Origin of the sequence: Nocardioides pollutisoli, from assembly GCF_040045055.1 — a bacterium.
GTDB classification, from domain to species: domain Bacteria; phylum Actinomycetota; class Actinomycetes; order Propionibacteriales; family Nocardioidaceae; genus Nocardioides; species Nocardioides tweenelious.
The window spans coordinates 3105469-3217375 of sequence record NZ_JBDZDU010000001.1; the positions used below are offsets into that span (position 1 = coordinate 3105469).

The following is a 111907-nucleotide window of genomic DNA, read 5'->3' on the forward strand; positions in this document are numbered from 1 at the left end:
GTGCCTTCTACGTCGACGGCCTCGGCTGGGAGGCCTCCATGGACGTCCCCGGCGAGGTGCTGATGATCCAGGTGGGCGAACACGTCGTGCTCTCGCTGTGGATCGACCACGAGTTCGAGGCCGAGGTCGGCTCGATCAACCGGGGTTCCGGCGTTGCGCCGATCACCCTCGCCCACAACGTGGCGCGTCGCGAGGAGGTCGACACCGTCCTCGAGACCGCCCGGTCCGCCGGCGCCGATCCCGTGCAGGAGGCGGTCGAGCGCGACTGGGGCGGCTACACCGGCTACTTCGGCGATCCCGACGGCTACCGCTGGGAGATCGCCTACAACCCAGGACCGATCGGACAGGTGGTGCTCCCATGAGTGATCCCAAGGAACGACTTCGCTACCCCGCCGTCGTCGCGGAGGGGCTCGACGACTGGCGGTTCTTCCTGATGCGGCTGCACGGCCGCTTCGCGACGGGCAGCTTCGTGAAGGGTCTCGAGCTGGTCACCCGGGTGACCGAGGCGGCCGAGGAGGCCAACCACCACCCGGACGTCACGCTGACCTACCCCCACGTCGACATCGACCTCCACAGCCACGACGTCGACGGCGTCACCAGTCGCGACATCGACCTCGCTCGCCGGATCTCCGAGATCGCGAAGGAGCTCGGCATCGAGTCCGCTCCCCGCGACGTCTCCACCCTCGAGCTGGCGCTGGACGTGCCCGACGCGGCCGAGGTGCAGCCGTTCTGGGCGGCGGTGCTCGGCTACGACGACCACGGCGAGTGGCCGGAGGTCATGGACCCGGGCGGGCGCAACAACACGCTGTGGTTCCAGGAGGCCCCCGGCGCGACAGGGGAGGTGCAGCAGCGCTTCCACCTCGACATCGTGGTGCCGCGAGACGTCGCCGAGGAGCGGGTCCAGGCAGCCGTCGCCGCGGGCGGGACGCTCGTGAGCGAGGACGCCGTCCCGGCGTTCTGGGTGCTCGCCGACGCCCACGGCAACAAGGTCTGCGTGTGCACGGCCGACGGCCGCGAGCCAACCGAAGACTGAGACTGCCGTCCCGCATGCTGGGACGCCTGTCACACTGAGATGACGGGCGCGCGAGCGTGCGGCTACCGTGGTGCCATGCACCAGGGCCTTCTTGTACGCACGCGACGTGTGAGCTGAGTCGACAGACTCCAGCACGCACGTCACCCCTCGTTGCCCACCGGGCCCGAGGGGTTTTTTGTTGGGAGAAGGCAGCCGGAGGAACGACGGCTACCTTCGACGAGGACACCGAGAACAGGATGAGCATGAGCGAGCAGATGACAGGCGCACAGAGCCTGATCAGATCGCTGGAGGCAGCCGGCACCGAGCACATCTTCGGGATCCCGGGCGGCGCGATCCTTCCGGCGTACGACCCGTTGATGGACTCCTCGATCCGCCACATCCTCGTACGCCACGAGCAGGGCGCCGGCCACGCCGCCCAGGGGTACGCCGCCGCCACCGGTCGGGTCGGCGTCTGCATGGCGACGTCCGGTCCGGGTGCGACCAACCTGGTCACCCCGATCGCCGACGCCCACATGGACTCCGTCCCGCTCGTCGCGATCACGGGTCAGGTCGGCGCCGCGCAGATCGGCACCGACGCCTTCCAGGAGGCGGACATCCGCGGCATCACGATGCCGATCACCAAGCACAACTTCCTGGTGACCGACCCCGCCGAGATCCCGCGCACCGTCGCCGAGGCCTTCCACATCGCCTCGACCGGTCGTCCGGGCCCGGTGCTCGTCGACGTCGCGAAGTCGGCGCTCCAGGCGATGACCGACTACCAGTGGCCCACCGAGCTCAACCTGCCCGGCTACCGCCCGGTGACGCGGCCGCACTCCAAGCAGATCCGCGAGGCGGCCAAGCTCATCCTCGAGGCCCGTCGTCCGGTCCTGTACGTCGGCGGCGGCACCATCCGCGCGCGGGCGTCCCAGGAGCTGCGCGTGCTCGCGGAGCTCACCGGCATGCCGGTCGTCACCACGCTGATGGCCCGGGGCGCGTTCCCCGACAGCCACGCGCAGCACCTCGGCATGCCCGGCATGCACGGCACCGTGGCCGCGGTGGCCGGCCTGCAGCGCAGCGACCTGATCATCAGCCTCGGTGCGCGCTTCGACGACCGGGTGACCGGCAACCTCGACTCGTTCGCGCCGGGCGCGAAGGTCATCCATGCCGACATCGACCCGGCCGAGATCGGCAAGAACCGCTACACCGACGTCCCGATCGTCGGCGACTGCCGCGAGGTCATCAGCGACCTGATCGTCGCGCTCAAGGCGGAGGCCGACGCCGGCAACACCGGCGACTACGAGGCCTGGGTCGAGTTCCTGGCGGGCGTGAAGAAGAAGTACGCCCTCGGGTACGACGCCCCCGCCGACGGCGGCCTCGCTCCGCAGTACGTCCTCGAGCGTCTCGGCGCGATCGCCGGGCCGGACACGATCTTCACCGCGGGCGTCGGCCAGCACCAGATGTGGGCCGCGCAGTTCATCGGCTACGAGCACCCCAACACCTGGCTCAACTCGGGTGGCCTCGGCACCATGGGCTACTCCGTGCCCGCCGCGATGGGCGCGAAGGTCGGCATGCCGGACTCGACCGTCTGGGCGATCGACGGTGACGGCTGCTTCCAGATGACCAACCAGGAGCTCGCCACCTGTACGATCAACGACATCCCGATCAAGGTCGCGATCATCAACAACGAGTCGCTCGGCATGGTCCGCCAGTGGCAGACGCTCTTCTACAACGAGCGCTACTCCAACACCGACCTGCACACGGGACCCGCCCGCCGGATCCCCGACTTCGTGAAGCTGGCCGACGCCTACGGCTGCGTGGGTCTGTCCTGCGACAACCCCGCCGACGTCGACGCCACCATCACCAAGGCCATGGAGATCAACGACGTCCCGGTGGTCGTCGACTTCCGGGTCCACCGCGACGCCATGGTGTGGCCGATGGTCGCCGCCGGCACGAGCAATGACGACATCAAGTACGCCCGCGACCTCGCGCCCAACTTCGAGGACGACGCCGACATCGAGGTGCGACCGTGACCGCTCTTCCCATCACCAAGCACACGCTGTCGGTCCTGGTCGAGAACAAGCCCGGCGTGCTCGCTCGCATCGCGGGCCTGTTCAGCCGGCGCGGGTTCAACATCGACTCGCTGGCGGTCGGCCCGACCGAGCACCCCGAGGTCTCGCGGATGACGATCGTGGTCAACGTCGAGGACTCGCCGCTCGAGCAGGTCACCAAGCAGCTCAACAAGCTGGTCGAGGTGATCAAGATCGTCGAGCTCGACGGCGGCGCCTCGGTCAACCGCGAGCTGATCCTGGTCAAGGTCAAGGCCGACGCGGAGTCGCGCGGTCAGGTCCTCGACGCCGTTCAGCTCTTCCGCGCCAAGGTCGTCGACATCGCACCCGACGCGGTCACGATCCAGGCGGTCGGCAACGCCGACAAGCTCGCCGACCTGATGCGCGTCCTGGAGCCGTTCGGCATCCGTGAGCTCGTGCAGTCCGGCATGGTCGCGATCGGTCGCGGCTCCCGTTCCATCTCCGAGCGCAACCTGCGCCCGGTCACCATTCCCGCCCCGCCAGCAATCGGTGGTTGAGGAAGGCGTTCTGCGCCTGTCTCGAAGCCAAGTAGCACCACAACAGAAGGAGAAGCCCCAGTGGCTGAGATGTTCTACGACGACGACGCCGACCTGTCCCTGATCCAGGGCAAGAACGTCGCGGTCATCGGTTACGGCAGCCAGGGCCACGCCCACGCGCTGTCCCTGCGTGACTCGGGCGTCGACGTCCGGATCGGCCTGCAGCCGGGCTCGAAGAGCCGCGCGAAGGCGGAGGCGGAGGGCCTGCGCGTCCTCACCCCGGCCGAGGCCGCGGAGGAGGCCGACGTCATCGTCATCCTCGCTCCCGACCAGCACCAGCGGAAGCTGTACGCCGAGGAGATCGCGCCGCAGCTCACCGAGGGCGACACCCTCGTCTTCGGCCACGGCTTCAACATCCGCTTCGGCTACATCACCCCGCCCGACGGCGTCGACGTGTTCATGGTCGCCCCCAAGGGCCCCGGCCACCTGGTCCGCCGCGAGTACGTCGACGGTCGCGGCGTCCCGGTCCTCGTGGCCGTCGAGAAGGACGCGTCCGGCAACGCCTGGCCGCTGGCTCTCTCCTACGCCAAGGCGATCGGCGGCCTGCGCGCCGGCGGCATCAAGACCACCTTCACCGAGGAGACCGAGACCGACCTGTTCGGCGAGCAGGCCGTCCTCTGCGGTGGCGCCTCGCAGCTCGTCATGTACGGCTTCGAGGTCCTCACCGAGGCGGGCTACCAGCCCGAGGTCGCCTACTTCGAGTGCCTCCACGAGCTCAAGCTGATCGTCGACCTCATGTACGAGGGCGGCATCGCCAAGCAGCGCTGGTCGGTCTCCGACACCGCCGAGTTCGGTGACTACGTCTCCGGCCCGCGGGTCATCACGCCCGACGTGAAGAAGAACATGGAGGACGTGCTCGCCGACATCAAGAACGGCACGTTCGCCGAGCGCTTCATCACCGACATGGACAACGGCTCGCCGGAGTTCACCGAGTTCCGCAAGAAGGGTGAGTCCCACCCGATCGAGCAGACCGGTCGCGAGCTCCGCAAGCTGATGGCCTGGGTGAAGAGCCACGACTCGGACTACACCGAGGGCACCGCCACCCGCTGAACCAACGCCGAGTCGGCGCAGTGTCAGATGACACTGCGCCGACTCGGCCCATTTTCGTCACGTACAGTGCCAGCGGTATGAGACGACTTCTCGGGACAGTCGGCGTGATCACGCTCATCGGAGCGGGCTTGTCGAGCGCGCCGGCGTACGCCGCGGCCCCCACGTGCCAGGGACGGACTGCGACCATCGTCGCCACAGCCGACGCCGAGGATCTCCAGGGCAGCGAGGACGCCGACGTCATCGTCGTCGGTGCGTTCAACCAGGTCCACGTCAACGGCCGGGGCGGTGACGACGTCATCTGCGCGACAGCCGGACATCAGGCCGTCCTCGACGGCGGCCCTGGCGACGACACCCTCGAGGACCAGCAGGTCGACCACCAGGTGAGGGACGACCTCGAGACGGTCCTCCTCGGCGGCGACACGGGCGACGACCGGTTGATCGGGGGGCCCGCGACCCAGATCTCCTACGAGACGTCGGAGGTCGGCGTGACGATCGACCTCGCAGCCGGCACTGTCGTCCACGCCGGCGGGACCGACACGGTCGTCGGGATCCATCAGGTCACCGGGAGCGATCAGGCCGACATCTTCCGAGGTTCGCCGGGCGACGACAGATACATCGGCGAGATCGGCAACCCCGGCGGCGACCAGGTCGCGGCCGGAGCGGGCAACGACTACGTGCAGGCCGCGCAGGCGACGGTGGACCTCGGTCCAGGCGACGACACCGGGGCCGTCTTCGGCGGCACCATCTCAGGCGGCGAGGGCGACGACTCGCTCGGTGTGAGCCAGTCCGGGACCGCGCTCGGTGGCCCCGGCCGTGACCGCCTGGACGCGTACTTGGACGACGACTACCCGTACGAGTTCGGCCCGGTCCGGCTGGACGGTGGTCCGGGGAACGACACGCTGGTGATGCCGTTCGCCCGCGCCGAACACAGGGCCGGCGGCTGTCCGGGCCTGTGCGCACGAGGAACGTTGGACGGCGGCTCCGGCAGCGACGTCCTCGAGCTCGGAGAGGCCCGGCGCGCCGTGGTCGACCTCGGCGCCGGCGAGGCCCGCGTCTACAGCGGCCGGTCGAGCATCGCAGCGATCGAGAACGTCACCGGCAGCCGCCACGCGGACGTGATCCGCGGCGATCGGCACGCCAACCGGCTCGAGGGAAACGACGGCGACGACGTCCTCGTCGGCCGCAGTGGTGCGGACCGGCTCATCGGCGGAAGTGGTCGTGACCGAGCCTCCGGGGGTCCGGGCCGGGACCGCTGCACCGCGGAACTGAGGTCGTCGTGCTGAGCCGCGGGGTGACGGCGGTCATCGCCGCCGCCGGGATGCTGGTCGCGTCCGGCGGTGTGATCGCTGCGCCGGCCGGCGCGGCGACCCGCTACTGCCAGGGCAAGCTGGTCACCATCGAGGCGACCTCGAGCGGCACGACCGTCAACGGCACGGAGGGCCCCGACGTGATCGACGGCGTCGGACGGGTCCGGCTCACGATCAACGGCCTCGGCGGCGATGACGTGATCTGCACCGGGCCCGGCTACCAGGTCGTCGTCCATGGTGGCGAGGGGAACGACTCACTCATGACCCAGCCCGGCGGTGCTCAGCTGGGCGAGCGGACCACGCTGTACGGCGAGGCCGGTGACGACGTGCTGCGGCTCGGCCCGGCCTCGGCGGGCGAGAGGGCTGGGAGCTCGCCTGTCGCGGACGGTGGCGAGGGCGACGACGAGATCGTCGTCGACTCGGTCTCGGCCAGCGTGTTTCCTGGCCCTGGCGACGATGCCATCGTCGGCGCGGGCAGCACCACCGTGATCTTCGGCGGCACGGCCGGCGTCCGCATCGACGTGGCGGCCGGCGTCGCCGACGGCGAGGGCCATGACACCTTCAGCGGTGCCGACCGCTTCGTCGGAACCCCCGGTCCGGACCACTTCATCGGCTCCGAGCGCGATGAGGAGTTCTACTCGGGTGGCGGCGAGGATGTCGTCGAAGGTGGTGGCGGCAACGACACCCTGCAGGTCCAACGAGGCACCGTCGACGGGGGTGCTGGTGACGACCGCCTGTACCTCGACGCCGGAACCCTCTCCGGCGGCGAGGGAGACGACCGCCTCTCCCTCGAGGGCGCGGGTACGGCGAGCGGGGGCGCGGGGGACGACAGCCTGAGAGTGACTCGCCACCAGGCTCAGTCACAGGACGTCGTCGATGCTCGCGGCGATGCCGGCGACGACCAGATCCGTCTCGAGTACGACGGCACCGGGTGGGCCGCGGTGTGTCGGGCCGCAGCATGTCGGACCGACGTCGACGGCGGCACCGGTCGCGACCTGCTCTCGTTCTTCCGGACCAGCACGGGCGTGTCGGTCGACCTCCGCGCGGGTCGGGCGACCTACACGAGCGCGCGCATGCTGGTCCGCGCGATCGAGGACGTCGACGGCACGAAGCACGACGACACGCTGCGCGGCGACGCGCGCTCCAACCAGTTGCAGGGGCGTGCTGGCGACGACGTGCTCAGCGGTCGAGCGGGTGCCGACCGACTCATCGGCGACGCCGGGCGTGACCGGGTCGACGGCGGATCTGGTGCCGACCGCTGCGAGGGAGAGGTGCTCCGCTCCTGCTGATCGCTGACCGTCACGACGGGAAGCTGCCGGCGCGACCGAGCATGGCCGGGGCCTGGGGATAGCCGACCAGGTCGCTGATCCAGGTGCCGGTGGCGGCCATGGCCTTGAGGTCGATGCCGTGGTCGATCCCGGAGCGGTTCAGCAGGTAGGCGAGGTCCTCGGTGGCGATGTTGCCGGTGGCGCCGGGTGCGAAGGGGCAGCCGCCGATGCCGCCGGCGGACGCGTCGAGCACGCTCACGCCCGCCTCGATCGCCGCGATCGCGTTGGCGTAGCCCGTGTTCCGCGTGTTGTGGAAGTGGGCGCGCAGCGGGATGTCGGGGTCGAGCTCGCGCAGACCAGCGACGATCGACCGCACCTGAGCAGGTACGCCGACCCCGATGGTGTCGGCGATCGCCAGCTCGTCCGGCGGCGACTCGAGCACCGCGCGCGCGACCTCGAGCACCCGCGACGTCGGCACCTCGCCGTCGAAGGGGCAGCCGAACGACGCGGCCAGGATCACCGTCGTCGCGAGTCCGGCAGCCCGTGCATCCGCCGCCATCGCCTGCCAGGCAGCGACCTGGGCGGCGGTGTCGACACCCTGGTTCTTGAGCGCCAGCCCGTCGGACACCACGACCACGACGGTGACCTCGTCGCAGCCGGCCGCGATCGCGCGGTCGAGACCGCGCCGGTTGAGCACCAGCCCGATCGAGGTGAGCCGCGGGTCGTCGCGCACCTCGGCCATCACCGCCTCGGCATCGGCCATCTGGGGGACCCGCTCGGGGTGGGCGAACGCGGTCACCTCGACCCGGCGCGCGCCGGCGTCGAGCGCTCGGCGTACGAGCGTCACCTTGTCGGCGGTCGACACCAGCCGCGACTCGTTCTGCAACCCGTCACGAGGGGACACCTCGACGATCTCGACGTCGGTCACGCCTGAAAACCTATCCGACGTACGATCCGCCGCATGACCGCCAGCACGGGACCCTTGGCCGGCGTACGCGTCATCGAGGCCGGCCAGCTGCTCGCCGGACCCTTCGCCGGCACGCTGATGGCCGACCAGGGCGCAGACGTGATCAAGGTCGAGGCGCCCGGCGCGGGTGACCCGATGCGACAGTGGGACGCACCGACGGTGCGTCGCTCTGGTGGCCGGTCGTCGGCCGCAACAAGCGCTCCGCCACCCTCGACCTCCGGCAGGAGGCTGGCCAGGAGCTGTTCCTCCAGCTGGTCGCGAAGTCGGACATCGTCGTGGAGAACTTCCGCGCCGGCACCTTCGAGAGGTGGAACCTCTCCTACGAGCGCCTGCGCGAGGTCAATCCCGGCATCATCCTGGTCCGCGTGACCGGCTTCGGCCAGACCGGGCCGTACGCCTCGCGCGCCGGCTACGGCTCGATCGGCGAGGCGATGGGCGGCCTGCGCTACATCCTGGGCGACCCCGACCGCCAGCCCTCGCGCGCCGGCATCTCGATCGGCGACTCGCTCGCCGCGATGCACGCCACCGTGGGTGCCCTCTCGGCCCTGCAGCACCGCAACCGCACGGGGGAGGGCCAGGTCGTGGACGCCTCGATCTACGAGTCGGTGCTGGCGATGATGGAGTCGCTCGTGACCGAGTGGGACCAGGCCGGCTACCAGCGCGAGCGCACCGGAGCGATCCTGCCCAACGTCGCGCCCAGCAACGTCTACCCGACCAAGGACGGCCAGCTGATCCTGATCGCGGCCAACCAGGACTCCGTCTCGTCGCGCCTGTTCACGATGATGGGCCACCCGGAGTGGTCCGAGCCCGGCCACCCGTACTCCACCCACGTCGGCCGCGGCAACGACCAGGCGCACCTCGACGAGCTGATCTCCGCGTGGACCGCCACCCTCGTCGCCGAGGACCTCCTGGACCTGATGGACACGGGCGGGGTGCCGGCCGGCCGGATCTACCGGGCCGCCGACATGCTCGAGGACCCGCAGTTCCAGGCGCGCGACTCGATCGTCGAGGTCCCCGACCAGACCTTCGGCACCCTGAAGATGCAGAACGTCGTCCCCAAGCTGTCCGCGACTCCGGGCAGCATCCGCTGGACCGGTCCCGACCTCGGCCAGCACAACGACGAGGTGTACGGCGACCTGCTCGGTCTCGACGACGCCCGCCGGGCCGAGCTCGCCGCCGCAGGGACCATCTGAGGCCCGTCAGGAGCCCAGCTTGCTCCGGAGCCCGGCGATCAGGGTGTCGACCCCGAACGCCCAGACGTACTCGTAGTCGCCGACGTTCGCCGCGATCGACCGCACCAGCGGGAACGACTCCTCCGGCAGCTCCTCGAGGTGGGTCTCGAGCACCTCGCCCCGCGCGACCATGCTGCGCTCCATCCCGATCATCAGCGCGAGGTACGACGCCGCCTTGATCGCGGCGAACGCGTCGGTCGCGCTGAAGCCCGCCTCCGTCAGCGCCGTCATCGCGACCTCGAAGGACGCCGTGGCGCGCGCACCCTGGACCGGCCCCTGCTGCAGGGCGTGGAACGCGCCCGGGTGGGTTGCCGCGATGCCGGTCACGCCGTCGACGAACTGGCGGATCCAGTCGTCCCACGCGACCGCGGTGATCGGCAGCTTGGCCTCGTCGAGCAGCAGCTCGACGATCCCGTCGGTGACCGCGTCGCGGGTGGGGACGTGGTTGTAGAGCGAGGTCACGTGGACGCCGAGCTCGGCCGCGATCTTGCGCAGCGTGACGGCGTCCGGGCCGTCGCGGTCGGCCAGCCGCACCGCGGTCTCGAGGATCCGCTCGCGCGTCAGTCCCGCCATCGTCCCTCCACCTCCTTGACAAACCTACGCTGTAGGTTAACACTCACCTACACTGTAGGTACGCCGAAGGAGGACCCGTGTCGCACACCCAGGTCGAGCTCGAGAAGAAGCTCGCGGAGCTCATCGACAAGCACCACGTCCCGGGAGCGCAGCTCGCTGTGCTCGACGGGGACACGATCACCGAGGTCGCGGCCGGTGTGCTGAGCATCCGCACCGGCAGCCCGGTGACGACGGACGCGCTCTTCCTGCCGGGCTCGATCGGCAAGGTCTACACCGCCACGCTGGTGCTGATGCTCGCGGACGAGGGCAAGATCGACCTCGACCAGCCGGTGAAGACCTACCTCCCCGACTTCGAGGTCCGCGACGCCCACGCCCGCGACACCGTCACCGTCCGCGACCTGCTGCGCCACACCAGCGGCTTCGACGGCGACGTCTTCATCGACACCGGCCGCGGCGACGACGCGCTGCCGCGCTACCTGGACGAGATCCGCGACCTGCCGCAGATCGCCCCGCCCGGCTCGATCTGGAGCTACAGCAACAGCGGCTTCTCGATCCTCGGCCGGCTCGTCGAGGTCGTCAGCGGCACGGTCTTCGAGACCGCCCTGCGCGAGCGGCTGTTCGAGCCGCTGGGCCTGCAGAGCACGGTGGCCTTCGCCGAGGAGGTCATCGTGCACCCGAACTCCGTCGGCCACGTGCCGAACCCGGAGGACCCGCAGTCGCTGATGGTCAGCCCGCAGTGGGGTCTCTACCGCTCGTGCGGTCCGATGGGAGCGGCTGTCGTCGCCAGTGCCGGCGACGTCTTGCGGTTCGTGAAGCTGCACCTCGACGGCGGCGTCGCCGCTGACGGCACCCGCCTGCTCTCGACCGACATCGTGGCCGCGGCGCAGGAGCCGCAGATCGACCTCGTCGACGACACCGTGCTGGGGGAGTCGTGGGGCCTGGGCTGGATCCTCGACCACTTCGGCGAGGTCAAGGTCATCGGCCACGACGGCAACTCGATCGGGCAGAACGCGTTCATGCGGGTCGCGCCCGAGCAGGGCTTCGGCTTCTGCCTGCAGACGAACGTCGAGAGCGCGATGCTGATGTACCGCGAGCTCGCGGACTGGCTGTTCGAGGACCGGCTCGGCGTGACGCTGCGACAGGACCCGGCGCCGCTCGACTCGCAGGTCGTCGCCGACGCGAGCCGGTACGTCGGCACCTACTCCCGCGAGGGCGTGTCCCTCGAGGTCGCGGGGGCCGAGGACGGCTCCCTGGTCGCGAGCTTCGCCATCACGCGCGAGGAAATGCAGGACATGCCGCCGATGAACGACCTTCCGCTGGTCGCCGTCGAGCGCGACGACTCGTTCCTGCTGGAGCTGCCGATCGCCGACGCCGCGCTGCTGGCGGTCTTCTTCAACCCCGACGACGAGTCCGGAGCCCCGACGTACCTCCACTTCGGCGGTCGGGCCCACAAGCGGGTCTAGCTGGTCTCCTCGACGGTCGTCCGCTGGCTCAGGGCGGCGCGCAGGCGCGCCTCGTCGCTCTCGAGGTGGGAGACCCAGGCGTCGCGCAGCTCCTCGGCCTGGCCCGCCCGAGCAAGGTCGAGCAGGTGTCGGTGCGCCTCGACGCGGTCCGCGCGGGTCCTCGCGAGGTCCGCGATCAGGATGTGGAAGTAGCGGTCGGCCGCGCGCCACAGCACGTCGAGGATCCGTCGGTCGGTCGGGCCGAGCACGTTCTCGAGCATCACGGTGTGGAAGGCGTGGTCGGCGACGGCCGGTACTGCGAGCTCGTCCTCGGCGCGGGCGAGCTGGCCGGGTCCCAGCTCCGCCACGGCGCGGACGACCAGGTCGCCCTCGACGAGCTTCCGCAGCCGGTAGATGTCCGTCAGGTCCTCGACACTCAGCGAGGCGACGACCGCAGACCGGCTCGGGCGTAGGCTGATCAGCCCCTCGCTCTCGAGGCGACGCAGCGCCTCCCGCACCGGGATGTGGCTCACGTCGAACCGCTCGCACAGCTCGACGATCGACACCGTGGCGCCGGGCGCGATGTCACCGTGGAGGATCGCTCGGTGGAGCTCGTCGGTCACGCGGTCGACGAGCGAGAGGTGCGCGATCGGACGTGCCCCGACCCCGGCGAGCGGCTGTCGAGCCATCGATGTCGTCTCTCTCCTCGGTGGAGAAGCGATCATATATATCTGGCGACTCCCGGCCCGACGACGAGGCAGGATGGCCGACGTGTCCATGCCGACTCCCACGCTGCACACCCACCGACTGAGGCTGCGCCCCTTCGGTGACGGGGACGTCGACGCGCTCTTCGCGTTGCACAGCAACGCCCGGGTGCTGCGCTACTGGGACTCGCCGCCGTGGACCGAGCGCGCGCAGGCCGACCGGTTCCTCGCGACCTGCGAACGGCTGGCCGAGGAGGGCAGCGGGGTCCGGCTGGCCATCGACCGCGCGTCCGACGGGTCGTTCCTCGGCTGGTGCACCCTGAGTCGGTGGAACCCCGCCTTCCGCAGCGCGGGGACGGGCTACGTCCTCACCGAGGCGGCGTGGGGCAACGGCTACGCGACCGAGGCGGAGACCGCCTTGCTCGCCTGGGCGTACGGCGCTCTCGACCTCAACCGCGTGCAGGCCGAGGTCGACACCCGCAACCTGGCTTCGGCGCGGGTGCTGGAGAAGCTCGGGTTCGTCCGGGAGGGCACGATGCGTGAGGACTGCGTGGTCAACGGCGACGTGTCCGACTCCTGGGTCTACGGACTGCTGCGCCGGGAGTGGGAGTCGACCCAGCGGTCGCGCGTGCTCAGCTGAGGCCGGCAACCACCGGCGAGGCAGGATCGGGACATGGACACACGGACACTGGGCAAGAGCGGACTCGAGGTCTCGGCGATCGGGCTCGGCTGCATGGGGATCAGCCAGTCGTTCGGACCGTCGCCGGACCGTCCGCTGATGGTCGACTTCCTCCGCGAGTCCGTCGAGCACGGCGTGACGTTCTTCGACACCGCCGAGGTCTACGGCCCCTACGACAACGAGGAGGTCGTCGGCGAGGCGCTCGAGCCGCTCCGCGACCAGGTCGTGATCGCGACCAAGTTCGGCTTCTCCCTCGACGACAGCGACCGCAAGCTCGACAGCCGGCCCGAGCACATCCGCGAGGCGCTCGAGGGCTCGTTGCGGCGGCTGCGCACCGACCACGTCGACCTCTACTACCAGCACCGCGTCGACCCGGACGTGCCGATCGAGGACGTCGCCGGCACGCTCAAGGAGCTGATCGAGGAGGGCAAGGTCCGCCACTTCGGACTCTCGGAGGCGGGCGTCGACGTGATCCGCCGCGCCCACGCCGTGCAGCCGGTGACCGCGCTGCAGAGCGAGTACTCCCTCTTCTGGCGCGAGCCCGAGGGCGCCATCCTCGACACCCTCGACGAGCTCGGCATCGGCTTCGTGCCGTTCAGCCCGCTGGGCCGGGGCTTCCTGACCGGCACCGTCGACGCGTCGACCGAGTTCTCCGACGGCGACATCCGCTCGACGCTGCCGCGCTTCACCGTCGAGGCGCGCGAGGCCAACCTCGCGCTGGTCGACCACGTGCGCGCGGTCGCCGAGCGCAAGGGCGCCAGCGTCGGTCAGGTCGCGCTGGCCTGGCTGCTCGCGCAGGGGCCGTCGATCGTGCCGATCCCCGGCACCCGCAGGATCTCGCGCCTCGACGAGAACCTCGGCGCCGCCGACGTCGAGCTGACCGCGGAGGACCTGGCCGAGCTGGACACGGCGTCGACCGCGGTCAAGATCGTCGGCGAGCGCTATCCCGAGGCCATGGCGCGGATGATCAACCGCTAGTCCAGGATGGGTCCATGACCGCCTACTGGATCAGCATCTACCAGGAGATCTCCGACGAGGCCAAGCTGCAGGCGTACGCCGAGCTGGCCGGGCCGGCGCTCGTCGACGCCGGCGGCACCTTCATCGCGCGCGGCGTTGCCGCGGCGGCGTACGAAGCGGGCGAGCTGACGCGCACCGTCGTCATCGAGTTCGACTCGGTGGACGCGGCGACGGCCGCGCACGACAGCCCGGCGTACCAGGAGGCCCTGGCCGCGCTCGACGGCGGCGCGGTCCGCGACCTGCGGATCGTCCCGGGGGTCTGATCAGACGTAGGGCAGCAGCGCGTCGACGGACTTGGTCGGGACCGTCACCGCGATGCCCTCGCCGATCGCGCGCAGCGTCCAGCCGTCGCCGGTCCGGACGAGCTTCGCCATCACGGCGCCGGTCTCGGGGACTCCCGCCGTCAGGGTCAGCCGCGCGAGCTCGACGTCCTGGTCGTCGACCAGGCGGCAGTAAGCCTTGTTGACCCACTCCAGGCTGTGGCCCTGGTAGCTGCTGACCAGGAAGACGATCGTGTCGACCTTCGCGTAGACCTTGGCCAGGTCGACGGCGATGACCTCGTCGTCGCCCTCACCGGAGCCGGTCTTGTTGTCGCCCTGGTGGACGACCGAGCCGTCGCGCGTGGCGAGGTTGTTGTAGAACGCGAAGTCGAACGCCGTCCGGCCGGTGAACTGCACCGCCGTGGCGTCCAGGTCGACCTCGGGGTTGCCCGTGCCGAGGAACCCGGCGTTGCGCTCCTTGTCCCACCCGACCGCCATCCGCACCCGGCCGACGGTGGTGAGGGGGAGCTCCTGGCCCTTGGTCAGCTCGATCATGCGCCCGAACCTATCTCGGTGCCGGTCGAGAGGCCGGTCAGCTGTAGCGGTGGTTCTTGGCCGCGTGGCCGTGCTCGCGCGTGCAGGTGCGACCGTTCATCGACCGGTGGCCGCAGAGGCCGTCGTCGGCTCCTGCGGTCGTCTTGGCGGCAGGAGCCACCGGCGCCTTCGCGGGCATCGTCGGCTTGCCGGTCGCAGCCTTCGGCTTGCTCGCCTGCGCCTCGGCGTAGCGGGCCTCGCGCATCGCCCGCAGGGCGTCCATCTTGCTCATCGTCGCTTCACGCGACGACCCTATGCGTCGCCGCCGACACCGCAGTCACGAGGTCGGCGCCCGGCCGGTTCTGCGGTTCAACCGGGTGGCGGCCCGCACGGCAGATAGGTTCCTCCCGTGGCGTTCGACGATGCAGGACCGAGCGGCTCCGACCACACGGGCTGGTCAGACTCCTCTGCCCGGGCCGTCCTCCAGCTGATGGTGGAGTCGGTGGCCGAGCTGGTCGGCTTCGAGATCGCCACGCTCTCGGTCGTCCTCGACGGCGACGTCGTGACCGTGGCTTACACCGGTCCGGAGGAGCACCGCGACTACCTGATGAACGCCGTCGACCCGATCGAGATCCTCGACCCGATCCTGGAGAAGGCCGAGAGCTGGGGGCGCTTCAAGTTCCTCGACGCCGATGTCCACCAGGTCGAGCTCGAGGGCCACTGGGTGATGTTCCCGCGCGAGCGGGACGACGACCCCGAGTCCTGGCACCCCGCCAACGTCCTGCTCGGCGTGCTCTCCGACGACGACGGCCAGATGGTGGGTGTCCTGTCGGTCGACCGGCCGGTGTCCGGTCGTCGTCCCGACGCTGCGCAGCGCAGCCTGATGGAGAAGTTCGCCGCCCAGGCCGAACGGGCCGTGCTCACGGCGTTCGAGCGCGAGGCGCTGGTGCAGCAGGTCGCGTACGCCGAGTCCGCCCGTCAGCTCATCCGCTCCGCGTCGATGCCCGCCCACGCCTCCCTGCAGGCCGTCCTCCAGCACACCCACGTCCCGCTGGTGAAGGGGTTCGGTGCCGGCGGCTCGTGGATCCAGGTGCTCGACCCGGTCGGCGTCGGCTACGCCCGCAAGGGCAGCGGCGACATGCTCGACCTGTCCGACGACCTGATCCAGGTCGCGCACGAGCTCGCGCCAGCGCTCTGGGCGGCGCAGGAGGCCCTCATCGTCACGGTGGGGGAATCGCCCGAGGTGCCGGAGGAGGTCCACCGCGAGCTCGCTGACATGGGCGTGACGTCGGCGCTTGCCGTGGCGCTCGGTGCCGGTACCGAGTGCGTCGGGTTCCTGGCGCTCTCGCGCTTCGAGGAGCACCCGCCCTGGTCGCCGGTCGAGATCCGCTCCGCGCTCGAGATCGGTCACGACCTCGGCGCAGCGCTCAAGACCGCCCAGGCGCTCGAGCGGGAGCGCCAGCTGGTGCGCGAGCTCCAGCAGCTCGACGACTACCGCAGCCAGCTGATCGCGACCCTCTCCCACGAGCTGCGCACCCCGCTCGCGGTGATCGCCGGCAACCTCGAGATGCTCGGCGGCCTCGACCTCGAGCCGCTGGCGGTGCGCTACCAGGAGGCGATGGAGCGCGGCTCGCGGCGGATGACCAAGGTCGTCGAGGACCTGCTCCTGCTCGCCCGGGTCAGCGACCCCCAGCACCCGTTGGAGCGCAAGCCCGTCGACGTACGCCGCGTCGTCGGCGACGTGCTCGCCCTCGTCGACTCGACCGCCCGGACCAAGGGTCTGACGATGCGCGTCGACCTCGGCGACGACCTGGTCGTCCCAGGTGACCCGACCGAGCTGGACCGGCTGGTCGGCAACCTGGTGAGCAACGCCGTGAAGTACACCCAGACCGGCGGCACGGTCACCGTCTCGGCCGAGCGTCGCGCCGAGACCGTCGTCCTGGAGGTCGCCGACGACGGCCTCGGCATCTCCGAGGACGACCAGGTGGGCCTCTTCAAGGCCTTCTTCCGCACCACCAACCCCGACGCCCTCCGCGAGCCCGGCACCGGGCTCGGGCTGCGGATCGTGGCGACCGTGGCCGAACGCCACGAGGGCAAGGTCGACATCCGCTCCGCTCTCGGGGTCGGTACGACGTTCACGGTGACCCTGCCCGCCTGGCCGGTCTGACCGGGGCTCCAACCTTTTGGCCGGTCGCCGCGTTCTGGAAGTGTGGCGGCGATGGAGGCACTCGGGCAGCGCGAGGAGTTCACGCGCTGGGCGCAGGCGGCGCAGCCGCAGCTGCTGCGCGGCGCCGTGCTGCTCACCGGTGACCGGCAGCGGGCGGAGGACCTCGTCCAGGAGGCGCTGACCAAGGTCGCGATGAGGTGGAGCCGGTTGCGCGGCACCAGCCCCGATGCCTACGCGCGCACGGTGATCCACCACGACCACGTCTCCTCGTGGCGCAAGCGCCGCCACGAGGTGCTGACCGCGATCGAGGTGGACGGGGCCCAGGCGCGACCGGAGCCCGAACGCCGGATCCTGGTGCTCGAGGCGCTGCGGACGCTCACCCCACGGCAGCGCGCCGTGATCGTGCTGCGCTACTTCGACGACCTCACCGAGCGCGAGACGGCCGACGTCCTCGGGGTGTCCGTCGGCACCGTCAAGAGCCAGACCCACCTGTCCCTGCGGCGACTGCGCGAGGCAGCGCCCGAGCTCGCCGAGTTCCTCCACGAGGAGTCGCGATGACCGACCAGCGCCTGCACGACCTGCTGCACGAGACCGTCGCCGACGTGACCGCCCCGGACCTCGCCGACACGGCGTGGCGCGCCGGTCTGCGGGGGCGTCGGCGTCGTACGACGACCCTGGTGGCGGCGGCAGCAGTCGCAGTGATCGCGGTCGCAGGGACCGTGGCGCTCGTCGAGGGTGACCCGGGCGACGACCCGGCGCCGACCCGGAAGCCGACGGTCGCTCCCACGCAGACGCCGACCCCGTCGAACCGTTCGACCCTGCGGTCCACCTACGAGCCCGAGATCTCGTCGCACGACGCGACCTACAGCGGCGTCCCGGTGTGGTGGGCGCCGACGGTCGCCGACGAACAGCGACTGCCGGCCTACCCGGACAGCCCGCTGCCGAGCGTCGTCGACCTCTCGCAGGTGAGCGGCAGCATCGACGACGACCCGCTCGACCGCGCGCTCGCGGCGTACGGCGTCTACGGCCCCGACGGCGGCGTCGAGGCGGTCGACGTGCTCGGTGCCGACGGCCGGCTGCGGTCGGTCGACGTGTCGCGCGTGGAGCCGATGACCGATCCCGAGGGCATCCAGCGGGTGCGGCTCGGGCCGTCGCTGCTCTCGAGGGGCGGCGACTACCTGATGTTCCCCCAGGAGCACTCGATCCTGCTCTACACCCTCCGCACGGGACGCTGGTCCAGCTTCGACACCGGGACGTCACCTACGTGGGACGCCACCTGGATCGCCGCTGACCGGATCGTGCTGGCCGACCCCTCCCGGCCGCTCGCGCAGGCGCCGGAGTACTCCGTCGACGGTGTCACCGACGGGTCCAGCAACGTCATCGGCGGGGCGGTCCCCGAGCTCCCGCTCGGGTCGTCCCAGCTCAACGGGCGGGCCCGGACCGGAGGGACCCGGATGGCGCAGGCGTTCACCGCCGGCGCGACGATCCCGGAGCCGCCGGGCGGCGCGAGCCCGGAGGGCACGTCGGACTGGATCTCCGTCACCTGGACTCCCGGCGAGATCCTGCTGATCCCGTCCGAGACGGGTCGGCAGAAGTCCTGCTGCCAGGTGTCGGGGTGGATCGACGCGTCGACCGTGCTCTACGACTCGCGGACATCTACCGGCACCGACCTGCTCGCGTGGCGGGTCGGCACCGGACGTTTCTGGGTGGTGACGCGCCTGACCGGCGTCACGCTCGGGCAGCAGACGGTGGTGACGTCGTACGCCCAGCTCACCCCGCCGTGGTGATTGCCGCTGCTCGACGATAGGTCGCCGCGAACTTTGGGTAGAGGACCCTTCGGCCCGCTCGCTCCTCCATCCGGGAGGGGGTCGAAGTGGGCGCACAGGAGGTGCGACCCGGGATGACGACCACGCAGGAATCACCGCAGGAATCACCACAGGCGCGGCAGCGCAGCACCAAGCTGCTCCGTGAGGTGGGCCTGGTCGGGCTGATGTGGGCCTCGATGGGCTCGATCATCGGATCGGGATGGCTGTTCGGGCCCCAGAAGGCCCTGATCGAGGCCGGCCCGGCCGCGATCATCTCCTGGGTGATCGGCGGCGTCGCCATCGTCATCCTCGCGCTGCCGCACGCCGAGCTCGGCGGCATGTACCCCGTCTCCGGCGGGACGGCGCGCTTCCCGCACTACGCCTTCGGCGGTGTCGCCGGGGCGTCGTTCGGCTGGTTCGCCTGGCTCAACGCCGCCACGGTCGCACCGATCGAGGTCTCGGCGATGCTGACGTACGCCGGCCACTACGGCTTCGCGAAGGACTGGATCGACCCGGAGACCTCCGTGCTCAGCCCGACCGGCATCGTCGTGGCGATCATCCTGATGGCCGTCCTGACCGCCATCAACTTCCTCGGCGTCAAGAAGCTCGCGGCGACCAACAGCGCCGCGACCTGGTGGAAGATCGCGATCCCGCTCCTCACGATCCTGGTCCTCGCGATCGCCAACTTCGACACCGGCAACCTGACCGCGGCCAACGGCTTCAACCCCGGCGGGCTGCACGCGATCTTCGCGGCCGTGTCCTCCGCCGGCATCATCTTCAGCTACCTCGGCTTCGAGCAGGCCGACCAGCTCGCCGGTGAGTCGGCCAACCCCAAGCGGGACGTGCCGTTCGCGATCATCGGCTCGGTCGTCTTCGGCACGATCATCTACATCCTGCTCCAGCTGGTCTTCCTGTTCGCGCTGCCCCAGAGCGCGATCGGCGACACCTGGGACCAGACCGGCAAGGGCCTCTACACGACGTTCACGGGTCCGTTCGCGGAGGTGGCGACGCTGCTCTCGATCGGCTGGCTGGCCGCGATCATCTACATCGACGCGATCATCAGCCCTGCCGGCACCGGCCTGATCTACACGACCGGCTCGTCCCGACTGGCCTACGGCCTGGCCCGCAACGGCTACGTGCCCGCGTGCTTCGAGTGGACCAACAAGCGCAGCGTCCCGTGGGCCGGCCTGATCGCTGCCTTCGTCACCGGCTGCATCTGCTTCCTGCCGTTCCCGAGCTGGCAGTCGCTGGTCGGGCTGATCACGAGTGCGTCCGTCCTCATGTACGGCGGGGCGCCGCTGTCACTCGGTGCCTTCCGGCGCCGGCTGCCCGACGCGGACCGTCCCTACCGGCTGCCCGTCGCGAGCGTCTTCTCGCCGCTCGCCTTCATCGTCGCCAACCTGATCATCCTGTGGACCGGCTGGGACACCATCTGGAAGCTCGGCGTCACGATCCTGGTCGGCTACGCCATCCTCGTCGCCAACCGCGTCTTCAAGCTCAACCCGCACAAGCCGACGCTCGACTGGCGTGCGTCGTCCTGGCTGATCCCCTACCTGCTCGGCATGGGCGTGATCGTCTACGTCAGCACGTTCGGCCCGAAGGGCGAGGACGCGCTGATCCCGTTCGGCTGGGACGCCGTGGTCGTCGGGATCTGGAGCCTGGTCATCTACTACTGGGCGATGGCGGTCGCGATGTCGACCGAGCAGATCGAGGAGATGATCGGCGAGGTCGAGCTCCCCGAGGACGGCATGGAGCCCGTCACACACTGATCCGGGAAGACACGCGGGACGGACGGCGTTGCTCCAGCATGCGCATCGAGATCTGGAGTGACGTCGTCTGCCCGTGGTGCTTCGTGGGCAAGCGTCGTCTGGAGACGGCCCTGTCGACCTTCGAGCACGCCGACGAGGTGGAGGTCGTCTACCGGTCCTTCGAGCTCGACCCGACCGCGCCCCACCACGGCCACGAGCTGTCGACCGGCGTGATCGCCCGCAAGTACGGCCGACCCGAGGCCGAGATGCGGCAGATGCAGCAGCAGCTCATGGACACCGCCGCCGAGGAGGGCCTCGCTATGCGGCTCTTCGACACCGTGCACACCAACACGATCGACGCCCACCGCCTGCTCCACCTCGCCCTCGAGACCGGCGGCCCGGCCCTCCAGCGCGAGCTGAAGGAGGCGCTGCTCTCGGCGTACTTCGAGAAGGCCGCCGACGTCGGCGACCACGACGTGCTCGCGGCGACCGCCATCGGCGTCGGCCTCGACGAGGCCCGCGTCCGCGCGGTGCTGGCGAGCGACGAGTACGCCGACGCCGTGCAGGCCGACATCGCCCAGGCGCGGGCGTACGGCGCCACCGGCGTCCCGTTCTTCGTCGTCGACCAGGCGTACGGCGTCTTCGGCGCCCAGCCGGCCGAGGTCTTCAGCCAGGTGCTCGACCAGGCGTGGAGCGCGTCCCACCCGGTGCTGCAGATGGCCGGCGGCGCCGACGCCGAGGCGTGCGGGCCGGACGGCTGCGCGATCTGATCGGGTGATGAACCCCACCTTTGGTTAGGCATACCTAACGGGTAGGCGTAACATCCCGGTCTGTGCTTGCGAACTACCTGATCGGCCTGCGCGAGGGCCTCGAGGCGGCCCTCGTGGTCAGCATCCTGGTCGCCTACCTCGTGAAGATCGACAAGCGCGAGCTGCTGCCGCGGATCTGGACCGGCGTCGCGATCGCCGTCCTCGTCTCGCTCGGGTTCGGCTTCGCCCTCTTCTACGGCCCGCGCGGCCTGACCTTCGAGGCGCAGGAGACCATCGGCGGCACCCTGTCGATCGTCGCGGTCGTGTTCGTGACCTGGATGATCTTCTGGATGGCGCGCGCCGCGCGGTCGCTCAGCGGTGAGCTGCGCGGCCAGATCGACGACGCCGTCGAGGGCCCGTGGTGGGGCCTGGTGCTGGTGGCGATGTTCGCCGTCGGCCGAGAGGGCCTCGAGACCGCGCTCTTCCTCTGGTCGGCGACCGAGGCGGTCTCGCGCGACACCGACTCGACGTGGCAGCCGCTGGTCGGCGCCGCCCTCGGCATCGCCACCGCCGTGGTCCTGGCCTACCTGCTCTACCGCGGCGCGATCTCGATCAACCTGAGCACCTTCTTCACCTGGACCGGCGGCTTCCTGATCCTGGTCGCCGGCGGCGTCCTGTCGTACGGCGTCCACGACCTCCAGGAGGCCGGCGTCCTGCCCGGGCTCAACAACCTGGCCTGGGACGTCTCGGACACGATCGACCCGTCGACCTGGTACGCCACCTTGCTCAAGGGCATCTTCAACTTCTCCCCGCAGACCACCGTGCTCGAGGCGACCGTCTGGGTCCTCTACGTGGTGCCGGTGATGTTCCTCTTCGTCCGCGGTGCGCGCCGGCGTACCGCTCCGCGCACCCCTGCCCCCGTCAGCAACTGACCCTCCCGAAGGAACCGACACCTGATGCGCAAGCCCTTCCTCGTGGCCGCCCTGCTGGTCGCGACGCCGTTCTTCGCCGCGTGCACCGAGAACGCCAAGGACTCCGGTGGCGACTCGAGTGACCCCCGGGCCGTGACGGTCACGTCGACCGACGACAGCTGCGACGTCTCCACGACCGAGGTGCCGGCCGGCACGCTGAAGTTCAACGTCACCAACGAGGGCTCGAAGGTCACCGAGTTCTACCTCCTCGGCGCGGACGGGCTCCGGATCGTGGCCGAGGTCGAGAACGTCGGGCCGCAGCTCTCCCGCCAGCTCGTGGTCAACGCCCCCGCCGGCACCTACACGACCGCGTGCAAGCCGGGCATGAAGGGTGACGGCATCCGCGCCGACTTCACCGTCACGAAGTCCGGCGACCAGCCGGCTGTGTCCTCCGACGACCAGCAGCTGGTCGACACCGCGCTGGCCAACTACTCGGCCTACGTCCAGGACCAGTCCGACCAGCTCGTGAGCAAGACGCGTGAGTTCATCGCCGACTACAAGGCCGGCAACGACGACGCGGCGCGCGCCCTCTACCCCGAGGCCCGCACCCACTGGGAGCGGATCGAGACCGTGGCGGAATCCTTCGGCGACCTCGACCCCAAGACCGATGCGCGTGAGGCCGACCTCGAGCCCGGCCAGAAGTGGACCGGCTGGCACCGGATCGAGAAGGACCTGTGGCCGCAGCTGGCCGTGGACTACACGCCGCTCACCCCGAAGCAGCGCGCCTTCTACGCCGACGACCTGATGAAGAACATCACCACCCTGGACGACCGGGTGCAGACGCTCGACTACACGGTCGACCAGATCGCGAACGGCTCGCGCGGCCTGCTCGAGGAGGTCGCGGCCGGCAAGGTCACCGGCGAGGAGGAGTACTGGTCGCACACCGACCTGTGGGACTTCCAGGCCAACGTCGACGGCGCCCGGGTCGGCTTCGAGGGTCTCAAGCCGATCGTCGAGCAGAAGGACCCCGAGCTCGCGAAGACCCTGACCGCGCGCTTCGCCGCGTTGCAGAAGCTGCTCGACGCCCAGAAGACCGCGACGGGCTTCACGTTCTACGACGACCTGACCCAGGAGCAGATCAAGGACCTCGCCAACGCCGTCAACGCGTTGTCCGAGCCCCTCTCGCAGCTCACCGCGGCGGTGCTGTCCTGACCGGGGTCTCTCGACGCGGCGTGGTCGGTGGCGGTATCGCCGCCGGCCTGGCTGCTGGCGCCTTCGTGGCCGGCCGGGCGACCGCTGACGAGCCCGCAACCGCGGCGGTCGAGGCGGACACCTACGCCTTCCGGGGCGAGCACCAGGCCGGCATCGTCACCCCGGCCCAGGACCGGCTGCACTTCGCGGCCTTCGACGTCACCACTGCGTCGCGGGCCCAGCTGATCGCGCTCCTCAAGGCCTGGACCGAGGCGGCCGACCGGATGACCCGCGGCCTGCCGGCCGGCGAGATCGGCCCCACCGAGGGCTCGGTCAACCTGCCGCCGGACGACACCGGCGAGGCGATCGGGCTCACGGCCGGCGGGCTGACCATCACCTTCGGCTTCGGGCCCTCGCTCTTCCGCGACGCGGACGGCAAGGACCGCTTCGGCATCGCCGACCGGCAGCCGAAGGCCCTGCGCACCCTGCCGCACTTCCCGGGCGACGTCCTCGACCCCGAGAAGTCGTACGGCGACCTCTGCGTCCAGGCCTGCGCCGACGACCCGCAGGTCGCGGTCCACGCGATCCGCAACCTGGCCCGGATCGGCTTCGGCACCGTCGCGGTGCGGTGGTCGCAGCTCGGCTTCGGCCGCACGTCGACCACCTCGACGCAGCAGTCCACGCCGCGCAACCTCTTCGGCTTCAAGGACGGCACCGCCAACATCAAGTCGCAGGAGACGGCCGACGTCGAGAAGCACGTCTGGGTCGCTCCCGGTGCTGACGCCGGTGCCGAGTGGCTGGCCGGTGGCTCCTACCTCGTCGCGCGCCGGTTCAACATGAACATCGAGATCTGGGACCGGCAGACCCTGGGCGACCAGGAGGACTTCGTCGGTCGCACCAAGGACACCGGCGCCCCGCTCTCGGGCGGCACGGAGTTCACCGAGCCCGACTTCTCGATGCCCGGCAGCAACGGCCCGGTCATCGCCAAGGACGCGCACGTCCGCCTCGTGCACCCGGACTTCAACAACGGCGTCCGGATGCTGCGCCGCGGCTACAACTTCGTCGACGGCTCCAACCCGATCGGCGGCCTCGACGCGGGGCTCTTCTTCATCGCCTACGTCACCGATCCCGACACCCACTTCATCCCGGTCCAGAACGCCATGGCGAAGTCGGACGCGATGATGGAGTACCTCAAGGTCACCGGCTCGGCGCTCTTCGCCGTCCCGCCCGGCGTCGCCGCGGGGGAGTACGTCGGTCAGTCGCTCTTCACTTCGTAGGTTGAGGAAGGCGCGCTAGCGCCTGTCTTGAAACCACTCCTCGGCCGTGATCCCGAAGAGCTCGGACGGCTCGTCGTACCACTGGTGCGTGACGCCGCGCCCCGGCAGCCCGATCCGGCCCATCACCGCCTGCGACCTCTCGTTGCCCAGGTGGGTGACGGCGAGGATCTCGGGCAGCCCCGCCTCGAACCCGTGCCGCAGGATCGCGCGGGCGGCCTCGCTGGCGTAGCCGTGGCCCCACGAGTCGGGGTGGAGGTGCCAGCCGATCTCGACCTCGCCGTGCTTGTCGTTCGGCAGCGTCACCAGCAGCACGGTGCCGGCGACGACTCCGTCGGCCTTGCGCTCGATGGCCCAGATGCCGCGCGGCGGCACGGCGCTGATGTCGGCGTAGCGGTCGATCCGCGCGTGCGCCTCGCCGACCGTCTTCATCAGGACCGGCGGGCCGTCGCCGAGCCACTTCGCGACCTCGACCCGGCCCAGGATGTCGAGCAGGCGCGCTGCCTCCTCGTGGCGCCAGGGCCGGATGACCAGGCGCTCGGTCTCGATCTCCATGAGGTCAGCCTGTCAGGTCGACGACGCGGTCGACCCCGATGTCGTCGAGGAAGTCGAGGTCGTGGCTGACGACCACCAGCGCGCCGCGGTAGGCCTCGAGCGCCGAGACGAGGGCGTCGTACGACGCGAAGTCGAGGTTGTTGGTCGGCTCGTCGAGCAGCAGCAGCTGGGGCGGTGGTTCGGCGAGCAGCAGCGCCGCGAGCGTCGCGCGGAAGCGCTCCCCGCCGGACAGGTCGCCGACCCGTCGGTCCGCGGCCCCGCCGCGGAAGAGGAAGCGGGCCAGCCGGGCGCGCACGGCGTTGGGGTCGGCGTCGGGCGCGCGGTGGGCGACGTTCTCGTAGACCGTGCGGTCGTCGTCGAGCACGTCGAGCCGCTGGGGGAGCAGGGCCGCCGGCACCTGCGCCTGGTCGACCAGCCGGTGCAGCAGCGTGGTCTTGCCGGAGCCGTTCGGGCCGACGACGCCGATCCGGTCGGGGCCGCTGATCGGGAGGTCGGCCTCGAGCACGACGCGGCCGCGCGGCACCTCGGTGCCGGGCAGGTCGATCCGGATCTCGCGGTCCTCGCGCAGCCGTGACTCGGCGGCGTCGAGCCGCTCGCGAGCCTTCTCGAGCCGGTCGTCGTGGACGTTGCGGTACTTCGCCGCGGACTTCTCGGCCTGGTTGCGCTTCGCGTGGATCGCGGCCTTGCCGAGCCCGGTGGTCGCCTCCGCCTTCTTGGCCTGCCGACGACGGCCGGCGAGCAGCCGTTCGGCGTCCGCACGCTCGTTGCGCTGTCGGCGTACGTCGGAGCGCGCGGTCGTCACGGCCTGCTCGGCCGCCTCCTGCTCGGCCGCGACCTGGGCGGCGTACGACGAGTAGCCACCGCCGTACCACCGGACCGAGCCGCCGCGGAGGTCGCCGATGCGGTCCATCCGCTCGAGCAGCTGCCGGTCGTGGCTGACGACGAGCAGGGATCGGGTCCAGCCGTCGACGACGTCGTAGAGGCGGGCGCGGGCGTCGGCGTCGAGGTTGTTGGTGGGCTCGTCCAGGACCAGCACGTCGGGTCGCCGGAGCAGCAGCCCGGCCAGGCCGAGCTGGGTGACCTCGCCGCCGGACAGCTCCCCGAGACGTCGGTCGAGCGCGCCGTCGGGCAGGCCGATGCGGCCCAGCTCGGCGACCGCGCGGTCCTCGACGTCCCAGTCGTCGTCGATGAGGTCGAAGAGGTGCTGGTCGACGGCGCCGCCCTCGACGGCCAGCACGGCCCGCCGTACCTCTCCGATGCCGAGGAAGTCGTCGACGCGCTGGCCGGCGTCGAGCGTGAGGTCCTGGGGGAGGTAGCCGACCTCGCCGGCGACGGTCAGGTGGCCGGTGGTGGGCCGCAGGTCGCCGGCGACGAGCCGGAGGAGGGTGGACTTCCCGGCGCCGTTGACGCCGACGAGCCCGGAGCGGCCGGGGCCGACCAGGAGGTCGAGGCCGTCGAGGACCGCGGTGCCGTCCGGCCAGGTGAAACCGAGCGCGGACGCGGTGATGACAGAGGTGGTTGCAGGCATGACAGAGCTCCATGAGAAGTGGCGGTGAGGGCACGTCTCAGAGCTTCAATGTGGCCTGCCTGACGGAGGGGATACGACCGGTCGAGGGTAGGTGCCGACGGGCCGTGGACGCCACCGATTAACTCGCACAGGTCGGGTACAGTTTCGGCGAAGCACAGCGTCGTGCACTCATCCGCACCACCCGTCAGGACAGACCGCTGTGACCACCCCTGTCGTACTCATCGCCGAAGAGCTGAGCCCCGCCACCGTCGACGCGCTGGGGCCGGACTTCGAGATCCGCCACTGCAACGGCGCCGACCGCGCCGAGCTGCTTGCGGCCATCGGTGCGGCCGACGCGCTGCTGGTCCGCTCGGCCACCAAGGTCGACGCCGAGGCGCTGGCCGCCGCCACGCGTCTCAAGGTCGTCGCGCGTGCGGGCGTGGGCCTCGACAACGTCGACGTACGCGCTGCGACCCAGGCCGGCGTGATGGTCGTCAACGCGCCGACCTCCAACATCGTCTCCGCCGCCGAGCTCGCCGTCGCGCTGATGCTCGCGGCCGCCCGCCACGTCTCGCCCGCCCACGCGGCGCTCAAGAACGGCGAGTGGAAGCGCTCGCGCTACAGCGGCGTCGAGCTCTACGAGAAGACCGTCGGCATCGTCGGCCTCGGCCGGATCGGCGTGCTCGTCGCGCAGCGCCTCTCGGCGTTCGGCATGAAGGTCATCGCCTACGACCCCTACGTGCAGGCCGGTCGCGCGGCCCAGATGGGCGTGCGGCTCGTCGACCTCGACACCCTGCTTGCCGAGGCGGACTTCATGTCCGTCCACCTGCCCAAGACCCCCGAGACCGTCGGCCTGATCGGCGCCGACGAGCTGCACCGGGTCAAGCCGTCGCTGGTGCTCGTCAACGCCGCGCGCGGCGGGATCGTCGACGAGGTCGCTCTGTACGCCGCGCTCAAGGAGGGCCGGGTCGCGGCCGCCGGTCTCGACGTCTTCGCCCAGGAGCCCTGCACCGACAGCCCGCTCTTCGAGCTGGAGAACGTCGTCGCGACGCCGCACCTCGGCGCCTCGACCGAGGAGGCCCAGGAGAAGGCCGGCATCGCCGTCGCCAAGTCCGTGCGCCTCGCGCTCTCCGGCGAGCTCGTCCCCGACGCGGTCAACGTCCAGGGCGGCGTGATCGCCGAGGAGGTCCGGCCCGGCATCCCGCTCACCGAGAAGCTCGGCCGCGTCTTCACGGCGCTGGCCGGCGAGGTCGCGGTCCAGGTCGACGTCGAGGTGCGGGGCGAGATCACCGACTACGACGTCAAGGTGCTCGAGCTGGCCGCCCTCAAGGGTATCTTCGCCGACATCGTGGGGGAGCAGGTCTCCTACGTCAACGCACCGCTCCTCGCGGCCGAGCGCGGGACCGCCGTACGCCTCGTCGCCGACCCGGAGAGCCCCGACCACCGCAACCTGATCACGATCCGCGGCACCCTCGCCGACGGCTCCCAGGTGTCGGTGAGCGGCACGCTCGTCGGCATCGCCTTCAAGGAGCGGCTGGTCGACGTCAACGGCTTCGACGTCGACATCGAGCCCACCGAGCACCTCGCCTTCTTCACCTACGCGGACCGCCCCGGCATGGTCGGCACCGTCGGCGGCATCCTCGGCGACGCCGGCATCAACATCGCCGGCATGCAGGTCTCCCGCCAGACCCCCGGCGGCCAGGCCCTCGTCGCGCTCTCGGTCGACACTGCCATCCCGGTCGACGTCCTCGCCGAGATCGAGCACGCCATGGACGCCGCCTCGGTGCGGGCCGTCAACCTCGTCTGACGAGGTCCGCTCAGGTCAGGACGAGCCTGGCCGTGAGCTCTCGGCGGCTCCGGACGCCCACCTTCGCGAAGATCACCTTGAGGTGGTCCTGCACGGTGTGCGGCGAGAGGTGCAGGGCGGACGAGATGCCCTCGGTGTTGACGCCCTGGAGCACGAGCAGAGCCACCTCCTCCTCGCGCGCCGTGAGCCCGTGGGCGGCGAGAGCGAGCCGGCTGAGGGTCGCGCGCGGGGTGGCCTCGACGCTGACGACCACGTCGTACCCACCGCCGGCCCCGGTCAGCCGCGCCGCGCGCAGGCTCATCCAGGTCCCGGACTCGGCGAGCGTCCGCGACGTCAGCGGGTCACCGCTGCTGCGAGAGCTCGCCACCACGGCGAGGAGGCTGGCCGGGAGCGCGCCGTGGTCCCACCCGCCGAGCTGCTCGATGGCGACCCGGGCCGCCGGCGTCAGGTGGGTCACCTGGTCGGACGCGTCGACGATGAGGACCGCGGGACCGTCGCTCTCGACCTGAGCCGGCTGGGTGCGCTGGTCGGGCGGGAGCGAGAAGAGGCTGCGTTGGATCGCAGCGGCGACCGTCTCGAGCGAGCCTGCGACCTGGGCGGCATCGTCGGCGGTGAACGGCGGATCGCCCGCGGCCCGGTAGAGGGCCAGAGCGCCCCAGGTCGCACCTCGACTGACGAAGGCGGCGCGCAGCTCGTCGGTGAACCCGAAGCGGGGTCGCATGTAGTCGCGGTGGCGGCGGCAGGAGTCGGGGTCGCCGTCCGTGTCCAGGTGCAGGGCCCCGACCGGCGGGCTGCGGCGCGCGATGTCCTCGAACTTGTTGACGTCGGGCGGTCCGTACTCCGTCGCCGCGAACTCCTCGTCGCCGACGCCGAGCGACCGCGTCTTGGAGGCCCAGGTGATGACCCCGGAGGCGGGGTCCGTGGTCGCGAAGCACGCGAAGTCGTAGGGGACGTAGCGCGCGACCTCGGCGTAGACCACCTCGGCCAGCGCGGCGCGGTCGAGGTCCGGGGCGATCGCCTCGCGCAACCGCGCGTCCAGGTCGCGCCACCTCGATGTGCTCACCCACCCATCTTCATCCGGGACCCGCGCCCGCGGGCGGGGATCCGCAAATACCCCAGGTTCCTGGGATGGGAACGCGTGGGCGCCGGCCCGAGGGTTGTCGCATGAACACGACTCCTGCCCCGCAGCCCCAGCACCGCCCCGACCAGGGCGTGGACATCCGCGACATGATCGTGGTCCACACGGCCCTCCTGCGTGAGTTCCGCCTGGCGCCCGACGCCGTACGCCGGGCGACCCCCGGCTCTCGGGCCCTGGTCCGTGACGTCACCGCGCACCTCAGGTTGCTCTGCGCGCTGATGCACCACCACCACACCGGCGAGGACGAGCTGCTCTGGCCCGTGCTCGGGCCGCGCCTGACCGACGCGGAACGGACGCTCCTCGAGGTCGCGGAGGCGCAGCACGCCGGGATCGACCAGAGTCTGCACCGGGTCGACCAGGCCCTCACGGCGTGGACCGCCGGGCCCGCCGAGGCGGAGGCCGCCGAGCTCGTCGACGCGCTGGGGCAGCTCCACGTCCTGCTGCGCGAGCACCTCGAGGCGGAGGAGCGCCACCTGCTGCCGCTGGCAGCAGCGCACCTCACCGAGGAGGAGTGGCACCGGATCGGCGAGGCGGGCGCTGCCGGGGTGCCGAAGCGTGACCTCCTGCTCGTCTTCGGCATGTTCGCCTACGAGGGCGACCCGGAGGTGCTCGCCCAGATGCTGCAGGCCGCCCCGCCGCCCGCACGGGTCCTCGTGCCACGGCTGGCGCCACGCGTCTACGCGCGCCACGCGGCCCGGATCCACGGGAACCGCCGACCCTGATCGCCGCGGACGTCATACGGATGGTGTGTCCCCTTGCTCCCTCCGCATGACGTCCCGGGTCAGAGGCGGCCCGCCGTGCGCACCAGCCCGGCCACGCCGGGCGAGGTGCTGTGCGGTGGCCACGCGATGACGGTCGTGACCTGCGGGGCATCGGTGAGAGGTACGACGGCCAGCCCATCGCGCAGGTTGGCGCGGGCCGACTCGGGGAGCACGATCGCGGTGCGGCCGAGCCGGATCAGCTGGAGGATCTGGGTGAGGTCGCGGAGCTCGGGACCGGGCCCGTCGGGGTAGGTGCCGTCGAGGTCGGGCCAGCGCGGCATCGGCAGGAGCGAGGTCGCCTCGGCGAGGGTCATCGAGCTGCGGGTGCTCTCCGGGTGGCCGGCCGGCAGGATCAGCACCTGGTCCTCGACGGTCAGGATGTCGGTGTCGAAGCCGCTCAGGTCGTCGAACGGCCGGTGCAGGATCGCCACGTCGGCCCGCCCGTCGCGCAGCATCAGCGCCTGGTGGCCCGGCGCGCTCAGCACCACCTCGACCTCGACGGCGTCGGGCTCGGCGGCGTAGGCGTCGAGCAGCTTGGCCATCAGCTCGCTGGTCGCCCCGGCCTTGGCGGTGAGCACCACCGGGGCGCGGCCACCCGCCTGGGCGGTCCGGCGCGTACGCCGTTCGGCCGCCTCGACCGCGGCCAGGGCTGCCCGGCCCTCGCGGAGCAGGGTCTCGCCGGCGCTCGTGAGCGTCACGCCCCGCGGCGTACGCACGAAGAGGTCGGCGCCCAGCCGTCGCTCCAGCTGGGCGATCGCTCGCGACAGGGGAGGCTGGGCCATCCCGAGGCGCTCGGCCGCGCGGCCGACGTGCGACTCCTCGGCGACGGCGACGAAGTAGCGCAGCTCGCGGGTCTCCACGGCACCGAGCGTACGTCGCTCACCTGGGGTCATACCGCTGCGGTATCAGGACCGACCCGATCGGTCTTGGAACGCAGCGGGGTCGCCTGCCCACCATCGGGGCATGACAGAGAACAAGAAGACAGCACTGGTCACCGGCGCCAACAAGGGCATCGGCTACGAGATCGCCGCGGGCCTGTCGCGGCTCGGCTTCCGCGTCGGCGTGGGCGCCCGCCACGCGGGTCGGCGCGACGAGGCGGTCGCCAAGCTCCAGGCCGACGGGCACGACGTCTTCGGCGTACCCCTCGACGTGACCGACGACGCGAGCGTCGCCGCCGCGGCCGCGCAGCTCGAGGCGGAGGGTGGGCTCGACGTGCTCGTCAACAACGCCGCCATCACCGGCGGGATGCCGCAGGAGCCGACCCAGGTCAGCGCCGCGCAGGTCCTCGAGGTCGTCGACACCAACGTCATCGGCGTCATCCGGGTCACCAACGCGATGCTGCCGCTGCTGCGTCGCGCCGAGTCTCCGCGCGTCGTCAACGTGTCGAGCACGGTCGGCTCCCTGGCCCTGCAGACCGCGCAGGCCGAGGCGGTCGGGCCGATCTCGGCGGCGTACTCCCCGACGAAGACCTACCTCAACGCGATCACGATCCAGTACGCCAAGGAGCTCGCCGACACCAACGTCCTGGTCAACGCGGGCTGCCCCGGCTACGTCGCGACCGACCTCAACGGCCACCGAGGGACGCGTACGCCGGAGCAGGGCGCCGCGATCTTCCTCGAGCTGGCGACGCTGCCCGACGGCGGGCCGAGCGGGACCTTCCGCGACGAGACGGGCATCCAGCCCTGGTGAGGGATCAGTAGCCGGCGAGCCAGTTCTTCAGCTCGACGATCAGGGTCGCGATCACGAGGATCGCGAAGGCGAACGACGCGGCCTTGGTCCGGCCGGCGCCGCTCCACCGCATGGAGAGGTAGCCGACGACCGCGACGAACAGCGTCAGCACCAGCTCGGTGCCGTTGAGCTCCACCTTGCGCGGGAAGACGAGCATCGCGATCGACGCCAGCGTCGCCACGGCGACCGCGCCGCCGAGCTGGGACACCGCGACCCGGGCGTCGTGCCGGTCGAACTCCCCGGCGCTGACCCAGAACGAGAACCAGTGGGCCAGCGCGAGCCCCAGGGTGATGCCCCAGACGACGCCGAGCCCGTGGGCGTGCAGCGGCTTGCTGTCGGGCAGCGCCGTCAGGGCGGCGAGCAGGCTGATCCCGATGTAGAGGGCCATCGTGTTGGCCTCACGACGCCGCTCGGCGCGGTGGTGCTCAGCGCGGTCCTGCTCGTGCGCGGTCTCGACATCGGCCATGGGGAGCATCATTCCCGGGCTCGACCGACCTGGTGGCGGATTCGCAGGTGTCGTATCGCTCCCGCTCTGTTCGTGGTCCTGGTGAGAGGCTGCCCACCGAGGGCGCCGTACGACTCCAGGAGACGCAGATGCCGCACCCCGAGCCCGTGGCCCGCCGGATGTTCGACCTCACCGAACCCATCTCGCTGGTCAACTTCTTCTCCGACGAGCCCAACGAGGCGATGGCGGCGCTCGGCTTCACGAACTACTGGGACGGCTACTTCGCCGGGCGTTCCGCCCCACTCGGCCGGGTGCCCGCCGAGGTGGTCGACGCGGCGTTCTACAACTTCGCCCCCGGCGAGGTCGCCCGCCACGTCCCGAAGGTCTGGGAGACCACCACGCCCGAGGCCGCGCACGCCGCGCGCCAGCAGGGCTGCGTCGCCGCGCTGCGCCGGATCCTCGTCGACCACGTCGCGACACCGGGTCTCGCTCGGGCCGCCGAGCTGCTGGCGCGGGCGTCGGTGAGCGCGCCGGTCGAGGGCCGGGTCATGTACGCCGGCCTGCGCTCGCTCCCGATGCCCGAGGAGCCGGTCGCGCGGCTCTGGTACGCCGCCAACATGCTCCGCGAGCACCGCGGCGACGGCCACATCGTGGCCCTGATGGCCGAGCAGATCGGCGGCCTGGAGGCCCACGTGCTCTGCGCCCTCGACGCGGGTGTCTACCCGGCGGAGACGTTCGGCCGGATCCACCACCTGCCCAAGCAACTGCTCGCGGACCTCATGGACGGGATGCGCGGTCGCGGCCTCCTCGATGCCTCGGGCCGCTTCACCGAGGCAGGCCGCGCCACCAAGGACCGGATCGAGTCGCTGACCGACGCGCTCGCCGAGGCGCCGTACGACGCGCTCTCGTCGGACGAGCGCTCCGAGCTCATCTCGGTGCTCGAACCGATCACCGCGCGGCTGCAGGAGACCGGCTCGCAGTAGGTTCTGGGGCGTGTTCCACGTGATGTTCCTCGAGCCCCGGATCGCGGGCAACACCGGCAACGCGATCCGGATGGTCGCCGGCACCGGGGCGCACCTCCACCTGGTCGAGCCGCTCGGCTTCGACCTGTCGGAGCCCAAGCTCAAGCGCGCGGGCCTCGACTACCACGACCTCGCGTCGGTGACGGTGCACCCGGACCTCGACGCCGCGCTCGCCAGTGAGGACCTGGCGTCCTCACGGGTCTTCGCCTTCACCGCCCACGCCACCCGTTGGTACACCGATGTCGAGTTCCAGCCCGGCGACGTGCTCCTCTTCGGGCCGGAGCCGACCGGCTTGTCGGACGTGGTCCTGGACCACGACCGCGTCACCGACCGGCTCCGCATCCCGATGGTGGCCGGCCCGAGATCGCTCAACCTCTCGAACTCGGCGGCTGTCGTGATGTACGAGGCGTGGCGGCAGAACGGCTTTCCCGGCGCCACATAGGCGGTACGTTGCGCGGGGCCGCACTGCGGTCCCGCGCCCCGATAGGAGACCTCATGGCCGTCCGGCCCTTCACCCGCCAATCGACCGTGCAAGACCTGGCCTCGACGCTGCCCGGGCGCGCGTTCAAGTGGATCATCGTGCGCCAGCTCCCGCCGACCTCGACCGAGGAGGAGCGTCAGGGGCTGGAGGACCTCACCCTGGGTCTCCCGGTGGAGACCTTGGTCGAGCTCTCCGAGGGCAAGCTCACCTGGGGGATCGCTGACTCCGTCATCGATCTGGCGAACCGCCAGCCGCAGCGTCTGATCCCCCGTGGTGTCGAGGCCGGCAAGGGAGTCCTGAAGAAGGTCAGCGGCGCGGTTCGCCGCTGACCTCAGGCGACGCTTCAGGCGCTGGCCGCGAGAGCCTTGACCTCGTCGCGGGCAGCGACGATCGCGGTGTGCTGACGGGTCACGACGTCGCGGAAGCCGGCGCTCAGGTCCTGCTGGAGCGCCTTCTCGTACTCCGACACGGCGTGGTCCTCGCCGGTCAGCGCAGCCTTGAGCACACCCTCGGGGGAGTCCCCGGTGAGGGCGTCCTTCAGCGAGATCCACCCGCGGTGCATGGTCGCGGCGATCGATCCGCTCTCGTCGACGTCGTCGCCGTAGTCCTCACCCATCGCGACGATCTCGCGGTGGAAGTCCCGGCGCTGCTCCGACAGGCGCGTCAGCGTCGCGGCCCACTGCGAGTGGTCGTCGCCGTGCAGCTTGTGGGCCGAGTCAGCGAAACCCTTCTCGCCGTCCTTGAGCGTCTCGACCAGTTCCTTGGCGACCTGCTTGTCGTCCGACACGATTGCTCCTTTGCAACGATGGCTGTGAGACGGGGCAGTACCCGTCGCGGTCGCACCTAACCCTTCGCGGCTGCCGGATCCCCGGCACGGGCGTACGACGTACGGCGACGGGGAACACCTGCGAGGTGACCGTGTACGCCGCCTGGACCTCGGCCGATCTGCTCGAGCTGGACGTCGCGCGCGATCTCGCCGGGCCGTGGCGCGAGGTCGTGGTCGCCGCCGGCGGACTCGCCTTCGTGGACAGCGACCACACGCTGTCGCAGGTCTACCACGCTCTCAAGTGGTCGCTCGCCGACGGCGTCTCCCTCGCGGTCATCCCCGTCGGCGACCTCCCGAAGGCCAAGGGCCTGGCGGCTGGGACGAACAGCTGGCTCCGGTCGCGGCTGGGATCGAGCAGCTAGGGCGCGTCGTACTCAGTGCGGCTTGCGCCACTCGACGAGGTAGCGCCACATCGGCAGCCGCCGATAGGTGCTGCCGGGAAGCGCCCGGGCCACCGTCGCCCGCACCGTCGCCCACGTGTCGGGCGGGTCCGCCTTGACCGTCGGTGGGTCCCACGCCTGCATCCGTCGGGAGACCACCTGGTGGGTCAGGACGTCCCGGACCTCGTGCAGCAGGTCCCTCGGACCCCCTCGGCGTCCGAACCCGAGCACCAGGAGGACGCCGCCCGGGGCGAGCACCCGGACCGCCTCGGACAGGGCGCGCTCGGGGTGGACGTGGTGGAGCACCATCGTCATCGTCACCGCGTCGAAGGAGCCGTCCCCGAACGGCAACGCGACCGCCGAGGCCGCGGCACAGCTGACGCCCGGCGACGAGATGGGCAGCACCGACGGGTCCGAGTCGACTCCGACCACGGACCTCCGGTCGGTCGCCACGTAGCGGCAGAACGTGCCCTCGCCGCACCCGACGTCCAGCACCCGGCTCGCCGAGGCCGGGACGCGTGAGGCGAGGAGCGGGAAGTAGTGCGTGTTGTGGTTCCAGCGCGCGGCGAAGGGATGCCCGCCACCGTTGCGCATCCTCCGAACCTACTGGCTCTCACGCCCTGCTGGGTCAGACACCCAGCGCTGCTGCCAGGCCCTCGGGGTCGGCGACAGCGAGGGTTGCGCCGGGATGCCGGATGAGGCCCGTGGTGTCGATGGCCGTCACGGGCTCGGCGAACTCCAGGCACAGGGCCCGGTCGCCGTTGCTCATCATCGACACCCCGCGATCACTCAGCGACAGATGAGCGGGACCGGCGGTCTTGACGAAGCTGAAGCCGCCGGTGAGCTGCGCGGCGACGACGTTCGCACGCGGTGTCAGCAGCTTCCACGGCCCGTAGCGGACGTAGAGCCAGTGCGGACCCACCTCCACCGACGTCGTCGCCGGAGTGATCCCGAACGGTCGAGCGGCCGCGGCGTACGCCGGGGTGAAGGCGAACTCGAACTCGCGGACGACCTCGGACGGCCGGGCGTGCTCGACCCCCGGCGAGGGCATGGCAACCAGTCGGCGTAGCGCTGCACCTGCCATCGGCCGGTAGGCCTGCGCGGGGACCGCCGCCGGACCGTGCACCTGCAGGAGCGCCCGACTGCCGCCCTGCGCGGTCGGCAGCACGTAGTGGCGCATCTGCACCCGTGCCGGCCCGACCGCCACGTCCCACGACCAGGCCCGCAGGTCGGCATCGACCTCGACGATCTCGTAGTCGACGCTGAGCGGACCAGGTCCGGACACCCGGCCGGTGCCTCCCACCCGCAGCTCGGAGTCAGCCGATGTCACGTCGCGGATCTGCGGAGCCCACGTCGGCCACTGCGACGGGGTGGTGAACCGCCACCAGACTGACTCGGGATGCGCCGCCCCCACCGCCTCGACCAACATGACCTCGAGACTGGCACACAGGCCCTGGGCGCTCTGCCCTGTACGTCCTCTATCCGCGCGCAGGGAGCTGGTGCAGGACGACGTCGCTGAGCCCGCCGTCGACTGCCGTCGCAGTCATGTAGGTGCAGTGCGGCTGCCTGCGCCGGTCGGTGGGCGAGCCAGGGTTGAGCAGCCGCAGGCCGGTCGACGTCACGGTGTCCCACGGGATGTGGCTGTGGCCGAAGACGAGCACGTCGAGGTCGGCGTACTCAACGCTCATGCGCTGCTCGCGCCCCTGGGCCTGCCCGGTCTCGTGGACCACGCCCACGCGGACGCCCTCCACCTCGACCCGCGCGACCTCGGGCAGTCGCTCGCGCAACTCGCCGTGGTCGTTGTTGCCCCAGCACGCGACGAGCCTCGTGGATCGCGCCTCGAGCTCGTCGAGGAGGCGTACGTCAACCCAGTCGCCGGCGTGGATCACGACATCGGCGTCCTCCGCCGCCCGCCACACCTCCGCCGGCAGGTCGCGGGCCCGCTTGGGCACATGGGTGTCCGCCAGGAGCAGGAGTCGGGCAGCCATGGGTTCAGTCAACTCCATAGGGTCCGAAGCATCAGAGGTGCAGCGCGTTAGCGATGGCTAGCCCCTTCATTCGCGGCGGAATGATCCAGCGGAAACTGCTCGAATTTCGGCGGCTCATCAATCGACCAGGTTGGGCCCATCCGGGAAATGATCAGTTTTAGCGGCACTCGTCCGTGCCTCTTGAAGGAGTCTTCGGGCAACGACTTCGTTGCGCTTGAGGCGCGCTGCGATCAGTGCGGACAGGCCGAGGACGATCACCGCGGTGAAGATCAGCCAATCGTGGCCCGGCGTCTCCTCGCGATGAGGAAGCACCTTGTCGCAGACGATCGCGACGACGACGGTGTAGAGGTATACGGCGACGATTGACGCCCCACGGCGAGCGACGATGGGGGACAGGAGCGGCAACGCCAGGAGAATCTGCCCTGCGGGACTGTCAAACGGTCCACCCGAGTACATCGTGATCCAAGCGCTGAAGATCACTGCGCTCACACCCATGAGCTGCACGCGGAACGCGTGCGACCTCGGCCAGGGTGACGCAGGTATGACTAGCTGCATCCCCGTGTCATCGATCGCTTTCGGCTGTTGCACAGCATCGAGCTCGTCCTGGCCGGGGTTGCCGAACAGAAGGACATCGATGTGCCGCATCCACGCTCCGACGAACGCGAAACGCCGCCGCAGAAAATCCGTAAACCGCTTGAACCGAAAGCTCGCCCACACACCGAAGCAACTGAGGATCGTAATCGGGAGGTAGTACCACGGCGGGGCCGCCTCCGGAGCCAGGAAGTACGTCGCTCCGGCGAATAACGTCAGTGAAAAGCACGTGAAGCTCGCGACTGTCGCGACCTGTCCCTGAGGAATGAGTTCGAGGTCTCGAACTGCAGGCTCTCGCGGCTGCGTTGACATCTCAGACCTCCGCAGCCAGATGTTTGCTGTAGTAGCCCGCTGCCGCAGTGGCGCTACGGCAGTAGTCCACGAGAACAATCACGCTTGCCAGGAGGACAACCCACCCGATTGCTGCACTCGCCGGCGACGCTGTCACCACTAGAGACACATACACGGCGATGAACAGACCATAAATCGAATGCCACTTCGCCCCGACGACGACAACGTCCCGGCCGCGCAGCAAGTGCAAGCTGAAGGCGCCGTGCGCCAAGTCGCGCACGACAAGAGCGACGAATAGGGCCCAGCCGCTATCGAACACAAGGCAGCACGTCAAAAGAAAGACGTGGATTGAGACCCTGTCGATGACGACGTCAAGAGTACGACGCAGCGCGTCGTCGTACCCGAAGACTCGAGCGACCTTGCCATCGACAATGTCGAGCGCAACGTAGGCGACGATCAGAACGAGACTCGAGAGTGCCGCCTCCATGATCAACGCCCAGGTAAGTACGCCCGCGACTGGGATCCGAACCAGGGTTGGTGCAGCGACGAGCCAATATCGTATTGACCGGTCTGCAGCCCTCTGCCGCGCGCCAGGGGAACGCAATGTGAGCGCTGTCGGGCCATCATGAAGCCTCGGCAAGATCGCAGACGACATAGTCCCCACTTTGGTAGTCGAGTCCGCCGGTGAGCGTATTGGAAGCGGCGATTCGAGCACATCGCTTTCCTAAAAATTCTAGATCCGGCCTTTCCGGCATCTATGGGCCGCACGCTCCTACAACGAAGGACACGCGAGCAACACCGCACCAACCGTCGCGCCACGCGCAGCCCCTACCCGTCTGTCCGTCCACGTCGAACCCCTAGTCCCCTGATCTGTTGTGACTCCGAACCGGGTGCTCGCATCCCCTGCCGGGCGACGCGCTCACGAGAGCCGCGCTCGTGTCTTGCCGAGTCGTGACGCCGGCGATCGCCCGAGCGTCCACCAGTATCTGTCTGGGAGCGTCATCGTCATGGCGGGATTGTTGGTGCCCGCATCTGGGTGGCGCGCCCGACAGGCGGTGGAATGACGAGCCTGCATCGGCGTCTACCGCTTCCGCTTCTTGGACTTCCCGGCGCGCCGCGCCTTCCTCGGGTCGGGTGGCGTAACAACGCGATGACTCAAATCTGAATGCGTCGCGGCGTCGCCCAGAGTCTTGTGGAAGTAGAACGCCGGCTTCTCGGCAAGAAGCGGTGGCGCCCAATCCTTACCGAGCAACCGAGGGAGAGGCGCCCCCCGCTCGCCAACGGTGAAGCCGTGTCGGCCATAAAATGACTCAAGTCGGTCCACGTCCAGGCCTGGAGTGACGTTGCCGAACCACACCCGCACCCCAGCAGCCACGAGCCCTTCTTCCAAGAACTCGATCAAGGCCGAGCCGACGCCCTTCGATCGCGAATCTGGGCGTACCGCAATCAGGTCGAGCTCACTGTGCTGCTCCAGTACTGGGCGAAAACCCAGGGGATCTCCCATCAGAACCGACATGACAGCGGCTTGAGCTCGGCAGGTCAACGCGGCTCCGAACAGTTCGCCATCATCGCCGCGGAACTGGGCGACCGTCACGTCGTAGTTCCTCTGACCCCAGGACGTCATCGGCACCGCGTCGGGTGCGATCCCCGGAATCGCTTCCTCGAACAGAGCCTGAGCTGCGGCAAGTTCGGCGATCGTAGAGGCGATCGTGACGGGCATGACGCGAAACATATCTGCTCCGGAGGATGGGAGTAGGTGCCTTGGCGGTGACACCGACCGCTCGCCGACTCCGACGACGCCCAATCTGGCGGAATCGACGCGGAAAGAGCAACGTTTGTCGGTACCGGCTGACAAATTAGGAGCGTGGCCGGAACTGTAGTTGTCGACGCTCCTGCGCACGTCGGTGGTCCTGCGATTGTCGGCGCCGCATCGGGGCTGATGCTGTTGCCAACCAACGCGTCGCGTTTAGTGCGCCTGCACCGCTTAGCAGCACTCGGCATGGCGATCGCGGACGACTCCCGCAATCCGCTGAGTTCGAGCATGGTGCGGACCCTGCTCAAGCGCGACGACATCGGAGGTAGCCGAATCACGCGCGAGGAGGACCCGTACTCCGAGATCCTCATTCAAAGCGTTTCCTTCTTCGGCGGCGAGTATCTCGTCTCGCCCGGCTCCGGTGAGAACACCGTCTCCGATGTGGAGAACCTTGCCGACGCGGCATTCCGTGAGGACTGGATGCCAACGGAGGTTCGCGTTCTCATGCGGCAACTCATTCAAGGTCTTCTCACAGTGAGCAACCTTGTGCTGACACGGGCCGGACTCACCAGGGGAACACGACCGGGTAGGTCGCCAAGGACGCCGGTCGATGTACCGAGCGCGTCGCGCCTTGAAGAGTTGGCGCGGGCTGCGTTCGTCAGCCATGAGGATCTAGAAGCACACGGCTCTTGGCTGCATATGGTCGTCGACACCTTCGCGCTCGACCCCGGCGAACTCGTTGAACCGTGCGACGACGATGTCTTGGAGGACCGGCTCCTGGAGATGCCCTTCCTCCGGTTGCAGGACGGGTATCAGGTAGCGGTGCCCGTTGACCTGCTGCTAACCATCCGCCACCACTTGCTTCGTTTCGCGTATCAGGAGGGGCAACTCGACGAACTCGGCAAGCGCTACCGCAATGCTGCTGTCCGACGAGTCGAGCGGTTGCTGCCTCGCGACGCCGAACGAAGGGTTCTGTCGGAGGACGAGTCGATGAACCGGTTCCTGTTCGCTCTTGACCCGGCAACGGACCTGCATGTCATCGCAGCGACCGATCCCCTGGCCGACTGGACTCCAGAGAAGGTTTGGGGGATGTACGACACCCATGCAGTTCTCAACCGCATCGGTCGCCTCCTCGAACCAGGCGAGCGATCCGCGTACTCATCGGCGGAAACGGTGTTGCACCTGGTCATCACGGACAGTCCGGGCCGCTCCTCGTTTTGGGGTGTCCCGAACGTGGACGGCGCGGACCCGGTCCTGATGTCCAGGGCCGATGACTTAGAGGTCATGCTTCACCGCGAGCCGGACGGTGCTCTCGGGTTGCTGTACTTCGCCGAAGCCGTCGACCGTCGGCCCGGCGACTCGATGTCGACCAACATCCTCGACGAGTACACGACGTACGAGGACAACGAGAAGTCGTTCTACTTCTCCGACGACGGTCCGCCCAACTTCGTTCTCTTCCAGACGGGCGACGGATACTTCGAACGGGAAAAATTCTTTGAGGAGACGGACCGCCACGGCGTTGAAGCGCCTGTCCCGGGCCGACCCATGGTCCAAGCCAAGCGGCGGTACAACCGAGACACTCCCGAGATCTTCGTCATCGAGTCGTCAGCTTCGTACATCGGGTACGTCGTTGAAGTTGGAACCGTCGCGGTCTTCGTCAGCCCAGACATGAATGACGAACCGTCGCCAGATGTGGCCGCTCTACTCCTCGAATGCGTGTCCTTCTGGGTCCGTGAATGCATGGTCGTCGGCGCGATGACACCCAGGTCACGCAGGAGCCACCTAGTGGTGTCGCCTGGCCCAGCATCCGCATGGCGCCGCAATGTGGGCGCTTCGGCCGAGCATCCAATCGTCGCGACACGAGGTGAAGGGACACTGACGCTGCGGTTTACCGACCAGTTCACCGCCCAACTCCAAGAGGAATCGAACATCGCGGAGCGGCACCTCGTGACGGCACTACTCACCGGCCTGTTCGAAGTTGACGCCAGCGCAGCCCCGTCGCTTGTTGACCTAGTCGCGCCGCTTGGCCCGAAGAGAATGCTCAACGCGTTCAACGAAGACAACGCTCCCGACATGCGCGCCGAGCGCCTCCCAGCACCCCTTACTGGGCACGAACAGGTCACTGCTCAGATTCTTGACGAGCTCGGCGAATGGCTCCGCCATCCGAACGGTGCCGGTCTCGTGGTGGGGCCGCTAACAGGTGATGACAGGTCTGAAGCGTTAAACAAGGCGGTTAGTCACCTGTTCAAGCTCCTTGAGATAGACGTCGCCCGTTACGACCAACAGGCCCTGCTTGACTACCTCGTCGCACAGAACGAGGCACTCGTCTACTTCGTGAACTACAACGCACGGATGCTTCGGTCGCGACTGGCTTGTTTCGGGGCCGACGCTGAGACAACCAAGGAACTGGTCAAGCACCGAAGTGAGAGCGCGACTGCTCACCGAGCCAACCGGTTCCTCATCGAATATGTCGCCGCCCAACCACCGGACGGTGATCGAGTGCCCACGACGCGCGACTACTACCAACTCCTAGGTGTGGCTCGGGAGATCATTGACCGCGGAACAGCGTCAGACTTCCTGCACTACAAACTCGCGGATTTCGACGTCTCCATCCTCGAATCGGGTCGCCTCGGCATGAACCGTGACGAACCAGTCGACCACGCCATTAAGGCTTACGCGGAGGCGGCCGGAGTGCGCGCAATCCGAACTGCGATCGCGCCATCGACAGACGGCTCCACCACCGCATCCGGACCGGACATCGTGAGCGAGAGCGCAGGCGCGATGCGCAGTGAGTACGGCTTTACGCTGGCCGACCTGCGCGAGGTGTGCGGTGGATTGCTCGACCTTGGTACCGCAGACCAAGTCACTCGCATTGCCCGCCCGGACGCACTGAGCGACGTGGCGACCAATCGCAGTCTCGACCCGGAGGTGGTCGAGACCGTGCTGCACGCCATCACGCTGACCCCGCGCGAGGACTTCATGAGCATCGGCCCCGACGCTGTCCCGTGGCGTTTCAACCGCAACATGTCCTACGTACGGAGGCCGCTCGTCCTGCAGGGTGAGCATTTGGTCTTCGGCTTCAGGAGCGTTCTCAACACCGGACCCTATTGGTACACCAGTCTCACCTCCGGACGGTTGCAAGCGAGCGCTAAGACCCAAGCAATGAAGGCGTACGTCTCCGAAGCGCGGGGCCGCATCAACGACGCATATGCCGCAGACGTCGCACAACGGCTGCGCGACCTCGGCGTCACAGCCGAGCTCGCAGTGGACAAGATCGGCGGAACGCGCATCGCAGATGCGGATGGACTCGACCTTGGTGATATCGACGTCCTCGCATGGCACCCGGACACCCGCACCGTTGTCGCCATTGAAGCGAAGGACTTTGAGATCGCCAGGACCCCTGCGGAGATGTCACATGAAGTCGTGAAGCTCTTCGCCGGCAAGCAAGGGAAGAAACCAGAACGATCAACCGTGGAGAAACATCGGCGACGCATCGAATGGCTCGGAGCCAACCTCGCTCGTGTGCTGACTCATTTCGGCGTCGACGGAAACGCTGACGACTGCTCCGTCGTAGGGGTAGTTGTCACGAGTGACCCACTCGTGAGTCCCCTCATTGAAACGAGCCCGGTCCCGGTTCTGGCATTCGCGGACTTGGACCTGGACGTCCTAGGACTCCGGCGGAGGCGCGAAAGAAGGAAGGAGCGCGGCCGGCGGTAGCCGAGCTCAGCATGCCCGCTCGCGACAACGTCGTGCGGACGTCGAGGGTGCGGCATTCTGGGCGGAATGACGCGACCGGGCGGACCTCTCAGGCCACCATCACTCGGCCCGAGACGGCGGTGGCACGACCGGGCTGATCCCGCACGACCGACCACGCGTCCGCGATGCGTCGTACGGCGTCGGTGAGCTGGTCGGCGGGCTTGGTCCACGGGATCCGGACGAAGGTGTCGAGGCCGCCCTCGGCGGCGAAGACCGGGCCGGGGGCGATGATGACGCCGCGGCGCTCGGCCTCGGCGGTGATGGCGGTGCCGTGAGGGCCGGGGAGTCGGCACCAGAGGGCGAGGCCTCCGGTGGGGACGACGAAGGTCCACTCGGGGAGGTGCTCGCGGACGGCGGCGACGAGGGCGTCGCGCTGCTCGCGCAGGCGGAGGCGGTTCTCCGCAAGGATCGCGTCGGCGTCGGCGAGGAGCCGGACGAGCACGAGCTGCTCCATGACGGGGGCGCCGAGGTCCATGCTGATCCGGGCCTGGGTGAGCTGCTCCATGAGGGAGTGCGGCGCGCGGATCCAGCCGAGACGCAGCCCGCCCCAGAAGCTCTTGCTCGCGCTGCCGAGGGTGATCGTGTCGGGCGAGTACGCCGCGAACGGGCGTGGCATCTCCTGACCGTCGAGCGGCAGCGCCTGGTGGGCCTCGTCGACGATCGCGGTGGTGTGGGCGCGGCGGAGGTGGGCGGCGTACTCCTCGCGCTGGGCGTCGGTCATCAGGTGGCCGGTGGGGTTCTGGAAGTCCGGGATCAAGTAGGCGAGCTTGGGTGAGGTCTGCCGGAGCACGGCGGCGACGGCGTCGAGGTCCCAGCCCTCGGGGTCGACCGGCGACGGCGTGAGCCGGGCGCCGCCGTGGCGCAGCGCGTCGGTGGCGTTGGGGTAGACGGGCGACTCGACGAGCACGCGGTCGCCGGGTCGGGTGAGCGCCTGCGCGACGATCGACGCAGCGGTGAGCGCACCCGGCGTCACCATGATCTGGTCGGGACTCGTCGGCAGGCCGCGTTCGTCGTACGACGCCGCGATCGCCTGCTGGAGCTGGGGGAGACCGGCGGGGAAGTAGCCGTGCCCGCCGAGGTACGCCGGGAGGTCGCCTGCCGCGTCGGCGTACGCCTTCGCGAGGGCGGGCGGCGCGGAGGGTGCCGCGCAGTTGAGGTCGATCGCGTCGCTGTCGCCGGCGCGGGGGAGCAGTGCGCGGTCGTGGGCCCGGGTGCGTCCTCCGGGGACGCGGGTGAACGTCCCCGCGCCGCGCCGGGCCTCGGCGTAGCCCGCCTCGCTGAGGGCGGCGTACGCGCGGGTGACAGTCGTCCGCGAGACACCGAGCGCGTCGGTGAGCTCGCGCTCGCTGGGCAGACGGGTGTCGAGCGCAATCCGGCCGTCGCCGATGAGCAGGGTGAGCGCGTCAGCCAGCCCGGCGTAGGCGGGGGAGCGGTCGAAGTCGCCGACCAGAGTGGCCACGCGCGAGGCGCCGATGGTGCGGGTCATGCAGGCCACTGTTTCACGATTGGCTATTTGGCAACAGGCCAATTCGCACCAGACTGCTCTCGTGACCCAGATCGCCCACGCCCCGACCGGCCTCGGCCTGACCGACCTCGGCCCGATCGCCCAGCTGCGCGCCGGGCGGCTCGGCCGCCGGCTCGTGCAGCTGTACGTCGGCCTCGTGCTCTACGGCGTCTCGCTGGCGATGATGGTCCGCGGTGACGTCGGCCTGGCGCCGTGGGACGTGCTCCACTCCGGGCTCACCCAGCACCTGCCGATCACCTTCGGCGAGGCCGTCGTGGTGATGAGCTTCGTGGTGCTGCTGCTCTGGATCCCGCTGCGCGAGATGCCCGGCCTGGGCACCATCTCCAACGCGTTCGTCGTCGGGTTCGCGGCCGACGGGACGCTGGCCCTGCTCGGCAGCCCGGACAACATGGTGCTCCGGGTCGCGCTGATGCTCGGCGGGATCGCGGTGTGCGGTCTGGCGAGCGCGATGTACATCGGAGCCCAGTTCGGCCGTGGTCCGCGCGACGGCCTGATGACCGGCCTGTCGCGGCGTACCGGCTACTCCCTGCGGCTGGTCCGCACCTGCCTCGAGGTGACCGTGGTCGTGATCGGCCTCTTCCTCGGCGGCGCGATCGGGGTCGGGACCGTCCTCTACGCGCTGGCGATCGGCCCGCTCACCCAGCGGTGGCTGCCGGCGTGGATCGTCGAGCCTGACTGAGGGTGGGTCTCGGGGTGGGTCTCGATACGCTCGCTGGCGCTCGCTACTCGACCAACGAATGATGAGCGGAACTCGCTACTCGACCAACGATGGGCGGGGTCAGCGCTTGGTGGCGATCAGGGCGCTCGCGTCCGGGGCGACCATCACCTCGACGGCGGTGAACCGCTCGTCGGTCAGCCACTGCTCGCGGAGGGTGTCGACCCGGCCGTAGCTGATCGGCGGCCACATCTCGCACGGCGTGAAGTCGTCGAGCACGACGATGCCACCGGCCTCGACCAGGTCGGCGACCGCGTCGACGTTGACCTCGGTCGGCTCGCCGGAGTCGAGGAAGAGCAGCGAGAAGGGGCCCTTGTCGAGCAGCGTCGACCAGTCGGCCGAGAGCACCTCGACCTGGGGGTCGTCGACGAAGATCTCGGCGGCCGCGTCGGCCAGCTTGGCGTTGAGCTCGGCCGTCACGATCTTGGTGTCGGTGCCGCGTACGCCGGAGCGCAGCCACGCCGTGCCGACGCCGCAGCCGGTGCCGAACTCGGCCATCGTGCCGCCGCGCGTCGCGGCCAGGGCGGCCAGCAGGCGCCCGGTCTCGTTGCGGCAGAAGGAGGCGTACCCGGCCTTGCGGGACACCGCGAACGCCCGGGTGACGACGTCGGGCAGGTCGGGTGGGTGACTCATGGTGCGAGTCTTTCATTGCGGGACGGTCGTCTCGCATGTCGAACACTCCGTGGAATGTCGTCGCCCGACGGGCCGCCCTCACGTACGGTGTCATCACCATGCGGAACGTCTTCGTACTTATTGACCGCCACGGCGAGGCTCTTTAGAGGAGCCACCTCGCCGTGGTGTTCGGCGTTGACGGCTTCTCGATACATCTCGATCGAAGACGTCTTCGCGGTGTGGTCGCCCATCAGTTCAGCGCGATCCGCAATCTGCATGGTTCTTGTCTCGTGTGATCCACGAGCCGCTCCGGTCATTCCCCGGGGAAGTCTTCGTTCCAGGTGTATCGAGCCGAATGGACACCTGATGAAAACGAAACCTTCCACGAGAGAGAGCAGACCGATGTACGACATGTACCCCGAGTGGGGACCTGCCCAGCACCACCCCGACAACCCGCGCAGCCAGGAGAACATCAGCGCCGCCATCCAGGCCTCGCTCGACCTGCGGGACAACGGCGGCCAGCGCCCGGACGACAACTAACCTTCGGCGCATGACGACCACTGACTCGAACCCCAGCTCCGGCACGATCCGCCTCGCCGTCATCCCCGGCGACGGCATCGGCCAGGAGGTGACCGCCGAGGCCCTCAAGGTCCTCGAGGTCGCGTCACCCACGGGCGTGAAGTTCGAGCAGACCCGTTACGACCTCGGCGCCGAGCGCTACCTCGCTACCGGCGAGGTGCTGCCCGACTCCGTGCTCCGTGAGATCCGCGAGCACGACGCCATCCTTCTCGGTGCGGTCGGTGGCAAGCCCAACGACCCGAACCTGCCGCCCGGCATCCTCGAGCGCGGCCTCCTGCTCAAGCTCCGCTTCGAGCTCGACCACTACGTCAACCTGCGACCGTCCCGGATCTACCCCGGTGCCGCGTCGCCCCTGGCCAACCCAGGTGAGGTCGACTTCATCGTGGTCCGCGAGGGCACCGAGGGCCCCTACACCGGCAACGGCGGCGCCCTGCGCGTCGGTACGCCGGCCGAGGTGGCCACCGAGGTCTCGGTCAACACCGCCTTCGGCGTCGAGCGCGTCGTCCGCGACGCCTTCGCCCGTGCGCAGCGGCGCCCGCGCAAGAAGCTCACCCTGGTCCACAAGACCAACGTGCTCGTGAACGCCGGCTCCGTGTGGTGGCGGCTGTTCCAGGAGGTCGCGGCCGAGTATCCCGAGGTCACGACCGACTACATGCACATCGACGCGGCGATGATCTTCATGACCACCGACCCCGCGCGCTTCGACGTGATCGTCACCGACAACCTCTTCGGCGACATCATCACCGACCTCGCCGCTGCCATCACCGGCGGCATCGGCCTGGCGGCCTCCGGCAACGTCAACCCCGACCGGACGGCTCCCTCCATGTTCGAGCCCGTCCACGGCTCGGCGCCCGACATCGCGGGCCAGCAGAAGGCCGACCCCACTGCCGCGATCCTGTCCACCTCGCTGCTGCTCGACCACCTCGGGTACGCCGACGCCGCCGCGGCCATCGAGACCGCGGCCATCGAGGACCTCGCCGCCCGCACCCCGGGCGCCACGCGCCGTACCTCCGAGGTCGGCGACGCGATCGCCGCGCGAGTAGGCGGCTGACGCCCGTCGTACATCCGCACAGACGGCCGGGCACACGTTGGTGTGCCCGGCCGTCTGCATTTACCTGAAGGGCCTACTAAGTTGTCATCCATGGAGATCAGCACCACCGCGTCGACCACGCCCGTCGACGACGCCCGCCTCGCGGAGATCCTCGAGAACCCCGGCTTCGGCAACCACTTCACCGACCACATGTTCCGGGTCGAGTGGACGCCCGAGGCCGGCTGGCACGACGCCCGGATCGAGCCCTACGGTCCGCTCAGCCTCGACCCCGCGACGGCGGTCCTGCACTACGCGCAGGAGACCTTCGAGGGGATGAAGGCCTACCGGCACCCTGACGGGTCGATCTGGTCCTTCCGCCCCGAGGAGAACGCCGCCCGCATGGTGCGCTCGAGCCACCGGCTCGCGCTGCCCGTGCTCGAGGTCGACGACTTCGTCCAGGCCGTCGACGCCCTCGTGACCGCCGACCAGCGCTGGGTGCCCGACGCCACGGCGGCCGGCTCGGGGGAGAAGAGCCTCTACATCCGGCCGTTCATGTTCGGGTCCGAGACGTTCCTCGGCGTCCGTCCGTCCCAGCACGTCACGTTCATGGTGATCGCCAGCCCGGCCGGTGCCTACTTCAAGGGCGGCGTGAAGCCGATCAGCCTCTGGCTCACGGAGGAGTACACCCGCGCCGGCCGCGGCGGCATGGGCGCGGCCAAGACCGGCGGCAACTACGCCAGCTCGCTCGTCGCGCAGCAGGAGGCCACCAGCCACGGCTGCGACCAGGTCGTCTTCCTCGACGGCCAGGAGGGCAAGTACGTCGAGGAGCTCGGCGGCATGAACATGTACTTCGTCTACGCCGACGGCCACATCGTCACCCCGGCGACCGGCACCATCCTCGAGGGCATCACCCGCGCCAGCATCATCGAGCTCGCGGGCAAGATGGGTCACCAGGTCGAGGAGCGGAAGTTCTCCATCGACGAGTGGCGCGACGGCGTCACCAGCGGCGAGATCACCGAGATCTTCGCCTGCGGCACGGCCGCGGTCGTGACCCCGGTCGGCGAGCTCAAGTGGGACGGCGGCTCGGTCCCGACCCCCGAGGGCGGCGCCGGTCTCTGGTCGCAGATCCGCGAGCAGCTGGTCGACGTCCAGTTCGGCCGCGCCGAGGACACCTTCGGCTGGATGCACAAGATCGTGGGTTGAGGAGGGACGAAGTCCCGTCTCGAAACCACGCCCCGCTGCTGCACACCCTGACCCGATATGGATAAGGTAAGGCTCACCTAACAAGGAGAGCCTGATCGTGCGTGCCAGAACCCTGCTCGTCGCCGCCGCGCTGGTGGTGCCGTTCGCGCTCGCCGGCTGTGGCAGCGACGCAGCCGAGCCCGAGCCCACGGCCTCGGCGAGCACCGGTGACGGCACCTTCCCGGCGACCGTCGAGCACCGCTACGGCACCACCGTGGTGCCCGAGGCGCCCGAGCGTGTGGTCACCGTCGGCGTCACCGAGCAGGACATCGTGCTGCAGCTCGGGGTGGTGCCGGTCGGCGTGACCGAGTGGTACGGCGAGCAGCCGGACGCCACCTGGCCCTGGGCCCACGACCTGCTCGGCGGCGCGCACCCGGAGGTGCTCAGCGTCAGCGACGGCTTCGAGTTCGAGAAGATCGCGGCGCTCGAGCCGGACCTGATCATCGGCACCAACTCGGGGATGAGCGAGAAGGACTACGAGCTCCTCTCCGCGATCGCGCCGACCGTGACCAACGTGGCCGGCGGCGACAAGTACTTCTCGCCGTGGCGCGACCAGGTGCTGCAGATCGCCGCGGCCCTCGGTCGCACCGCCGACGGCCAGGCGATCATCGACGAGACCGACGCGGCGTACGCCGAAGCCGCCGCCGCGCACCCGGAGTGGGCCGGCCAGACCGCGACCTTCTCCCAGGGCGGGCCGTACGACGGGCTGATCTACGTCTACCCCGACGGGCTCAACACCGACTTCCTCACCGACCTGGGCTTCTCGATGACCCAGGGGCTCGAGGGCTACGCCCCGGAGGCCGGCTCGCAGGCCGAGATCTCCGCCGAGAACACGCCGCTGCTCGAGGCCGACGTCGTCGTCTTCGCCACCGAGAGCGCGAAGCAGTTCGACGGGCTCCAGGACTTCGGCACCATCGGCACGCTGCCGGCGGTCACCGAGGGCCGGGCCGTCTACACCGACGAGATCCTCGCCGGTGCCCTCTACTTCCTCACCCCGCTCAGCCTCGACTACACCCTCGACCACCTCACTCCGATGCTCGAAGCAGCATCCGTTGGAAAGGCACCCCGTGCATACCCGTCCTAGCCCCGCATCCACCGACCGCCGACGTTTCCTCGCCGGCCTCTCGGTCCTCGCCCTCGCACCCGTCCTCGCCGCCTGCGGCAGTGACAGCGACAGCGGCAGCGCCGCCGACCCCTCGACGGGTGGCTCGAGCGCAGCTCCCGAGGAGGCGGCGTTCCCCGTCACCATCAAGCACAAGTACGGCGAGACGACGATCGAGAAGGCGCCGGAGCGCGTGGTCTGCGTCGGCCTGACCGACCAGGACACGCTGATGGCCCTGGGCGTCGTACCGGTCGGTGTGACCTACTGGTTCGGCGACGAGAGCGGCATCAACTCCTGGGCGCGGGACTACCTCGGCGACGCCGAGCTCCCGACCGTCCTCAAGGACACCAACGGGGTCGAGATCGAGAAGGTCGCCGCACTCGCGCCGGACCTGATCATCGGCGCCTACAGCGGGCTCACCGAGCAGGACTACAAGAAGCTGTCCGCCATGGGGGTCCCGGTCGTCGCGCAGAACGGCGACTACGCCGACTACGGCACCCCGTGGGAGGAGGCCGCGCTGATGCTCGGCACCGCGATCGGGAAGCCGAAGGCGGCTCAGGAGCTCATCGACAAGGCCACGAAGCAGATCGCCGACGGAGCCGCGGCGCACCCGGAGTTCGGGGGACAGACGGCCGCCGTCGTCACGCCGTACGAAGGGCTCTTCCTCTACGGCCCGGAGGACCCGCGCTCCCGACTGCTGACCGACCTGGGCTTCGACCTGCACTCGCTGATCACCGACGCCGACGACAGCGAGTTCGGTGTCTCGGTCAGCGCCGAGCGCACCTCCGACCTCGGCGACATCGGGGTCGCTGTGTGGTTCGACCTGGCGAAGGCCAAGGACGTCGACTCGATCTTCCAGTCCACCGACGCCGGCAAGGAAGGCCGGTGGATGGACATCTCCGAGAGCGACGGCGACTTCTACGTCGCCCAGAGCTTCGTGACGCCGATCAGCATCCCCTACAACCTGGAGCGGTTCCTGCCGATGCTCGCCGCCGCGGCCGACGGTGACCCGAAGACCGAGGTGCCGGTCGTCAGCGGCTAGCGTTCCGGCATGCGCCTCAAGCTGGGTCGGCCCGACATCGCGACGTACGCCGACCGCTTCGACGTCCCGCCCGCCGACGGACCGCTGAGCGCGACCTTCCTCGGCGTCGCCAGCCTGCTGGTCGACGACGGCGAGACCGCGATCCTGACCGACGGGTTCTTCTCCCGACCGCCGCTCGCGAAGGTGCTGCTCGGGAAGGTCGCTCCCGACGCCGCCCGCATCGACGCCGGGCTCTCCCGCGCGGGCATCGACCGGGTGGCGGCCGTGCTCCCGGTGCACAGCCACTTCGACCACGCGATGGACTCGGCGGTGGTCGCCGACCGGACCGGCGCCGTGCTGGTCGGGGGTGAGTCGACGGCGAACGTCGGTCGCGGCCACGGTCTGCCCGCCGACCGGATCCGGGTGGCGACGCCCGGCGAGCCGATGGCGTACGGCGCCTTCACCCTCACGCTGGTCGAGTCCCACCACTGCCCGCCGGACCGCTTCCCCGGCGAGATCACCGAGCCGGTCGTCCCGCCGGTGAAGGTGGCGGCGTACAAGTGCGGCGAGGCCTGGTCGATCCTGGTCGAGCACGCGAGTGGCGCGAGCGCGCTGCTCCAGGGGAGCGCCGGCTTCGTGACCGGCTCGCTCGCCGGGCGCACGGCCGACGTGGCCTACCTCGGCGTCGGCCAGCTCGGTGTCCAGAGCGAGGACTACATCCGCACCTACTGGGCCGAGACGGTCGACGCGGTCGGCGCGCGTCGCGTGGTGCTGACGCACTGGGACGACTTCTTCCGACCGCTCGACCAGCCGCTGCGGGCGCTGCCCTACCTCGGTGACGACCTCGACGTCACCATGCGGGTCTTCGACGAGCTCGCCGCCGCGTCCGGCGTCTCCGTCCACTTCCCGACCGTGCGGCGGCGCGAGGACCCCTGGGCCTGATAGGTCGGCCGACCGGTGTGCCAAGATCGCCAGTCATGACCTCCTGGCGCAGCACCGCATCGGCCCAAGCGCAGAAGGACCTGGACGGTCTGCTCAACCTCGTGCTGCCGCTGGCCCAGGAGCTCCTCGGCAAGAACGGGCAGTTCTACCCCTTCGGCGCCTCGGTCGCGACCGGCGGTGAGGCGTCGCTGACCGCTGCGGACCCGACCCTGGGGGAGCACCCGCAGCCCGAGCAGGTCCTGGCCAGCGTCTACGACGGAGCACGTGCCGCCGCGGCCGAGACCCGGGCGGCGGCCTTCGTCTCCGACGTCCTCATCGAGAGCGGCGACGCCGTCCAGGTCGAGCTCGAGCACCGCGACGGCATCGCCCTCGTCGTCCTCGTGCCCTACAAGCCCGCCACGCTCAAGCGGGTCCCGACCTTCCGGGACATGAGCGTCGTGCCCGGTGAGTCTCGGGTCTGGACCGCCGGCTAGGGGTTCCATCCCGACGACGATGCCTGGCCGCACCCATCTGCCGATGAGCGGTTGCTCCGGGACGTCATACGAGTTGGCTGCCGGGGCGACCAGGTCGTATGACGCCCTGGCCAGTTGCCGCACTCATCTGCCCCGATCAGCGCGCCCATGGCTCGAGAGGCGACCTCTAGGAGGCGACGTCCTGGTCGGTGCTCAGCCAGCCGGCGAGGTCCTCCATGTACGCCGTCTGTGACGGGTAGTCCATCGACGACGAGTCCCAGTCGTGGATCTGGCCGCTCTGGTACGCCGTGGTCCGGGCGAAGGTCGGCTGCTCGCCGAGCTGCTCGGTGGAGTAGGAGTTGCGGGTGGCGTTGATGAACAGGTCCGGGTCGTAGCGGTCGGCGTTCTCCCAGCTGAGGATCTCCCAGTAGTAGTCCTTGCCGCCGATCTTGGTGAAGTTCACGCCGAGGTCCTGGTAGTAGAGCAGGGCCGGGTCGTCGGGCGCCTTCGCGATGTAGAGACCGTCGGCGTCGGCGTAGATCGGCACCACGGAGAGACCGGTCTCGGCGGCCTCGCTGAGCTTCGCGGACGCCGCCTCGAAGGCCGCGCGGTCCTGACCGACCGGGCTGTCGTCGCTGGTGTCGACGCCGAGCGAGGCGGCGAGCTCCTCGTTCGTCTCGATGACGTCCTTCATCGACCCGACCTGGGCGACCGCGATGACCGGCGCGATCGCCTTGACCTTGGCCAGCTGGGCCTTGTCCTTGAAGCCGTACATCTCGTCGGGGGTGTCGCCGGTGTACGACGTCGCCACGATGATGTCGGGCTGCGCAGCGGCGAGCTGCTCGAGGTTGATCTCGCCGTACGTCGAGCCCACGACCTCGGTGTCGTCGAGGTCGAGCCCGTCGAACATCACGTCCTCGGCCGGGTCGCTCCAGGTGAAGATCGCCACCGGCGTGATGCCGAAGTGCCACAGGGCCGCCGCAGCATCGCCGTACGCCGCGACCCGCACGGGCGCCTGGTCGAGCTCGACCTCCTGGCCGAGGTCGTCGGTCCAGGACCAGGGTCCGGCGCTCGGGGTCGCACTGTCCTCGGGGCTGGCGGTCGTCGAGGAGCCGTCGCTGCCGCACGCGGCGAGCGTCGCGGCGAGGACGACGGCGACGGACGCGCCGATGAGGTCACGCAGTCGGGGCATGGGTCAGGTCCTTCTGGTGGGTGGAGGGGGTGGGGACGACGATCGGGAGACCGGTCCGCGGGTCCTCGAGGACGTCCGCGTCGAGACCGAAGGTGGAGGCGAGCAGGTCGGGCGTGAACACCTCGGCGGGCGTGCCGTCGGTGGCGACCACGCCGTCCTTCATCGCGACGATCCGGTCGCTGTAGCGGGCCGCGAGGTTGAGGTCGTGCAGCACCATCACGATGGTGCGACCCCGCTCGCGGTTGAGACGGGTGACCAGGTCGAGGACCTCGACCTGGTGGGCGAGGTCGAGGTACGTCGTGGGCTCGTCGAGCAGCATCAGGTCGGTGTCCTGGGCCAGGGTCATCGCGATCCAGGCGCGCTGGCGCTGGCCGCCCGAGAGCTGGTCGAGCGGTCGCTCGCGCAGCGCGGCGGTGCCGGTCATCTCGAGCGCGGACTCGACGATCCGCTCGTCCTCGGGCGACCACTGGCTGAACCAGCGCTGGTGCGGGTGCCGCCCGCGGCCGACCAGGTCGCGCACGACGAGGCCGTCGGGGGCGACCGGGCTCTGCGGCAGCAGCGCCATGCGACGGGCGATGTCCTTGGTGGGCAGGTCGTGCACCGGCTGACCGTCGAGCAGGACCTGCCCGTGGGTGGGCTTGAGCAGCCGCGCCATCGTCCGCAGGAGCGTCGACTTCCCGCAGCCGTTGGGGCCGACGATGGTCGTCACCTGGCCGTCGGGGATCGCCAGGGACAGGTCGCGGACGACCGGCTCGGCGCCGTACCCGACGGTGACGGACTCGGCGCGCAGACGGTGGGCGGTCATACCGACACCTTTCGGTTGGAGCGGAGCAGGAGCCAGATGAGGTACGGCGCGCCGATCGCGGCGGTGACGATGCCGGCGGGGACCGAGAAGGGCAGGACGACCCGGGTCACGACGTCGGCCGCCACGACCAGGCACGCGCCGACCATCATCGACGCGAGCATCGGGGGACGGGGGCCGGCGGTCAGGCGCAGGGCGATCTGGGGGACCACGAGGGCCACGAAGCTGAGCGGGCCGACCGCGCTCACGGCGACCGAGGCGAGCCCGACCGCTGCCACCAGGGTGAGCAGCTGGGTGACCTGGAGCCGGACGCCGAGCCCGCGCGCCGGGTCGTCGCCGAGCTGCATGGCGTTGAGCGAACGGGCGAGCAGGAGGGCGACCGGGACGAGCACGGCCAGGGTCCAGACCAACGGCCAGGCCTGGTCCCAGCCGCGGGAGTTGAGCGACCCGTTGAGCCAGACCTGGGCGCTGGCGGCGTCCTGGATCCGGGCGTTGACCAGGAGGTAGGACGTGAGGGCGGTCAGCGCGAAGCTCATCCCGATGCCGATCAGGATCAGCCGCTGGCCGTCGATGCCGCGGCGCCAGGACAGCACGTAGAGCAGGACGGCAGCCGTGAGACCACCGATGAACGCCGCGATCGGTACGCCGACCTGTTGCAGCGTGCCGCTGACCAGGCCCCCGCCGTAGCCGGAGACGCCGGTCAGCACGATCACGGCGACCGCGCCGAGCGCCGCCCCCTGGTCGACGCCGAGGATGTCGGGGCTGGCGAGCGGGTTGCGGGCGAAGGTCTGGGTCAGCGCGCCGGCCAGGCCGAGCGCGAGGCCGACCAGGATCGCGACCAGGGTCTGCGGGAGCCGCAGCTCCATCACGATGAACCGCTGGCCGGGGTCGCCGCCGCCGAGCAGCGTCCTGACGACGTCGGTCACCGGGATCTCGAAGTCCCCCTTCGCGAGGTCGACCGCGACGAGCGCGGCCAGGACGACGAGGCCGAGGACGGTGACGATGCCGGCGCGGACCGGTAGCAGCCACGAGACGGGGCCGACGCGCAGCGGGCGGGCGAGGGCCGTGCTCATATCCGCACCATCCGGCTGCGGCGGACGAGCACGATGAACGCCGGGCCGCCGACCAGCGCCATCACGATGCCGACCTGCAGCTCGGCCGGCCGGACGACGACCCGTCCGATGACGTCGGCCGCCACGAGGAAGATCCCGCCGATCAGCGCGGAGTAGGGGATCACCCAGCGGTAGTCGACGCCGGCGAAGAAGCGGGCGACGTGGGGCACGACAAGTCCGACGAAGCCGACGGGTCCGCAGGCGGCGGTGGCCGCGCCGGTCAGCATCATCACGGCGAGGACGCCGATGACCTTGTGCCGCATCGGGTGCAGTCCGAGGGAGACCGCCACGTCGTCGCCGAGCTGGATCAGGTTGAGCTTCGCGGCGCTGATCGCCGCGAGGAGCACACCCACCACCAGGAAGGGGAGCACCTCCCAGAAGACGTCCATGTCGCGACCGGCCACCGAGCCCACGGACCAGTAGCGGTAGTCGTCGAGCGTGTCGATGTCGCGGAGCAGGATCGTCTGGGTGAGCGCGTAGAGCAGGGCGCTGACCGCCGTACCGGCCAGCACGAGCGAGACCGGATCGGGACCGCCGCGCGTGGACCCGATGGCGAAGACCGCGACCGACGCGAGCCCGGCGCCGAGCAGGGCGAACCAGGCGTAGCCGGTCAGCTCGGTGACCCCGAAGACGTAGATGCCGATCACCACGGCGAACGATGCGCCGGCCTCGACGCCGAGCAGGCCCGGGTCGGCGAGCGGGTTGCGGGTGTGGCCCTGCATCAGTGCGCCGGCGACCCCGAGGGCCAGGCCGACCGCGATCGCGACGACGGTCCGCGGGATGCGGAGGTCGTGCACGATCGTCGACGCGTCGGATCCGTCCGGGTGGAGGAGCACGTCGACGACCGTGCCGAGCGGGATCGTGCGGCTGCCGATCGCCAGGCTCAGCAGGCCGGCCACGACCAGGAGGGCGGCCAGCACGAGGAGCCCGCGGACGCTGCCCCGGCGCACGCGGGGGAGCGTGCGCAGTGGAGCGCCGACCGGGGTCGGAGCGATCGTGGTCATGGGCGTCCTTCGCGGCATCAGCAAGGCAGGTAAGGCTAACCTTAGTAGTACGGTCGCCCGGCGCGGCAAGGGGTGCCCACCTCCCGGGCTGCGGGGTCGCTCACAGGTAGCCTCGCTCCGTGACGAAGAGCGGGGGCCAGGTCGGCGGCAACGTCGGCGGCTACACGCTCCTGGCGAAGCTCGGTGAGGGCGGCATGGGCGTCGTCCACCTCGCCCGCCGCGACCAGGGCGACCGCGTCGCGCTCAAGGTCCTGCGGCCGCACATCGTCGGCGACGACGAGGCGCGGCGACGCCTGGAGCGCGAGGTCGGGTCGCTGCGTCGGGTGCACAGCCGGTGGGTCGCCGAGATCGTCGACGCCGACCCGTGGGCCGACATCCCGTACGTCGCGACCCGCTACGTCCCCGGTCTCTCGCTGCACGACCAGATCGTCGAGCACGGCCCGATCACGGGCTCCGACCTCTACTGGCTCGCGGCCTGCCTCGCGGAGGGGGTCGCCTCGGTGCACGCCGCGGGCGTGCTGCACCGCGACGTCAAGCCCTCGAACGTCCTGATGGAGGGTCGCACCCCGATCCTCATCGACTTCGGACTGGCCCGCGTCGCCGACGACCCCAGGCTCACGCACACCGGCTGGCTGCTCGGCACCCCGGGCTACCTCGCGCCGGAGATCCTCTACGGCGAGGACGCGACCGCGGCCTCCGACGTGCACTCCTGGGCGGCCACGGTCGCGTACGCCGGCCTCGGTCATCCGCCGTTCGGGCGGGGACCGTCGATGGCGATCATGGACCGGGTCCGCCGCGGGCAGTTCGACCTGTCCGGCCTGCCGCAGGACCTCAGCCAGGTCGTCGCCGCCGCGCTCGACCCCGAGCCCCGCAACCGCCCGACCTTCGACCAGCTGCTCGCGTGGCTGCGGCCGCTCACGACCCACCGCGGTCAGGCGCCCACCGCCCCGCCGGCGGCTGTCGCGCACGACCCCTACACGGTCCCGCTGGCGCTCGCCTCGCAGGCTGCGGCAGACGACGAGACCGACGTGTGGCCCGGCCACGACGCCGCCGAGCCGCACACGCTCGCGCTCACGTCGTACGGCGAACCCACGACCTACGAGCCCGCCGCTCCCAAGGTGTCGTTCGGTGAACGGTTCCGCCGGGGCACGCTGCTGGTCGCGGCCGCCGTCGCGGCGGGGGCCGGGTGCGCGGCGTACCCCTGGGTCACGACGGGTCTCTTGCTGGTCGTCGTGTGGCTGCTGCGCAGCGGCTCGCTCGCGGCGTCGGCGCACGACCAGCGCCGGCAGTTCCGCGGGCGCAAGTGGTACGACGGCGCGCAGCTGCTGATCGCGGCGCCCTGGCACCTCGTCCAGTCGATCCCGGGGACCGTCCTGCTCGCACTCTGGAGCCTCGGCCTGGCCGCGGCCGCCGCGCTGGTCTGCTACTCGATCGCGACCGGCATCTCGCTCGCGCTCTTCGTCTGCGGGGTCGTGCTGACCGGCTCGCTGTGGTTCGGGCCCGGCGGCTCCCGCGTGCGGGGGCCGGTCGGTCGGGTCGTGAACCCGCTCGCCGCGGACCCCCGGCGGTGGGCGATCGCGACGCTCGTCGTGGTCGCCGCGATCGTCGTCCTCGGCTTCCGGGCGGACCTGTCCGGCGCGAGCTGGACGCCCGGGCAGGACCGTCCGTTGGCCGGAATCGGTCGCCACGACACGGGGGCGCGTGGCAGCATGGCTGTCATGTCACCCCGCGTGATCATCATTCGCTAGCGCGTCGAGCCCCGCCCGACGCGCCACCTCTCGTACCCCGAGAGGTTTTTTTATGTCCGCACGACGAAGAGAGCTGCACACGATGGACCTGCACGGCGCCTTCCACGTCTACGACACCACGCTGCGCGACGGCGCGCAGCAGGAGGGGCTCAGCCTCTCGGTCGCGGACAAGCTCTCCATCGCGCGCCAGCTCGACGACCTCGGGGTCGGCTACATCGAGGGCGGCTGGCCGGGGGCCAACCCCAAGGACACCGAGTTCTTCCGCCGGGCCGTCGACGAGCTCGACCTGCGCAACGCCAGGCTCGCGGCGTTCGGCGCGACCCGTCGGGCCGGGGTGAAGGCGGCGGACGACCCGCTCGTGGCCGCCCTGCGCGACAGCGGCGCGAGCGTCGTGACGCTGGTCGCGAAGTCGCACGACCGCCACGTGGAGCTCGCGCTGCGCACCACGCTCGAGGAGAACCTCGAGATGATCCGCGACACCGTGAGCCACCTGCGGCAGAACGGGCAGACCGTCTTCCTCGACGCCGAGCACTTCTTCGACGGCTACCGCGCCAACCGCGACTACGCCCTCGAGGTGCTGCGCACGGCGTACGGCGCGGGTGCCGAGGTGATCGCGCTCTGCGACACCAACGGCGGCATGCTGCCGGGCTGGGTGGCTGACGTCGTCCACGACGTGCGCGAGAACGCCCAGGTGCGCGTCGGCATCCACTGCCACAACGACACCGGCTGCGCGGTCGCCAACACGCTCGCCGCGGTCGACGCCGGCGCGACCCACGTGCAGGGCACGATCAACGGCTACGGCGAGCGCACCGGCAACGCCGACCTCGTCGCCGTCGTCGCCAACCTCGAGCTCAAGCTCGACAAGCAGGTGCTGCCGGCCGGCCTGCTCGGCGAGGCCACCCGGATCGCGCACGCGGTCGCCGAGGTCACCAACTTCCCGCCGGCGTCGCGCCAGCCGTACGTCGGCAGCTCGGCCTTCACCCACAAGGCCGGCCTGCACGCGAGCGCGATCAAGGTCGACCCGGACCTCTACCAGCACATGGACCCGGCCGGCGTCGGCAACGACATGAGGCTGCTGGTCTCCGACATGGCCGGCCGCGCGTCGATCGAGCTCAAGGGTCGTGAGCTCGGCTTCGACCTCTCGGGCGACCGTGAGCTGGTCACCCGGATCACCGAGCGGGTCAAGCGGCTGGAGAACGGCGGCTTCACGTTCGAGGCCGCCGACGCGTCGTTCGAGCTGCTGCTCATCGAGGAGGTCGAGGGCACGCGACCGTCGTACTTCGACGTCGAGTCGTGGCGGGTGATCACCGAGACCACGCCGCACGGCGATGCCGTCACCGAGGCGACCGTCAAGCTGAGGGCCGAGGGGGTGCGCTACGTCGTGACCGGCGAGGGCAACGGCCCGGTCAACGCGCTCGACCACGCGCTGCGCGAGGCGATCGGTCAGGCCTACCCGGAGGTCGCGAAGTTCGAGCTCATCGACTACAAGGTGCGGATCCTGGACCAGGGCCACGGCACCGACGCGATCACGCGCGTGCTGATCGAGACCAGCGACGGTGCGACGTCGTGGGTGACCGTCGGCGTCGGCGCCAACGTCATCGAGGCGTCGTGGGGCGCACTGGTCGACGGCGTCACGTTCGGTCTGCTGCGCCACCAGGGCTGACGATCCGGCGGACGAGGTCGACCCAGCCGTCGTAGAAGCGGTCGATGGGGAAGCCGTCGAGCGACACCTGCTCGAGGATCGGCAGCTCCAGCGGGGCGAGGATCGCGACCGCGAGCAGGGGCACGTCGCCGTCGACGTGGAGCTGGGTCAGCAGGTAGCGCACGTGCGTCGCCGTGAACGAGTAGGCACCCGACGCCCGAGCACCGGACCGGCCCGCCTCGCGGATCAGCTCGGCGTGCAGCAGCGTCGTCTCCAGCCGGGTGCGGCCGAACGCGAGCATCCGCTCCCAGGGGTCGGCCCCCGGTCCGAGCGGCGGCTCGCCGGACATGACCTGCGCCTGCCACTCGGTCTCGGAGTGGTCGAGCACCGCCGCCATCAGGCCCTCGCGGGACTCGAACCGGCGGAAGAGCGTCCCCTTGCCGACGCCTGCCGCGTGCGCGACGGCGTCCATCGTCACGGCCGGGGCGCCGTCGCGCTCGACCAGCTCCTTGGCCGCGTCGAGCAGGCGCTCCCGGTTGCGCGCGGCATCGCGGCGCTCCGGCGGGGGAGCACCCAGGAGGGGGAGGAGGTGGTGGTCGGACATGTCGGCGCGAGCCTAGTGACCGAGCCCACGCGCTGCCTCGGAATAGAAACCGGACCGCGGTCCGTTTAGCCTCACATGACCAACCAGACCCGCGTCGCTGTCCTCGTCGGCAGCCTCCGCTCCGACTCCGTCAACCGCAAGCTCGCCGAGATCCTCGCCGCGCAGGCTCCGACGGGCGTCACCGTCGACATCGTCGACGGCCTCGGCGAGATCCCGTTCTACAACGAGGACCTCGACCACCCGACCACCATCCCCGCTGCGGCCGCCGCGCTGCGCGAGCAGGTCTCGGGCGCCGACCGCGTCCTGGCCGTCACGCCGGAGTACAACGGCACCATGCCGGCCGTCCTCAACAACGCGATCGACTGGCTGTCGCGCCCGTACGGCGCCGGTGCCCTGGTCGGCAAGCCGTTCGGCGTCGTCGGGACCACCCCCACGCCGTACGGCGGCAAGTGGGCGCACGCCGACACGGCCCGCTCCGCCGGCATTGCCGGTGCGGTCGTCGTCGAGGACGTCACCGTCTCGCAGTCGGCCCTCGAGGTAGACGTGCTGACCGATCCCGAGGTGCTGGCCCGCCTCACGAACGCGGTCCAGCTGCTCGTCGACCACGACGTGGACGCCGCCGCGGCCTGACCCTCCCGCCCTGGTCCCGGGGACTACCGTCGGGTCGTGGCCGCACTCCATGACCTGACCGCCCTGGAGCAGGGCGAGCTCGTCCGACGCCGCGAGGTGTCGCCGCTCGAGCTCACCGAGCACTACCTCGAACGCGCCGACCGCCTCGACTCGGTCGGCGCGTTCGTCACGCTCACCCCCGAGCTGTCGCGCGAGCGCGCCGCCGGGCTCGGGTCGCGGCCCGACGACGCCGGTCCGCTCTGGGGCGTGCCGACCGCGATCAAGGACCTCAACGCGACCGCCGGCGTCCGCACGACCTTCGGCTCGGCCGCCTTCGCGGACTACGTGCCCGAGGACTCCGACGGCGTCACCCTGTCGATCGAGGCCGCCGGGCTGGTGAGCCTCGGCAAGACCAACGCACCGGAGTTCGGCTCGCCCTGCTACACCGAGCCGGACGTCGCGCCCCCGGCCGTTACGCCCTGGGACCGGACCCGCACCGCGGGCGGCTCCTCGGGTGGTGCGGCGGCCGCCGTCGCCGCGGGGCTGGTGCCCGTCGCCCAGGGCTCCGACGGAGGAGGCTCGATCCGGATCCCGGCCTCCTGCTGCGGTCTGGTCGGCCTCAAGCCGACCCGAGGGCGGATCAGTGGTCACCCCATGTACGGCGACCCGGTGGGTTTGGCGACGGCCGGGCCGATCGCCCGGACCGTGGCCGACGCGGCGGCGATGCTCGACGTGCTCGCCGGTCGTCGGGTGGGAGATCCGTCCTGGGCGCCACCTCCTTCCGAGACGTTCGTGTCGGCCTGCGGCCGTGATCCGGGGCGGCTCCGGATCGGTCGCTTCATCACACCAGTCATCACCGACACTCCCGTCGACCCCGAGTGCGTGCAGGCCTACGAGGACGCGTCGCGCCTGCTGGAGTCGCTCGGTCACGAGGTCGTCGACGTCCCCGTGCCGCTGCCGCGGGAGGCGGTGCCGGTCTTCGAGACCTGCTGGGCCGTGCTGACCGCACTCTCCGTCGTACCTCCCGAGAAGCAGCACCTCCTCCGCCCCCTCACCCGCTGGCTCGCCGACCAGGGTCGGGCCGTGACGGCTCCGGAGTTCGGGCTCGCGGTCGGTGCGATGCGGCGCTACGCCGCCGGTGCGCTGACCGCGCTGGCGCCGTACGACGCCGTGCTCACGCCGACCCTGGCCGTGCCGCCCGTGAAGGTCGGCGCGGTGCGCAACGACGACGATCCGGCCGCCGACTTCGCGGCCCAGAAGGCCTTCACGCCGTGGACGTCCGCGTGGAACGTCACGGGCATGCCGGCGATCTCGCTGCCGACGCACTGGACGCCCGACGGTCTGCCCGTCGGCGTGATGCTGGCCGCCCGGCCCGCCGAGGAGGAGCTGCTGCTGTCGCTCTCCGCCCAGGTCGAGACGGCCGCGTCGTGGCTGGACCGCCGCCCGCCGGGATGGTGAGGTGAGCACATGAGCCGTCCTGTGATCGTCGTCGTCGGAGCCGGCCCCGGCGTGAGTGGCTCGGTGGCGCGTCGCTTCGCGCGCGAGGGGTACGACGTCGGCCTGCTCGGCGTCGACGAGGAGCAGCTCGTCACACTGGCCGGTGAGCTGGAGGCGCTGGGCGCCGCTGTGGGCCACACGGTCGTGGACGTCACCGACGTCGAGGAGGCGACCGCGGCGATCGGGCGGTTCGGCGGGTTCGCCGACCGGATCGACGTGCTCCACTTCAATCCGAGCGCCTTCCGCGAGAAGGACCCGCTCGAGCTCACCGTCGACGACCTGCTCACCGACGTCGCCCTCGGCGTCGGTGCGCTGCTGACCGCGGTGCAGGCCGCGCGCCCGTTCATGTCGGCCGGTGCCCGGGTGACGGTGACGGGCAGCATGGCGGCCGACAAGCCGTGGCACAAGGCCGCCTCGCTCGGCATCCAGAAGGCCGGCGTACGCAACCTGGTGCGCAGCCTCGACACGACGCTCGCGCCCGACGGCATCCGCGTCGTCACGGTCACCGTGCGCGGCACGCTCGCGCGGGAGGGCGCGTTCACCCCCGACAACGTGGCCGAGGCCATCTGGGACGCCGCCAACCAGGACGAGGAGTTCTGGCAGGTCGAGGTGCCCTACGAGGGATGAGCCCGCGGTCGAGGAAGGCGCGCGCCGAGGACGTCCACGAGACCGCTCTCGGTGCTGCTCCGTGCCAGCCGGATCGGTGAGCTCACCCGCGACGAGATCGTCGAGGTCGTGCAGGACGCCTGGCTCGCCCGGGCCTCGAAGCGGCGAGCTGCCGACTGGCTCGCCGAACATCCGCCGCACTGACGTGCGCTGTGGATGACCTCGGCGGGGATCCGTTGATCGGTGCAGCCTGACGTCATGGAGGTCGCGCAGACATTGGTCGCGCTCGGCGGCGTTGCCACCCGGGCAGCGCTGATCTCGGCGACGTCGCGCGCTGCCGTCGACGCCGCACTCCGCACGGGTGAGGTGGTGCGTCTGGCGCACGGCCGCTACGCGCTGCCGCAGCTCGATGAGGCCCGTGGTCGAGCGCACGCGCTCTCGGGTGTGCTGAGCCGCACCAGCGCAGCGCTCCATCACGGCTGGGCGGTGAAGGTCGTGCCCGTGCACCCGCACGTCACCGTGCCACGTCGACGATCGGTCTCGGTCGATCGCCGTCGTGGCGTGCAGCTCCACTACCAGGACCTCGCTCCCGACGAGGTCATCGACGGCGTCGCAACCGATGCGGTCACGACGTTGCGCGACTGCCTGCGGCACCTACCGTTCGACGAGGCCCTGGCCGTCGCTGACTCGGCGCTGAGGGCGGGCGAACAGACGGCACTCGCCCTCGCAGCTGCCTCGGTGCACGGTCCGGGTAGCCCGCAGGCGCGGCGCGTCGCCGAGCTCGCCACTCCGGAGGCCGCCAACCCGTTCGAGAGCGCGTTACGTGCCATTGCCGTCGACGTGCCGGGCCTCCACGTCGAGCCGCAACGGCTGATCACCTCGACGACGCCGTGGTGCCGTCCGGACCTGGTCGACGAGGACCTCGGCATCGTCCTGGAGGCCGACTCGTTCGCATGGCACGGCGATCGTCAGGCGTTGCGGAGAGACGCTCGTCGCTACAACCTGCTGATCGCGGACGGTTGGCTGGTGCTCCGATTCGCGTGGGAGGACGTGATGTCCGACCCGGAGTACGTGAGGCGGATGCTGGTCGGCGTCGTCGCTGTCGTAGATCGACGGGCACAAGTCGGTTGGTCGAGGTGTCGTTGCGCCTAGCGTCTTCGCGCCGGGGCGACTTGTGCCCGTCCGGATACGAGTCCCGGCCGATCAGTCGTCCCCGATGCCCCGCGCGTGCAGGGCGTCGCCGGTCTCGTGGGCGCGCGCGACGACCCGGATGACGAACGGCGTGAGGTAGGCGCGCGGGTGCCGGCCGAGCCCACGGGCGCGGGCAGCGTCGCGGGTCTCGACGGCCAGGGCGATGGTGCCCGGCAGGGCCTGGATGGCGAGACCGATGGTGAGGGCGACGCGCTCGGGGTCGACGCCGACGTGGCGCAGCGGGCCGATCCAGCGGATGAAGGCGTCGAGCATCGCGTTGACCGGCGTGGTCGCACTGACCACCATCGCGGCGAGCGCGAGCGTGAGCAGGTCGACGAGCGTCTCGGTCGCCTTCGCCGGCCCGTAGAGCAGCCACTGCAGCGCGGCGAAGATCGCGGCGAAGAGCAGCACCGACCGCAGCGACCGCGCGACCAGGCGCAGGTCCGTGCGCGCCACCAGGGCCGCGAGCACGGCGACCGCCAGGAAGACGAAGGCGTACGGCGCGCTGCGCACCACCACGACCACGATGCTGAAGACCGCGAGCGCACCGAGCTTCACGCCCACCGGCAGCCGGTGGAGGATCGTGGTGCCGGGTTGGTAGACCCCGACGAGGTACGGCGAGCTCACGACGGCACCGTCGACAGGTAGTGGTCGACCGCCGCGTCGGCCGGGCCGTCGAACCGCACGCCGGCGTCCGCGATCACCAGCACCCGGTCGCACCGGCGAGCCAGGTCCAGGTCGTGGGTCACCAGCACCAGCTGCTGCTCGAGCGCGAAGAGCGCGTCGCCGACGCGTCGGGTGTTGGCCAGGTCGAGCAGCGTGGTCGGCTCGTCGGCGACCACGATCGCGGGCTCGGTCGCGAGCACCCCGGCGAGCGCGAGCAGCTGCCGCTGGCCGCCGGAGAGCGTGTGCACGCTGGAGTCCGCGTGCGCGGCGAGGCCGTAGCGGTCGAGCACCTCGACGGCACGGGCTCGGCGTTCGGACGCCTTCTTGACCGTCCGCCGCAGCGACAGCTCGACGTCCTCGACGCAGGTCGGCATCACCAGCTGGGCCGCCGGGTCGGTGAAGCAGAAGCCGACCTTGCGGCGTACGGCGGAACCCTCGCGCGCGACGTCGAGCCCGTCGACCACGACCCGACCCGAGCTCGCCGTCACCAGGCCGTTGAGCAGCCGGGCCAGCGTGGACTTGCCGGAGCCGTTGGCGCCGACCAGCCCGATCCGCTGTTCGGTCAGGTGCAGGGTGGTCGGCTCGAGGATGACCAGGTCGTGGTCACGGTCCGGTCCGGGGACGGCGACCGACGCCTGGTCCAGCTCGATGACCGACACTCAGCGGCGACCCAGCAGGCGAGGGAAGGCGCGGTGGACCTCGGCGGCGACCACGGCGACGAACAGCGACTTGACGACGTCGCCGACCCAGAAGGGGGCGTCGTACACGAACGCGGTGTGCCAGCTGACGTCGAAGTAGATCTTCATGCCGACGACGCCGCACAGGTGGTTGAGCACGGTGCCGGCGGCCGCACCGATGAAGACGTACGCCGCGCGCGTCTTGAGCGGGCCGCCGAGGTAGACGATCAGGCCGGCGAGCGCGGCCGCGAAGGGGAACGAGATCAGGTAGCCGGCCGAGGCGCCGGTGAAGGGCGCGAGCCCGCCGGTGTGACCGGCGAAGACCGGCAGCCCGACCGCGCCGAGACCGAGGTAGAGGGAGACGGACAGGAAGCCGCGGACCGGTCCGAGGACGCAGCCCGCGAGCAGGACGCCGAAGGTCTGGAGCGTGATGTCGACGCCGGCGCCGCCGACCGGGATGCCGCCGACGACGGCGCACGCAGCGATCAGGGCGGCGAAGGCCGCGATCAGCGCGACGTCGGTCGCGGGGGAGCGGCGCGAGGCCGGCGGGGTGTCGGTGGTGGGCGTCTCGGTCATGGCCATGCTCGGTTCCTTCTGCTGGACCTGAACGGTGGTCAGGTGAACGGCGTTCAGGTTAGGGTTCAGGCTCCCGATGGGTCAACGGTGACTGGACAGCAGGAGGGGTGTGACGTGCGTTACCGCCGCGTCGACGTCGTCGAGCAGGCGCTCCGCGTCCTCGACACCTACGGGCTCGCCGACCTCACCATGCGCCGGCTCGGCACCGAGCTCGGTGTCCAGCCCAGCGCGCTCTACCACCACTTCGCCAACAAGCAGGCGCTGCTCGCAGCCGTCGCCGACGAGATCCTGGCACGCGGCGTCCGCGCCCCGCGGCCCGGCGCGTGGGACGACCGCGTCGTCGCCGAGTGCGGGCGACTGCGCGACGCGATGCTCGCCTACCGCGACGGCGCCGAGCTGGTCGCGACCGTCCACTCCTTCGGGCTCGGTGCCGCGGCGCCGTACGACGAGATCGCGGCGGCCCTCACCGACGGCGGCCTCGACGCCGCGCTCGTGCCGACGGCCGCACGCACCCTGCTCCACTTCGTCTTCGGTCACGTGTCCGACGAGCAGACCCACCTGCAGGCCGGTTCGGTCGGCGCCATCGACGGCGAGCCGCGGGAGTCGTCCGACTTCGGCGTCGGCCTCGCGATCGTGATGGACGGGATCCGCCAACGGTCGAGCGACTGGTCAGGAATCGAGAAGCACGGGTCCTCGCGCGGTCGCTAGCGTCGGGGCACACCCAGTCGCTCTTCCAGGAGGTTCCCATGTCGTACGTCGTCGACTTCGTGGACGTGTCCACCGTCGGACTCGAGTCGTCGCCGGTCGCGGACGCGCTCGCGGGGCTCCGGGCCAACGAGGCCCGCTACTTCAGGAACAAGTACGACCACGCCTTCACCCTCGAGCCCGCCGACGAGGCGCAGGACACCATCGCCTGGATCCACACGATCCTGAAGGACGAGCGCGACCTGGTCATCGAGTCGAAGCCGCTGGAGGCCACGGAGTTCGAGGTCGCGGGCATCAAGATGGCCTACGTCTTCTACGAGTCCGGCCTCTCGATCAACGTGATGTACACGCTCGAGGACGGCGGCAAGCGCGCCGTCGGCTTCAAGCTCTCCGACGGGATGGAGGTCCCCGCCGAGCTGGCCGACCGCTTCAAGTTCGCCCGGCAGAAGTCGAAGCTGGCGGGCACGATCCGCGGGTCCTTCTTCGTCATCAAGGGCACCTACTGAACCTAGGGTGGTCCGCGTGTACTTCGAGAACCTCGTCTTCGACGCCGTCGATCCCCAGCTGGTGGGCCGCTTCTGGGAGGCGGTCGTCGGCGGCGAACAGCTGACCGACGAGCACGCCGGCTACGAGACCCGGCTCGCCATCGAGGGCGGACCGGAGCTCGACCTCTGCTTCCAGCGGGTGCCGGACGCACCCACCGATCCGGTGCGGCTGCACCTCGACCTCCTGGGTGGCGATCGCCAGGACGAGGTCGTCGAGCGACTGCTCGGTCTGGGTGCGCGGCACCTCGACATCGGCCAGCGCGACGTGCCGTGGGTGGTGCTCGCCGACCCCGAGGGCAACCCGCTGTGCGTGATGGAGGAGCGGTCGGCGTACGCCGACACCGGCCCGATCGCGGCGGTCCCGCTCGACTCGGCGGATCCCGACCGGGACGTGGAGTTCTGGTCCTGGCTGACCGGCTGGACCGAGGTGGCCGGCGTCGCGCCGCGCTCCCTGCGTCACCCGTCGCGACGCGGCCTGCTGCTCGAGCTCTGCCCGGAGCGGGCGCCGAAGGGTGCGGTCAAGAACCGGCTGCACCTCGACATCCGTCTCGAGACGGGCGACGACGCCGACCAGGTCGAGGCCGGCATCATCGAGCGCGGTGGTGCTCCGCTCCGCACCGACTGGGGCGACCTGCCGTGGCGGTCCTACACGGACCCGTCCGGCAACGAGTTCTGCGTGCTGCCGGTCAGCTCGGGGTCCTAGACCTCGACGACCGCGCCGTTGAGCTCGGCGAGCAGCACCGCGCCGGCGAGGTCGAACCGCGTGTCCTTGAGCACGGCGGCCGACAGGTCGACCCCGTCGAGGTTCGCGCCACGCAGGTCGGCCGAGGTCAGGTCGGTCTGGCGCAGGGTCGCGCCGGACAGCTGGGCGCCGCGTAGCGACGAACCCGTGAGGTCGGAGAGGGACAGGTCGGAGTCGCGCAGGTCGACGTCGGCGAGGTCGAGCCTGGTCAGGTTGGTGCCGCGGATCGTGACGCTGCGCCACTGCCCACCCCGCAGGTCGATCGGGCGCAGGACGCACTCGGTGAAGACCGAGCCGGTCAGCTTGCAGCCGTCGAACATCGCGTCGAAGAAGTTGGTGCGCCGGAAGTCGCAGCCCACGAACGCCGACGCGACGTGGGTCGAGGAGTTGAAGCGGCAGCCGTGGAAGACGCAGCGGTCGAAGGTCGCGCCCTTCGTGATGGTCTCGCTGAGGTCGACGTTGGTGAAGGTCACCTCGGTGTACGACGCGGCGCCCAGGTCCTCGCCGTACCAGTCGAGGTCGCGGAGGTGCTCCCCGGCGATCGACCCGGAGGTCGGTTGGGTCACGGCTTCTCCCGCGGCGTCAGCTGGAGCAGCGCGCGCGGCGACACAGCCGTCGACAGGCCTCCTCCGACGGCGCGCTTCTCGAAGTGCAGGTGGCAGCCGTCGGGTGCGCCGCGGTCGTTGGCCCGCGCGAACATCGTGCCCTTCGTGACCGTGTCGCCCTCGCTCACGTAGACGCGCCGGGTGTGTCCGATCACCAGGTCCCAGCCCTGCTTGGCGTTGCGGAGCAGCACGGGGTTGTCGCCGTACGCCGGACCGAGGCTCGCGTGGGAGACGACCTTGGCCCGGAAGGCGGCGTAGAGCGGGGTGCCGCACGGCATCGCGACGTCGATCCCGTGGTGGAAGCCGTGGTCGTTCCTGCAGCGCGGGTCGGGGGAGTAGTAGGGCGCCGACGTGCAGCCGAACGGCACCATGATCCGGTGGGCGCCGTAGAACCACGGCGACGTGTAGTAGGTCTTGTCCTTCGAGTAGAAGACCCATCGCGGGTCGGACGCCCGCGCCGAGGTCGCCAGCGAGGCGACGAGTCCGAGGGCGATCAGGATCGCGGCGAGTCGTCCGAGGCGCATGCCTTCACGGTAAGGCAAACTCACCCGGCGCCAGGCTCCGCAGCACGCAGAACTCGTTGTCCTCCGGGTCCGCCATCACGACCCAGCTCTCGTCGCCCTGGCCGACGTCGACCTGTCGCGCGCCGAGGGCCTCGAGCCGCGCGACCTCCTCGGCCTGGGTGCAGTCGATGGGGGAGATGTCGAGGTGGACGCGGTTCTTCACGGTCTTGCCCTCGGGCACGACGCCGAAGGTCAGCGACGGCACGATCGGCCCGCGGCGTACGGCGTCGAGGATGTCGGCGTCGGTCCGCCCCGCCGGGCCGATCTCGATGAAGTCGGGCTCGGTGAGGGTCACGACGTAGCCGAGCGCGGCGCACCAGAAGTCGGCCAGCCGCACCGGGTCGGCGCAGTCGATGTTGGTCTCGGTGAGGCGAGAGGTCATGCGCCCAGTCTGGCCGGGATCAGAGACGGATGCCGAACGTCGTGAAGACGGCTGCGGCGAAGAGCGTCAGCGGCAGGCAGAGCGCCACGGCACCCACCGCCACCCACGGCCGCCGGAGGGACACGGCGAGGACGAGCAGGCCGAGGACGGCCAGGATCCGCGCCTCGTGCTGCACCTCGCCCGCGAAGGACGCCGTGTGGAGGTGCAGCGCGTCGCCCAGGAGCAGCGCGGCCCCGGCCGCGACGCCGACGACCGCCAGCACTGCCGAGCGACCGGCCGCCCAGGACCCGGCCGCGCCGAAGACCGACCCGACGATCACGCTGAGCACGAGCCACTCCTGGGCGACCGTCGAGGTCACGGTGCTCGGGTCGTCGCCGAGCCAGCGCACGCCGGCCACGTAGTAGGCCTCGACCGCGACGGTCAGCAGCACCACCGCGGCCACGGCCGCTCGGACCGCGCCGATCCGCAGCGTCGCGGTCAGCAGGGCGCCGATCACGAACGCGGCCGCCGCCCAGCCGGCACACGAGTTGGCGACCGTCGACCACGGCGACGGCCGGTGGGCGTTCCAGAGCAGGTCGACCACGCCGAGGGCGAGCCCGGCGGCGACGGCCACGCCCAGTGCGGTCGCAGAGGTGATCACGTCGCGGCGGAGAGCGGGGGTCGTCGGCAGATCGACGGCGTTCATCGTCATGCCGGCGAGTCTGGTTCGAGGGCCGTCCGCGTTCCTCCACCTCAGGTGCCGACCGGCGCTCCTCAGGTACCGATAATCGACCGTGCGAGCCGGTTGTCACGGTGTCAACGGTTAGGAGGTACTTGCGACCACCGAACGCCGTGCCGTTCCTGACGTCATGCGGCGGGTCGAATAGTGCAACTCGTTCGAGGACCACCGAAGGAGCGACTCCGTTACGGGATCACCTTCAAGTGGAAGCTTCGGTCGGGCATCTTGCAGGCCGGCACGTACGCAAAGCAGTTGGCGCACGCTGTCACGAGGACCCCAATCCTCGTCCTCCCAATGAGCCAGTAAGTCTGGATTCTCCTCGACAGCGCATGCGCACATGACGGCGAGCCCGACTGTCTGTTGATCTGACAAAACGACGTACGACTCGTCAGGATTTTGTTCTGACCGGAACGGGTGAACGCTGGGCCTCATGCGAGTGACGAGCCCCGCCGTAGACGATCCTCGGGCCAGCACATACTGATAAACGGAATCCAAACACTCGCCGTAAAGCGGCGACATCTGAGACGCTTCCGCTGATGTCCGCGTCGCGATTCGAATTACTTCGGACGCCAAACTCATGAAAAGGATACGTCCGACTGCTGTTGGCGCTTGGTCGAACAGCGGGTCGAGTCCGCGATCCGCCCGCCGGAGCACCTCCGCGACGGTTACCCAACCGGCACGGAGGGCGTACCGAGTGGTTTCGGTGTCGATTCCAACGGTCTCGGTTATGGCAGAACGATGTGCCCTGGCTACTTCGTTAAACCACTCACTCCAGAACTCGCGAGTCTGAGGAGATAGTGTCGCAGAACCAGACGCGAAATAGAACAGAAACGAGCTTGAGGTGATGACTGAGATCGTGGCGCGCTTCGTCCACGGATCGGCGGAGGCGATGCCGACCTCGATTTGCGTTCTAAGTTCATCTTCTACGACCTTGCGGTCTACGTAGGTCGAGTTCGCTAACAATAGGGCGAGCGTTTCGACAGCCGAGTGCGCCACCGTCGAGTCGTCCCACCTCTGCGTTGCTTTGAGGAAGACCTCGCTCGTCAGTTGTCTGAGAACCTTTGGAGAAAGCTGCACGAACGTGAGACAGCGACACAGGAATGCCAAGATGTTCAGTCGTTTGCTTGATGCGCGCCGCCGCCGCTCGTCCAGCAGATATTCAAATATGCGAATAGCGCCGAGATCGCTATGCTTATCCGTGATCTGAACGGCAAGTTGTGCAACAACATCCCATTCGGCGTTGGCGACCTTTGGAGCGATGGCCTTCGCAAGCGCCTCTGGGGTGTCTGTCGTTCGCGACAGGTGGTATCCGGCGAAGTATTCGAGGAACGTGCGGTGCGTGAACTTGTAGAGCCTTTCCCCGTCGGGGGTGGTGCCTACATCACTGAAGACCCACGCGCGGCCCCGACAGAATTCAACGAATTCGGTCGCGGCCGCCGTGGCTTCTTCGAGATCCTCAAATGATCTACGGTGTAAATAAGTCGTAGTTTCCTTGATGAGTGACTGTTCGGTCACGCCATCGGAACTGTCCTGAACGAATAGCCAATACGCTAGGTGCTTCATGGCGGGGTCGACGAGCTGGCCCACTCGTAGATCGGAGTGTATTCCCCGACTGCTGTCCCACTTGTCAAAGAGCATCGTGGCGCAGCGTTCGTAGACCGCCGGACGATTCCTCGGAATCGATCTCTCGCCCCGATAAATGATGCACATCAGCGCCAATAAAAGTGGAGTTGCAGTAAGATCGGCAACCGACTCGCTTTCGGTCATGAACGACCTTGTCCACGAGGTGACTTGATCTGAACTTAGATCTTCCTGACTGAACCACTTTTCGACATATTCTTCTACTTGCTCACGATCAAAGCCGCTAAGTTCGAGAACGGCGAATTGATCTCGATCCATAGGCGCCTGCCAGTAACCTACCTTGCGTGACGTGACGAGGGCCTTGGTTAATGGATATCGATTACAGAAGAGTCCGACGACGTCAGTCACCTGTCGTCTATGAGTGGTGTCGAGAAGTTCATCGAGCCCATCAAAGAATACGATTGCCTGCCCGGTATCTAAGAGATGCTCGATCATGCCTTGAGGCGGTGGGCACTGGTAGACGCTAGCGAGTCGATCCTCGAGATACGAGACGATGGATTTATCTACTCCTGCGCCTGCGAACTCTCGAAGAACTACTAGAAACGGCAATGGCAAGTGTGGGATTTTGGCCATTCGGAATAACATAACGTGCGCAGCTGTCGACTTGCCATTGCCCGGATCTCCGAGCAGGACGGTGCGGTCGATCGCAGAGAGAACGTCGTCCACCTGGTCGCCATCTGCCGTTGCCTTCGAAGATGCAGTCCGAATTGAGGGCGTGACGTAGAGATCGTCGATCGGCACGTCCCGACGACGGTCGAAGTCAGGGGGTGTGATGTATTTGTGTGCAGCTTTGACTTGTCGCCGATACGTGGCTTTGAAGCGATCGATATCGGCCTGTTTGGGCGTGCCTGCCGACGCAGGATCCAATCGCGTCTCGATGGCTTCCAAGACGCATGCTATTCGGCGGTGGTGGTTGTCTTCAACTAGCCGTTCGAATGCTTTCGGGTAGACATCGCGAACAACGCCAGACGCGATCTCGAAGTGAGAAACTAGCGTTTCAAATATTTCTCGCGCGAGTTGCTCTTGGTTTGGGAGCCTCGCACTTATTGCTCGATTCCATCGTGCCTGAACTCTAGGGAGAGCAATTTCTTGGTCGCCCGCAAGCACAACCGTTAGGAGCTCGAACGCAACGGCTTGAGCCTCTGATGAACGTAAAAACGCCTCTAGCTCCGACGCCTTTACTGTCGGAGGAACGGAGAAGTTCGCGCGCAGCGCTGACCGATCCAGATCGAGTTCGCCTAGGAATGCGGCCGCCCGACGTTCCTCGACAGCAGCCCTGTCGCGGCGCCGCCGCGCGGCCGTCTCCACTTGGCGCGCCAAGCGCAGCGTTGCGGCTGCTGCCAACTCCGCAAAGACGGCATCAAGCATTTGGGACCTCCAGGCAGTGCAATCGCAGCCAACGTGCACTCCATCGAACACCACATCATGTGGGGATCTGTAGATCCACCGTCGCGGGTCGTGGGAGAACTAGGCCACCTCCTCGGGGTCAGTCATCTGAACAGCAGGCGCTCGCACTCCTCGATCAGCCGGGCCCGCAGCGGGGCGCCGCGCTCGGCGAAGACGCGCTGCGCCTCGGCGTACTCCGCCTTGCCGGCGGCGGTCTCGATCGGGACCGGGTCGAAGCCGAGGTCGACCAGGTCGTACGGCGCCGCCCGCATGTCGAGCTCACGGATGTCGCGGGCGAGCTCGAAGCAGTCGGCGACCAGGTCGGAGCTGATCATCGGGGTGAGCCGGAAGGCGTGCTTGTAGAGGTCCATCCCGGCGTGGAGGCAGGCCGGCTGCTCGAAGTCGGGCCGGTCGGCCGACGTGGGGGAGAGCGTGTTGAGCGGTCGTGCCGGGTCGGTGAAGAAGCGGTAGGCGTCGAAGTGCGAGCAGGCGATCCGGTGCGACTCGACGACGGCGTCGGTCCCGGACGGGCCGAGGCGCAGCGGCCAGTCGGCGTGACGGGTCTCGTCCTCGGCGAGGCGGTAGACCATCGCCCACTCGTGCATGCCGAAGCAGCCGAAGTTGGCGGGCCGACCCGCGGTCGCCCGCAGGAGGTTGCGGAGCCCGGAGAGCAGCTGCCGCTGGGAGGCGACGTACGCCGACGACACCTCGTTGGCCGAGCCTGTCGAGACCCCGTAGCCCTTCAGCCCGTCGTACTCCGGAGCGTCGGCGAGCGCGACGCCGTAGCCGGGGTGCCAGCGGCGCAGCTGGGCGGGCCGCTGGGAGTAGTAGGTGAAGAGGAAGTCGTGCACGGGGTGCTTGACCGCCGATCCGCGGCGCGCGAGGTGCGGCGCGACGAACGCGTCCACCCGCGCCGCGTGCGCCTCTGCTCGCGGCAGCCACTCGGCGCGCTCCATCACCTCCACGGGACCAGGGTAGAAGAGATTTCCAGGGGGTTAATGTCCGATAACTGCTTCCGGCACATGTGACGACCGCTACATTGCGGAGGTGAATCTCAACCTGCGCACCGCGGTGACGTCGCTCGTCGCCCTCGCCCTCCTCGTCCCCGCGGCCGCGGCCGTCGGCGGCTCGGGAGCCGCCGCTGCGGCGGACCCGACGTACGACGCCACGATCCGGATCACCGAGCACGGCATCCCGCACATCGAGGCCGACAGCTTCCCGAACCTCGCGTACGGCGCGGGCTGGGCGACCGCCGCCGAGAGCACCTGCACGCTCATGGACACGCTGCTCACGGGTCGCGGCCTGCGCTCGGAGTACCTCGGTGCGGACGCGACGCTCAACGACCGCGTCGGCGGCAGCGGCACCAACCTCCAGTGGGACACGCTCGTCACCGACCTGCACGACCGCGGTGTCGTCGAGGCCCTGCTCGCGGACCCCGTCGCCGGACCGAGCGACACCGCGAAGGCGATGATCACCGCCGAGGCGGCCGGCATCAACAAGTGGCTGAGCACGCACGAGATCACCGACCCGGCCTGCGCCGACCAGACCTGGATCCAGCCGGACGTGACGAGCACGGACGTCTGGTACGCCATCTACCTGGCCCAGCTGATCGGCTCGACGACACGCTTCCTCAACGAGATCACCACCGCGACCCCGCCCGCTGCCGGCGCGAAGCCGGCGAAGGTCGACCTCTCGCGCGTCAACGGCGACGAGCTCCGCAAGAGCCTCGGCAACGACAACGGCGAGTCCTTCGGCTCCAACGCCACCGCCGTCGGCGGCAGCTCGACCTCCACCTCGCAGGGCATGCTGCTCGGCAACCCGCACTTCCCGTGGATCGGTCGCTACCGGTTCACCGAGATGCACCTGACGATCCCCGGCCAGTTCGACGCGGCCGGCGGTGCGCTGACCGGCTTCCCGACGATCAACATCGGCTTCAACGACGACGTCGCGTGGAGCCACACCGTCTCGACCGGCTACCGCTTCACGCCGTACCAGTACATGACGGCCGGTACGCCCACCAGCTACAAGACCTCCGACGGCACCGTGCGCCAGCTCGAGGAGCGCCACGTCTCGGTGCCGGTGAAGACCGACGCCGGCGTCGAGACCGTGACCCGCACGCTCTACCGGACCGACCAGGGCTACGTGTTCAACTCGCCGTCGCAGTTCATGGGCTGGAACGCCAACAGCTTCTGGGCGATGCGCGACGCCAACGCCGAGCACCTGCGCACCCTCGACACGTTCCTGTCGATGGCCCAGGCCTCCTCCGTGCGCGACCTGCTCAGCCGCCAGGACGCGGGCGGCGGCATGCCGTGGGTCAACACGATCGCGGCCGACCGCGCGGGCGACGTGCTCTACGCCGACCACTCGGTCATTCCCAACGTCACCAAGGCGCTGACCGACGAGTGCCTGACCAGCGTCGGCAAGCTGATCTACGCCAAGGCCGGCCTGCCGGCCCTCGACGGCAACCGCGCCGACGGCGTCTGCGCCTGGGGCACCGACGCGGACGCCGAGCGCCCGGGCATCCTCGGGCCGGACCACCTGCCCGACGTCGTACGACGCGACTGGGTGATCAACGCCAACGACTCCTACTGGCTGCCCAACGACCACGTGAAGCTGACCGGCTACCCCCGGATCATCGGCTGCGAGGCCTGCGAGCGCTCGATGCGGACCAAGGTCGTCATGTCCTACGTGCGCGACCGCCTCGCCAAGGGCAAGGAGACACCCGCGACGCTGCGCTCGCACGAGTACGCCAACCGCGTCTACGCCGGTGAGGTCGCCCGCGTCGGCGGCCGGCTCGACCAGGTCTGCAAGGCGACCGGGCAGAAGAAGGCCTGCAAGGTCCTGAAGAAGTGGGACGGGCACTCCGACACCACGTCGCGCGGCACCGCGATCTTCGAGGAGTTCGTCCGGATGGCCTCGATCGACGGGGTCAACCTGTGGAAGGTGCCGTTCGACCCGAAGCACCCCCTGACCACGCCGCGCACGCTGTCGACCTCGAAGGACGTCGTCGGTGCGATGCGGGAGGCGATCGCGACGCTCAAGGACGCCGGCATCAAGCTCGGCGCGACGTACGGCTCCATGCACCAGTCCGGTGACCGCGGCGACGAGGCCGGCATCCCGATCAGCGGCGGCCTCGGCAACCTGTCCGGCGACGCCAACGCGACCAACGGCTCAGGCGACGGGGTCATCGGCCCGGTCCAGCAGGGCTCGTCGTACATCCAGGCGATCGCGTTCGAGGGCGAGACCGGGGTCGACGCCCACACGGTGCTGACCTACAGCCAGTACGAGGACCCCGCGTCCCCGTGGGCCAACGACCAGACCCAGCTCTTCTCGAAGGAGCAGTGGGTCACGTTCCCGTGGACCGAGGACCAGATCGCCCAGCAGCTCGTGGAGACGGTGCACCTGACCAGCTGACGGTCATCCGACGCCGTGCTGGGCGCCTGGACCGACGTGCACGCTGGCCGTGAAGGCGAGCATGGTGTCCTCCGTCCAGCCGGTGTCGTCGGGGTACTGGATCCGCACCGCCCCGTCGGGCTCGCCGGGGAGCGTCCGCGTCGAGATCGTCGTGTAGCCGGAGTCACCGGTGATCCAGAAGCGCCGCCCGTCCAGGTCGACCGGCCGGCCGCCGGGCGGGCGCGGGTCGAACATGATCACGAGCTTGCCCTCGAAGTCGTAGGGGGAGTCCGAGACCGATCCGTCCGTGGGCGCGATGGTGACGCCGAACTCGTCCTGACCCTGGACCGCCCAGCCCTTCGGCGTCAGGTCGAAGGTGTACGGCGTCGCGTCGAGCCGCTTCGACACGAGCTCGATGCCGTGGCCGGTGCCGGTGCCGGTGCCATGCCCGGTGCCGTGGTCGGCGCCCTGCGCCTGGCCGGGAGCGGCGGGCTGGTCACGGTCCGTCACGACGACCGCGCCGACCGCGAGGACGGCGACCGTCGCCACGCCGGCCAGTCCGGCACGGAAGCGCCGTCGCGTGCGCGCCCGGGCCGCCGTCTGCGCGCGGGCCAGGTCGTCGGCCGGGTCGACGGCGGGCCGGTGGGTCTCCGCAGCGGACTGCAGGACCCGCTTGAGGTCATGAGCGGGAGCCATCAGGACACCTCCAGGATCAGGTCGTGGTCGGCGGCGCCGAGGACGTCGCGCAGGTGGGCGAGTGCCCGGGCGTTCTGCGACTTCACGGTGCCGGGGGAGCAGCCGAGGGCCTTGGCGGTCTCGGCGACGTCGAGGTCGTGCCAGTGGCGCAGCACGACGACGGCCCGTTGGCGCGGGCCGAGGGAGGCGAGAGCGGAGAGCACGATCTCGCGGAGCTCGGGGTCGGAGCCGGGCGTCGCCGGTTCGACCGCGAGCGCGTTGGCCGGGTCGGCGAGGGTCGTCTCCCGGCGGCGGTGGGCCCGACGAGCCTCGTCGATGAAGGCGTGGGTGAGGCTCCGACGGGCGTAGGCCAGGGCGCTGTCCGCCCGGCGTACGCGCGACCACGACAGGTAGAGCCGGGTCAGCGTGGTCTGCACGACGTCCTCCGCGAATGCCTCGTCACCCGCGCACAGCAGGGTCGCCGTGCGCACCAGGTCGGTCCGGTGGGCGCGCGTGAACGCCACGAACTCCGTGGACCGCTCGTCGTCGCGCACACCAACTCCTTCCACCTGGTTGACGGGTGCGAGCACCCGCAGGGTTGCATGCAACCCTGCGCGGCTCCGGACCCGTCAACGGGCTGTGAGGACGACAACCGCGCTCAGCATCCTGGTCGTCTCCCTGGCGACCGCCTGCTCGTCCCCGGTCGCGCAACCGTCGGCGGACCCCGTGGCCGTCGCGCAGGGTCCGGCAGCGACGACGGTCGAGTCGACCGCGCGCCCTCGCCACGCCCTCGACCGGACGCAGCACTCGACCAGTGACCCCGCGAGCATCTGGGTGGTCGTCAACAAGCGGCACCCGGTCAGCCCCGACTACGCGCCCGACATCACGCTGGTGCGCGGCTACCAGGTCGCGAGCCCGGCCGCGGGACCGCTGACAGACCTGCTCGCCGACAGCGACGCGCAGGGTCTGGGCTTCAAGATCGCGAGCGCCTACCGGTCCTACGGCTACCAGGAGGGCGTCTACGGCAACGTCGTCGCCGCGAGCGGACAGGCCGCCGCCGACCGGGTGTCCGCCCGCCCCGGCTACAGCGAGCACCAGACCGGGCTGGCCGTCGACCTGGTCACCCCGGCGAGCCCGGTCTGCGACTTCGACGCCTGCTTCGCGGGTACGCCGGGAGGCCGCTGGCTCGCCCACCACGCCTGGCGCTATGGCTTCGTGGTGCGCTACCAGCCCGGCACCGAGGCGGTCACCGGCTACTCGCCCGAGCCCTGGCACCTGCGTTACGTCGGCCGGCCGCTGGCCGCCGAGCTGCGGCGTACGCACGTCGACACCCTCGAGGAGTTCTTCGACATCACCGGCGGCGACTACCGCTAGCACCGGGGTCGATAGGCTCGGTGGGTGCGCATCGCGAGATTCACCACCGGCGAGGACCCGCTCTACGGCGTGGTCACGGGCGAGGTCGACGAGTTCGGCCAGCCCGACCCTGACAGCGTGGTCGTGGCCCTGGCCGGCGACCCGCTCTACGTGGGGGTCAAGCTGCTCGACCAGCAGTACCGCCTCGAGGACGTGCGCCTCCTCGCGCCCGTCCTGCCCCGCAGCAAGGTGGTCGCGATCGGCAAGAACTACGCCGCGCACGCCGCCGAGATGGGTGGCGAGCCGCCGACCGAGCCGCTGATGTTCCTCAAGCCGAACACCAGCGTCGTCGGCCCCGGCGACCCGATCTTCTACCCGCCGCAGACGCAGAACCTCCACTTCGAGGGCGAGCTCGCGGTCGTGATCGGCCGGATCTGCCGCGACGTGCCGCCGGAGCAGGCGACCGACGTGATCCACGGCTACACGATCGCCAACGACGTCACCGCCCGTGACCTGCAGAAGAGCGACGGGCAGTGGACCCGGGCCAAGGGCTTCGACTCGTTCTGCCCGCTCGGCCCCTGGATCGAGACCGACCTCGACCCCCACGACTTCGCGGAGGGCCGCACGGTCCAGACGCACCTCAACGGTGAGCTGATGCAGAACGGGTCCACCAAGGACCTGATCTTCGACATCCCGACGCTGATCTCCTACGTCAGCAGCGTGATGACGCTGCTCCCCGGTGACGTGATCCTCACCGGCACCCCCGAGGGTGTCGGTCCCATGGAGGTCGGTGACGAGGTCGAGATCTCGATCGCCGGTCTCGGAACCCTGACGAACAAGGTGGCACGACGATGAGCACGCCCGTCCGCGTACGCATGGCGCCCAGCCCGACCGGGAGCCCGCACGTCGGCCTGGTCCGCACGGCGCTCTTCAACTGGGCCTTCGCGCGCCACCACGGTGGCACCTTCGTCTTCCGGATCGAGGACACCGACAAGGAGCGCTCCACCCAGGAGTCGTACGACGCGATCCTCGACCTGATGCGCTGGCTCGGCCTCGACTGGGACGAGGGCCCGGAGGTCGGCGGCCCCCACGCGCCGTACCGCCAGAGCGAGCGCAGCGACCTCTACACCGATGCCCTGGCCAAGCTCGCCGCGTCGTCGTACACCTACGACTGCTTCTGCACCACCGAGGAGGTCGACGCGCGCCGCAAGGCGTCCGGCTCCAAGGTGATGGGCTACGACGGCTTCTGCCGCGACCTCGACCCCGCCCAGCGCGCGGCGTGGGAGGCCGAGGGCCGCAAGCCCGTCGTGCGCTTCCGGATGCCCGACGGCTCGGTCACCTGGCAGGACCTGGTCCGCGGCGAGGTGACCTTCGAGACGCAGTACGTCCCCGACTTCGCGCTCTGCCGCGCCAACGGTGACCCGCTCTACACGCTGGTCAACCCGGTCGACGACGCGCTGATGGAGATCACCCACGTGCTGCGTGGCGAGGACCTGCTCTCCAGCACCCCGCGCCAGATCCCGCTGCACGCCGCGCTGATCGAGCTCGGGATCGGCAAGGTCATGCCGGAGTTCGGGCACCTGCCGTTCGTGATGGGCGAGGGCAACAAGAAGCTCTCCAAGCGCGACCCGGAGGCACACGCGCTGGCCTACCGCGACCAGGGCTTCCTGCCCGAGGGCCTGCTCAACTACCTCGCCCTGCTGGGCTGGGCGATCTCGGGCGACCGCGACATCTTCTCGCTCGAGGAGATGGTCGAGGCGTTCGAGATCGGCGACGTCAACCCCAACCCCGCGCGCTTCGACATCAAGAAGGCCGACGCGATCAACGCCAGCCACATGCGGCTGCTCTCGGTCGAGGAGATCACCCACCGGGTGCTGCCCTTCCTCCAGGACGCCGGCGTGGTCTCGGACCCGGTCAGCGACGCCGACGCGCAGCTCCTGGAGCTCGCGATGCCGCTGGTCGCCGAGCGGATTAACAAGCTCACCGAGGCCGTCGACATGCTCGCCTTCCTCTTCGTCGACGAGGCATCCTTCACGCGCGACGAGGCCGACGTCGAGAAGCTGCTGAACGCCGACGGCCTGGCGGTCGTGCAGGCGTCGTACGACGCCCTGTCGGGCCTCGACGAGTGGTCGACCGCAGCCATCCAGGCGGCCCTGCAGCAGAAGCTCGTCGAGGAGCTCGGCCTCAAGCCGCGCAATGCCTTCGGCCCGGTGCGCGTCGCCGTGACCGGTCGTCGGGTGTCCCCGCCGCTCTTCGAGTCACTCGAGCTGCTGGGCCGCGAGCGCGGTCTCGGCCGGCTCCAGAGCGCCCTGGCCTGACATGACCGGTCTGCCCTACCACCTCGTCCAGCGAGGCGGACGGCCCGGCGTCTGGCGGGTGTTCGTGGGCATCTTCGCGCTGGCCGTGTCGTTCGTCGTGATCGTGCCGCTGCTCCTGCAGGTGCCGTTCGCGCTCGGGTTCGCCCTGGCCGGCGACGACGTGAGCGCAGGCCTGACACGGATCGCCGACTTCGACCACCCCACGCCGCTGGGCCTCGCCTACCTCAACCTCGCGCTGGCCGGCGCGATCCCGGTCGCCTGGCTGCTGATGCGCGTGCTGCACGGGCTGCGACCGGGCTGGCTCGCCTCGGTGGCGCCGCGCATCCGGTGGCGCTGGCTGCTCGTCTGCTTCGGGCTGGCGTTCGTGGCGCTCTTCGCGACGCTGGTCGTCTCCTCGCTGGTGCCCTCGTCGCCGGACGACCCGCAGCTGAGCGGTCACCTCAACGACTTCACCAGCACCACGCGTGACTACCTGCTGGTCATCCTGCTGCTGACGCCACTCCAGGCGGCGGGGGAGGAGTACGCCTTCCGCGGCTACCTCACCCAGGCCTTCGGCAACCTGTTCGGTCGCTCCTGGGCTGCGGTGCTGTTCCCCGCACTGCTCTTCGCCCTCGCCCACGGCAGCCAGAGTGCTCCGGTCTTCTTCGACCGCTTCGCGTTCGGGATCGTCGCGGGGCTGGCCGTGGTGCTCACCGGAGGGCTCGAGGCCGGCATCGCGATGCACGTCCTCAACAACTGGCTCGCGTTCGGCCTGGCGCTGGCGTTCAGCGACATGGCGTCGACGTTGAACCCCACGGGGGACAGCTGGTGGACGATCCCGGTGACGCTGACGCAGTCGCTCGTCTACCTCGGACTGGTGCTCCTGGTGGCCCGTCGGCACGGCATCCGGACGACCACCGACACGTCCGCGGAGCCGGGCGTTTTGGTCGCCTCCAGACCTCGCGTGTAAGGTTTCTTCTCGGCTCGGAGACGAGCCGGAGCGGCCCTCCAGAGGGGCCCATTGGGATATGGTGTAATTGGCAACACGACTGGTTCTGGTCCAGTTATTCTAGGTTCGAGTCCTAGTATCCCAGCGAGAATCGCGGTTCCTCCGCTTGCCGGAGAGCCGCGGTTTTGTTCGAGACAAGGCCATCGGCTAGAGTTTCGATCGCTGTTCGAGGCCCCTCCGGGGCGCCGAGATCAGCAATGCCCCCGTTGTGTAGCGGCCTAGCACGGCGCCCTCTCACGGCGTTAGCGCCGGTTCAAATCCGGTCGGGGGTACACCCCAGAAGACCCTCCGATCCGCGGCGACGCGGACCGGGGGGTCTTGTGCATGGTGCAGTCGCCCGTGAAATTCAGGGGACGCAGGCAACCATTCGGCCCGTCAGGGCATCTAAGACTGTGATGCCACCTCACACCACGTCCCCCGCGCTCGTGGCCCTCTCGGGCAGTCTGTCGAACGGTATGCACCGCGCTCAACATGTCGTCCGGTGACGTCCGCCGTGCGCTCCGGGAGAGGTCTGCTACCTGGCCTGTCGTCCTGGTCGCCGGGGTCTTCGTCGTGATGGCGGTCGCGGGTCAGTCGTTCGGACGGGCCGAGCCGACGGGCAGCTACCGACCGCCGTTGGTCGCGGACACCCTCCGCCTCGGGTGCTATCCACTTCCCGACGGCGTGACCCTCGACTTCCCCTACGTCGTACGCAGTGACAGCGACGCGGTCACCGCCGCCGGCGAGCGCCGGCTGTTGGTGCTCCACTGGTCGCTCCTCGACCTCGATCAGGTCCGTGAGCGGCTCCGCGAAGCCTTCACCCGGAGCGGATTCGAGGTGACCGGGCGATCCGCGAGTGGAACCGAGCTCGTCATGACCCGATCGGAACCGGGTGGTGGGTCCACCCGTGCCGCCGCTCGGTTCACGATGCTGGACAACCGGTCGCCCGACCCGATCGTGCGCGGGGTCGTGGAGCTCGACCTGCCTGTCGTGGCCCTGTCATCGGGGAATGCTGACTGCGCGAACCCGTTCGTCACCAAGCGATTCGCGCAGGACCGGTGACGGGCGCGGCGCGCCCCGCCGGGACCTGGGTGCGGGACCTGTCCCGCGCCGACAGGTTCCTCCTGGTGCTGGTCGGAGCCCATGTGGCGATCACGGTGGCGGTGTTCCTCCAGATCTCCCACGGTCCACTGGTGGGCGACGAGACCGCCTACGTGAACGGCGGCAAGGCGCTGTCGAACCTCGTGCGTGACTGGGGTTCTCTCCGCGCTCCCGATGGGGCGGAGGTTGCGCAGAACGTCGTCGGGAGCGGGTGGTTCATGCCTGGGATGTCCGTCCTGCTGACACCGCTCTACCTCGTCGCCCCGCACGCGGATGGAGCCGTCCTGCGCGGCTACATCGGCGTCACGACCACCCTGGTCTTTCTCCTGACCGTGCTGCGGGTCCGTCGCAGCTGGGGCGCCTTGTACGCCGGCGCGCTGCTCGTCGTGCCGGGACTCGTCCCCGTCTGGGCGGCGTTCTCGCTGGCGGCGTGGGGCGACCTGCTGGCCGGCATCCTGATCGTGCTGCTCCTAGTCGAGCTGGTCGAGCTCAGCCGGTCTCTGCGCAGCGGCCAGGCACCCTCGCTCGGGGACGGCGTGCGGCTCGGCCTGCTGGCCATCGCCGTCGTCTACCTCCGGTCCAGTACCTCGCTCCTCGTGGCAGGCCTCGGGCTGGTCAGCGTCGTTGCGGCGCTTGCTCTCCTCCGTGGAGTCGAGCGCCGGCGTGCGGCTCTGTCTGCGACGGTTGCAGCGTTGGCGTTCGTGGCGTTGCTGCTGCCGTGGTCCGTGGGTGCCTCGATGACGTTGGACGGACGGGTAGTGACGACCACGTCGGTGCCGACGGTGCTCGCCAACACCTTCGGCGATCGAGATCAGGTCTGCTTCGGGCCGTGCGACCCGGGTTCGACCACCTGGTTCAGTCCGCTCCGCTACTCCCGCGAGACGGCACGAGTGACCGGCCACTCGGAGATGGACGTAGCCGAGCAGATGTCGGCCTACGCCCGACAGGGGGTGACGTCCAGGAGCTACTCGCACGACGTCCTCGTCGACCTCCGATCGTATGTCCGCGAGCCCGAGCGCTTCTACGGCTACCTCCGGGCCGACCCTGACCAGGACCGGGCGCAGGACGTCGTCATCGAACGATCCACGCGGGTCCTGGTGTGGGCAGCCTTCGCCGTCGGTGTCGGCCTGCTGATCTGTGTCGTCCGGCGCCCTCGTGAGGACCAGGTGATCAGCATCCTTCTCAAGCTGTCGCTCGGCGCGCTTCTCACCCAGCCGTTCGTGCACATCGCAGGCCCCCGCTACTGGACGACGGCGGCGCCGGTCCTAGGTCTCGCCGCGGCCCTGCTGATCAGGCAGGCAGCGCTCCGATTCGCGCCCGGCCTGACCGGTCCTGGGTCGCAGGACGCCATCACGGGAGCCGAGATCGCCCTCGGCCGATGGCTCACCCTCTTCCAAGCCCTGCTGAGCGCGGGGGTGATTCTCGTGGCAACCGTCGTTGTCGTCCTCGCCACCACCCCATGAGTGCACGTCCCTCAACAACGGAAGGTGATCGCATGCCGTTCGGTCTGCCCCGTCAGGTGGCCTATGTGCTCCCGGTCTTCGAGGAAGAGGAGAACGTCGACTTCTTCCACGCGACCCTGGTCAACGCGACCCGGTCGCGACCGGACCTCGACTTCGAGTTCGTCTACGTGGACGACGGGAGCCGCGACTCCTCCTTGGACCGCCTGCTCGCGCTGCGCGATCGCGACGACCGGGTGACGGTCGTGAGCTTCTCCCGCAACTTCGGTCACCAGATCGCGGTCACCGCCGGACTCGACATGGTCGAAGGGGCGGACGCCGTCATCGTCATGGACACCGACCTCCAGGATCCACCACGTGTGAGCATGGAGATGCTCTCGATGTGGGAGAACGGCGTGGACGTGGTCTACGCCCAAAGGCGAACCAGGCAGGACACGCGCACCAAGCGGCTCACCGCCTACGTCTACTACTGGTTGCTCGGTCGGCTGGCGTCGATCGACATTCCTCGCAACACCGGGGACTTCCGGTTGATGGATCGACGTGTGGTCGCCGAGGTCAACCGCTACCGCGAGCAGGACCGCTTCTTGCGCGGCATCGTCGCCCACGTCGGCTTCCGGCAGGAGGCTCTTCTCTTCGACCGGGAGTCTCGGCATGCCGGCAAGTCCGGCTACCCGTGGAGGAGGATGATGAAGTTCGCGGCGAGCGGGATCTTCGGGTTCTCGACCTTCCCGCTCCGGATGATCTCGCGCCTCGGTGTGCTGATCTCGGTCATCAGCGTGCTGCTCGCCGCGTATGTGTTCGCGGTGCGTGTCTTCACCCCGGAGAACTCCGTCCCGGGGTGGGCCTTCCTGGGCGTCGGCATGTTCCTGCTCAGTGGTCTGCAGCTGATCATGATGGGTGTGATCGGCTCGTATCTCGGCCGGGTCTACGTCGAGGCCCAGGGCAGGCCGTTGTACGCGGTTGCACTCCAGGCTCGAGGTGCCCGCGGCGCCGCGGCTGCTCCTCCGCTGACCGGGACGAAGCGGGTGGGTCTCCACTGAGACCCTCGGGCGAATCCGCTCACGCCTCTGTTCTCAGGTTCGCTGCGGTCGGGGTCGCCAACACGACCGTCGACGTCGGGCTGTTCTGGTTGCTGCACGCCCCGCTGGGAATCACCGTGGCCAACGTCGTCTCGACGAGTGCCGGAATGGCCTTCAGCTTCATGGCGAACGGGGCTTTCGTCTTCGACGGTGCGCGGATGGGCTGGCGTCAAGCCATGCGGTTCGCGACAACGACGTGCGCCACCATGTGGATCCTCCAACCGGTGCTGATCCATGTCCTGCTGTTCGTGGGGTCGGCGACCGGCGCGAAGCTCGCCGCCACCGCCGTTACCGCTGTGGTGAACTTCCTCGTCTACCGGTTCTTCGTCTGGCGCACCCCTCAGACGGGCCGTGCGGATGTCCTGGATCGCGCCGAGTCCTGCTGACCAGCAGAGTGGCCGGCCGCCATGTCGCGCAGTCAGCGCATCTCGCCGCGGACCGCGCGGCCCGGGTAGGCGGCCACGTCGAGCTCGCCGTCGCGGATCACCCAGGCGCCGCCGACCATCAGGTGGCGTACGCCGGCAGACGGCCGGACCGGGTCGGTCGCGGTCGCGTGGTCGGTCACGGCGCCCGGGTCGAGGACGACCAGGTCGGCGTCCGCCCCGGCCTCGAGCCGGCCCTTGGTGCGCATCGCGGGAGCGACGTCGTCGAGCACCCGGGCGGGGAGGTAGGAGCAGCGTCGGAACGCCTCGGGCCAGGTCCAGAGCGCGTGCTCGAGCACCATCAGCCGCAGGCTGCGGGCGAAGGTGCCGGCCGTGCGCGGGTGGGTGGACGCGCCCGGCGGCAGCGGCCACTCGCGGGTGTCCGGGCGGTGGTCGGGCCACTCCAGTGGCATCGCGTCGCTGGCGACGATCGCGTCGGGGAAGGCCAGGGCCCGGCGGAGCAGCTCGCGGTCCGACTCCTGGCGCTCGTCCAGGAACTCGACGATGCAGGTCGCACCCGGGTCGGTGGCCCGGACCTCCTCGAGGCGGCGTACGTCGGCGATCCGCTCGCCACTGCCGACCATGACGATGCTCGACGGCGTCAGGCCCCAGGCGGACAGGCGCTCGGGGGCGAGGAAGAAGGCTCCGACGCTGGTGCTGCCCATGCCGTAGGGGTAGGCCTCGACGGTGACCCTCGACCCGGCGGCGCGGGCGTCCTCGAGGGTCCCGAGCACGCGGTCGACGTGGCGCCGCGACGTGCTGTTGACGTGGCAGTGGTGCATCGCCGCGCCGGTCTCCGCCGCCGCGATGGCCACTTCGCTGGAGCCGTCGATCGGCGTGGTCGGGTCGGCCTCGACGAGCTCACGCACGTGGGTGAACGTCGGTGCCCCCGCGGTGGCCGCGAGGCGGGCGACGGCGAGGTACTCCGCCGGGTCGGACCGCGGCGCGTAGCCCATCAGCACGCCGATGCCGAGTGCTCCGGCGGTCAGCTCGCGCTCCAGGAGGTCGAGCCAGGCGGCGAGCTCGGTTGGCGAGGAGGTGCGCTGCCAGTCGACGTTGCCGAGCAGGGCGGCCGAGCGCTCGAAGTCGGCGCTCGGCACGATCCCGGCCAGCACCTGGCCGCGGGCGTCGGCCCACGACGCCGAGAAGCCGTAGTTGAGGACCCGGCCGGCGGCCGCTGCCTCGGCGTACGCGCGCTCGATCGGCATCAGGCCGGCCTCGAGGTCGAGGTTGGTGGTCACGCCGTCGAAGGCCTGGAGGCGCTGGCCCGCGATGGAGTGCACGTGGCTGTGCAGGTCGACGAAGCCCGGACCGACCACGAGCCCGCTGACGTCGACGACGGTCGCGTCGGCGTCCAGGACCGGGACCGTCGAGACCTCGGCGACGGTGCCGTCGCGCACGACGACGTCGGCGACGGTCTCCGTCCCGGCTGCAGGATCGATGACGCGGCCGCCGCGCAGGATCGTCGTAGTCATGCCGCGATTGTGCTGGCTGGGAAGCGGTCGCGGTTTGGTGGGGCCGACAACGCGGTGGTGGGTGCCTCGTCACGCCTCACAGGCGCGTCCAGGCTCAGGCGCAGATCCCGGCGGCGGCCGCGTCCGCCTTCTGGGCCTCGGTCGGGTTCTTCTTCGGGCCGTTGGCCGTCAGCACGCCGCCGAACCTGCCGAGCGGGTCGTCGTTGACGATCTGGTTGACCAGCCGCTGGTGGATCGGGAGCAGGCCGACGTGCGGGTAGCCCGCGGTGCCCTCGGCGTAGAGGAAGTTCGGCATCGTGACGAACTTGATGTGGGTGAGGTCGACGTCCTTGAGCTCGCCGGCGAGCTTGACGAGGGCGCCGGCGCTGGCCAGGTCGGGGCTGGCCTGCAGCGAGTTGGTGAGGGCGCCGGCGAAGCGGAGGAGCTTGTCGGGGCGGCTGAGCGTGTCGGCCGAGACGACCTTGTTGACCATGGCGGCGATGAACGCCTGCTGGCGCTTCATCCGTCCGATGTCGGTGCCGCTCAGCACGTGGCGGAGCCGGACGTAGGCGAGCGCCTCGGTCCCGTCGAGGTGCACCGAGTTGCCGGCGTCGAAGTGGGTGTGGGTGTACTTCGGGTCGTCGAGGGGCTGGGGGATGCAGATGTTCACCCCGCCGATCGCGTCGACCATGTCCTTGAAGCCGCCGAAGTCGATGGTCAGGTAGTCGTCGACGTAGATCGGCTTGAAGACCGACTCCACCTGCTGCGCGGTGCAGGACGGACCGCCGACGAGGAACGCCTCGTTCCACAGGACGTCGTCCGCACCGGGGTAGGTCTTGCCGTCGACCACGCAGTCGGGTCGGTCGACGATGAGGTCGCGGGGGATCGAGACGCCGTACGCCGACTTCCGGTCCGCTGCGACGTGCAGCAGGATCGTGGTGTCGGAGACGCCACCGCCGGCCTCGCCGTCGACGCGACAGCCCGCGCAGTCACGGGTGTCGGTGCCCATGAGCAGGATGTTGAGCGGCTCGTGCGGCTCGTCGGACTTCTGGGGCTGCTTGGGCGTCGGGTGGATGATCGCCGGCCCGGCCTCGATGTTGCCGTCGAGGTGGTTGAACGCGAAGACGACGGTCGCGCCGGTCACGAGCGCGACGACCAGCTCCGCGACGATGATGACGCGAAGTGCCGTGCGACGGTGGCTCTTCTCGGCCACGCGGGCTCCCTCCCCAGGACTCCCGAGATCCGACGAAGTCGCAAGCGTACGTGGGCATCATGACGGAGTCGTCTCGGCGGCCCACGGCGGTGTCCGATTCCCGCCAGTGATGGTCGGCGCCATCGGTCATGATTGCCGCATGACCACAGCCGAGCGGAGCGACCTGCGACTCGATCCCGAGTCGTGCTACCGGGCCGTGAAGTCGCGGGATCGTCGCTTCGACGGCGTCTTCTACACCGCCGTCCGGACCACCGGGATCTACTGCCGGCCCTCGTGCCCCGCACGCACCCCGGGTTTCCAGAACGTCACCTTCCACCCGAGCGCCGCGTCCGCCCAGGCCGCGGGCTACCGCGCCTGCAAGCGCTGCCTCCCCGACGCGACGCCCGGCAGTCCCGACTGGGACGTCGCGGCGACCGCCGCCGGCCGGGCGATGCGACTGATCGCCGACGGGGTCGTCGACCGGGAGGGCGTCGCCGGCCTCGCCGCGCGGGTCGGCTACACGCCGCGTCACCTGACCCGGATCCTCACCGCAGAGCTGGGCGCCGGTCCGCTCGCGCTGGCGCGGGCCAAGCGTGCGCAGACCGCCCGGGTGCTGATCGAGACGACCGAGCTCACCTACGCCGACATCGCGTTCGCGTCCGGCTTCTCCAGCGTGCGGCAGTTCAACGACACGATCCGCGAGGTCTACGCGTCGTCGCCGACCGACCTGCGCGGGCGCCGCGGTGGTCGGCCGGCCACCGGGACGATCACGATCCGGCTGGCCGTGCGCACGCCGTACGCCGGCAACGCGCTGCTCGCCTTCCTCGCCACCCGTGCCGTGCCCGGGGTGGAGCTCGCGGGGGAGGGCTGGTACGCCCGCACCCTGTCCCTGCCGCACGGCACGGGCACCGTCCGCCTCGAGATCCCCGACGTCACCGAGGCCGGTCAGACCGCGTTCGTGATCGCGACGTTCGCGCTCGACGACCTGCGCGACACCGCGGCCGCGACCGAGCGGGTGCGTCGGATGCTCGACGCCGACTGCGACCCCGTCGCGGTCGCCGACGCCTTCGCCGGCGACCCGGTCATCGGCCCGCTCGTGCGGGCGTTGCCGGGGCTCCGGGTGCCCGGCCACGTCGACGGCCACGAGATCGCGGTCCGAGCGGTGCTCGGTCAGCAGGTCAGCGTCGCCGGCGCCCGCACGGTGGCGGCCCGGCTCGTCGAACGACACGGTCGGCCGCTGGCCCGCCCGGTCGACGGTCTGACCCACCTGTTCCCGGACGCCGCCACCCTGGCGGCCCTGACCCCCGAGGACCTGCCCATGCCGCGCTCGCGCGGCCGGGCGCTGATCGCGCTGTGCGCGGCGCTGGCCTCCGGCGACCTCGCACTCGACCGGGGCCCCGACCGCGACGACGTACGCCGGGCCTTGCTCGACATCCCGGGCATCGGGCCGTGGACCGCCGACTACATCGCGCTACGGGCGCTCGGCCACCCCGACATCTTCCTGCCGACCGACATCGGCATCCGCGACGCCCTCACCGGCCTCGGCCGCGATCCGTCGACGGCGACGGAGCTCGCCGGCACGTGGACCCCGTGGCGGTCCTACGCACAGCTCCACCTCTGGCAGACACTGAGCCCCACGCCGGGCCCGACGAAGGAGCAATGACATGTGGACCGTGATGGAGTCGCCGATCGGCGACCTGCGGATCGTCGAGCAGCACGGTGCGATCACCGCGATCGAGTTCTCGCCGTTCCGCTCCGAGGGTCGGCCGCTCGGGGCGCGCTCGGACGACGACCCGGTGCTGGCCGAGACGGTGCGCCAGCTGCGCGCCTACTTCGACCGCGACCTCAAGGAGTTCGACCTGCCCCTGGCTCCGGTCGGCACCGACTTCCAGCAGCGGGTCTGGACCCAGCTGGTCGGGGTCGGCTGGGGCGAGACCGCGTCGTACGGCGAGATCGCGCACCGGCTCGGCATGACCAACGCGGCGTCCCGCGCGGTCGGCCTCGCCAACGGCCGCAACCCGATCCCGATCGTGATCCCGTGCCACCGTGTCATCGGCGCCAACGGCACGCTCACCGGCTACGCCGGCGGCCTCGAGCGCAAGCAGCTGCTCCTCGAGCTCGAACAAGATGCACTCTTCTAGCCCCGGTGGTTGAGGAAGGCGCGCAGCGCCTGTCTCGAAACCCGGCGAGTTGAGAGTCGGCCTTCATCGGCACAGCGGGTTTCGAGACGGTTGCTAGCGCAACCTCCTCAACCACCGTGCGTGTCGCCTACTCGGCCGCAGCGCGGCGGAGCGACTCGCTGAGCCGCTCGGCTGCCGCGAGCACCGCGGGGGCGTGCATCCGGCCGGGCTGGCGCGAGAGCCGCTCGAGCGGCCCCGAGACGGAGACCGCGGCGATGATCTTGCCGCCGGGGGAGCGCACCGGTGCGGAGACCGAGGCCACGCCCTGCTCGCGCTCGCCGACCGACTGGGCCCAGCCGCGACGGCGGATCCCGGACAGGGCAGCGGCGGAGAAGGCGGCGTTCTGGAGGCCCCGGTGCATCCGCTCCGGGTCCTCCCAGGCGAGCAGCACCTGCGCTGCCGAACCCGCCCGCATGGTCAGCTGCGAGCCGACCGGGATGGTGTCGCGCAGGCCGCTCGGCCGCTCGGCGGCGGCGACGCAGACGCGGTGCTCACCCTGACGGCGCCAGAGCTGGGCGGACTCCCCGGTGATGTCGCGCAGCCGCGCGAGGACCGGACCGGCGGTGGCGAGCAGACGGTCCTCGCCGGCAGCGGCCGACAGCTCGGCGAGCCGCGGGCCGAGGACGAAGCGGCCCTGCATGTCGCGGGCGACGAGACGGTGGTGCTCGAGCGCGACCGCCAGCCGGTGAGCCGTCGGACGGGCCAGGCCGGTGCCGGCGACCAGGCCGGCGAGGGTGGCCGGTCCGGACTCGAGGGCGGTGAGCACGAGGGCGGCCTTGTCGAGGACGCCGACGCCACTAGAGTTGTCCATATGGCAATACTGGCGTCTCAGATCATGGGATGCAAGTAGTACGCTGCGCGTGTATCAGGGATCACGAGGACGTGGTCCGCGAGCTGAGGGAGAGAGTTCCATGGGCAAGACCCTGTCGGAGAAGGTGTGGGACGAGCACGTCGTCCGGTCGGTCGACGGGGAGCCGGATCTCCTCTTCATCGACCTCCACCTCATCCACGAGGTGACCTCGCCACAGGCCTTCGACGGGCTCCGGCTCGCAGGCCGGAAGGTGCGCCGTCCTGACCTCACCCTCGCGACCGAGGACCACAACGTCCCGACGATCGACTGGGACAAGCCGATCGCCGACCCGGTCTCGCGCACGCAGGTCGAGACCATGCGCCGCAACGCCGAGGAGTTCGGGGTCCGGCTGCACCCGCTCGGCGACATCGAGCAGGGCATCGTCCACGTCGTCGGCCCGCAGCTCGGCCTGACCCAGCCCGGCATGACCATCGTCTGCGGCGACAGCCACACCAGCACCCACGGCGCGTTCGGCGCGATCGCCTTCGGCATCGGCACGTCCGAGGTCGAGCACGTGCTCGCCACGCAGACGCTCATGCAGGCCAAGCCGAAGACCATGTCGGTGACGATCAACGGCAGCCTCCCGCCGGGCGTGACGAGCAAGGACATGGTCCTCGCGCTGATCACCCACACCGGGACCGGCGGTGGCCAGGGCTACATCGTCGAGTACCGCGGCCAGGCCATCGAGGAGCTCTCGATGGAGGGCCGGATGACGGTCTGCAACATGTCCATCGAGTGGGGAGCCAAGGCCGGTCTGATCGCTCCCGACCAGACGACGTTCGACTACATCGAGGGTCGTCCCGAGGCGCCGAAGGGCGCCGACTGGGATGCCGCGGTCGCGCACTGGAAGACGCTGCGCACCGACGACGACGCGGTCTTCGACAAGGAGATCGTGCTCGACGCGGCCGACATGACGCCGTTCGTCACCTGGGGCACCAACCCCGGCCAGGGCGTGCAGCTCGGCGGGACGGTCCCGAACCCCGAGGACTTCGAGGACGAGCAGGACAAGGTCGCAGCCGAGAACGCGCTGCGCTACATGGGCCTCGAGGCCGGCACCCCGATGCGCGAGGTCAAGGTCGACACGGTCTTCGTCGGCTCCTGCACCAACGGCCGGATCGAGGACCTGCGGCTCGCGGCGAGCATCATGGAGGGCCACAAGGTCGCCGCGGACACCCGCATGCTCGTCGTTCCCGGCTCCGCTCGCGTCCGCCTGCAGGCGGAGGACGAGGGCCTCGACCTGATCTTCAAAGAGGCGGGCGCCGAGTGGCGTGGCGCCGGTTGCTCGATGTGTCTCGGCATGAACCCCGACACCATCGCCCCGGGCGAGCGCAGTGCCTCGACCTCCAACCGCAACTTCGAGGGCCGGCAGGGCAAGGGTGGTCGCACCCACCTGGTCTCGGTCCCGGTCGCTGCCGCCACGGCGATCCGCGGCACGCTCTCCTCGCCCGCCGACCTCGAGACCGTTGGGAGCAACTGACATGGACAAGTTCACGACCCACACCGGCATCGGCGTCCCGCTGCGTCGCAGCAACGTCGACACCGACCAGATCATCCCGGCGGAGTACCTCAAGCGGGTCACCCGCACCGGCTTCGAGGACGGCCTCTTCGCGGCCTGGCGCAACGACCCGACCTTCGTGCTCAACGACGAGGCGTACGCCGGAGGCTCGGTGCTCGTCGCCGGACCCGACTTCGGCACCGGCTCGTCGCGCGAGCACGCCGTCTGGGCGTTGCAGAACTACGGCTTCAAGGCCGTCATCTCGCCGCGCTTCGGCGACATCTTCCGTGGCAACTCCGGCAAGGCCGGACTGGTCGCGGCGCAGGTCGACGAGAAGGTCGTGCAGAAGCTCTGGGACCTCCTCGCCGAGCAGCCCGGCAGCTCGGTCACCGTCGACCTCGAGACGCGCACGGTGCGCGCCGGCGAGGGTGTCGACGCGGTCGAGGACTCCTTCGACATCGACGACTACACGCGCTGGCGGCTGCTCGAGGGGCTCGACGACGTCGGCATCACGCTCAGTCACGCCGACGACATCGCGTCGTACGAGCAAACTCGTCCGAGCTGGAAACCGGTCACGATCCACGCCGTGTGACACCTGCATTGTCGTGGCGAAAGGCCGAGAATCCCCTGTGCTGACTGGGGATTCTCGGCCTTTTGGTTGTCGCGTCCGTGCGTCCATAACCCCGAAAAGCCCATTGCTGAGCGGATCCACGCATTTCGGCCTCACGAAAAAGAGTGGCGAAAACACCGCTTGGTGATTGTGAGTGCGGCCACGTTTACCTAGCGTGCGTTGAAGAAAGTCGAGCACGGGCTCGACCCCATGCGTTCATTGGAAGGGAAGACAGTGAACAAGTCACAGTTCATCGACGCGCTCGCCGCGCGTTACGAGGGGAACCGCAAGGCCGCGGCCCACGCTCTCGACTCCGTGCTGGACACGATCACGCGCGAGGTTGCGAAGGGCGAGAAGGTCGCCATCACCGGCTTCGGGTCCTTCGAGAAGCGCGTGCGAGAGGCGCGTTGGGTACGCAACCCGCAGACGGGTGCGCGGATCAAGGCGAAGAAGACGGCGGTGCCGAAGTTCACGGCCGGCGCCGACCTGAAGAACGTCGTCTCGGGTGCCAAGAAGCTGCCGAAGCTGACGCTCGCTGCAGCGGCTCCGGCTGCCAAGAAGGCCTCTGCTCCCGCCAAGAAGGCGGCCGCTGCTGCCAAGAAGTCGGCACCGGCGAAGAAGGCCACGGCTGCCGCGAAGAAGGCGGCGCCGGCCAAGAAGGCGGCTCCGGCCAAGAAGGCGGCTCCCGCCAAGAAGGCGGCACCGGCCAAGAAGGCGGCTCCCGCGAAGAAGGCTCCGGCCAAGAAGGCTCCGGCCAAGAAGGCGGCTCCGGCGAAGAAGGCTCCTGCCAAGAAGGCGGCTCCCGCGAAGAAGGCGGCACCGGCCAAGAAGGCGGCTCCCGCCAAGAAGGCGGCACCGGCCAAGAAGGCGCCCGCGAAGAAGGCTCCGGCCAAGAAGACGGCCAAGAAGGCCTGACCCGACCCAGTCAGGTCGACGGGCCGTCACCCCTCCGGGGTGGCGGCCCGTTCGTCGTCTCGCGGCGCTGCGGCAGCGGTCCGCGGACCGACACCGAGGGCCAGCGCCTCGCGCAGGTCCTCGAGATCGTCGACGTCGCGTCGCACCGACGGTGCCGCGTCGCGCACCTCACGCGCGCCGCTGTCCCAGTGCGCGTCGCGCGACCCCGGTCCGAAGTGCGGGTCGAACTGGTCGTACGCCGCGGCGTACAACGTGGTCCCCACGCCGGCCGCGTCCGGGACGAACCACGAGTCCGCGCTGGACGGTCGTCCGAGCACGTCGTCGAGGTCGGCCGGACGCAGCGCCGGCAGGTCCGCACAGAGGGCGACCGGGACCAGGTCGGGCCAGCGACGGTGCGCCTCGGCAGCGGCCTGGCGCAGGGTGCCGTTGAGATCACCGGTGACGCCGTCGGGGATCGCGGTGGCGCCGAGTGCGGACAGGTGCGCAGAGAACATGACGTCGTCCGTGACGACGAGGACCTCGACGACCAGGTCAGCGGCGAGGCACGCGGCGACCGTGTCCAGGGCGAACGCCTCCGCCAGGGCGCGACGGCCGTCGTCGGGCAGTCCCCGCAGTCGTGACTTGCCGACGGCCGGGGGCTTCACGGGGACCAGGGCGGCGTACCGCAGCTGGGACGGGGACATGGGCATCGAGTCGATCCTGTCAGGTCGCTGACCGAGTAACCTGCGCAGGTGGTCGTTCGGAAGATGCAGAAGAGACGCGGGTGGGCCTGGAGCTTCGCCGTACCCATCGTCAAGCCATTGTTGCTCGCCACCACCAAGCAGGACTGGACGGGCGGGGAGCGCATCCCGGAGTCCGGCGGCTTCATCCTCGCCCTCAACCACGTCTCCCACGTCGACCCGCTGACGGCGGCGCACATCGTCTACGACCACGGTCGGCTGCCGCGCTACCTCGCGAAGTCGGGCCTCTTCAAGAACAAGGCCTTCGGATTCTTCCTGCGCGCGGCCGGCCAGATCCCCGTCGAGCGGATGAGCAAGAACGCCGTCGGTGCGTACGACGCCGCGGTGGCCGCCGTGCGTGCCGGCGAGTGCGTCGTGGTCTACCCGGAGGGCACCATCACCCGCGACCCGGACGGCTGGCCGATGACCGGCAAGTCCGGGGCCGCGCGGATCGCGCTCGAGACCGGCTGCCCGGTGATCCCGGTCGGGCAGTGGGGAGCGCAGCAGCTGCTTCCGCCGTACTCCAAGAAGCCGGACCTCTTCCCGCGCAAGACGATCACGATGCGTGTCGGCACCCCCGTCGACCTCTCCGACCTGGCCGCGCGACCGACCTCCGCGGAGGTCACGCAGCAGGCGACGGACCGGATCATGGAGGCGATCACCGAGCTCGTGGAGGAGATCCGTGGTGAGCAGGCACCGGCCGAGCGCTTCGACATGAAGAAGGCCGGCGTGCGCGAGACCGGCAACCCCAACCAGAGGGAGGCGTCGTGACCGGCAAGGTTGCGGTCTTCAGTGCCGGCTCGTGGGGCACGGCGTTCTCGCTCGTGCTCGCCGACGCCGGCAACGACGTGACGCTGTGGGCCCGCCGCGAGGAGGTCGCCTCGGCGATCAACGACCAGCGGGAGAACCCGGAGTACCTCCCCGGCGTGGAGCTTCCGCCGACCGTCCAGGCGACCCACGACGTGGAGAAGGCCCTGCACGGCGCCGACCTGGTCGTCCTCGCGACGCCGTCCCAGTCGCTGCGCGAGAACCTCACCGAGTGGGCGCCGTACGTCGAGCCCGGCGCGACGTTCGTCTCCCTCATGAAGGGCGTCGAGCTCGGCACGCTCGAGCGGATGAGCCAGGTGATCGGCGAGGTGACCGGTGCCGGCCCCGAGCGGATCGCGGTGATCAGCGGCCCCAACCTGGCCAAGGAGATCGCGCGGCGTGAGCCCGCGGCCTCGGTCGTGGCGTGCGAGGACGAGCGGGTCGCCAAGCTGCTGCAGGCGCGCTGCCACTCGCCGGCGTTCCGGCCCTACACGAGCGTCGATGTCCTCGGCTGCGAGCTCGGCGGCGCCTACAAGAACGTCGTGGCCCTGTCGGTCGGCATGGCCGTCGGGCTCGGGTTCGGCGACAACACCACGGCGTCGGTCATCACCCGCGGTCTCGCGGAGACGGCCCGGCTCGCGATGGCGCTCGACGCCAACCCGCTGACCCTGATGGGCCTGGCTGGCCTCGGTGACCTGGTCGCGACGTGCTCCTCACCGCTCTCGCGCAACCGCACCTTCGGCGAGAAGCTCGGCCAGGGGATGACCACCGACGAGATCTACGCGTCGACCCGACAGGTCGCCGAGGGCGCCAAGTCCTGTGCGTCGCTGCTCGCGCTCGCCCAGCGCACCGGCGTCGACGCGCCCATCGCGCAGGCTGTCGACGCCGTCGTCGAGGGAAAGATGACCGCCCACCAGATGATGGACGCGTTCATCGCCCGCGACACCAAGGCGGAAACTGATTGACCGAGGAACGAGGTCGAATCAGTTTGATGGTGGTCGAGTAGCGAACGCGGCTGAGGGACGAAGCCGCGATGCAGCGTATCGAGACCCGGTGAGACGAAGTCGGCCTCAAGTGGTCTCGATACGCTCGCTGGCGCTCGCTACTCGACCAACGATCTGACGGCTACTCGACCAACGAAGCCAAGGCCCGCTCGAGGTCGGCCCAGAGGTCCTCGACGTCCTCGATGCCGACGGAGAGCCGGACCAGGCCGTCAGGGATGGTGGCCGGCTCGGCCTTCCAGCGCCGACGTCGCTCGAGCGTCGACTCGACCCCGCCGAGCGAGGTCGCGTGGATCCAGAGCCTGGTCTTGTGGGTGAGCAGGTCGGCCGCGAGCGCGCCCTCGGCCAGCACGATCGAGACGATGCCGCCGAAGCCGGGGTAGCGGACCTCGCTGATCGCCGGATGGGACCGCAGCCGACCGACCAGCTCGGTCGCGTTCTGCTGCGCGCGCTCCACCCGCAGGTGCAGGGTGCGCACGCCGCGGAGCGCGAGCCACGCCTCGAACGGCCCCGGCGTCGAGCCAATCAGGTCCCGGCGGCCCTTGAGCACGCCGTACAGCTGCTCGTCAGCGGTGACGATCGCGCCCATCTGCACGTCGCTGTGGCCGGCGATGAACTTGGTGGCCGAGTGCACGACGATGTCGGCGCCGAGCTCCAGCGGCTGCTGGAGCAGGGGAGTGGCGAAGGTGTTGTCGACGACGACGTACGCCCCGGCCTCGTGCGCGGCGGCCGCGATCGCCGGGATGTCGGCGAGCTCGAGCGCCGGGTTGGTCGGCGACTCGAACCACACCAGGGCGGCGTCCAGGCAGGCCTCGGCCACGGCCGCGGTGTCGGTGATGTCGACGAGCACGGTCTTGATCCGGCCGCGGGACTCGAGGTCCGCGAGCTGTAGCAGCGTGCCGGTGTAGGAGTGGACCGGCGCGACCACCGTCGCACCGAGACCGACCAGGTCGAGCACCGTCGCGGTCGCTGCCTGGCCGGAGGCGAAGCTCAGGCAGCGCCCGCCCTCGAGGGCACCGAGCGCGTCCTCGAAGGCCGTCCAGGTCGGGTTGCCGTAGCGCCCGTACTCGAGGTCACCTCCGGCGACGTACGTCGCCGCCATCGTGATCGGCACGTTGAGCGGCTGGTCGGGCTCGTGCCCCGGCCGGCCGGCGGTGACGGCGATGGTGGCGGGCCGCAGGTCGTCGGTCATGCGTCAAGGCTAGGCGGATAGGGTCGTGCGCGATGAACTCGCCCAGCGATGCCCCCCGCAAGCCCCGCGTCGCCGTCGTCTTCGGCGGCCGCTCGAGCGAGCACGCGATCTCCTGCGTGACCGCCGGCAGCGTCCTCGCCGCGATCGACACGGAGGCGTACGACGTGGTGCCGATCGGCATCGCCGTCGACGGACGCTGGGTGCTCGAGTCCGGCGACCCGGAGCGCCTGCGGATCGAGAGCCCCGACCGGCTCCCGCAGGTCGACGGTGACCGCGCGACCATCGCGCTCTCACCGGACCGGGCCTCGACCGACCTGGTCGTCACCGAGCCGTCCCAGCCGCCGCGCACCCTGGGCGAGGTCGACGTCGTCTTCCCGCTCCTGCACGGCCCGTGGGGCGAGGACGGCACCATCCAGGGCATGTTCGAGATGGCCGGCGTGCGCTACGTCGGAGCCGGCGTGCTGGCCTCGGCCGTGAGCATGGACAAGGCCTACATGAAGGTCGTCCTCGCAGCCGCCGGGCTGCCGGTGATGCCGTCGGTCACGGTCACCGCCCGCGAGTGGGCCGCCGACCAGGTCGGCTGCCGGGCCCGGGTCGACGCTCTCGGCTACCCCCTCTTCGCGAAGCCGGCCCGCGGCGGCTCCAGCATCGGGATCTCCAAGGTGCACGACGGCTCCGAGCTCGACGACGCCCTCGCCGAGGCGTTCCGCGAGGACCCGAAGGTGCTGCTCGAGGTGTCGGCCGAGGGGGCCCGCGAGGTCGAGTGCGGGGTGCTCCAGGCGCTCGACGGCACGCCGGAGACCAGCCTGCCCGCCGAGCTGCGGGTCGGTGGTGACCACGAGTTCTACGACTTCGCCGCGAAGTACCTCCCCGGTGAGCACACCGAGATCGACATCCCGGCCGACCTCCGCGACGAGACGGCCGCACGGCTGCGCGCGATGGCCGCGACGGCCTTCGAGGCGGTCGGCTGCGAGGGCCTCGCACGGGTCGACTTCTTCCTGCTGCCCGACGGCAACCTCGTCGTCAACGAGATCAACACGATGCCCGGGTTCACCCCGACGTCGATGTACCCGCAGATGTGGGCCGCGAGCGGCGTCGACTACCCGGCGCTCGTCGACCGGCTGATCCAGCTCGCGCTCGCCCGCGACACGGGTCTGCGCTGACGCTCAGACGCAGCTCTCGACCTTCCTCAGGTGGGGCTTGAGCGGACCCGCGAGCTCGGCGAGCGCGGCCGCTCCGCCCTCCGGGAGGTAGTCCTGCGGCACCAGCAGCTGCACGCGCGGCCGGTAGCCGTCGGCCGTGAACGTCGCGTCCACGTCTCCGGACGTCTCGTCCGGGGGCACCAGCCAGCCGATGCCGTCGACCACCGAGCAACCGGGTGAGTCCGTGAGGTCGAGGGCGGGGACCCCGCAGGTGAGCACGATCGCCGGGTCACCCCAGGCGGCGCCGTACGCCGTGTCCCCGGAGACCTCGACCGACGACTGGCCCGCCACGGTGTCCGGCAGGTCGGCGACCAGCGCCCGGCAGGCCGCGGCGTCGGTGTCCGACAGGTCAGAGGAGGAACGGATCTCGGGCGGGTCGGCACTGCAGCCGGCGACACTCAGCGCGAGAGCACACGCGACGACGCCCCGGATCCAGCGGGACCCGGGGCGTCGTCGACGTCGTGGTTCAGGCACTCAGATGTGCACGACCGGGCAGGTCAGCGTGCGGGTGATGCCGTCGAGGTTCTGCACCTTGGAGACGACCAGCTTGCCGAGCTCGTCGACGTTGCGGGCCTCCGCGCGCACGATCACGTCGTACGGGCCGGTCACGTCCTCGGCGAGCGTCACGCCCTTGACCTGCGCGATGGCGGTTGCGACCTCGGCGGCCTTGCCGACATCGGTCTGGATCAGGATGTACGCCTGGACGACCATCGAGCTCTCCCTGGGGTCTGGTGGTGCGGGCTTGAAGACTTTCGCCAACCTACCGTGAGGTAGTCGTCGAGTCATCTGGTGGGATGGGCGCATGCCGGACCCCCAGCCGTTCCCGCCCGACGCCACGCTCGCCGACGCCGGCGAGTTCGGCCTGATCTCGGCCCTGGTCGACCTCTTCCCGCAGGGGGAGCAGGTGCTGATCGGCCCGGGTGACGATGCCGCCGTGCTCCGGGTGAAGACCGGGCACGTCGTGGTCTCGACGGACCTGATGGTCGAGGGGCGTCACTTCCGGCGTGACTGGGCCTCGGCGGCCGACGTCGGCCACCGGGCCGCCGCGCAGAACCTGTCCGACATCAACGCGATGGGCGGCCGGGCCACCGCCCTGACCGTCGGCCTGGCCGCTCCGGCCGACCTGCCCGTCGCCTGGGCGCTCGACTTCGCCCGCGGCTTCGCGGAGGAGTGCGCCCTGGTCGGCGCGAGCGTCGTCGGCGGGGACCTCACCCGCGCCGACGAGATCGTGATCGCCGTGACCGTGCTCGGCGCGTGCACGCAGGCGCCCGTGGTGCGCTCCGGCGCCCGCCCGGGCGACGTGCTGGCGATCTGCGGTCGGCAGGGCTGGGCAGCCGGCGGTCTCGCGGTGCTCACCCGCGGCTTCCGCTCCCCGCGGGTGCTGGTCGAGGCCTACCGCCGCCCGGAACCGCCGTACGACGCGGGCCAGGCGGCCGCCGACGCGGGCGCCACCGCCATGATCGACATCTCCGACGGGCTGCTCGCGGAGGCCCGCCACCTCGCGGAGGACTCCGGCGTCGCGATCGACGTCCACGCCGCTGCGTTCGACGTGCCCGAGCCACTGGTCGCGGTCGGCGCCGCGCTCAACGCCGACCCGGTGCAGTTCATCCTGGGCGGGGGAGACGACCACGCCCTGCTCGCGACCTACCCCGACGTCGCCTCGGTGCCGTCCGGCTGGGCCGTGATCGGCGCCGTGGCCGAGGGCGAGGGCGTCACGGTCGACGGGGCGGCGTACGACGGCCCCACCGGCTGGACGCACTTTTAGGTGCCGTCGTCACCCGAGCTTGCTCGGGCGACGGCGACCCAGCACCAAGGTCGAGTAGCCGCACGACCGACGAAGGAGGTCGTGACCGGCGTATCGAGACCAGAGGACCAAGGGTCTCGATACGCTCGCTGCTCGACCGACGACGACGGACGGACACGCGAAAAGGCCCCGACCGCGGAACGGTCGGGGCCTCTCGGAAGAGCTGGGTCAGCGAGTGACCTTGCCGGCCTTGAGGCAGCCGGTGCAGACGTTGAGACGCTTCGGGGTGCCGTTGACGGTGGCCCGGACGCGCTGGATGTTGGGGTCGAAGCGACGCTTCGTGATCTTGCGCGACCACGGCCGGTTGTTGCCGAAGCCGGGCTTCTTGGCGCAGATGTCGCAGACGGCAGCCACCGTGTACTCCTGAACGATCGATGATGTGAACTGAGCAAAACCAGGGGCCCGACCAGCGGGCAACCGCACAAGAGTATCCGACCACCCCGGCGAGGAGAAAATCGTGCGGGTGGCACTAGCCTGTGGCACTCATCTCCCCGAGCACGTCTCCACCCACAGTCTGCACAGCGAGGACGGCGATGGAAACTCCCGGCAGCGGTGCGATCACGCTCGGGGTCGTGCTGCGGTTCGTCGACGTCGCCACGGATGCGCTCGCCGAGGCCCGCGAGGAGATCGACGCGCTCAACGTCTACCCGGTGCCCGACGGCGACACCGGCACGAACATGTTCCTCACCGTCTCGGCCGCCCGTGACGCCGTGCGCGCCGTGGTCGAGGCCGACCCGGACGCCGAGCTCGGCCCCGCGCTCGCGGCGTTCGGGCGGGGTGCGCTGCTCGGCGCCCGCGGCAACTCCGGAGTCATCCTCAGCGAGATGCTCGGTGCGCTCGGTCGCCGGATCCTCCAGTCGGAGCCGGGGGAGCGCAACGCCCAGATCATGGCCGACGCGATGCGCTGCGCCACCGACGCGAGCTACGCCGCGGTCGGCACCCCGGTCGAGGGCACCATCCTCACCGTCTCCCGGGCGGCCTCCGACGCGGCGCTCGCTGCCGCCGAGGACCCGAAGGCCCGCGCGCGCGACGTCTTCGCCGCGGCGGCCGCCGCGGCCCGCGAGGCCCTCGGTCGTACGCCGGAGCAGCTGCAGGCGCTCGCGGACGCCGGTGTCGTCGACGCTGGCGGCCGCGGCCTGAGCGTGGTCCTCGACGCCGCCGAGACCGTGCTGACCGGACGGCGGCCGACCCCCGTCACCAGTCCGTCGCGCGGACCGCACATCCCGATCCCGCACACCGCTCCCGCCGGGGACCTCACCCCCGAAGGACCTTCGTACGAGGTGATGTACCTCCTCGACGCGGACGACGACGCGGTGACGACCCTCAAGGAGACGCTGGCACCGCTCGGCGACTCGCTCGTCGTGGTCGGCGGCGAGGGACTGTGGAACGTCCACGTCCACGTCGACGACGTCGGTGCCGCCATCGAGGCGGGCATCGCGGCCGGTCGCCCCCACCGCGTGCGCGTGACCCACTTCGCCGACCAGATCGCCGAGGGCCGGGCCGGGGTCTCGACCCGCTCCGGGCGCCGGGTGATCGCGGTCGCCGCCGGCGCCGGGCTCGCCGCCCTCTTCGAGGAGGCGGGCGCGGTGGTCGTGCTCGGCGGGCCCGGCCGACGCCCGTCGACCGGCCAGATCCTCGACGCGATCAACGAGTGCAGCGCCGCCGAGGTGATCGTGCTCCCGAACGACGGCGACTCGGTCCGGGTCGCGCAGATCGCGGCGCGCACCGCCGAGGCCGACAGCGACGGGGCGGTGCGGGTGGCCGTGATCCCGACCCAGGCCCAGGTGAGCGGACTGGCCGCGATCGCCGTGCACGAGCCCGGTCGCACCTTCGACCAGGACGTGCTCGAGATGACCGCGACCGCCCGGCACGCCCGCCAGGGTGCGGTCACGATCGCGGCCAAGCAGGCGATGACGATGGCCGGTCCGTGCGAGCCCGGTGACGTCCTCGGCGTGATCGCGGGCGACTTCGCGGTCGTCGGGGAGGACCTCTACGCCGTCGCGACCGAGGTGCTCGACCGGCTGCTCGGCAGCGGTGGCGAGCTCGTCACGATCGTCGCGGGCGGTGAGGACGCCGAGGGATCCCTCGCCACCCGCTGCGCGGGCTACGTCGAGGAGCACCACCCCGCTGTCGACGTCGTGGTGTACGACGGGGGTCAGGAGCGCTACCCGCTCCTGATGTCCGCCGAGTAGAGGCCCGCCATGATCAACCTGGACTCGTCGATCGCGACGGTGCTCGGCGACCACAAGAAGAAGCGCGACGCGATCGTCGACAAGCTCGACCTGCAGACGGTCGGCGACCTGCTGCGCCACTTCCCGCGGCGCTACGTGAAGACCGCCGAGCTGACCAAGATCGACGAGCTCAACGACGGCGACATGCTCACCGTGGTCGGTCTGATCGCCCGGAGCTCGCTCAACACCTACAAGGACCGCCGCACCGGTCAGCAGGCCTACCGCCTCGACGTCACGGTGCGCACCGACGGGCCGTCCTTCAAGATGTCCTTCTTCGCCAAGAACAAGTACATGGGCGAATGGCACGCCCGCCGGATGCCGGAGGGTCGCCGCGGCATCTTCGTCGGCAAGGTCGGCTCGTTCCGGGGCGACTGGCAGCTGACCAACCCGCAGCTCGTGCTCTTCGGCGACCCGGACGAGGACTCCGCCCAGCTCTCGCTCGAGACGTTGCACGCGTTCTACCCGATCTACCCGCTCACCAAGGGCGTGGACTCGTGGGACCTCCAGCGCGCGGTCGCCTTCGCGCTGACCGTCATCGACGACGTCCCCGACGTGATCCCCGACGCCGTGCGCGAGGACTACGACCTCCTCGACGTACGCCGTGCGTTCGAGCTCATCCACGCCCCCGACGACTACGGCCAGATCACGAGCGCCCAGCGCCGGTTCCGCTTCGAGGAGGCGCTGGTCACCCAGCTCGTGCTCGCCCGGCGTCGTCGGGCCGTGCGGGCGCAGGGAGCCCAGGCCCGCACCGGCGACGAGGGCGGGCTGCTCGCGGCGTTCGACGCCCGGCTCCCGTTCGAGCTGACCGCGGGCCAGCGCGAGATCGGCGCCGAGATCGAGCACGACCTGGCCCAGCCCCACCCGATGCACCGGCTGCTCCAGGGCGAGGTCGGCTCCGGCAAGACGTTGGTCGCCCTGCGCGCGATGCTCCGGGTCGTCGACTCCGGGGGCCAGGCCGCCCTGCTCGCCCCGACCGAGGTGCTCGCCCAGCAGCACCATCGCTCGATCAGCGCCCTCCTCGGCGACCTCGCCGCCGGCGGCATGCTCGGTGGCGACCCCGACGCCACCAACGTCGAGCTGCTGACCGGCTCGATGACCAAGGCCCAGCGGACCGCGCCGATGTCGCGGCTCGCCACCGGCGAGGCCGGCATCGTCATCGGCACCCACGCGCTGCTGGAGGAGAAGGTGATCTTCGCCGACCTCGGGCTGGTCGTCGTCGACGAGCAGCACCGCTTCGGCGTCGAGCAGCGGGCCGCGCTGACCGACAAGGCCGGCACTCCGCCCCACGTGCTCGTGATGACCGCGACCCCGATCCCGCGCACGGTCGCGATGACGGTCTTCGGCGACCTCGAGACCTCCACCCTCACCGAGCTGCCCGCGGGCCGCGCGCCGATCCAGACGAACGTCGTGCCGCTCGTCGACCAGCCGCAGTGGATCTCCCGCGTCTGGGAGCGGGTGCGCGAGGAGGTCGGCAAGGGCCACCAGGTCTACGTCGTCTGCCCCCGCATCTCCGGCGACGAGCCCGAGCAGGGCGAGAGCGACCAGCTCGACCTCGACGAGGACGGCGACGCCGTCGCCCCGACCCGTCCCGCCCAGGGCCTCAGCGCCGTCGAGGACGTGGCCGCCGAGCTCGCCGAGGGTGCGCTGCACGGCCTGCGCGTCGAGCGGCTCCACGGCAAGCTCCCGCCCGACGAGAAGGACCGCGTGATGCGGGCCTTCGCCGCCGGAGACATCGACGTGCTCGTGTCGACGACCGTCATCGAGGTCGGCGTCGACGTCGCCAACGCCACTGCGATGGTGCTGCTCGACGCCGACCGCTTCGGGGTGTCCCAGCTCCACCAGCTGCGCGGCCGGGTCGGCCGGGGCGGTTTCCCCGGCCTGTGCCTGCTCGTCTCGCACGCCGAGGCCGGCACCCCCGCGCGCGAGCGGCTGGATGCCGTGGCCGCCACGACCGACGGCTTCGAGCTCAGCCGGGTCGACCTCGAGCAGCGTCGCGAAGGTGACGTTCTCGGAAAGTCCCAGTCGGGATACCGCTCGGGGTTGCAGAATCTGCGCGTGCTCCGCGACGAGAAGACGATCGTGCAGGCGCGAGAGGCCGCGGCCGGCCTGCTCGACGCCGATCCCGACCTGGCCCGCGCCCCGGGACTGGCCGACCAGGTGGCCCGCCTCGAACGATCCGTGCAGTCTGACTACATGGAGAAGAGTTGACTCGCATCATCGGCGGGTCAGCGGGGGGTCGCCGGATCAACACGCCACGGGGCGCGACCACCCGCCCGACCAGCGACCGCGTCCGCGAGGCGCTGTTCTCCGCCGTCGAGGCGTGGTGCGGCTCGCTCCACGGCCTCCGGTTCCTCGACCTGTACGCCGGCTCCGGGGCCGTGGGCCTCGAGGCCTGGTCGCGCGGGGCCGGGGTGGTCACGCTCGTCGAGCAGGACCGCCGCACGGCCGCGCTGATCTCCGAGAACGCCCGGGGCCTCGGCTTCGCGAAGGCCAACGTCATGGCGGCATCGGTCGCCACGACCCTGCGCCGCGCCCCGAGCGCGCCGTACGACGTGACGTTCCTCGACCCGCCGTACCCCCTTGGCGAGGACGCCCTCGCCGACGACCTCGGCTCGCTGCAGGGGCACGGCTGGTTGGTGCCCGGCGCGCTGGTGATCGCCGAGCGGTCTTCCCGCAGCCCCGAGCCGACCTGGCCCGACGGCTTCACCGACACCCGTTCGAAGCGCTACGGCGAGACCACGCTCTGGTACGCCGAGTTCAGCGCGACGAAGCGGTAGCCTCCACGCCATGACCCGCGCGGTGTGCCCCGGTTCCTTCGACCCGGTGACGAATGGTCACGCGGACATCTTCCGGCGCTCCGCCGCGATCTTCGACGAGCTGGTCGTCGCGACGGGCACCAATCCCTCGAAGTCGCGTCTCTTCGACCCCGAGGCCCGGATGGAGATGCTGCGCGAGGTGTGCGCAGACCTCCCCAACGTGACCGTGATGGGCTTCGACGGGCTGATCGTCGACTTCTGCCGCGAGATCGGCGCGCAGGCGATCGTGAAGGGCCTCCGAGGCGGCAACGACTACGAGTTCGAGCTGCCGATGGCGCAGATGAACTCCCACCTGACGGGGGTCGAGACGGTCTTCGTGGCGGCCGACGCCTCGCTCGGCTACGTGTCGTCGAGCCTGGTCAAGGAGGTCGCGCTGCTCGGGGGAGACGTGTCCGGTCTGGTCCCCGAGGGCGTGCTCGCCCGGCTCCAGCAGAAGGTCGCCGAGCGGCGGGCCTAGCGTTTTGCTCGCCCGCGTGCCGGACAGGTACGCTTCTCGCTGATCTGTTTGTGCCAAAGACCGGAAGTAGAACCCTGAGCAGCCTGGACCCGAGAGCGCCGCTCGTGCTCGATACCCGCGAGCTCGGCCGCCGCCCGGGGTCCCAGCGTCAGGTGAAGCGGACGGTTCCGGCACCGGCAGATCTAGGCATCGAAGTCCTCGGTGTCCCGGAAGGCTCGGAGGTCGAACTCGACCTGCGGCTGGAAGCGGTCATGGAGGGAGTGCTGGTCACGGGCACGGCAACCGCCGAGCTCGAGGGTGAGTGCGCGCGGTGCCTGGAGCCGATCTCCGACGAGATCGAAGCGCGGTTCCAGGAGCTGTTCGTCTATCCCGAGCACCAGACCTCCCACGACGAGGACGACGAGGTCAGCAAGCTCGAGGACGACCTGGTCGATCTCGAGCCCCTGCTGCGGGACGCGGTGGTGCTCGCACTACCGTTCCAGCCGTTGTGTGAGGACGACTGTCCCGGCCTGTGCACCGAGTGCGGTGCGCGCCTGGCCGACGACCCGGACCACACGCACGAAGCACCGATCGACCCCCGCTGGGCCAGCTTGACCGAGCTCCAGCAGGACCCCGAAGCAACAGACTGAACCGAGCACCACCCCGAACGGCCGGACATCCCGGTCCTGGTAGAGGAGAAAACAGTGGCTGTCCCGAAGCGGAAGATGTCGCGCAGCAACACGCGTCACCGTCGTTCGGCCTGGAAGGCCGTGGCCCCGACCCTGGTGACCTGCGCGAACCCCGCCTGCGGCAAGAAGCACCTGCCGCACCGCGCGTGCGGTGAGTGCGGCCAGTACGGCGCGCGCGCCGAGCGTCGTCAGGTCCTCTGACCCATCACGGTCCGCTGACCAACTACGCCGAGCTGCGAGCAGCGCTCGGGGACCCCGTCCTGGACCCCGAGCTGCTCGAGCGAGCCCTCACGCACCGTTCGTTCGCCTACGAGAACGGTGGGCTGCCGACCAACGAACGCCTCGAGTTCCTCGGTGACTCGGTCCTCGGCGTGGTCGTCACCGAGACGCTCTACCTGACCCACCCGACCCTCTCCGAGGGCCGGCTGGCCAAGCTGCGCGCCGCCGTCGTCAACGCCCGTGCGCTGGCCGAGGTCGGTCGCGGCATCCGCGTCGGCCACCACGTCAAGCTCGGTCGCGGCGAGGAGTCGACGGGTGGTCGTGAGAAGGCCTCGATCCTCTCCGACACCGTCGAGGCCGTGATCGGTGCCGTCCACCTCAGCGGCGGCTTCGAGACCTCCGCGGTGGTCGTCCACCGCCTGTTCGACCCGCTGATCGAGGCCGCCTCCGCGATGGGCGCCGGCCTCGACTGGAAGACCTCCCTGCAGGAGCTGTCCGCCGAGCACAACCTCGGTGTCCCGGAGTACGTCATCGAGGACGACGGCCCCGACCACATGAAGACCTTCACCGCGCAGGTGCGTGTCGGCGACGGCCTCTACGGCAACGGCGTCGGCCGATCGAAGAAGGAAGCCGAGCAGGCGGCCGCCGAGACGGCGTACGGCGACATCGCCAGCGAGCTGGGCGTCAGCGACCCCGACGTCGCCGCGGCTCCCTCTGCAGCCCACAAGGCCTGACCACCGCCGGTGCCCGAGCTCCCCGAGGTCGAGGTCGTCCGAGCGGGCCTCGAGCGCCACGTCCTCGGCGCCACGATCACGCGCGTAGACGTCCTGCACCCGCGCCCGGTCCGTCGTGACCCCGGCGGGCCTGCCGGCTTCGCGGCAGCGCTGACCGGACGCCGGATCAAGGCGGCCCGCCGGCGCGGCAAGTACCTCTGGCTCCCGCTCGACAACGGCGACGCGATCCTCGGCCACCTCGGCATGAGCGGCCAGATCCTCGTGCAGCCGCCCGGCTCGCCCGACGAGCGGCACCTGCGGGTCCGGTTCGCCCTGGAGGGCGCCGCCGAGGGCCGCGAGATGCGGTTCGTCGACCAGCGGATGTTCGGCGGCCTCTCGGTCTCGGGCGGGGGAGCCGACCTGCCGCCCGAGATCGCCCACATCGCCCGCGACCCGCTCGACCCGGAGTTCGACGACGACGAGTTCGTACGCCGGGTCCGCAAGCGCAGCTCGGGCGTCAAGCGACAGCTGCTCGACCAGGGCCTGATCTCCGGCGTCGGCAACATCTACGCCGACGAGGCGCTCTGGCGGGCCCAGATCCACGGCGACCGACCGGGGGAGCGGCTCGCCGCCGCCCAGGTGCGCGACCTCCTCGGCCACGCCCGCGAGGTGATGATCGCGGCGCTCGGCGAGGGCGGGACGTCGTTCGACGCGCTGTACGTCAACGTCAACGGCGAGTCGGGCTACTTCGACCGCTCGCTGCACGCCTACGGACGCGAGGGGGAGGCGTGCGACCGCTGCGGGGCGCCGATCCGCCGCATCGCGTTCATGAACCGCTCGTCGTACTTCTGCCCCGTCTGCCAGCCGGTTCCGCGCCGACGCCGAGTGGCCACGCAGCCTTTGCCGGCCGCAGATTGACCCGTGGCCCGACGGGTGGGACTCTTATAGGCGGTCGCGATCGCGACCGATTCCCCCTGAACGTCTCTCGAGACCCGGAAGGTTCCTTCATGGCCAAGGCGCTGATCGGATACATGAACAGCGACCTGCGAACCCCCCGCCTGGCGGCCGAGAACGACCGGCTCCGCTCGCGTGTGGGTGAGCTCGAGGCACTCATCGGGCGCCTCAGCGACGAGAACGACCGGCTCACCGCGGCGCACGCTGCCGCGCTGCTCGAGCTGGAGACCGCCTCGATGCAGCAGGAGATGCAGCCGGTCTGACCGGTTCAGCTCCCCGGGTCCTCAGACCCGGTGGGCGGTCATGTGGCCCTCGTCGCCCGTCTGGGGCTCCCGCCACACGACCTTGAGCTTGCCGTCGACCCGCTTGGCCTTCGCGGCCACGGGCGTCACGCAGCGCGACGCGTGCTTCGTGATCACCTCGCGGAACGTGAACCAGCCGTGCTTCTTGCCGCGGTACTTCCACACGCCCGAGCAGATGCCGGGGTAGGTGATCTTCCCGTGGAGCTCGCCGTTCTCCTTCGAGATCTTCACCTTCGCCGGGTAGCCGGCCGGGCCGCCCTGGTCGCCGTACACACCGCCCTTCCAGGTGCCGGTGATCCCGGACGACGCGCGAGCGTGGTCGGGGACCCCAGCCTCCGCGACAGCGGCCGGGGCGAGCAGGGCGAGGGTTGCGGTGGCAGCCACCAAGGTCTGTCGAAGCATGACCGGTCTCTGCCCTCCTGGTCCGACCGGTAAACGGGAGGACGGGCCGGACGGGCGCGGCTAGGGTCAGCGACTTGTGAGCCGCCTTCTCGAGACCGTCGCGCCGAGCCGCTTCGGCACCGGCTTCCGGTGGTTGGTCGGCTCGTCCTGGGTCAGCAACCTGGGCGACGGCATCGCTCTCGCGGCCGGTCCTCTGCTCGTCGCCTCGATGACGCACGACGCGTTCGTGGTGGCGCTCGGAGCGCTTCTCCAGTGGCTGCCGCCGCTGGTGTTCGGCGTCCCCGCCGGGGTGATCGCCGACCGGCTGGACCGGCGTCTGATCGTCGTCACGGTCGACCTGCTGCGCGCGGTCGTGCTCGTGCTGCTCACGCTCGCGATCGCCACCGACCTGGCGTCGATCGGGCTGGTGCTCGTGGCGATGTTCCTGCTCGGCACCGCCGAGGTGTTCGCCGACAACACCTCGGCGACGCTGATGCCGATGCTGGTCGACCGCGACGACCTACCGATCGCCAACGCGCGCCTCGCGACCGGCTTCATCACCGTCAACCAGCTCGCGGGGCCGCCCATCGGGGCGACGCTCTTCGCGGTCGGCCACGCCGTGCCGTTCGCCGCGCAGACCATCGTCGTCGCGCTGGGCGCCGTGCTGATCTCGCGGGTCGTGCTGCCGCCGCACCGCCGCGAGCGGACGCCGGACACGCACGCCGGCCACGAGGTCGCCGAGGCCTTCCGGTGGGTGCTGCACAACGCGGCGGTCCGCACCCTGGTGCTCACGATCTTCGTCTTCAACATCACGTACGGCGCCGCCTGGTCGATCCTGGTCCTCTACGTCACCCAGCGGCTCGACATGGGCGCGATCGGCTTCGGCCTGGTCACCACCGTGTCGGCGGTCGGTGGCCTGGTCGGCACCCTGTCCTACGGGTGGATCACCCGCCGGGTCAGCCTTGGCAACATCATGCGGATCGGGCTGGTCTTCGAGACCTT

General features: G+C 70.2%; 118 protein-coding genes, 2 tRNA genes and 1 pseudogene (2 of these 121 running past the window's edge). 76 read left to right on the forward strand and 45 right to left on the reverse strand.

Translation table 11 applies throughout. From position 1 onward, the window contains the following. The 7 genes from ABLE68_RS15215 to ABLE68_RS15245 all read left to right on the forward strand — a co-directional run. Positions 1 to 362 carry the 3' portion of a VOC family protein gene (locus ABLE68_RS15215; RefSeq protein WP_348872471.1) on the forward strand. The gene continues 55 nt to the left of window position 1, outside the view, so only the last 362 of its 417 coding nucleotides appear in the window; its start codon lies beyond the left edge, outside the window; it ends in the stop codon at positions 360 to 362. Then, entirely contained in the window at positions 359 to 1033 is a 675-nt protein-coding gene (locus tag ABLE68_RS15220) for a 4a-hydroxytetrahydrobiopterin dehydratase (RefSeq protein WP_348872472.1), read from the forward strand. Before ABLE68_RS15215 ends, ABLE68_RS15220 begins: the two co-directional genes overlap by 4 nt. A gap of 242 nt (positions 1034 to 1275) precedes the next feature. Further along, complete coding sequence (locus ABLE68_RS15225) at positions 1276 to 3042, forward strand: acetolactate synthase large subunit (protein WP_425475637.1); 1767 nt, start codon at positions 1276 to 1278, stop codon at positions 3040 to 3042. Continuing rightward, positions 3039 to 3596, forward strand: coding sequence for an acetolactate synthase small subunit (gene ilvN, locus ABLE68_RS15230; RefSeq protein WP_425475638.1), 558 nt, complete (start codon positions 3039 to 3041; stop codon positions 3594 to 3596). Before ABLE68_RS15225 ends, ilvN begins: the two co-directional genes overlap by 4 nt. Before the next feature lie 60 nt (positions 3597 to 3656). Further along, positions 3657 to 4685, forward strand: coding sequence for a ketol-acid reductoisomerase (gene ilvC / locus ABLE68_RS15235; RefSeq protein ID WP_348872476.1), 1029 nt, complete (start codon positions 3657 to 3659; stop codon positions 4683 to 4685). 77 nt (positions 4686 to 4762) lie between these two features. After that, entirely contained in the window at positions 4763 to 5968 is a 1206-nt protein-coding gene (locus ABLE68_RS15240) for a calcium-binding protein (protein WP_348872477.1), read from the forward strand. Continuing rightward, positions 5962 to 7281: a calcium-binding protein gene (locus tag ABLE68_RS15245; protein ID WP_348872478.1), complete on the forward strand. Its 1320-nt coding sequence runs from the start codon at positions 5962 to 5964 to the stop codon at positions 7279 to 7281. Before ABLE68_RS15240 ends, ABLE68_RS15245 begins: the two co-directional genes overlap by 7 nt. Before the next feature lie 10 nt (positions 7282 to 7291). Here the strand turns inward: ABLE68_RS15245 and ABLE68_RS15250 are convergent, their stop codons facing one another. Then, positions 7292 to 8188 carry a hydroxymethylglutaryl-CoA lyase gene (locus ABLE68_RS15250; RefSeq protein WP_348872479.1) on the reverse strand — a complete coding sequence of 299 codons (897 nt, stop codon included), beginning with the start codon at positions 8186 to 8188 and terminating at the stop codon, positions 7292 to 7294. A gap of 33 nt (positions 8189 to 8221) precedes the next feature. Between ABLE68_RS15250 and ABLE68_RS15255 the strand changes: the two are divergent. Further along, positions 8222 to 9420: pseudogene (locus tag ABLE68_RS15255) on the forward strand (CaiB/BaiF CoA transferase family protein). A 6-nt stretch (positions 9421 to 9426) separates the two neighbouring features. Here ABLE68_RS15255 and ABLE68_RS15260 read toward each other — a convergent pair. Beyond that, on the reverse strand, positions 9427 to 10032 hold the full coding sequence (locus tag ABLE68_RS15260) for a TetR family transcriptional regulator (protein ID WP_348872480.1): 606 nt from the start codon (positions 10030 to 10032) through the stop codon (positions 9427 to 9429). 77 nt (positions 10033 to 10109) lie between these two features. On the opposite strand from ABLE68_RS15260, the gene ABLE68_RS15265 reads away from it, so the two are divergent. Next, a complete protein-coding gene (locus ABLE68_RS15265) occupies positions 10110 to 11495 on the forward strand; it encodes a serine hydrolase domain-containing protein (RefSeq protein ID WP_348872481.1) in 1386 nt (461 codons plus the stop codon). Here ABLE68_RS15265 and ABLE68_RS15270 read toward each other — a convergent pair. Further along, positions 11492 to 12163, reverse strand: a complete 672-nt coding sequence (locus ABLE68_RS15270; protein ID WP_348872483.1) for a GntR family transcriptional regulator — start codon at positions 12161 to 12163, stop codon at positions 11492 to 11494. The two genes, ABLE68_RS15265 and ABLE68_RS15270, sit on opposite strands and share 4 nt — an antisense overlap. An 88-nt stretch (positions 12164 to 12251) precedes the next feature. On the opposite strand from ABLE68_RS15270, the gene ABLE68_RS15275 reads away from it, so the two are divergent. Genes ABLE68_RS15275 through ABLE68_RS15285 form a run of 3 tightly spaced genes read left to right on the forward strand, consistent with a single transcriptional unit; the run spans position 12252 to position 14137 of the window. After that, positions 12252 to 12818 (forward strand): GNAT family N-acetyltransferase, encoded by a 567-nt coding sequence (locus ABLE68_RS15275; protein WP_348873290.1) that lies wholly within the window; start codon positions 12252 to 12254, stop codon positions 12816 to 12818. Positions 12819 to 12851: 33 nt separating this feature from the next. Continuing rightward, positions 12852 to 13835 carry an aldo/keto reductase gene (locus ABLE68_RS15280; RefSeq protein ID WP_348872484.1) on the forward strand — a complete coding sequence of 328 codons (984 nt, stop codon included), beginning with the start codon at positions 12852 to 12854 and terminating at the stop codon, positions 13833 to 13835. Positions 13836 to 13849: 14 nt separating this feature from the next. Then, entirely contained in the window at positions 13850 to 14137 is a 288-nt protein-coding gene (locus ABLE68_RS15285; RefSeq protein WP_348872486.1) for a DUF1330 domain-containing protein, read from the forward strand. Here the strand turns inward: ABLE68_RS15285 and ABLE68_RS15290 are convergent, their stop codons facing one another. Next, the gene (locus tag ABLE68_RS15290; protein ID WP_348872488.1) at positions 14138 to 14689 is read right to left on the reverse strand and encodes a TerD family protein; all 552 of its coding nucleotides are present in this window, start codon (positions 14687 to 14689) and stop codon (positions 14138 to 14140) included. A 37-nt stretch (positions 14690 to 14726) separates the two neighbouring features. Beyond that, on the reverse strand, positions 14727 to 14960 hold the full coding sequence (locus tag ABLE68_RS15295; protein ID WP_348872489.1) for a hypothetical protein: 234 nt from the start codon (positions 14958 to 14960) through the stop codon (positions 14727 to 14729). Positions 14961 to 15077: 117 nt separating this feature from the next. Between ABLE68_RS15295 and ABLE68_RS15300 the strand changes: the two genes are divergently transcribed. The 8 genes from ABLE68_RS15300 to efeB all read left to right on the forward strand — a co-directional run bounded on the left by ABLE68_RS15300 (position 15078) and on the right by efeB (position 24516). Next, the gene (locus ABLE68_RS15300; RefSeq protein WP_348872490.1) at positions 15078 to 16835 is read left to right on the forward strand and encodes a sensor histidine kinase; all 1758 of its coding nucleotides are present in this window, start codon (positions 15078 to 15080) and stop codon (positions 16833 to 16835) included. 51 nt (positions 16836 to 16886) lie between these two features. Further along, positions 16887 to 17393, forward strand: a complete 507-nt coding sequence (locus tag ABLE68_RS15305; protein WP_348872492.1) for a SigE family RNA polymerase sigma factor — start codon at positions 16887 to 16889, stop codon at positions 17391 to 17393. Beyond that, complete coding sequence (locus ABLE68_RS15310) at positions 17390 to 18622, forward strand: hypothetical protein (protein WP_348872493.1); 1233 nt, start codon at positions 17390 to 17392, stop codon at positions 18620 to 18622. Before ABLE68_RS15305 ends, ABLE68_RS15310 begins: the two co-directional genes overlap by 4 nt. Before the next feature lie 86 nt (positions 18623 to 18708). After that, on the forward strand, positions 18709 to 20409 hold the full coding sequence (locus ABLE68_RS15315; RefSeq protein ID WP_348872495.1) for an APC family permease: 1701 nt from the start codon (positions 18709 to 18711) through the stop codon (positions 20407 to 20409). A 38-nt stretch (positions 20410 to 20447) separates the two neighbouring features. Further along, a complete protein-coding gene (locus ABLE68_RS15320; RefSeq protein WP_348872496.1) occupies positions 20448 to 21158 on the forward strand; it encodes a DsbA family oxidoreductase in 711 nt (236 codons plus the stop codon). 62 nt (positions 21159 to 21220) lie between these two features. Continuing rightward, positions 21221 to 22069: an iron uptake transporter permease EfeU gene (efeU, locus tag ABLE68_RS15325; RefSeq protein WP_348872497.1), complete on the forward strand. Its 849-nt coding sequence runs from the start codon at positions 21221 to 21223 to the stop codon at positions 22067 to 22069. Positions 22070 to 22093: 24 nt separating this feature from the next. Next, positions 22094 to 23260, forward strand: a complete 1167-nt coding sequence (gene efeO, locus ABLE68_RS15330) for an iron uptake system protein EfeO (protein ID WP_348872498.1) — start codon at positions 22094 to 22096, stop codon at positions 23258 to 23260. Further along, a complete protein-coding gene (efeB, locus tag ABLE68_RS15335; protein ID WP_348873291.1) occupies positions 23257 to 24516 on the forward strand; it encodes an iron uptake transporter deferrochelatase/peroxidase subunit in 1260 nt (419 codons plus the stop codon). Before efeO ends, efeB begins: the two co-directional genes overlap by 4 nt. Positions 24517 to 24531: 15 nt before the next feature. Here efeB and ABLE68_RS15340 read toward each other — a convergent pair whose 3' ends face one another. Further along, positions 24532 to 25068 carry a GNAT family N-acetyltransferase gene (locus ABLE68_RS15340; RefSeq protein WP_348872499.1) on the reverse strand — a complete coding sequence of 179 codons (537 nt, stop codon included), beginning with the start codon at positions 25066 to 25068 and terminating at the stop codon, positions 24532 to 24534. 4 nt (positions 25069 to 25072) lie between these two features. Then, entirely contained in the window at positions 25073 to 26596 is a 1524-nt protein-coding gene (locus ABLE68_RS15345; protein ID WP_348872500.1) for an ATP-binding cassette domain-containing protein, read from the reverse strand. A gap of 199 nt (positions 26597 to 26795) precedes the next feature. On the opposite strand from ABLE68_RS15345, the gene serA reads away from it, so the two are divergent. Continuing rightward, positions 26796 to 28382 carry a phosphoglycerate dehydrogenase gene (serA, locus tag ABLE68_RS15350; RefSeq protein ID WP_348872501.1) on the forward strand — a complete coding sequence of 529 codons (1587 nt, stop codon included), beginning with the start codon at positions 26796 to 26798 and terminating at the stop codon, positions 28380 to 28382. A 10-nt stretch (positions 28383 to 28392) separates the two neighbouring features. On the opposite strand, the gene ABLE68_RS15355 is transcribed toward serA, so the two are convergent. Further along, on the reverse strand, positions 28393 to 29445 hold the full coding sequence (locus ABLE68_RS15355) for a helix-turn-helix domain-containing protein (RefSeq protein WP_348872502.1): 1053 nt from the start codon (positions 29443 to 29445) through the stop codon (positions 28393 to 28395). Positions 29446 to 29546: 101 nt separating this feature from the next. On the opposite strand from ABLE68_RS15355, the gene ABLE68_RS15360 reads away from it, so the two are divergent. After that, entirely contained in the window at positions 29547 to 30242 is a 696-nt protein-coding gene (locus tag ABLE68_RS15360) for a hemerythrin domain-containing protein (protein ID WP_348872503.1), read from the forward strand. A gap of 59 nt (positions 30243 to 30301) precedes the next feature. Here ABLE68_RS15360 and ABLE68_RS15365 read toward each other — a convergent pair whose 3' ends face one another. Next, entirely contained in the window at positions 30302 to 31141 is an 840-nt protein-coding gene (locus ABLE68_RS15365; protein ID WP_348872504.1) for a LysR family transcriptional regulator, read from the reverse strand. Positions 31142 to 31244: 103 nt separating this feature from the next. On the opposite strand from ABLE68_RS15365, the gene ABLE68_RS15370 reads away from it, so the two are divergent. Further along, a complete protein-coding gene (locus ABLE68_RS15370; RefSeq protein ID WP_348872505.1) occupies positions 31245 to 31970 on the forward strand; it encodes an SDR family oxidoreductase in 726 nt (241 codons plus the stop codon). A 4-nt stretch (positions 31971 to 31974) separates the two neighbouring features. On the opposite strand, the gene ABLE68_RS15375 is transcribed toward ABLE68_RS15370, so the two are convergent. Continuing rightward, entirely contained in the window at positions 31975 to 32475 is a 501-nt protein-coding gene (locus ABLE68_RS15375; RefSeq protein ID WP_348872506.1) for a hypothetical protein, read from the reverse strand. Between the two features lie 128 nt (positions 32476 to 32603). Here ABLE68_RS15375 and ABLE68_RS15380 point away from each other — a divergent pair, with 128 nt between their 5' ends. The 3 genes from ABLE68_RS15380 to ABLE68_RS15390 are packed head-to-tail and all read left to right on the forward strand — an operon-like array spanning position 32604 to position 34286. Further along, complete coding sequence (locus tag ABLE68_RS15380) at positions 32604 to 33437, forward strand: SCO6745 family protein (RefSeq protein ID WP_348872507.1); 834 nt, start codon at positions 32604 to 32606, stop codon at positions 33435 to 33437. Positions 33438 to 33447: 10 nt separating this feature from the next. After that, positions 33448 to 33918 (forward strand): tRNA (cytidine(34)-2'-O)-methyltransferase, encoded by a 471-nt coding sequence (locus ABLE68_RS15385; RefSeq protein WP_348872509.1) that lies wholly within the window; start codon positions 33448 to 33450, stop codon positions 33916 to 33918. Positions 33919 to 33971: 53 nt separating this feature from the next. Continuing rightward, positions 33972 to 34286, forward strand: a complete 315-nt coding sequence (locus ABLE68_RS15390) for a hypothetical protein (RefSeq protein WP_348872510.1) — start codon at positions 33972 to 33974, stop codon at positions 34284 to 34286. Between the two features lie 14 nt (positions 34287 to 34300). On the opposite strand, the gene ABLE68_RS15395 is transcribed toward ABLE68_RS15390, so the two are convergent. Beyond that, complete coding sequence (locus tag ABLE68_RS15395) at positions 34301 to 34744, reverse strand: ferritin-like domain-containing protein (RefSeq protein WP_348872511.1); 444 nt, start codon at positions 34742 to 34744, stop codon at positions 34301 to 34303. Between the two features lie 125 nt (positions 34745 to 34869). Here ABLE68_RS15395 and ABLE68_RS15400 point away from each other — a divergent pair, with 125 nt between their 5' ends. Continuing rightward, positions 34870 to 35145, forward strand: coding sequence for a hypothetical protein (locus tag ABLE68_RS15400; protein ID WP_348872512.1), 276 nt, complete (start codon positions 34870 to 34872; stop codon positions 35143 to 35145). Between the two features lie 12 nt (positions 35146 to 35157). Here ABLE68_RS15400 and ABLE68_RS15405 read toward each other — a convergent pair whose 3' ends face one another. The 6 genes from ABLE68_RS15405 to ABLE68_RS15430 all read right to left on the reverse strand — a co-directional run bounded on the left by ABLE68_RS15405 (position 35158) and on the right by ABLE68_RS15430 (position 39753). After that, complete coding sequence (locus tag ABLE68_RS15405) at positions 35158 to 35757, reverse strand: class I SAM-dependent methyltransferase (protein WP_348872513.1); 600 nt, start codon at positions 35755 to 35757, stop codon at positions 35158 to 35160. 34 nt (positions 35758 to 35791) lie between these two features. Next, positions 35792 to 36592 (reverse strand): SRPBCC family protein, encoded by an 801-nt coding sequence (locus ABLE68_RS15410; protein ID WP_348872514.1) that lies wholly within the window; start codon positions 36590 to 36592, stop codon positions 35792 to 35794. A gap of 49 nt (positions 36593 to 36641) precedes the next feature. Beyond that, positions 36642 to 37151, reverse strand: coding sequence for a metallophosphoesterase family protein (locus ABLE68_RS15415; RefSeq protein WP_348872515.1), 510 nt, complete (start codon positions 37149 to 37151; stop codon positions 36642 to 36644). Between the two features lie 117 nt (positions 37152 to 37268). Further along, positions 37269 to 38054, reverse strand: coding sequence for a hypothetical protein (locus tag ABLE68_RS15420; RefSeq protein ID WP_348872517.1), 786 nt, complete (start codon positions 38052 to 38054; stop codon positions 37269 to 37271). A gap of 1 nt (position 38055) precedes the next feature. Continuing rightward, positions 38056 to 38688, reverse strand: a complete 633-nt coding sequence (locus ABLE68_RS15425; protein ID WP_348872518.1) for a CDP-alcohol phosphatidyltransferase family protein — start codon at positions 38686 to 38688, stop codon at positions 38056 to 38058. 426 nt (positions 38689 to 39114) lie between these two features. Next, positions 39115 to 39753, reverse strand: a complete 639-nt coding sequence (locus ABLE68_RS15430) for a GNAT family N-acetyltransferase (protein ID WP_348872519.1) — start codon at positions 39751 to 39753, stop codon at positions 39115 to 39117. A gap of 279 nt (positions 39754 to 40032) precedes the next feature. Here ABLE68_RS15430 and ABLE68_RS15435 point away from each other — a divergent pair, with 279 nt between their 5' ends. Further along, positions 40033 to 43503: a hypothetical protein gene (locus ABLE68_RS15435; RefSeq protein WP_348872520.1), complete on the forward strand. Its 3471-nt coding sequence runs from the start codon at positions 40033 to 40035 to the stop codon at positions 43501 to 43503. A gap of 88 nt (positions 43504 to 43591) precedes the next feature. On the opposite strand, the gene yczR is transcribed toward ABLE68_RS15435, so the two are convergent. Next, the gene (gene yczR, locus ABLE68_RS15440) at positions 43592 to 45028 is read right to left on the reverse strand and encodes a MocR-like transcription factor YczR (RefSeq protein WP_348872521.1); all 1437 of its coding nucleotides are present in this window, start codon (positions 45026 to 45028) and stop codon (positions 43592 to 43594) included. Positions 45029 to 45089: 61 nt separating this feature from the next. Between yczR and yczE the strand changes: the two genes are divergently transcribed. Continuing rightward, entirely contained in the window at positions 45090 to 45746 is a 657-nt protein-coding gene (yczE, locus tag ABLE68_RS15445) for a membrane protein YczE (RefSeq protein ID WP_348872522.1), read from the forward strand. A 99-nt stretch (positions 45747 to 45845) separates the two neighbouring features. Here yczE and ABLE68_RS15450 read toward each other — a convergent pair whose 3' ends face one another. Further along, positions 45846 to 46415 carry an O-methyltransferase gene (locus tag ABLE68_RS15450; protein ID WP_348872523.1) on the reverse strand — a complete coding sequence of 190 codons (570 nt, stop codon included), beginning with the start codon at positions 46413 to 46415 and terminating at the stop codon, positions 45846 to 45848. After that, positions 46412 to 46672, reverse strand: coding sequence for a hypothetical protein (locus ABLE68_RS15455; protein WP_348872525.1), 261 nt, complete (start codon positions 46670 to 46672; stop codon positions 46412 to 46414). Before ABLE68_RS15455 ends, ABLE68_RS15450 begins: the two co-directional genes overlap by 4 nt. A gap of 124 nt (positions 46673 to 46796) precedes the next feature. On the opposite strand from ABLE68_RS15455, the gene ABLE68_RS15460 reads away from it, so the two are divergent. From ABLE68_RS15460 to ABLE68_RS15490, 7 genes are all read left to right on the forward strand, one after another. Continuing rightward, on the forward strand, positions 46797 to 46934 hold the full coding sequence (locus ABLE68_RS15460) for a hypothetical protein (RefSeq protein WP_348872526.1): 138 nt from the start codon (positions 46797 to 46799) through the stop codon (positions 46932 to 46934). 10 nt (positions 46935 to 46944) lie between these two features. Further along, positions 46945 to 48024: a 3-isopropylmalate dehydrogenase gene (locus ABLE68_RS15465; protein ID WP_348872527.1), complete on the forward strand. Its 1080-nt coding sequence runs from the start codon at positions 46945 to 46947 to the stop codon at positions 48022 to 48024. A 90-nt stretch (positions 48025 to 48114) separates the two neighbouring features. Beyond that, positions 48115 to 49206 (forward strand): branched-chain amino acid aminotransferase, encoded by a 1092-nt coding sequence (locus ABLE68_RS15470; protein WP_348872528.1) that lies wholly within the window; start codon positions 48115 to 48117, stop codon positions 49204 to 49206. Positions 49207 to 49303: 97 nt separating this feature from the next. Continuing rightward, the gene (locus ABLE68_RS15475) at positions 49304 to 50329 is read left to right on the forward strand and encodes an ABC transporter substrate-binding protein (RefSeq protein ID WP_348872529.1); all 1026 of its coding nucleotides are present in this window, start codon (positions 49304 to 49306) and stop codon (positions 50327 to 50329) included. After that, a complete protein-coding gene (locus ABLE68_RS15480; RefSeq protein ID WP_348872530.1) occupies positions 50313 to 51389 on the forward strand; it encodes an ABC transporter substrate-binding protein in 1077 nt (358 codons plus the stop codon). Before ABLE68_RS15475 ends, ABLE68_RS15480 begins: the two co-directional genes overlap by 17 nt. A 9-nt stretch (positions 51390 to 51398) precedes the next feature. Beyond that, positions 51399 to 52310 carry an MBL fold metallo-hydrolase gene (locus tag ABLE68_RS15485; protein ID WP_348872531.1) on the forward strand — a complete coding sequence of 304 codons (912 nt, stop codon included), beginning with the start codon at positions 51399 to 51401 and terminating at the stop codon, positions 52308 to 52310. 35 nt (positions 52311 to 52345) lie between these two features. After that, entirely contained in the window at positions 52346 to 52783 is a 438-nt protein-coding gene (locus ABLE68_RS15490) for a hypothetical protein (RefSeq protein ID WP_348872533.1), read from the forward strand. 166 nt (positions 52784 to 52949) lie between these two features. Here ABLE68_RS15490 and ABLE68_RS15495 read toward each other — a convergent pair whose 3' ends face one another. Genes ABLE68_RS15495 through ABLE68_RS15510 form a run of 4 tightly spaced genes read right to left on the reverse strand, consistent with a single transcriptional unit; the run spans position 52950 to position 56872 of the window. Further along, positions 52950 to 53954 carry an ABC transporter substrate-binding protein gene (locus ABLE68_RS15495; protein WP_348872534.1) on the reverse strand — a complete coding sequence of 335 codons (1005 nt, stop codon included), beginning with the start codon at positions 53952 to 53954 and terminating at the stop codon, positions 52950 to 52952. Beyond that, positions 53938 to 54759, reverse strand: a complete 822-nt coding sequence (locus tag ABLE68_RS15500) for an ABC transporter ATP-binding protein (protein WP_348872535.1) — start codon at positions 54757 to 54759, stop codon at positions 53938 to 53940. Before ABLE68_RS15500 ends, ABLE68_RS15495 begins: the two co-directional genes overlap by 17 nt. Beyond that, the gene (locus tag ABLE68_RS15505) at positions 54756 to 55829 is read right to left on the reverse strand and encodes a FecCD family ABC transporter permease (protein WP_348872536.1); all 1074 of its coding nucleotides are present in this window, start codon (positions 55827 to 55829) and stop codon (positions 54756 to 54758) included. Before ABLE68_RS15505 ends, ABLE68_RS15500 begins: the two co-directional genes overlap by 4 nt. Beyond that, positions 55826 to 56872, reverse strand: coding sequence for a FecCD family ABC transporter permease (locus ABLE68_RS15510; RefSeq protein WP_348872538.1), 1047 nt, complete (start codon positions 56870 to 56872; stop codon positions 55826 to 55828). Before ABLE68_RS15510 ends, ABLE68_RS15505 begins: the two co-directional genes overlap by 4 nt. A 119-nt stretch (positions 56873 to 56991) precedes the next feature. Here ABLE68_RS15510 and ABLE68_RS15515 point away from each other — a divergent pair, with 119 nt between their 5' ends. Both ABLE68_RS15515 and cimA read left to right on the forward strand, forming a co-directional pair. After that, positions 56992 to 58620 carry a serine/threonine-protein kinase gene (locus ABLE68_RS15515; protein WP_348872540.1) on the forward strand — a complete coding sequence of 543 codons (1629 nt, stop codon included), beginning with the start codon at positions 56992 to 56994 and terminating at the stop codon, positions 58618 to 58620. An 82-nt stretch (positions 58621 to 58702) separates the two neighbouring features. Then, entirely contained in the window at positions 58703 to 60283 is a 1581-nt protein-coding gene (cimA, locus tag ABLE68_RS15520) for a citramalate synthase (RefSeq protein ID WP_348873292.1), read from the forward strand. Here the strand turns inward: cimA and ABLE68_RS15525 are convergent. Beyond that, positions 60252 to 60866, reverse strand: coding sequence for a TetR/AcrR family transcriptional regulator (locus tag ABLE68_RS15525; RefSeq protein ID WP_348872541.1), 615 nt, complete (start codon positions 60864 to 60866; stop codon positions 60252 to 60254). The two genes, cimA and ABLE68_RS15525, sit on opposite strands and share 32 nt — an antisense overlap. Positions 60867 to 60941: 75 nt before the next feature. On the opposite strand from ABLE68_RS15525, the gene ABLE68_RS15530 reads away from it, so the two are divergent. From ABLE68_RS15530 to ABLE68_RS15550, 5 genes are read left to right on the forward strand one after another with little or no spacing between them, the layout of a single operon-like run. After that, the gene (locus ABLE68_RS15530) at positions 60942 to 61496 is read left to right on the forward strand and encodes an NAD(P)H-dependent oxidoreductase (protein WP_348872543.1); all 555 of its coding nucleotides are present in this window, start codon (positions 60942 to 60944) and stop codon (positions 61494 to 61496) included. Positions 61497 to 61532: 36 nt separating this feature from the next. Then, positions 61533 to 62933: an amidase gene (locus tag ABLE68_RS15535; RefSeq protein ID WP_348872544.1), complete on the forward strand. Its 1401-nt coding sequence runs from the start codon at positions 61533 to 61535 to the stop codon at positions 62931 to 62933. 9 nt (positions 62934 to 62942) lie between these two features. Further along, entirely contained in the window at positions 62943 to 63599 is a 657-nt protein-coding gene (locus ABLE68_RS15540) for an SDR family oxidoreductase (RefSeq protein WP_348872545.1), read from the forward strand. A 51-nt stretch (positions 63600 to 63650) separates the two neighbouring features. Then, positions 63651 to 63782, forward strand: coding sequence for a hypothetical protein (locus tag ABLE68_RS15545; RefSeq protein ID WP_348872546.1), 132 nt, complete (start codon positions 63651 to 63653; stop codon positions 63780 to 63782). A gap of 54 nt (positions 63783 to 63836) precedes the next feature. Continuing rightward, positions 63837 to 64730, forward strand: a complete 894-nt coding sequence (locus ABLE68_RS15550) for an endonuclease domain-containing protein (RefSeq protein WP_348872547.1) — start codon at positions 63837 to 63839, stop codon at positions 64728 to 64730. Positions 64731 to 64781: 51 nt separating this feature from the next. On the opposite strand, the gene ABLE68_RS15555 is transcribed toward ABLE68_RS15550, so the two are convergent. The 3 genes from ABLE68_RS15555 to ABLE68_RS15565 are packed head-to-tail and all read right to left on the reverse strand — an operon-like array spanning position 64782 to position 66694. Beyond that, positions 64782 to 65396, reverse strand: coding sequence for an energy-coupling factor transporter transmembrane component T family protein (locus ABLE68_RS15555; RefSeq protein ID WP_348872549.1), 615 nt, complete (start codon positions 65394 to 65396; stop codon positions 64782 to 64784). Beyond that, positions 65393 to 66094, reverse strand: coding sequence for an energy-coupling factor ABC transporter ATP-binding protein (locus ABLE68_RS15560; RefSeq protein ID WP_348872550.1), 702 nt, complete (start codon positions 66092 to 66094; stop codon positions 65393 to 65395). The genes ABLE68_RS15555 and ABLE68_RS15560 overlap by 4 nt, the downstream gene beginning before the upstream one ends. Further along, positions 66095 to 66694 carry a biotin transporter BioY gene (locus tag ABLE68_RS15565; RefSeq protein WP_348872551.1) on the reverse strand — a complete coding sequence of 200 codons (600 nt, stop codon included), beginning with the start codon at positions 66692 to 66694 and terminating at the stop codon, positions 66095 to 66097. A 108-nt stretch (positions 66695 to 66802) separates the two neighbouring features. Here ABLE68_RS15565 and ABLE68_RS15570 point away from each other — a divergent pair, with 108 nt between their 5' ends. From ABLE68_RS15570 to ABLE68_RS15580, 3 genes are read left to right on the forward strand one after another with little or no spacing between them, the layout of a single operon-like run. Next, positions 66803 to 67396 (forward strand): TetR/AcrR family transcriptional regulator C-terminal domain-containing protein, encoded by a 594-nt coding sequence (locus ABLE68_RS15570; protein ID WP_348872553.1) that lies wholly within the window; start codon positions 66803 to 66805, stop codon positions 67394 to 67396. A 38-nt stretch (positions 67397 to 67434) separates the two neighbouring features. Next, positions 67435 to 67899, forward strand: a complete 465-nt coding sequence (locus tag ABLE68_RS15575; protein ID WP_348872554.1) for a phage tail protein — start codon at positions 67435 to 67437, stop codon at positions 67897 to 67899. 16 nt (positions 67900 to 67915) lie between these two features. Then, the gene (locus tag ABLE68_RS15580) at positions 67916 to 68641 is read left to right on the forward strand and encodes a VOC family protein (RefSeq protein WP_348872556.1); all 726 of its coding nucleotides are present in this window, start codon (positions 67916 to 67918) and stop codon (positions 68639 to 68641) included. Here the strand turns inward: ABLE68_RS15580 and ABLE68_RS15585 are convergent. The 6 genes from ABLE68_RS15585 to ABLE68_RS15610 all read right to left on the reverse strand — a co-directional run bounded on the left by ABLE68_RS15585 (position 68638) and on the right by ABLE68_RS15610 (position 74931). Then, positions 68638 to 69246, reverse strand: a complete 609-nt coding sequence (locus ABLE68_RS15585) for a pentapeptide repeat-containing protein (RefSeq protein ID WP_348872557.1) — start codon at positions 69244 to 69246, stop codon at positions 68638 to 68640. The two genes, ABLE68_RS15580 and ABLE68_RS15585, sit on opposite strands and share 4 nt — an antisense overlap. Next, the gene (locus ABLE68_RS15590; RefSeq protein ID WP_348872558.1) at positions 69243 to 69809 is read right to left on the reverse strand and encodes a M23 family metallopeptidase; all 567 of its coding nucleotides are present in this window, start codon (positions 69807 to 69809) and stop codon (positions 69243 to 69245) included. Before ABLE68_RS15590 ends, ABLE68_RS15585 begins: the two co-directional genes overlap by 4 nt. A gap of 4 nt (positions 69810 to 69813) precedes the next feature. Beyond that, positions 69814 to 70230 (reverse strand): VOC family protein, encoded by a 417-nt coding sequence (locus ABLE68_RS15595; protein ID WP_348872559.1) that lies wholly within the window; start codon positions 70228 to 70230, stop codon positions 69814 to 69816. Between the two features lie 19 nt (positions 70231 to 70249). After that, on the reverse strand, positions 70250 to 70921 hold the full coding sequence (locus tag ABLE68_RS15600; RefSeq protein ID WP_348872560.1) for a DUF6518 family protein: 672 nt from the start codon (positions 70919 to 70921) through the stop codon (positions 70250 to 70252). Between the two features lie 111 nt (positions 70922 to 71032). Beyond that, positions 71033 to 73957: an NACHT domain-containing protein gene (locus ABLE68_RS15605; protein ID WP_348872561.1), complete on the reverse strand. Its 2925-nt coding sequence runs from the start codon at positions 73955 to 73957 to the stop codon at positions 71033 to 71035. Between the two features lie 122 nt (positions 73958 to 74079). Continuing rightward, a complete protein-coding gene (locus tag ABLE68_RS15610; RefSeq protein WP_348873293.1) occupies positions 74080 to 74931 on the reverse strand; it encodes a 3-methyladenine DNA glycosylase in 852 nt (283 codons plus the stop codon). Positions 74932 to 75022: 91 nt separating this feature from the next. On the opposite strand from ABLE68_RS15610, the gene ABLE68_RS15615 reads away from it, so the two are divergent. Further along, the gene (locus tag ABLE68_RS15615; protein WP_348872562.1) at positions 75023 to 77389 is read left to right on the forward strand and encodes a penicillin acylase family protein; all 2367 of its coding nucleotides are present in this window, start codon (positions 75023 to 75025) and stop codon (positions 77387 to 77389) included. A gap of 3 nt (positions 77390 to 77392) precedes the next feature. On the opposite strand, the gene ABLE68_RS15620 is transcribed toward ABLE68_RS15615, so the two are convergent. Together ABLE68_RS15620 and ABLE68_RS15625 are read right to left on the reverse strand one after the other, a co-directional pair. Next, the gene (locus ABLE68_RS15620; protein ID WP_348872563.1) at positions 77393 to 78064 is read right to left on the reverse strand and encodes a hypothetical protein; all 672 of its coding nucleotides are present in this window, start codon (positions 78062 to 78064) and stop codon (positions 77393 to 77395) included. Continuing rightward, positions 78064 to 78597, reverse strand: a complete 534-nt coding sequence (locus ABLE68_RS15625) for a SigE family RNA polymerase sigma factor (RefSeq protein ID WP_348872564.1) — start codon at positions 78595 to 78597, stop codon at positions 78064 to 78066. Before ABLE68_RS15625 ends, ABLE68_RS15620 begins: the two co-directional genes overlap by 1 nt. A gap of 85 nt (positions 78598 to 78682) precedes the next feature. Here ABLE68_RS15625 and ABLE68_RS15630 point away from each other — a divergent pair, with 85 nt between their 5' ends. From ABLE68_RS15630 to ABLE68_RS15675, 10 genes are all read left to right on the forward strand, one after another. Continuing rightward, positions 78683 to 79417, forward strand: a complete 735-nt coding sequence (locus ABLE68_RS15630) for a M15 family metallopeptidase (RefSeq protein ID WP_348872565.1) — start codon at positions 78683 to 78685, stop codon at positions 79415 to 79417. A gap of 24 nt (positions 79418 to 79441) precedes the next feature. Further along, positions 79442 to 80251: a fumarylacetoacetate hydrolase family protein gene (locus tag ABLE68_RS15635; RefSeq protein ID WP_348872566.1), complete on the forward strand. Its 810-nt coding sequence runs from the start codon at positions 79442 to 79444 to the stop codon at positions 80249 to 80251. Beyond that, entirely contained in the window at positions 80248 to 81714 is a 1467-nt protein-coding gene (gene gltX / locus ABLE68_RS15640) for a glutamate--tRNA ligase (protein ID WP_348872567.1), read from the forward strand. The genes ABLE68_RS15635 and gltX overlap by 4 nt, the downstream gene beginning before the upstream one ends. A gap of 1 nt (position 81715) precedes the next feature. Continuing rightward, entirely contained in the window at positions 81716 to 82663 is a 948-nt protein-coding gene (locus ABLE68_RS15645; RefSeq protein ID WP_348872568.1) for a CPBP family intramembrane glutamic endopeptidase, read from the forward strand. A gap of 52 nt (positions 82664 to 82715) precedes the next feature. Continuing rightward, positions 82716 to 82787: transfer RNA gene (locus tag ABLE68_RS15650), tRNA-Gln, on the forward strand. Positions 82788 to 82901: 114 nt separating this feature from the next. Further along, positions 82902 to 82974, forward strand: a tRNA-Glu gene (locus tag ABLE68_RS15655). Between the two features lie 199 nt (positions 82975 to 83173). Then, positions 83174 to 83743, forward strand: a complete 570-nt coding sequence (locus ABLE68_RS15660; protein WP_348872569.1) for a hypothetical protein — start codon at positions 83174 to 83176, stop codon at positions 83741 to 83743. Then, complete coding sequence (locus ABLE68_RS15665; RefSeq protein ID WP_348872570.1) at positions 83740 to 85245, forward strand: hypothetical protein; 1506 nt, start codon at positions 83740 to 83742, stop codon at positions 85243 to 85245. Before ABLE68_RS15660 ends, ABLE68_RS15665 begins: the two co-directional genes overlap by 4 nt. Before the next feature lie 32 nt (positions 85246 to 85277). After that, complete coding sequence (locus tag ABLE68_RS15670; protein WP_348872571.1) at positions 85278 to 86282, forward strand: glycosyltransferase family 2 protein; 1005 nt, start codon at positions 85278 to 85280, stop codon at positions 86280 to 86282. Further along, a complete protein-coding gene (locus tag ABLE68_RS15675; RefSeq protein ID WP_348873294.1) occupies positions 86279 to 86707 on the forward strand; it encodes a GtrA family protein in 429 nt (142 codons plus the stop codon). The genes ABLE68_RS15670 and ABLE68_RS15675 overlap by 4 nt, the downstream gene beginning before the upstream one ends. 32 nt (positions 86708 to 86739) lie before the next feature. On the opposite strand, the gene ABLE68_RS15680 is transcribed toward ABLE68_RS15675, so the two are convergent. Further along, complete coding sequence (locus ABLE68_RS15680; protein WP_348872572.1) at positions 86740 to 88218, reverse strand: amidohydrolase family protein; 1479 nt, start codon at positions 88216 to 88218, stop codon at positions 86740 to 86742. Between the two features lie 94 nt (positions 88219 to 88312). Further along, positions 88313 to 89410: an LCP family protein gene (locus tag ABLE68_RS15685; RefSeq protein WP_348872573.1), complete on the reverse strand. Its 1098-nt coding sequence runs from the start codon at positions 89408 to 89410 to the stop codon at positions 88313 to 88315. A 139-nt stretch (positions 89411 to 89549) separates the two neighbouring features. On the opposite strand from ABLE68_RS15685, the gene ABLE68_RS15690 reads away from it, so the two are divergent. Together ABLE68_RS15690 and ABLE68_RS15695 are read left to right on the forward strand one after the other, a co-directional pair. Continuing rightward, positions 89550 to 91052 carry an AlkA N-terminal domain-containing protein gene (locus ABLE68_RS15690; protein WP_348872574.1) on the forward strand — a complete coding sequence of 501 codons (1503 nt, stop codon included), beginning with the start codon at positions 89550 to 89552 and terminating at the stop codon, positions 91050 to 91052. Position 91053: 1 nt separating this feature from the next. Beyond that, complete coding sequence (locus ABLE68_RS15695) at positions 91054 to 91530, forward strand: methylated-DNA--[protein]-cysteine S-methyltransferase (protein WP_348872575.1); 477 nt, start codon at positions 91054 to 91056, stop codon at positions 91528 to 91530. Positions 91531 to 91657: 127 nt separating this feature from the next. Here the strand turns inward: ABLE68_RS15695 and ABLE68_RS15700 are convergent, their stop codons facing one another. Then, positions 91658 to 92380 carry an IclR family transcriptional regulator gene (locus tag ABLE68_RS15700; RefSeq protein ID WP_091021586.1) on the reverse strand — a complete coding sequence of 241 codons (723 nt, stop codon included), beginning with the start codon at positions 92378 to 92380 and terminating at the stop codon, positions 91658 to 91660. A 100-nt stretch (positions 92381 to 92480) separates the two neighbouring features. Between ABLE68_RS15700 and leuC the strand changes: the two genes are divergently transcribed. From leuC to ABLE68_RS15715, 3 genes are all read left to right on the forward strand, one after another. Beyond that, positions 92481 to 93896 carry a 3-isopropylmalate dehydratase large subunit gene (gene leuC, locus ABLE68_RS15705; RefSeq protein WP_348872576.1) on the forward strand — a complete coding sequence of 472 codons (1416 nt, stop codon included), beginning with the start codon at positions 92481 to 92483 and terminating at the stop codon, positions 93894 to 93896. A 1-nt stretch (position 93897) separates the two neighbouring features. Then, on the forward strand, positions 93898 to 94506 hold the full coding sequence (gene leuD / locus ABLE68_RS15710) for a 3-isopropylmalate dehydratase small subunit (RefSeq protein ID WP_348872577.1): 609 nt from the start codon (positions 93898 to 93900) through the stop codon (positions 94504 to 94506). A gap of 252 nt (positions 94507 to 94758) precedes the next feature. Beyond that, positions 94759 to 95439: an HU family DNA-binding protein gene (locus ABLE68_RS15715; protein WP_348872579.1), complete on the forward strand. Its 681-nt coding sequence runs from the start codon at positions 94759 to 94761 to the stop codon at positions 95437 to 95439. Between the two features lie 26 nt (positions 95440 to 95465). Here the strand turns inward: ABLE68_RS15715 and cofC are convergent, their stop codons facing one another. Next, positions 95466 to 96128: a 2-phospho-L-lactate guanylyltransferase gene (gene cofC / locus ABLE68_RS15720; RefSeq protein ID WP_348872581.1), complete on the reverse strand. Its 663-nt coding sequence runs from the start codon at positions 96126 to 96128 to the stop codon at positions 95466 to 95468. 42 nt (positions 96129 to 96170) lie between these two features. Between cofC and ABLE68_RS15725 the strand changes: the two genes are divergently transcribed. Together ABLE68_RS15725 and ABLE68_RS15730 are read left to right on the forward strand one after the other, a co-directional pair. Beyond that, positions 96171 to 96929, forward strand: a complete 759-nt coding sequence (locus ABLE68_RS15725) for a lysophospholipid acyltransferase family protein (RefSeq protein ID WP_348872582.1) — start codon at positions 96171 to 96173, stop codon at positions 96927 to 96929. Then, a complete protein-coding gene (locus ABLE68_RS15730; protein ID WP_348872583.1) occupies positions 96926 to 97930 on the forward strand; it encodes an NAD(P)H-dependent glycerol-3-phosphate dehydrogenase in 1005 nt (334 codons plus the stop codon). Before ABLE68_RS15725 ends, ABLE68_RS15730 begins: the two co-directional genes overlap by 4 nt. 160 nt (positions 97931 to 98090) lie before the next feature. Here ABLE68_RS15730 and ABLE68_RS15735 read toward each other — a convergent pair whose 3' ends face one another. Next, complete coding sequence (locus ABLE68_RS15735) at positions 98091 to 99158, reverse strand: trans-sulfuration enzyme family protein (protein ID WP_348872584.1); 1068 nt, start codon at positions 99156 to 99158, stop codon at positions 98091 to 98093. 32 nt (positions 99159 to 99190) lie between these two features. Between ABLE68_RS15735 and ABLE68_RS15740 the strand changes: the two genes are divergently transcribed. Next, entirely contained in the window at positions 99191 to 100321 is a 1131-nt protein-coding gene (locus tag ABLE68_RS15740; protein WP_348872586.1) for a D-alanine--D-alanine ligase family protein, read from the forward strand. 3 nt (positions 100322 to 100324) lie between these two features. Here ABLE68_RS15740 and ABLE68_RS15745 read toward each other — a convergent pair whose 3' ends face one another. Next, positions 100325 to 100834: a DUF3515 domain-containing protein gene (locus tag ABLE68_RS15745; RefSeq protein WP_348872587.1), complete on the reverse strand. Its 510-nt coding sequence runs from the start codon at positions 100832 to 100834 to the stop codon at positions 100325 to 100327. Then, entirely contained in the window at positions 100835 to 101071 is a 237-nt protein-coding gene (locus ABLE68_RS15750; protein WP_028645383.1) for an Lrp/AsnC family transcriptional regulator, read from the reverse strand. Positions 101072 to 101162: 91 nt separating this feature from the next. Between ABLE68_RS15750 and ABLE68_RS15755 the strand changes: the two genes are divergently transcribed. Next, positions 101163 to 102125, forward strand: coding sequence for a thiamine-phosphate kinase (locus ABLE68_RS15755; protein WP_348872589.1), 963 nt, complete (start codon positions 101163 to 101165; stop codon positions 102123 to 102125). A gap of 207 nt (positions 102126 to 102332) precedes the next feature. On the opposite strand, the gene rpmB is transcribed toward ABLE68_RS15755, so the two are convergent. Beyond that, on the reverse strand, positions 102333 to 102518 hold the full coding sequence (gene rpmB / locus ABLE68_RS15760; RefSeq protein ID WP_011756723.1) for a 50S ribosomal protein L28: 186 nt from the start codon (positions 102516 to 102518) through the stop codon (positions 102333 to 102335). 179 nt (positions 102519 to 102697) lie between these two features. On the opposite strand from rpmB, the gene ABLE68_RS15765 reads away from it, so the two are divergent. From ABLE68_RS15765 to ABLE68_RS15805, 9 genes are all read left to right on the forward strand, one after another. After that, positions 102698 to 104356, forward strand: coding sequence for a DAK2 domain-containing protein (locus ABLE68_RS15765; protein WP_348872590.1), 1659 nt, complete (start codon positions 102698 to 102700; stop codon positions 104354 to 104356). 9 nt (positions 104357 to 104365) lie between these two features. Further along, complete coding sequence (locus tag ABLE68_RS15770) at positions 104366 to 106603, forward strand: ATP-dependent DNA helicase RecG (protein WP_348872591.1); 2238 nt, start codon at positions 104366 to 104368, stop codon at positions 106601 to 106603. After that, on the forward strand, positions 106600 to 107172 hold the full coding sequence (gene rsmD / locus ABLE68_RS15775; RefSeq protein WP_348872592.1) for a 16S rRNA (guanine(966)-N(2))-methyltransferase RsmD: 573 nt from the start codon (positions 106600 to 106602) through the stop codon (positions 107170 to 107172). Before ABLE68_RS15770 ends, rsmD begins: the two co-directional genes overlap by 4 nt. A 10-nt stretch (positions 107173 to 107182) precedes the next feature. Next, a complete protein-coding gene (coaD, locus tag ABLE68_RS15780) occupies positions 107183 to 107668 on the forward strand; it encodes a pantetheine-phosphate adenylyltransferase (RefSeq protein ID WP_348872594.1) in 486 nt (161 codons plus the stop codon). Between the two features lie 50 nt (positions 107669 to 107718). Beyond that, positions 107719 to 108297: a YceD family protein gene (locus ABLE68_RS15785; protein WP_348872595.1), complete on the forward strand. Its 579-nt coding sequence runs from the start codon at positions 107719 to 107721 to the stop codon at positions 108295 to 108297. Between the two features lie 54 nt (positions 108298 to 108351). Further along, the gene (gene rpmF / locus ABLE68_RS15790) at positions 108352 to 108537 is read left to right on the forward strand and encodes a 50S ribosomal protein L32 (protein ID WP_348872596.1); all 186 of its coding nucleotides are present in this window, start codon (positions 108352 to 108354) and stop codon (positions 108535 to 108537) included. Further along, the gene (rnc, locus tag ABLE68_RS15795; protein WP_348872598.1) at positions 108492 to 109289 is read left to right on the forward strand and encodes a ribonuclease III; all 798 of its coding nucleotides are present in this window, start codon (positions 108492 to 108494) and stop codon (positions 109287 to 109289) included. Before rpmF ends, rnc begins: the two co-directional genes overlap by 46 nt. 9 nt (positions 109290 to 109298) lie before the next feature. Further along, on the forward strand, positions 109299 to 110186 hold the full coding sequence (mutM, locus tag ABLE68_RS15800) for a bifunctional DNA-formamidopyrimidine glycosylase/DNA-(apurinic or apyrimidinic site) lyase (protein ID WP_348872599.1): 888 nt from the start codon (positions 109299 to 109301) through the stop codon (positions 110184 to 110186). Between the two features lie 89 nt (positions 110187 to 110275). Beyond that, positions 110276 to 110485: a hypothetical protein gene (locus tag ABLE68_RS15805; protein WP_348872600.1), complete on the forward strand. Its 210-nt coding sequence runs from the start codon at positions 110276 to 110278 to the stop codon at positions 110483 to 110485. 21 nt (positions 110486 to 110506) lie between these two features. Here ABLE68_RS15805 and ABLE68_RS15810 read toward each other — a convergent pair whose 3' ends face one another. Next, complete coding sequence (locus ABLE68_RS15810; protein WP_348872601.1) at positions 110507 to 110926, reverse strand: hypothetical protein; 420 nt, start codon at positions 110924 to 110926, stop codon at positions 110507 to 110509. A 76-nt stretch (positions 110927 to 111002) separates the two neighbouring features. Between ABLE68_RS15810 and ABLE68_RS15815 the strand changes: the two genes are divergently transcribed. Further along, a protein-coding gene (locus ABLE68_RS15815; RefSeq protein WP_348872602.1) for an MFS transporter crosses the window boundary here: on the forward strand, positions 111003 to 111907 show its 5' portion. Its footprint extends 328 nt past the window's final position; only the first 905 of its 1233 coding nucleotides appear in the window; the start codon lies at positions 111003 to 111005; the stop codon falls past the right edge of the window.

Coding starts and splice junctions, on each gene's coding strand:
- ABLE68_RS15220 (WP_348872472.1), top strand. CDS start 359: ATGAGTGATCCCAAGGAACGACTTCGCTACCCCGCCGTCGTCGCGGAG.
- ABLE68_RS15225 (WP_425475637.1), top strand. CDS start 1,276: ATGAGCGAGCAGATGACAGGCGCACAGAGCCTGATCAGATCGCTGGAG.
- ABLE68_RS15240 (WP_348872477.1), top strand. CDS start 4,763: ATGAGACGACTTCTCGGGACAGTCGGCGTGATCACGCTCATCGGAGCG.
- ABLE68_RS15260 (WP_348872480.1), bottom strand. CDS start 10,032: ATGGCGGGACTGACGCGCGAGCGGATCCTCGAGACCGCGGTGCGGCTG.
- ABLE68_RS15270 (WP_348872483.1), bottom strand. CDS start 12,163: ATGGCTCGACAGCCGCTCGCCGGGGTCGGGGCACGTCCGATCGCGCAC.
- ABLE68_RS15275 (WP_348873290.1), top strand. CDS start 12,252: ATGCCGACTCCCACGCTGCACACCCACCGACTGAGGCTGCGCCCCTTC.
- ABLE68_RS15280 (WP_348872484.1), top strand. CDS start 12,852: ATGGACACACGGACACTGGGCAAGAGCGGACTCGAGGTCTCGGCGATC.
- ABLE68_RS15285 (WP_348872486.1), top strand. CDS start 13,850: ATGACCGCCTACTGGATCAGCATCTACCAGGAGATCTCCGACGAGGCC.
- ABLE68_RS15290 (WP_348872488.1), bottom strand. CDS start 14,689: ATGATCGAGCTGACCAAGGGCCAGGAGCTCCCCCTCACCACCGTCGGC.
- ABLE68_RS15295 (WP_348872489.1), bottom strand. CDS start 14,960: ATGAGCAAGATGGACGCCCTGCGGGCGATGCGCGAGGCCCGCTACGCC.
- ABLE68_RS15305 (WP_348872492.1), top strand. CDS start 16,887: ATGGAGGCACTCGGGCAGCGCGAGGAGTTCACGCGCTGGGCGCAGGCG.
- ABLE68_RS15310 (WP_348872493.1), top strand. CDS start 17,390: ATGACCGACCAGCGCCTGCACGACCTGCTGCACGAGACCGTCGCCGAC.
- ABLE68_RS15320 (WP_348872496.1), top strand. CDS start 20,448: ATGCGCATCGAGATCTGGAGTGACGTCGTCTGCCCGTGGTGCTTCGTG.
- efeO (WP_348872498.1), top strand. CDS start 22,094: ATGCGCAAGCCCTTCCTCGTGGCCGCCCTGCTGGTCGCGACGCCGTTC.
- ABLE68_RS15340 (WP_348872499.1), bottom strand. CDS start 25,068: ATGGAGATCGAGACCGAGCGCCTGGTCATCCGGCCCTGGCGCCACGAG.
- ABLE68_RS15345 (WP_348872500.1), bottom strand. CDS start 26,596: ATGCCTGCAACCACCTCTGTCATCACCGCGTCCGCGCTCGGTTTCACC.
- ABLE68_RS15360 (WP_348872503.1), top strand. CDS start 29,547: ATGAACACGACTCCTGCCCCGCAGCCCCAGCACCGCCCCGACCAGGGC.
- ABLE68_RS15370 (WP_348872505.1), top strand. CDS start 31,245: ATGACAGAGAACAAGAAGACAGCACTGGTCACCGGCGCCAACAAGGGC.
- ABLE68_RS15375 (WP_348872506.1), bottom strand. CDS start 32,475: ATGGCCGATGTCGAGACCGCGCACGAGCAGGACCGCGCTGAGCACCAC.
- ABLE68_RS15380 (WP_348872507.1), top strand. CDS start 32,604: ATGCCGCACCCCGAGCCCGTGGCCCGCCGGATGTTCGACCTCACCGAA.
- ABLE68_RS15390 (WP_348872510.1), top strand. CDS start 33,972: ATGGCCGTCCGGCCCTTCACCCGCCAATCGACCGTGCAAGACCTGGCC.
- ABLE68_RS15405 (WP_348872513.1), bottom strand. CDS start 35,757: ATGCGCAACGGTGGCGGGCATCCCTTCGCCGCGCGCTGGAACCACAAC.
- ABLE68_RS15410 (WP_348872514.1), bottom strand. CDS start 36,592: ATGTTGGTCGAGGCGGTGGGGGCGGCGCATCCCGAGTCAGTCTGGTGG.
- ABLE68_RS15415 (WP_348872515.1), bottom strand. CDS start 37,151: ATGGCTGCCCGACTCCTGCTCCTGGCGGACACCCATGTGCCCAAGCGG.
- ABLE68_RS15420 (WP_348872517.1), bottom strand. CDS start 38,054: ATGTCAACGCAGCCGCGAGAGCCTGCAGTTCGAGACCTCGAACTCATT.
- ABLE68_RS15425 (WP_348872518.1), bottom strand. CDS start 38,688: ATGTCGTCTGCGATCTTGCCGAGGCTTCATGATGGCCCGACAGCGCTC.
- ABLE68_RS15430 (WP_348872519.1), bottom strand. CDS start 39,753: ATGCCCGTCACGATCGCCTCTACGATCGCCGAACTTGCCGCAGCTCAG.
- ABLE68_RS15435 (WP_348872520.1), top strand. CDS start 40,033: ATGGCGATCGCGGACGACTCCCGCAATCCGCTGAGTTCGAGCATGGTG.
- yczR (WP_348872521.1), bottom strand. CDS start 45,028: ATGACCCGCACCATCGGCGCCTCGCGCGTGGCCACTCTGGTCGGCGAC.
- ABLE68_RS15450 (WP_348872523.1), bottom strand. CDS start 46,415: ATGAGTCACCCACCCGACCTGCCCGACGTCGTCACCCGGGCGTTCGCG.
- ABLE68_RS15455 (WP_348872525.1), bottom strand. CDS start 46,672: ATGCAGATTGCGGATCGCGCTGAACTGATGGGCGACCACACCGCGAAG.
- ABLE68_RS15460 (WP_348872526.1), top strand. CDS start 46,797: ATGTACGACATGTACCCCGAGTGGGGACCTGCCCAGCACCACCCCGAC.
- ABLE68_RS15465 (WP_348872527.1), top strand. CDS start 46,945: ATGACGACCACTGACTCGAACCCCAGCTCCGGCACGATCCGCCTCGCC.
- ABLE68_RS15470 (WP_348872528.1), top strand. CDS start 48,115: ATGGAGATCAGCACCACCGCGTCGACCACGCCCGTCGACGACGCCCGC.
- ABLE68_RS15485 (WP_348872531.1), top strand. CDS start 51,399: ATGCGCCTCAAGCTGGGTCGGCCCGACATCGCGACGTACGCCGACCGC.
- ABLE68_RS15490 (WP_348872533.1), top strand. CDS start 52,346: ATGACCTCCTGGCGCAGCACCGCATCGGCCCAAGCGCAGAAGGACCTG.
- ABLE68_RS15495 (WP_348872534.1), bottom strand. CDS start 53,954: ATGCCCCGACTGCGTGACCTCATCGGCGCGTCCGTCGCCGTCGTCCTC.
- ABLE68_RS15500 (WP_348872535.1), bottom strand. CDS start 54,759: ATGACCGCCCACCGTCTGCGCGCCGAGTCCGTCACCGTCGGGTACGGC.
- ABLE68_RS15505 (WP_348872536.1), bottom strand. CDS start 55,829: ATGAGCACGGCCCTCGCCCGCCCGCTGCGCGTCGGCCCCGTCTCGTGG.
- ABLE68_RS15510 (WP_348872538.1), bottom strand. CDS start 56,872: ATGACCACGATCGCTCCGACCCCGGTCGGCGCTCCACTGCGCACGCTC.
- cimA (WP_348873292.1), top strand. CDS start 58,703: ATGGACCTGCACGGCGCCTTCCACGTCTACGACACCACGCTGCGCGAC.
- ABLE68_RS15525 (WP_348872541.1), bottom strand. CDS start 60,866: ATGTCCGACCACCACCTCCTCCCCCTCCTGGGTGCTCCCCCGCCGGAG.
- ABLE68_RS15530 (WP_348872543.1), top strand. CDS start 60,942: ATGACCAACCAGACCCGCGTCGCTGTCCTCGTCGGCAGCCTCCGCTCC.
- ABLE68_RS15540 (WP_348872545.1), top strand. CDS start 62,943: ATGAGCCGTCCTGTGATCGTCGTCGTCGGAGCCGGCCCCGGCGTGAGT.
- ABLE68_RS15550 (WP_348872547.1), top strand. CDS start 63,837: ATGGAGGTCGCGCAGACATTGGTCGCGCTCGGCGGCGTTGCCACCCGG.
- ABLE68_RS15565 (WP_348872551.1), bottom strand. CDS start 66,694: ATGGCCATGACCGAGACGCCCACCACCGACACCCCGCCGGCCTCGCGC.
- ABLE68_RS15575 (WP_348872554.1), top strand. CDS start 67,435: ATGTCGTACGTCGTCGACTTCGTGGACGTGTCCACCGTCGGACTCGAG.
- ABLE68_RS15590 (WP_348872558.1), bottom strand. CDS start 69,809: ATGCGCCTCGGACGACTCGCCGCGATCCTGATCGCCCTCGGACTCGTC.
- ABLE68_RS15595 (WP_348872559.1), bottom strand. CDS start 70,230: ATGACCTCTCGCCTCACCGAGACCAACATCGACTGCGCCGACCCGGTG.
- ABLE68_RS15600 (WP_348872560.1), bottom strand. CDS start 70,921: ATGACGATGAACGCCGTCGATCTGCCGACGACCCCCGCTCTCCGCCGC.
- ABLE68_RS15605 (WP_348872561.1), bottom strand. CDS start 73,957: ATGCTTGATGCCGTCTTTGCGGAGTTGGCAGCAGCCGCAACGCTGCGC.
- ABLE68_RS15610 (WP_348873293.1), bottom strand. CDS start 74,931: ATGGAGCGCGCCGAGTGGCTGCCGCGAGCAGAGGCGCACGCGGCGCGG.
- ABLE68_RS15620 (WP_348872563.1), bottom strand. CDS start 78,064: ATGGCTCCCGCTCATGACCTCAAGCGGGTCCTGCAGTCCGCTGCGGAG.
- gltX (WP_348872567.1), top strand. CDS start 80,248: ATGAGCACGCCCGTCCGCGTACGCATGGCGCCCAGCCCGACCGGGAGC.
- ABLE68_RS15645 (WP_348872568.1), top strand. CDS start 81,716: ATGACCGGTCTGCCCTACCACCTCGTCCAGCGAGGCGGACGGCCCGGC.
- ABLE68_RS15660 (WP_348872569.1), top strand. CDS start 83,174: ATGTCGTCCGGTGACGTCCGCCGTGCGCTCCGGGAGAGGTCTGCTACC.
- ABLE68_RS15670 (WP_348872571.1), top strand. CDS start 85,278: ATGCCGTTCGGTCTGCCCCGTCAGGTGGCCTATGTGCTCCCGGTCTTC.
- ABLE68_RS15680 (WP_348872572.1), bottom strand. CDS start 88,218: ATGACTACGACGATCCTGCGCGGCGGCCGCGTCATCGATCCTGCAGCC.
- ABLE68_RS15690 (WP_348872574.1), top strand. CDS start 89,550: ATGACCACAGCCGAGCGGAGCGACCTGCGACTCGATCCCGAGTCGTGC.
- ABLE68_RS15695 (WP_348872575.1), top strand. CDS start 91,054: ATGTGGACCGTGATGGAGTCGCCGATCGGCGACCTGCGGATCGTCGAG.
- ABLE68_RS15700 (WP_091021586.1), bottom strand. CDS start 92,380: ATGGACAACTCTAGTGGCGTCGGCGTCCTCGACAAGGCCGCCCTCGTG.
- leuC (WP_348872576.1), top strand. CDS start 92,481: ATGGGCAAGACCCTGTCGGAGAAGGTGTGGGACGAGCACGTCGTCCGG.
- leuD (WP_348872577.1), top strand. CDS start 93,898: ATGGACAAGTTCACGACCCACACCGGCATCGGCGTCCCGCTGCGTCGC.
- cofC (WP_348872581.1), bottom strand. CDS start 96,128: ATGCCCATGTCCCCGTCCCAGCTGCGGTACGCCGCCCTGGTCCCCGTG.
- ABLE68_RS15735 (WP_348872584.1), bottom strand. CDS start 99,158: ATGACCGACGACCTGCGGCCCGCCACCATCGCCGTCACCGCCGGCCGG.
- ABLE68_RS15740 (WP_348872586.1), top strand. CDS start 99,191: ATGAACTCGCCCAGCGATGCCCCCCGCAAGCCCCGCGTCGCCGTCGTC.
- ABLE68_RS15750 (WP_028645383.1), bottom strand. CDS start 101,071: ATGGTCGTCCAGGCGTACATCCTGATCCAGACCGATGTCGGCAAGGCC.
- ABLE68_RS15755 (WP_348872589.1), top strand. CDS start 101,163: ATGCCGGACCCCCAGCCGTTCCCGCCCGACGCCACGCTCGCCGACGCC.
- ABLE68_RS15765 (WP_348872590.1), top strand. CDS start 102,698: ATGGAAACTCCCGGCAGCGGTGCGATCACGCTCGGGGTCGTGCTGCGG.
- ABLE68_RS15770 (WP_348872591.1), top strand. CDS start 104,366: ATGATCAACCTGGACTCGTCGATCGCGACGGTGCTCGGCGACCACAAG.
- coaD (WP_348872594.1), top strand. CDS start 107,183: ATGACCCGCGCGGTGTGCCCCGGTTCCTTCGACCCGGTGACGAATGGT.
- ABLE68_RS15805 (WP_348872600.1), top strand. CDS start 110,276: ATGGCCAAGGCGCTGATCGGATACATGAACAGCGACCTGCGAACCCCC.
- ABLE68_RS15810 (WP_348872601.1), bottom strand. CDS start 110,926: ATGCTTCGACAGACCTTGGTGGCTGCCACCGCAACCCTCGCCCTGCTC.